The sequence below is a fragment of the Hymenobacter sp. genome (genome assembly GCF_036388155.1).
Lineage (GTDB): Bacteria > Bacteroidota > Bacteroidia > Cytophagales > Hymenobacteraceae > Hymenobacter.
This window is the reverse complement of the sequence record NZ_DASVSI010000164.1, coordinates 1-89,125: the sequence shown is the minus strand read 5'-3', so window position 1 is coordinate 89,125 and position 89,125 is coordinate 1. Positions and strand designations below refer to the sequence as shown.

71 protein-coding genes and 2 pseudogenes are annotated in these 89,125 nt (G+C 62.1%); 34 read left to right on the top strand and 39 right to left on the bottom strand.

Going from position 1 to position 89,125, the window contains the following annotated elements:
* Positions 1-86 precede the first annotated feature (86 nt).
* The 3 genes from pcaB to pcaH all read right to left on the bottom strand — a co-directional run bounded on the left by pcaB (position 87) and on the right by pcaH (position 2,857).
* Positions 87-1,448, bottom strand: coding sequence for a 3-carboxy-cis,cis-muconate cycloisomerase (pcaB, locus tag VF629_RS23555; RefSeq protein WP_331060960.1), 1,362 nt, complete (start codon positions 1,446-1,448; stop codon positions 87-89).
* 9 nt (positions 1,449-1,457) lie between these two features.
* Positions 1,458-2,057 carry a protocatechuate 3,4-dioxygenase subunit alpha gene (gene pcaG / locus VF629_RS23550; protein ID WP_331060959.1) on the bottom strand — a complete coding sequence of 200 codons (600 nt, stop codon included), beginning with the start codon at positions 2,055-2,057 and terminating at the stop codon, positions 1,458-1,460.
* 113 nt (positions 2,058-2,170) lie between these two features.
* The gene (gene pcaH / locus VF629_RS23545; protein WP_331060958.1) at positions 2,171-2,857 is read right to left on the bottom strand and encodes a protocatechuate 3,4-dioxygenase subunit beta; all 687 of its coding nucleotides are present in this window, start codon (positions 2,855-2,857) and stop codon (positions 2,171-2,173) included.
* 229 nt (positions 2,858-3,086) lie between these two features.
* Between pcaH and VF629_RS23540 the strand changes: the two genes are divergently transcribed.
* Positions 3,087-3,986: a helix-turn-helix domain-containing protein gene (locus VF629_RS23540; RefSeq protein ID WP_331060957.1), complete on the top strand. Its 900-nt coding sequence runs from the start codon at positions 3,087-3,089 to the stop codon at positions 3,984-3,986.
* On the opposite strand, the gene VF629_RS23535 is transcribed toward VF629_RS23540, so the two are convergent.
* The 6 genes from VF629_RS23535 to VF629_RS23510 all read right to left on the bottom strand — a co-directional run bounded on the left by VF629_RS23535 (position 3,983) and on the right by VF629_RS23510 (position 12,411).
* Positions 3,983-4,891, bottom strand: a complete 909-nt coding sequence (locus tag VF629_RS23535; protein ID WP_331060956.1) for a LysR family transcriptional regulator — start codon at positions 4,889-4,891, stop codon at positions 3,983-3,985. The two genes, VF629_RS23540 and VF629_RS23535, sit on opposite strands and share 4 nt — an antisense overlap.
* A gap of 204 nt (positions 4,892-5,095) precedes the next feature.
* Positions 5,096-6,493, bottom strand: a complete 1,398-nt coding sequence (locus VF629_RS23530) for an MFS transporter (RefSeq protein ID WP_331060955.1) — start codon at positions 6,491-6,493, stop codon at positions 5,096-5,098.
* A 142-nt stretch (positions 6,494-6,635) separates the two neighbouring features.
* Positions 6,636-7,391, bottom strand: coding sequence for a cyclase family protein (locus VF629_RS23525; protein WP_331060954.1), 756 nt, complete (start codon positions 7,389-7,391; stop codon positions 6,636-6,638).
* 64 nt (positions 7,392-7,455) lie between these two features.
* Positions 7,456-8,367, bottom strand: a complete 912-nt coding sequence (locus tag VF629_RS23520) for a fumarylacetoacetate hydrolase family protein (protein ID WP_331060953.1) — start codon at positions 8,365-8,367, stop codon at positions 7,456-7,458.
* Positions 8,368-8,373: 6 nt separating this feature from the next.
* Positions 8,374-11,283: a TonB-dependent receptor gene (locus VF629_RS23515; protein ID WP_331060952.1), complete on the bottom strand. Its 2,910-nt coding sequence runs from the start codon at positions 11,281-11,283 to the stop codon at positions 8,374-8,376.
* Positions 11,284-11,505: 222 nt separating this feature from the next.
* Positions 11,506-12,411 (bottom strand): helix-turn-helix domain-containing protein, encoded by a 906-nt coding sequence (locus tag VF629_RS23510; protein WP_331060951.1) that lies wholly within the window; start codon positions 12,409-12,411, stop codon positions 11,506-11,508.
* Positions 12,412-12,661: 250 nt separating this feature from the next.
* Here VF629_RS23510 and VF629_RS23505 point away from each other — a divergent pair, with 250 nt between their 5' ends.
* The 4 genes from VF629_RS23505 to VF629_RS23490 all read left to right on the top strand — a co-directional run bounded on the left by VF629_RS23505 (position 12,662) and on the right by VF629_RS23490 (position 17,379).
* Complete coding sequence (locus VF629_RS23505; protein WP_331060950.1) at positions 12,662-13,447, top strand: crotonase/enoyl-CoA hydratase family protein; 786 nt, start codon at positions 12,662-12,664, stop codon at positions 13,445-13,447.
* Positions 13,444-15,303, top strand: coding sequence for a feruloyl-CoA synthase (locus VF629_RS23500; protein WP_331060949.1), 1,860 nt, complete (start codon positions 13,444-13,446; stop codon positions 15,301-15,303). The genes VF629_RS23505 and VF629_RS23500 overlap by 4 nt, the downstream gene beginning before the upstream one ends.
* Positions 15,304-15,470: 167 nt before the next feature.
* Positions 15,471-16,238 carry a 3-hydroxyacyl-CoA dehydrogenase gene (locus VF629_RS23495; RefSeq protein ID WP_331060948.1) on the top strand — a complete coding sequence of 256 codons (768 nt, stop codon included), beginning with the start codon at positions 15,471-15,473 and terminating at the stop codon, positions 16,236-16,238.
* Positions 16,239-16,482: 244 nt separating this feature from the next.
* Positions 16,483-17,379 (top strand): amidohydrolase family protein, encoded by an 897-nt coding sequence (locus VF629_RS23490; RefSeq protein WP_331060947.1) that lies wholly within the window; start codon positions 16,483-16,485, stop codon positions 17,377-17,379.
* A gap of 102 nt (positions 17,380-17,481) precedes the next feature.
* Here the strand turns inward: VF629_RS23490 and VF629_RS23485 are convergent, their stop codons facing one another.
* The 14 genes and pseudogenes from VF629_RS23485 to VF629_RS23420 all read right to left on the bottom strand — a co-directional run bounded on the left by VF629_RS23485 (position 17,482) and on the right by VF629_RS23420 (position 30,220).
* Positions 17,482-17,955, bottom strand: coding sequence for a hypothetical protein (locus VF629_RS23485; RefSeq protein WP_331060946.1), 474 nt, complete (start codon positions 17,953-17,955; stop codon positions 17,482-17,484).
* A gap of 19 nt (positions 17,956-17,974) precedes the next feature.
* Positions 17,975-18,700 (bottom strand): EthD domain-containing protein, encoded by a 726-nt coding sequence (locus VF629_RS23480; RefSeq protein ID WP_331060945.1) that lies wholly within the window; start codon positions 18,698-18,700, stop codon positions 17,975-17,977.
* A 333-nt stretch (positions 18,701-19,033) separates the two neighbouring features.
* A pseudogene (locus VF629_RS23475) lies at positions 19,034-20,866 on the bottom strand (TonB-dependent receptor domain-containing protein).
* Between the two features lie 36 nt (positions 20,867-20,902).
* Entirely contained in the window at positions 20,903-21,919 is a 1,017-nt protein-coding gene (locus tag VF629_RS23470; RefSeq protein ID WP_331060944.1) for a carboxypeptidase-like regulatory domain-containing protein, read from the bottom strand.
* Between the two features lie 166 nt (positions 21,920-22,085).
* Positions 22,086-22,880, bottom strand: a complete 795-nt coding sequence (locus VF629_RS23465; protein WP_331060943.1) for a glucose 1-dehydrogenase — start codon at positions 22,878-22,880, stop codon at positions 22,086-22,088.
* Positions 22,881-23,017: 137 nt separating this feature from the next.
* Positions 23,018-23,536: pseudogene (locus VF629_RS23460) on the bottom strand (cyclase family protein); the annotation flags it as partial.
* 24 nt (positions 23,537-23,560) lie between these two features.
* Entirely contained in the window at positions 23,561-23,773 is a 213-nt protein-coding gene (locus tag VF629_RS23455; RefSeq protein WP_331060942.1) for a hypothetical protein, read from the bottom strand.
* Between the two features lie 172 nt (positions 23,774-23,945).
* Complete coding sequence (locus VF629_RS23450; RefSeq protein ID WP_331060941.1) at positions 23,946-24,851, bottom strand: fumarylacetoacetate hydrolase family protein; 906 nt, start codon at positions 24,849-24,851, stop codon at positions 23,946-23,948.
* A 196-nt stretch (positions 24,852-25,047) separates the two neighbouring features.
* Entirely contained in the window at positions 25,048-26,160 is a 1,113-nt protein-coding gene (locus tag VF629_RS23445) for an FAD-dependent oxidoreductase (RefSeq protein WP_331060940.1), read from the bottom strand.
* 84 nt (positions 26,161-26,244) lie between these two features.
* The gene (locus tag VF629_RS23440) at positions 26,245-27,015 is read right to left on the bottom strand and encodes an SDR family oxidoreductase (RefSeq protein ID WP_331060939.1); all 771 of its coding nucleotides are present in this window, start codon (positions 27,013-27,015) and stop codon (positions 26,245-26,247) included.
* 29 nt (positions 27,016-27,044) lie between these two features.
* Positions 27,045-28,142 (bottom strand): SMP-30/gluconolactonase/LRE family protein, encoded by a 1,098-nt coding sequence (locus VF629_RS23435; RefSeq protein ID WP_331060938.1) that lies wholly within the window; start codon positions 28,140-28,142, stop codon positions 27,045-27,047.
* Positions 28,143-28,146: 4 nt separating this feature from the next.
* Positions 28,147-29,154: an alpha/beta hydrolase family protein gene (locus VF629_RS23430; protein ID WP_331060937.1), complete on the bottom strand. Its 1,008-nt coding sequence runs from the start codon at positions 29,152-29,154 to the stop codon at positions 28,147-28,149.
* 263 nt (positions 29,155-29,417) lie between these two features.
* Positions 29,418-29,807 carry a VOC family protein gene (locus VF629_RS23425; RefSeq protein WP_331060962.1) on the bottom strand — a complete coding sequence of 130 codons (390 nt, stop codon included), beginning with the start codon at positions 29,805-29,807 and terminating at the stop codon, positions 29,418-29,420.
* On the bottom strand, positions 29,705-30,220 hold the full coding sequence (locus VF629_RS23420; protein WP_331060963.1) for a hypothetical protein: 516 nt from the start codon (positions 30,218-30,220) through the stop codon (positions 29,705-29,707). Before VF629_RS23420 ends, VF629_RS23425 begins: the two co-directional genes overlap by 103 nt.
* A 1,034-nt stretch (positions 30,221-31,254) precedes the next feature.
* Here VF629_RS23420 and VF629_RS23415 point away from each other — a divergent pair.
* From VF629_RS23415 to VF629_RS23405, 3 genes are all read left to right on the top strand, one after another.
* Positions 31,255-32,397 (top strand): type I restriction endonuclease, encoded by a 1,143-nt coding sequence (locus VF629_RS23415; protein WP_331060936.1) that lies wholly within the window; start codon positions 31,255-31,257, stop codon positions 32,395-32,397.
* A gap of 85 nt (positions 32,398-32,482) precedes the next feature.
* On the top strand, positions 32,483-33,277 hold the full coding sequence (locus VF629_RS23410) for a thymidylate synthase (RefSeq protein ID WP_331060935.1): 795 nt from the start codon (positions 32,483-32,485) through the stop codon (positions 33,275-33,277).
* A 337-nt stretch (positions 33,278-33,614) separates the two neighbouring features.
* Positions 33,615-33,896, top strand: coding sequence for a hypothetical protein (locus VF629_RS23405; RefSeq protein WP_331060934.1), 282 nt, complete (start codon positions 33,615-33,617; stop codon positions 33,894-33,896).
* Here VF629_RS23405 and VF629_RS23400 read toward each other — a convergent pair.
* From VF629_RS23400 to VF629_RS23375, 6 genes are all read right to left on the bottom strand, one after another.
* Complete coding sequence (locus tag VF629_RS23400; protein ID WP_331060933.1) at positions 33,847-34,653, bottom strand: aminotransferase class IV; 807 nt, start codon at positions 34,651-34,653, stop codon at positions 33,847-33,849. The genes VF629_RS23405 and VF629_RS23400 overlap by 50 nt on opposite strands.
* A 9-nt stretch (positions 34,654-34,662) precedes the next feature.
* Positions 34,663-35,565 carry a hypothetical protein gene (locus VF629_RS23395; RefSeq protein WP_331060932.1) on the bottom strand — a complete coding sequence of 301 codons (903 nt, stop codon included), beginning with the start codon at positions 35,563-35,565 and terminating at the stop codon, positions 34,663-34,665.
* A gap of 2 nt (positions 35,566-35,567) precedes the next feature.
* Positions 35,568-36,524, bottom strand: coding sequence for a hypothetical protein (locus VF629_RS23390; protein WP_331060931.1), 957 nt, complete (start codon positions 36,522-36,524; stop codon positions 35,568-35,570).
* Between the two features lie 29 nt (positions 36,525-36,553).
* Positions 36,554-37,681, bottom strand: coding sequence for a DNA-processing protein DprA (gene dprA, locus VF629_RS23385; protein WP_331060930.1), 1,128 nt, complete (start codon positions 37,679-37,681; stop codon positions 36,554-36,556).
* Positions 37,682-37,690: 9 nt separating this feature from the next.
* Positions 37,691-38,161, bottom strand: a complete 471-nt coding sequence (locus VF629_RS23380; protein ID WP_331060929.1) for an endonuclease domain-containing protein — start codon at positions 38,159-38,161, stop codon at positions 37,691-37,693.
* Between the two features lie 63 nt (positions 38,162-38,224).
* Positions 38,225-38,587, bottom strand: a complete 363-nt coding sequence (locus VF629_RS23375) for a MerR family transcriptional regulator (RefSeq protein ID WP_210515420.1) — start codon at positions 38,585-38,587, stop codon at positions 38,225-38,227.
* A gap of 88 nt (positions 38,588-38,675) precedes the next feature.
* On the opposite strand from VF629_RS23375, the gene alaS reads away from it, so the two are divergent.
* On the top strand, positions 38,676-41,357 hold the full coding sequence (gene alaS / locus VF629_RS23370) for an alanine--tRNA ligase (protein WP_331060928.1): 2,682 nt from the start codon (positions 38,676-38,678) through the stop codon (positions 41,355-41,357).
* Between the two features lie 68 nt (positions 41,358-41,425).
* Positions 41,426-42,193: an energy transducer TonB gene (locus VF629_RS23365; RefSeq protein ID WP_331060927.1), complete on the top strand. Its 768-nt coding sequence runs from the start codon at positions 41,426-41,428 to the stop codon at positions 42,191-42,193.
* 97 nt (positions 42,194-42,290) lie between these two features.
* Here the strand turns inward: VF629_RS23365 and VF629_RS23360 are convergent, their stop codons facing one another.
* From VF629_RS23360 to VF629_RS23340, 5 genes are all read right to left on the bottom strand, one after another.
* Positions 42,291-44,945, bottom strand: coding sequence for a TonB-dependent receptor (locus VF629_RS23360; RefSeq protein WP_331060926.1), 2,655 nt, complete (start codon positions 44,943-44,945; stop codon positions 42,291-42,293).
* 340 nt (positions 44,946-45,285) lie between these two features.
* Positions 45,286-46,200, bottom strand: coding sequence for a helix-turn-helix transcriptional regulator (locus tag VF629_RS23355; RefSeq protein WP_331060925.1), 915 nt, complete (start codon positions 46,198-46,200; stop codon positions 45,286-45,288).
* A 128-nt stretch (positions 46,201-46,328) separates the two neighbouring features.
* A complete protein-coding gene (locus tag VF629_RS23350; RefSeq protein WP_331060924.1) occupies positions 46,329-47,324 on the bottom strand; it encodes an aldo/keto reductase in 996 nt (331 codons plus the stop codon).
* A 113-nt stretch (positions 47,325-47,437) separates the two neighbouring features.
* Positions 47,438-48,484, bottom strand: coding sequence for an aldo/keto reductase (locus VF629_RS23345; RefSeq protein WP_331060923.1), 1,047 nt, complete (start codon positions 48,482-48,484; stop codon positions 47,438-47,440).
* 267 nt (positions 48,485-48,751) lie between these two features.
* Positions 48,752-49,624 carry an EamA family transporter gene (locus VF629_RS23340; RefSeq protein WP_331060922.1) on the bottom strand — a complete coding sequence of 291 codons (873 nt, stop codon included), beginning with the start codon at positions 49,622-49,624 and terminating at the stop codon, positions 48,752-48,754.
* A gap of 356 nt (positions 49,625-49,980) precedes the next feature.
* On the opposite strand from VF629_RS23340, the gene VF629_RS23335 reads away from it, so the two are divergent.
* The 18 genes from VF629_RS23335 to VF629_RS23250 all read left to right on the top strand — a co-directional run bounded on the left by VF629_RS23335 (position 49,981) and on the right by VF629_RS23250 (position 75,181).
* Positions 49,981-50,451, top strand: coding sequence for a hypothetical protein (locus VF629_RS23335; RefSeq protein WP_331060921.1), 471 nt, complete (start codon positions 49,981-49,983; stop codon positions 50,449-50,451).
* A gap of 274 nt (positions 50,452-50,725) precedes the next feature.
* Positions 50,726-51,673, top strand: a complete 948-nt coding sequence (locus tag VF629_RS23330) for a heavy metal-binding domain-containing protein (protein ID WP_331060920.1) — start codon at positions 50,726-50,728, stop codon at positions 51,671-51,673.
* 48 nt (positions 51,674-51,721) lie between these two features.
* The gene (locus tag VF629_RS23325) at positions 51,722-52,450 is read left to right on the top strand and encodes a DUF305 domain-containing protein (protein ID WP_331060919.1); all 729 of its coding nucleotides are present in this window, start codon (positions 51,722-51,724) and stop codon (positions 52,448-52,450) included.
* Between the two features lie 141 nt (positions 52,451-52,591).
* Complete coding sequence (locus VF629_RS23320) at positions 52,592-53,818, top strand: TolC family protein (protein ID WP_331060918.1); 1,227 nt, start codon at positions 52,592-52,594, stop codon at positions 53,816-53,818.
* A 1-nt stretch (position 53,819) separates the two neighbouring features.
* A complete protein-coding gene (locus VF629_RS23315) occupies positions 53,820-54,419 on the top strand; it encodes a hypothetical protein (protein ID WP_331060917.1) in 600 nt (199 codons plus the stop codon).
* Positions 54,403-55,548, top strand: a complete 1,146-nt coding sequence (locus VF629_RS23310; RefSeq protein ID WP_331060916.1) for an efflux RND transporter periplasmic adaptor subunit — start codon at positions 54,403-54,405, stop codon at positions 55,546-55,548. The genes VF629_RS23315 and VF629_RS23310 overlap by 17 nt, the downstream gene beginning before the upstream one ends.
* A 93-nt stretch (positions 55,549-55,641) precedes the next feature.
* Positions 55,642-58,860, top strand: coding sequence for an efflux RND transporter permease subunit (locus tag VF629_RS23305; RefSeq protein ID WP_331060915.1), 3,219 nt, complete (start codon positions 55,642-55,644; stop codon positions 58,858-58,860).
* A 258-nt stretch (positions 58,861-59,118) separates the two neighbouring features.
* Positions 59,119-59,688 (top strand): RNA polymerase sigma-70 factor, encoded by a 570-nt coding sequence (locus VF629_RS23300; protein ID WP_331060914.1) that lies wholly within the window; start codon positions 59,119-59,121, stop codon positions 59,686-59,688.
* 120 nt (positions 59,689-59,808) lie between these two features.
* A complete protein-coding gene (locus VF629_RS23295) occupies positions 59,809-60,822 on the top strand; it encodes a FecR family protein (RefSeq protein ID WP_331060913.1) in 1,014 nt (337 codons plus the stop codon).
* Between the two features lie 133 nt (positions 60,823-60,955).
* Positions 60,956-64,429 (top strand): SusC/RagA family TonB-linked outer membrane protein, encoded by a 3,474-nt coding sequence (locus tag VF629_RS23290; protein WP_331060912.1) that lies wholly within the window; start codon positions 60,956-60,958, stop codon positions 64,427-64,429.
* A gap of 145 nt (positions 64,430-64,574) precedes the next feature.
* Positions 64,575-66,041 carry a SusD/RagB family nutrient-binding outer membrane lipoprotein gene (locus VF629_RS23285; RefSeq protein ID WP_331060911.1) on the top strand — a complete coding sequence of 489 codons (1,467 nt, stop codon included), beginning with the start codon at positions 64,575-64,577 and terminating at the stop codon, positions 66,039-66,041.
* A gap of 231 nt (positions 66,042-66,272) precedes the next feature.
* Positions 66,273-67,553 (top strand): DUF5689 domain-containing protein, encoded by a 1,281-nt coding sequence (locus VF629_RS23280; protein ID WP_331060910.1) that lies wholly within the window; start codon positions 66,273-66,275, stop codon positions 67,551-67,553.
* A gap of 99 nt (positions 67,554-67,652) precedes the next feature.
* Positions 67,653-69,155 (top strand): calcineurin-like phosphoesterase family protein, encoded by a 1,503-nt coding sequence (locus tag VF629_RS23275; protein WP_331060909.1) that lies wholly within the window; start codon positions 67,653-67,655, stop codon positions 69,153-69,155.
* Between the two features lie 251 nt (positions 69,156-69,406).
* On the top strand, positions 69,407-70,300 hold the full coding sequence (locus VF629_RS23270) for a glycerophosphodiester phosphodiesterase family protein (RefSeq protein ID WP_331060908.1): 894 nt from the start codon (positions 69,407-69,409) through the stop codon (positions 70,298-70,300).
* A gap of 189 nt (positions 70,301-70,489) precedes the next feature.
* Positions 70,490-71,458 carry an LIC11966 family surface protein gene (locus tag VF629_RS23265; protein WP_331060907.1) on the top strand — a complete coding sequence of 323 codons (969 nt, stop codon included), beginning with the start codon at positions 70,490-70,492 and terminating at the stop codon, positions 71,456-71,458.
* A gap of 65 nt (positions 71,459-71,523) precedes the next feature.
* Positions 71,524-72,387, top strand: a complete 864-nt coding sequence (locus VF629_RS23260; RefSeq protein ID WP_331060906.1) for a TonB family protein — start codon at positions 71,524-71,526, stop codon at positions 72,385-72,387.
* 103 nt (positions 72,388-72,490) lie between these two features.
* Positions 72,491-73,948: an Asp-tRNA(Asn)/Glu-tRNA(Gln) amidotransferase subunit GatB gene (gene gatB / locus VF629_RS23255; RefSeq protein ID WP_331060905.1), complete on the top strand. Its 1,458-nt coding sequence runs from the start codon at positions 72,491-72,493 to the stop codon at positions 73,946-73,948.
* A gap of 111 nt (positions 73,949-74,059) precedes the next feature.
* Positions 74,060-75,181 (top strand): TlpA disulfide reductase family protein, encoded by a 1,122-nt coding sequence (locus VF629_RS23250; protein ID WP_331060904.1) that lies wholly within the window; start codon positions 74,060-74,062, stop codon positions 75,179-75,181.
* Between the two features lie 261 nt (positions 75,182-75,442).
* On the opposite strand, the gene VF629_RS23245 is transcribed toward VF629_RS23250, so the two are convergent.
* The 5 genes from VF629_RS23245 to VF629_RS23225 form a co-directional block, all read right to left on the bottom strand.
* Positions 75,443-76,249 carry a hypothetical protein gene (locus tag VF629_RS23245; RefSeq protein ID WP_331060903.1) on the bottom strand — a complete coding sequence of 269 codons (807 nt, stop codon included), beginning with the start codon at positions 76,247-76,249 and terminating at the stop codon, positions 75,443-75,445.
* 50 nt (positions 76,250-76,299) lie between these two features.
* A complete protein-coding gene (locus tag VF629_RS23240) occupies positions 76,300-76,818 on the bottom strand; it encodes an acyl-CoA thioesterase (RefSeq protein WP_331060902.1) in 519 nt (172 codons plus the stop codon).
* A 134-nt stretch (positions 76,819-76,952) separates the two neighbouring features.
* On the bottom strand, positions 76,953-79,145 hold the full coding sequence (locus VF629_RS23235; RefSeq protein ID WP_331060901.1) for a M43 family zinc metalloprotease: 2,193 nt from the start codon (positions 79,143-79,145) through the stop codon (positions 76,953-76,955).
* Between the two features lie 133 nt (positions 79,146-79,278).
* The gene (locus VF629_RS23230) at positions 79,279-81,489 is read right to left on the bottom strand and encodes a M43 family zinc metalloprotease (RefSeq protein WP_331060900.1); all 2,211 of its coding nucleotides are present in this window, start codon (positions 81,487-81,489) and stop codon (positions 79,279-79,281) included.
* Positions 81,490-81,636: 147 nt separating this feature from the next.
* Positions 81,637-82,299, bottom strand: a complete 663-nt coding sequence (locus VF629_RS23225; RefSeq protein WP_331060961.1) for a protein-L-isoaspartate(D-aspartate) O-methyltransferase — start codon at positions 82,297-82,299, stop codon at positions 81,637-81,639.
* 159 nt (positions 82,300-82,458) lie between these two features.
* Between VF629_RS23225 and VF629_RS23220 the strand changes: the two genes are divergently transcribed.
* The 6 genes from VF629_RS23220 (at position 82,459) to VF629_RS23195 (ending at position 89,028) form a co-directional block, all read left to right on the top strand.
* The gene (locus VF629_RS23220; RefSeq protein ID WP_331060899.1) at positions 82,459-83,880 is read left to right on the top strand and encodes a sugar transferase; all 1,422 of its coding nucleotides are present in this window, start codon (positions 82,459-82,461) and stop codon (positions 83,878-83,880) included.
* Between the two features lie 247 nt (positions 83,881-84,127).
* Positions 84,128-85,285, top strand: coding sequence for a tRNA 2-thiouridine(34) synthase MnmA (gene mnmA, locus VF629_RS23215; protein ID WP_331060898.1), 1,158 nt, complete (start codon positions 84,128-84,130; stop codon positions 85,283-85,285).
* Between the two features lie 31 nt (positions 85,286-85,316).
* Complete coding sequence (locus tag VF629_RS23210; RefSeq protein ID WP_331060897.1) at positions 85,317-86,123, top strand: hypothetical protein; 807 nt, start codon at positions 85,317-85,319, stop codon at positions 86,121-86,123.
* A gap of 75 nt (positions 86,124-86,198) precedes the next feature.
* Positions 86,199-87,860 carry a S8 family serine peptidase gene (locus VF629_RS23205; RefSeq protein WP_331060896.1) on the top strand — a complete coding sequence of 554 codons (1,662 nt, stop codon included), beginning with the start codon at positions 86,199-86,201 and terminating at the stop codon, positions 87,858-87,860.
* A 135-nt stretch (positions 87,861-87,995) separates the two neighbouring features.
* Complete coding sequence (locus tag VF629_RS23200) at positions 87,996-88,331, top strand: hypothetical protein (protein WP_331060895.1); 336 nt, start codon at positions 87,996-87,998, stop codon at positions 88,329-88,331.
* A 106-nt stretch (positions 88,332-88,437) separates the two neighbouring features.
* The gene (locus VF629_RS23195; protein ID WP_331060894.1) at positions 88,438-89,028 is read left to right on the top strand and encodes a riboflavin synthase; all 591 of its coding nucleotides are present in this window, start codon (positions 88,438-88,440) and stop codon (positions 89,026-89,028) included.
* Positions 89,029-89,125: the final 97 nt, after the last annotated feature.

Below are 89,125 nucleotides of genomic sequence, written 5' to 3'. Positions count from 1 at the left end.
CTTCGTCCTCACGGTTGAGCTACTGCCCCGAGCGAGATGCCTCGGCTGCGCTCGGCATGACGTTCCTTTTGCTTACGGTCCATTGTTCACTGTTCACTGTTCAATGCTAAACGACGGCGGGCCAGCACGGCGTCGGTGAAGTAGTGGCTGAGGCCGGTGGCCCGGGCCGGGTCGAATAAGGCACTGAGCTCGTCGGGCGAGAGGCAGTGCTGAATTTCGGGCAACTGAAGCAGGTATTCACGCAGGTGCTGGCCCAGGCGCGGCGCCTCCTGGCTGGCCGCTTCGATGAGCTGATGCGCGGCCGTCTTGCCCAGGTGCGGCGTGAGAGCAGCGGTCACGTCTTCGGCGAAAATCAAGCCCTGGGTTAGCTCCAGGTTGTGGCGCATGCGGTCGCGGTCGACTTCCAGGCCACTCAGCAGGTCATGGGCGTGGGCGAGAGCGGCCGCGGTTAGGCGGCAGAGCTCGGGCAGCACTTCCCACTCGGCGTGCCAGGCCCCGGCGGCGCGCTCGTGCTCGTGCTGGCTCAGGCCCGCCAGCAGGGTGTGAACCAGCGCCGGGGTGCGGCCGGCAATGGCTACCAGAAACGTGGCGGTCACGGGGTTGCGCTTGTGCGGCATGGCCGAGGAGCCGCCCTTGCCGGCCGCCGCGGCCTCGTGCACTTCCCCCACTTCGGTTTGCATGAGCAGCACCACGTCGTGGGCCAGCTTGCCCAGGTTGCCGCACACGATGCCAAGCGCGGCGGCCAGGTCCACCAGCCGGTCGCGCTGGCCGTGCCAGGGGAGCATTGGCGCGGGGAGTTGCAGCTCCCCGGCCAATTGGGCAATTACCGCCGGTTCCTGCACTCCCAGGGTCGCCAGCGTGCCCACCGCTCCGCCAAATTGCAGTACCAGCGCCTCGGCCCGCAGGCGGGTCAGGCGTCCCTGAGCGCGCAGCAGGCCATCGAGCCAGCCCGCCACTTTGTAGCCAAAGGTGATGGGGCGGGCCTGTTGCAGCAGGGTCCGGCCCGTCATCAGCGTGTTGCGGTGCGCGGTGGCCAGGGCAGCCAGTAGCTCCAACAAGGGCCGCAATTGCGCCTCCATGAGGTCCAGGGCGGCTTGCAGCTGCAGTACCAGGGCCGTGTCGAGCACGTCCTGGCTGGTGGCGCCGTAATGCACGTATTTGGCGGCTTCGGCATCGAGCCGGGCCACGCGCTGGGTGAGCATTTTCACCAGCGGAATGGCGGGGTTGCCGGCCAGCAGGGTTTGCTGGGCGAGGGCGTCGAGGTCCCAATCCGCGGCTTGGCACACCGTGGCAATAACATCGGCTGCCGCTGCGGGGATGACGCCCACCGTGGCTTCGGCCCGGGCCAGCGCCTGCTCAAACCTCAGCATGGCCCGCACCTGCGCCTCGGCGGCAAACAGCGCGTCGACGGGCGGGTGAGTGAAGACGAGGTGGGAGAGGCCGGGCATGCGCTTGGCTTAGAGGTCAAAAAATACCGTCTCGCCTTCGCCCTGCAGGCGAATATCGAAGCGGTAGCTGGGGCGGCTGAAATCTTCAGTGGCTTGCGCCAGCAGGGTGGCGCGGCGCGCGGCGGGCACGGCGGCCAGCAGCTCGTCCTGGGCGTTGGCCGCCGCTTCGTCGGAGAAGTAGAGCCGCGTGTGCAAGCCCCGCAACGAGCCGCGCATAAACAGCACCACGTTGATGTGCGGGGCTTGCCCGGGCCCAGTGGCACCCGGTTTGATGGTTTCAAACTGAAACCGGGCTCCCGGCTGCGTGCCGGTACCCACTCGCCCGAAGCCGGTGAACGCCGTGCCGTCGTCGTCCTTGGGGCTGATGGGCGCGGTGCGGTAGCGGCCCTGCGCGTCGGCCTGCCAGAGCTCCACCACAGCATCGGGCACGGGGGCCCCCTGGCCATCGAGCACGCGGCCCGTAATCAGGATGTGCTCCCCAGGCGTGGCGGGCCCCAGCAGGGCGTGGCCCACAATGCTGTCGTACGGATAGCCGTACTGCTGAGCCGTCAGGCTGTAAGCAAAGAACGGCCCCACGGTTTGCGAGGGAGTTTGGCGGAGGCGCTCCATTGGTGAAATGGTGAACTTGTGAGGTGGTGGATTTGATGTTTTGACTGCGCGTGTGGCGCAAGTGGCGCAAGAGGAAAGTCAAACTCACCACCCACCAATCCACCAATCCACCACTACTCAAAGGGGGTTTGGTGGCGGCCGTTCAGCACAATGTCGAACTGGTAGGCCAGGGCGAATTCGGGCTCCGTCCAGTCCATGCGGAAGGTGGCGATGAGCAACTCGCGGGCGTGGACGGGCACGGCCTGGAAGATAGGGTCGAATTCAAAAAGCGGGTCGCCGGGGAAGTACATTTGCGTCACCAGGCGGTGCTCCAGCTGGTGGCCCAGCACCGAAAAATGGATGTGGTTCGGCCGCCAGGCGTTGTAGTGGTTGCCCCAGGGGTAAGCCCCCGGCTTGATGGTGTAGAAGGAATACCGGCCTTCTTTATCGGTCAGCACGCGCCCGCCGCCCAGGAAATTGGGGTCGAGCGGGGCATCGTGGACTTCGGCGCGGTGCACGTAGCGCCCAGCGGCGTTGGCCTGCCAGATTTCGAGCAGCACGTTGGGCAACGGCCGGCCGCGGTCATCGAGCACCCGCCCCATCACCTTGATGCGCTCCCCGATGGGCTCGCCGTTCACGCGGGCATTCTTGGTCAGGTCATTGTCGAATTGTTGCAGCACCGACTCCCCAAACACCGGCATGCTCCGGTCCCGAATCAGCTCGCGCACGGGCAGCAGCGCCTGGGTGGGGCTGCGCAGGATGGTCGACTTGTACTCAGGGTAGAGGTGCGGGGGCTGCGTGTCAAAATAGGGGGCATTCATCGTAACTGGCTTAGGGAAAAGGTGCCAAGCAGCACGTCGTAAAAGTAGAGACCACGCAAGTGAGCGACTTAGATATATTCGCTAAGTTATTGGACGGATTAAACCTATATTGCCTCTGCAAACGGCCATCACAATCACTATTGACTGCACCGCGGCCAGTATATTTTGCAGCTTGCTCGCACCGCGGCGAAGCACCTGCTAGGGCGTCCTTAACCCGCTGCTTTCTTCCATGCCCGCCATTCTCAACTTCAACGGCCTGTACGGCGATAACGGCCCGGCCGTGCTGCCCGACTTTGTGCACTGCGAACCGCTCGAAACCCGTAGCCAGCAGTACAATTGGGTTATTCCGGCGCACGTGCACGCCTATTTGTTTCAGGTGTTCTGCATCGAAGAAGGGGAAGGCCGTCTGCTGGTCGAGCAGCGGGAACACACGTTTAGCGGCCCCTGCCTCCTAGTCATCCCCGACAGTACCCTGCACGGCTTTGCCTTCGCCGCCACCATCCGCGGCACCGTGCTGACGCTGTCGGCCGCCTACGTGGAGGCGCTGTTTGGGCCGGCCTCGCCCGTGCGCAGCGGGTTGGACAGTTTGCACATCCTGCCCGGCGCCAACGCGCCCGCTTTGTTCGCGGAGAGCCTGCACATTGTCGCGAAAATCAGGGCAGAGCTGTTTGGAAACATGCCCGCGCGCGAAACCATGGTGCCCGCGCTTTTTACCCTGCTGTTCACCACCATTTTTCGCCTGGCCCACCAGCAAAACGAGCACGGCCTAGTGCAAAACAACCGCAGCCTAGCCCTGTTCCAGGCGTTTCTGAAGCGGGTGAAAGAAGCGCGCCGGCCCCAGAAAACCATCGCCGCCTACGCCGCCGAGCTACGCATCACTCCGGTGCACCTGAACCGCGTGTGCCAAGCCGTGGCCCAGAAAACGGCGGTACGGGTGGTGCAGAGCTACTTTGTGGCCGAGGCGCAGAAGTACTTAGTGCACACCTCCTTCACCATTTCGGAGGTGGCGTATGCGCTCAATTTTGAGGACCCAGCCTATTTCTCCCGGCTGTTTCGTCAGCATAGCGGGCTGTCGCCCAAGCAGTTTCGGCAGGGGCGGGCGGTAACCCAGCAGGAGCTGGCCCGCTAAAGCCCGCTCACTAGGCCCACCAGCGCCTGCAGGGCGGGCGCCACCTTGCGGGTTTTGTACGCCACGGCCTGGTTGATGGCCACCCCGTTGAAGGCCGTGCCGTCGGCGTTAGCCAGGGCCTTGGCCACCACGCCGGGCACCCGGTCGGCGTCGAAGAAGGTGGGCACGAAGGCAATGCCGATGCCCAGGCCCACTAGCCCGCCTAGCAGCTCAATGGAGCTGACTTCCTGCACGATAAAGGACTCGCGGCTGAAACCGGCACGGCGGCACATCAACTCAATCTCCTCGAAAACGGTGTGCAGCGACTTATTGATTTCTATCCACTTTTCGCCCTTCAGCTCATCGAGCGTGAGCACGGGGCGGGCGGCCAGCGGGTGGTCCTGCGCCAGGAGCACCTTGAGGGTGCCGGCCCGGAACGAGGCCGCCGCCAGCTCGGGGTGCTGCAACGGCAAGAGCGTGGCGCCCAGCTCAATGGTTTCGTCGAGCAGGGCGTCCTGCACGGCCAGAAAGGTGGGGAATTCCACAATTTTCAACTCGGTTTCGGGAACGTGGCTGGCGAACAGCTTCACGATTTCCATGATGCGCTCCCGAATCATTGTCTTGTACACGCCCAGCCGCACGGTGGTTTGCTGCAGGCCGATGCGGCGGGCATTTTCCACGGCGCGCTCGCTGAGCTGCAAGATGCGCCGGGCCTCCACCAGGAAAACCGTGCCGGCCTCGGTGAGCTCGGTCCGGTGCTGCTGGGTGCGCCGAATGCCCACGAACAGGTCAACCCCAATCTCGTGTTCCAGCAGTTTAATCTGTTGGCTAAGCGCGGGTTGCGAAACACAGAGCCGAAGAGCCGCTTTGCCAAAGTGCAGCTCCTCGGCTACGCCCACGAAGTATTTCAGCTGCCGCAGTTCCATGTGAAAAGTAGTGCTTGTGGTAAGTGGCCGGCGCGGCTCGTAGCGTGGACTTTGCGGGTCCGCGCCTGGGCGAACATCCCGCAAAGCGCGGACTCGCAAAGTCCACGCTACAATTCGTTAGGCTCCTCTCTCCTGGGGAGAGCGGCTGGGGGTGAAGTCCAATTGCGGAGCGCAACCAAGCCGCTCGAATGCATTCAACAACCCTTAAGCCGGCTGTACCGCCAGCGCCGGCTCAGCTGCCAAAATGCTGGCTTGGTTGGCCGCGAGGGCCGTGCGGTAGGGCTGCATGGCGGCCAGGAAAAAGCCGGTGCCCAGCAGGCCGCCCACCACCAACAGCAGCGTGAGGGAATAGCGAATCGCGCCTTCGTCGTGAAACAGGTAGTCAGTGAACAAGGCCACCAGCAGGGGGCCCAGGCCCAGGCCCACGAGGTTGAGGATGAACAGGAAGATGGACGAGGCCAGCGCCCGCACCTGATTGGGCATGATTTCCTGAATGGCGGCCGTGGCGGCCCCCATCGGCATGGCTAGCAGAAACGACGGAAACACCAGGGCCAGCAGCACCACCTGCGGGTTGGGCAGCAGCGGAATGAACACGGACAGGATGCAGCCCACGCTCGTAATCAGGCCAATACGCAGCCGGCCGTTGGCCACGCCTTTTTTGGTGAGGTAGTCGGCGTACCAGCCCCCAAACAGCACCCCGGCAATGGACGAGCCCACCAGCACCAGCCCGAAACTGACGCCCGCCCGCGGGATGCTCCAGCCGAAGGTGCGCACAAAGTACGTGGGCATCCAGGCCGTGAGCCCGTAGCTGACCATGGCCGTGCAGGCAATGCCGAAACAGATGAACAAGTAGGCCCGGCGGTGCGCAAACACCAGGCGCAGCGACTCGGCCAGGCTGGGGTGGGCAGCCGTGCCGTGGGCTTGCAGCAACCCCCGGCGGGCCGGCTCGCGCACGGCCAGCATCAGCAGGGCCACGACCAGGCCCGGCAGGCCCACGTAGAAGAAAACGACCTGCCACGGAAATACGTCGCCGAACAGCGGCACGTGGCGCAGCCCCTCGGTGGGCATGCGGGCGATGAGGCCGGCGCCCACCACCAACGCCAGCCCCGAGCCCAGAAAAATGCCCATGGTGAAGACGCTCATGGCCAGGGCCAGGCGCTTTTTGGGGAAATAATCGGCGATAATCGAGTAGGCCGAAGGCGACAGCGTGGCCTCGCCGACCCCAACGCCCATGCGGGCAAAAAAGAACTGCGCATAAGTCCGCACGCCGCCGCAGAGGGCCGTCATCACGCTCCAGACCACAATGCCGCCCACAATGAGGTTGCGCCGGCTGTAGCGGTCGGCCAGCCGACCGATGAACATCCCAAAAATGGTGTAAAACACCGCAAAGCTCAAGCCCAGCAGCAGGCTCACCTGGGTATCGGACAGGTGCAGGTCGTGCTTAATGGGCTTGACGAGCAAGCTCAGAATCTGCCGGTCAATGAACGACGACACGTTGGCCAGCGTCAGCAGCAGGACAACGAACCAGGCGTAGCGGGGGGAAGGCTGGGGGCTCATGGAATTTGGTGCTTGGTTGTTGGTGCTTGGTGGAAGAACGGTCATGCTGAGCTTGTCGAAGCATCTCTACCGCAGCAGTAATCAAGCTGAACTAACGAAGCGGTAGAGATGCTTCGACAAGCTCAGCATGACCGTTCTTATCAAGCATGACCGTTTTTAATTTATTATAAACCAGAGTGCTCAGCTGCTACTCGCCCACAAAAGCGACGGCCCGGGTCCAGCCGGCGCTGCCTCCCTGCACCTTCACCGGAAAGGCGCTGATGTTGAAGCCGGTTTTGGGCAGCAGATTGAGGTTAGCAAGCTTCTCAATTTGGCAGTATTCGTGCTCGCGGCCCACTAGGTGGGCGGCAAACAACACCCCCGCGCGCGGGTTGCTTTTGTAGTCGGCGGCCTGGTATTTCATCGGAATGTCCCAGCCCCAGGTGTCAATGCCCATCACCTTGATGCCCTGCCCGATGAGCCAGCGCGTGGCCTCGGCCGACACGCCGGGGCCCGAGCGGGCGTAGGCCGGGTCGAACATTTTCTTGTCGGTGCCGGTGTGAATCAGCACGATGTCGAAAGGCTTGAGTTGGTAGTCCAGGAGGTCCAGGGCGCCTTCCAGGTCGGCCACCGTGAGGGCGTAGCCATCAGGCTGGTCGAGGAAGTCCAGCACCACACCCGCGCCAAAAAACCACTCCAGCGGTAGTTGGTCGATGGTGCGGGCCGGCCGCCCCTCCGACGTGGGCCAGTAGTGCCAGGGCGCGTCGACGTGGGTGCCCGCGTGGCCGGTGAGGGTGAGGGTTTCGCCGGCCAGGGCGCGGCCGCCCTCAAAATCGCCGGGCTCGACGCCCGCCATGCGGGCCATCATGCCCACACTGGCTTCGTGGTTTTCGTAGGTGATGGCGAAGGGCAGCGGGTCTTTGATGTCGCGGCCCAAAGGCACCGAAAGGTCTATGAATTTCATCGGAATGCAGGTTGGAATATTGGTGGTTGTGTGGGGTTTGTCGCTCTTCGCGGAACCTCACCCCCTACACAATGGGCGTGGTCAACTTGCCCAGGCCCGTGATTTCCAGCTCCACCACGTCGCCGTGTTCCAGCCAGCGGTGGGTTTCGGGACCTAGTTCCATGAGGCAGCCCCAGCCCACGGTGCCCGAGCCGATAACGTCACCGGGATACAGCGTCACGTCTTCCGAAGCGCGGGCCAGCATCTGGCCGAAGGTGTAGTGCACGGTGCGGAAGTTGCCATCCGAGAGCAGGCGGCCGTTCACGGTGGCGGTCATGCGCAGGTCGTGGCGGTCGTCGGGGGTAGCGTAGGCGGCCAACTCGTCGGGGGTGGCGATGTAGGGCCCCAGGCTGGTGGCGAAGTCTTTGCCCTTGGCGGGGCCCAGCATCACGCGCATCTCCTGGGCCTGCAGGTCGCGGGCGGTCCAGTCGTTGAGAATGGTGTAGCCCAGGATGTATTCGTGGGCGTTTTCGGGCCGGATGTCGCGGCCTTCCTTGCCGATGACCACGGCCAGCTCCAGCTCGTAGTCGAGGCGCTCGCAGCGGGCCGGGCGGGCCACCGGCTGGCCGGGGCCGGCCATCACGGTGGCGTTGGAGAAGTAGAACACCGGCACCTGGTACCACTCGGGCGGCACGGGGTGGCCGGCGCGCGCCGTGGCGTTCTTAATGTGGGTTTCGAAGGTGAGAAAGTCGCGGAAGCTGGGTGGGTTGGGCAGCGGGGCCAGCAGCTGCACCTCGGCCAGCGGGTAGGTGGCGGGGGCGGCCAGCAGGTGGTGGGCGTCGATGTGCTGGCGGTGCCGGGCGTAGTCGGTGATGAACGTAAGCATGTCGGCGGGGAGGGCGCCCTGGCTGGCGGCGTGCATGTCAACCACGCCGTCGGGTAGCAGCCAGCCGGCCCGCGCATGCCCGGCGGGGTTGCGAAAGGTGATGAGCTTCATCGAAAATCAGAATTTATAAGCGGCCGTGAAGTACAGGGCCCGGGGCAGCACCGAGAGGGTCGAGTACACTTGGGTGGGGTTGGCCTCGCGCATGGCCGGCGTGAAGCCCTGCGTGTCGAGGGCCGCCGGGAAGCCGCCGGGCGCGGCCCAGCTCAGGATGCCGTAGGTGTTGAACACGTTGTTGAGGCTGGCCTGCAGCAGGAAGTGCTTGTTGAGGTTGTAGCCCGCGTTCAGGTCAAACGTGTTGTAGGCCGGCAGCTTAAAAGCGTTGGCCACGTTGGCCCAGCGCGCGCCCATGTGCTGGTACGTCACGGAGGCGTAGAACTTGTCGACGCTGTAAGTGGGCGTGATGGTCAGCATTAGCGGGGCCACGTTGTCGGTGTTGTTGCCCGAAAAATCCACCCGCACGTCGTCGTCCGCGCCGTTGGCGTTGGCCAGGTACACCTGGTAGTCTAGTGCCTTCGAGCGCTGCGCAATGCCCACGGCCCGCAAGCTCAGGTGCGGGGTGAAGGCGTAGTTGGCTTCCACTTCCAGGCCCGCGGTTTCCACTTTCTGGTACACCCGCGGCGGGGCGTAGTAGGTCTGGTCCACGTTCTGAAAAATCTGGAAATTCGGCACGTTGCTCAGCAGCGTATAAAACGGCGTGACGAAGACGTTGAGCTTCTTGCTGCGCACTTTCAGGCCCAGCTCAGCCATCTGCGTGCTCTGGGCCTCCACAGCAATGTTGGAAGTGAGCGACTGGTTGGCGATGTCGAAGAAGAAGCCCAAATCCGGCGACTTGCGGCCCTGCGAGTAGCGCCCGTACAGCGCCAGCCCTTCGCTGAACTTGTAATTGAGGCCCGCCGAGTACGAGAGCGTGGAAATGCTCTTGTCAAAGCCCTGCTCGGGGCTGGAGCCCAGCACGCGGTTATCATAAAGCGTGGTGGCGTTGCCATCCACGCCGGTGGGGCTGTCGGCCTGGCGCACGGGCGTGGTGAGGCGCGACTCGATGGCGTAGTTCTCGAAGCGCAGGCCATAATCGAGGTTCAGCTTATCGGTAAGCGTCCAGTTGTGCCCAAAAAACGCGGCTTTTTGTGTCACCAGGGCGTTGTTGTAGTAGGTGCCGCCGCCGCCGTAGTTGGCCACGCCGTTGGGGTCGGTCAGGTCGAAGGTTTGCCCCGCCAGGTTCGTGTAGTTGATGCCTACCAGCTGCGGCCGGTTCTGGACGGTGCCGAAGCCCTGCGCCAGCGGCAGGGTGTTTTCCCGCTCGGTGCGGGCCTGCGAAAAGTAGCCGCCCAGCGTGAAGCTCATCTTCTCCAGCCGCTTGGTGATGGCGCCTTGGTCGATGATTTCCGAAATGCTGATGTCGTTGTACGACAGCGGATTGTAGAACAGTGAGTTGGGCTGCACCCCCGCCCCCGGCAGGTTCAGGTTGTTGGGAATGAAGCGGATGCCCCCCGGCCCGGCGGGCGGCAGCTGCTGCACCGAGCCGTACGACGCCCCCGTGCCGGGGTTGAAGAAGTTGTACGTGCCGAACCGCCCGGCCATGCCCGCCACGCCGTAAAACGTAATCTGGTCGACCCGCACCGGAAACACAATCTGGGTCGAATTGAGCGTGTTACGCTTCTGGGAGTAGCGCACGTTGTTGGTTAGCGTCCAGCTGTCGTCAAACAGGTCCTGCTCCCAGTTCAGCCCGATGCTTTTGTCGGCGTACAGGCCCACGTTGCGCGAGTCGTAGTCCACGTCGGAGCCGCCCGAAATGGCCCCCGGCACCCGCGCTTGCACCCCCTGAATCAGGGTCGAGCTGCTGCTGTTGAAGCCTTCCACCGGCCTGGGGTCGGCGTAGTCAATGGTCGGGGTTTGCTCGAACTGCGCCGTGCGGTCGTGCAAAAACTTGCCGTAGAGCTTCAGCGAGCCGGTTTTATATTTCTTCAGCACGTTGGCTTTCAGCTGCTGGCCGTAGCTGAGGGGGTAGCCGGGGTACTTCGGCCCGTTGGCGTAGCGGTAGAAGCCGCCCACGTTGAAGGTCAGGTCCTTGGTCGCGTTCAGGGGGCCGCCCACGTTGGCATCCACGCGGTAGTAGGGCTGTCGCACGTTGCCTTCCAGGCCGTAGCGGGTGCGTACCTCGCCGCCAAAGGTTTCGCCGCCGGTCTTGCTGATGTAGTTGAAAATGCCCCCCGGCGCGTTGGCCCCCAGGATGGAAGCCGTGCCGCCGCGCACCGCCTCCACTTTGGCAATGTTGAGGTCGGCGCGCAGGTAGCCGTCGGGTTTCAGGGTGGGGTCGGTGGCGCTGCTGCCCGGCGCGCCCATAATCGGCAGCCCGTCTTCCTGCAGCGACACGTAGTAGAAGCCGCCGCCCACGTTTAGCCCCCGCGTGTACACCGAGCTGTTTACCTCGCCCCGCGAGGCGTTCACGTACACGCCCGGCACGTTGCGCAGCAGGTCGGTGGCGCTGTTGGGCACCACCCGCTCAATCTGCTGGGATGAAATGGACGAGATGGCCACCGAGGCGTCCATGCGCGTGCGCCGGTCAAACACGCCCGTCACCACCACTTCCTCCAGGCTCTTGGTGTCGGGCACGAGCTGCACGTCCACGGCGGTGTTGCCGTCCGTCACCGCTACCTCACGGGCCAGGTAGCCAATGTAGCTGACGACCAGCGTGATGGCACCCTCGTCGGCCACACTCAGACTGAAGGTGCCGTCCGGGTTGGTGGTGGTGCCGTTTGTGGTGCCCTTCACCACCACAGTAGCGCCGGGCAGGGCCACGCCCTGCTGGTCGGTCACTTTGCCCTGCACCGTTCGCTGCACGCGGTGTGCCGCGGGGCGCAAGACGCTGTGAGCGGCAACCGGTGAAACAGCAGCTCCCAGCAGGGCCGCCAGCAGGAAGGAGGGAAGCGAGGGGGCGCGACGGCCTCCGGCGGGCAAGATTGGCTGCATGGAGTTGGGTGGGAGTAGGAGTGGCGCAATTAAGAGCAAACGCGAGCTTGAGTACCAACCGGGTAGTAAGTCCCAAAATCCGCGACGAGGAGCAGATTCTGGTAGGTGCCGGCCCGAATGCCTGGCGGACCTGCCCAAGAAGTCTCCTTGTTTCTGCTGGGTCAAAATTGCGGTGATTATCCACTCACTCACTAGGGCAAAACCAGCCATTGCCATGCAAAATCAATCCAACTGCCGGTATTCAGTGGGTGTGAGCTTGGTCTTGGCTTTAAAGAACCGCCCAAAGTCGCTGGGGTCCTGCTCGCCAATCTTATACGCTATTTCGCTGATGGTCAGCGTACTTTGCTTGAGCAGCACTTTGGCTTCGAGCAGCACCATCTCATCGAGCAAGTCGTGGGCCGATTTTCCGGTCACGGCTTTCACGCACTTGTGCAGGTGGTTGGGCGACACGGCCAGCAGGGCGGCGTACTCGGCCACCAGGTTTTTCTCGCAGATGTGTTGGGCCAGGGCCGTTTTGTAGTGCTGCGTGATGCGCAGGGCCGCGTTTTGCACGCCCTTGTCGGGCGGGGTGGCGTAGCGGCGCACTATCACAAACAAAGCCAGCAAATACACCTGAATCAGGGCATAGCGGTCGGGGCGGTTGCTCAGGTATTCGGCCTCGATGTTGGCGAGCAGCCCTTCTATCTGCGGCAGGGCCTCGGGCTCGATGCGCACCGCGGGGTTGCCGATGAGTTGCAAAAAGCTAAACTCGGTGGTGATGTCGTGCTGAATGAAGCGGTGACGCAGCAACTCGGTGTCGAAGTGGCAGTAGAAGCCCGCTGCGTCGGACGTCATCCGGTCATGGGTGGTAATCTGGTAGGCGGGCAGGAAAAAGAAGGTGTTGGCGTCGATGGCGTGGTGGTCGAGGCCCTTGCTGCGGGCGGTGTGGCCGCGCGTGAGGAACATAAAGTCGTGCACCGTTTTGCGGTGCGGCAGCAGCGGCAGCTTCATGGCATCCTTGAAGCTTTCGACGCGGCTGATGTAGAAATAATTGGACGGCGGCCGCAACGCCTGGGCCTGCGCCGACGACTCAAAAAAGGCCTCCCGAAAATCAAAAGGCCCAAGGGTGGGGATGCCTTCTTTTCTCATAAGAATTTCTTATCAACAAATCGAAAAATACGATGAAAGTTAGCTGATTTTTAACTGGTTATTTGCAGTGGTTCAACGAGACCTCACCCCCTAGCCCCCTCTTTAAAAAAGAGGGGAAACTAGCTCTAGTATTAGACTAACTTTTGGAGCTAAAACTAGAAACTAGTCTCCCCTCTCTTTTGGAGAGGGGGCTAGGGGGTGAGGTCTCGTTGAACGAACCCCCAAATCTTCCCCTTTAATCCCACCCGCCATGTCCCTAATCCCCGGCTTGCCCGACACGCTGCACGTTGAAGTTCAGGATAATATCCTGCTGGTCAAACTGAACCGGCCCGATAAGCGCAACGCGTTCAACGACGAACTCATCCGGGGCATCGAGCAAGTGTTTGCGAATGTACCGGCCGGCGTGGGCTGCGCCGTCATTCACGGCGAGGGCAGCCACTTCAGCGCGGGCCTGGACTTATCAGCCCTGACCGAGCGCGACGCGGTGCAGGGCCTGCACCACTCCCGCATGTGGCACCGCGCCCTCGACCAGGTGCAGTTCGGCACGGTGCCGGTGGTGGCCGTGCTGCACGGGGCCTGCGTGGGCGGCGGCCTGGAGCTGGCCAGCGCCTGCCACATTCGGGTGGCCGAGGCCTCCACGTTCTACGCCTTGCCCGAGGGGCAGCGCGGCATTTTCGTGGGCGGTGGCGGCTCAGTGCGGGTGCCCAAGCTCATCGGCCTGGCCCGCATGACCGACATGATGCTGACGGGCCGGGTGTATGGGGCCGAAGAAGGGCTAAGCATCGGCCTGTCGCAGTACCTAGTGGCCGATGGCGCCGGGCTGGACCACGCGCTGGGCCTAGCCAAAAAAGTTGCCTCCAACGCCGGAATGACCAATTACGCGCTCATGCACATCCTGCCCCGCATCGTGGATGCCAGCCAGGAGCAGGGCCTCATGCTGGAGTCGCTGACGGCGGCCATCGCGCAAAACGCACCCGAGGCCAAGGCCCGCCTGCAGGAGTTTCTGGACGGCAAATCCAAAAAAGTAGGGTTATGAAAACTGCTATTTCCGACCTGAAGCACGCGCCCTACCGGCCCGTGGCCACCAGCGTCCCCCCCGTGCAATACACCCAGCGGCCCGATGGCAGCATCTTGCTGCGCTCGACCGAGCCGCTGGCGCCGCACCCCTTGCGCATGACCGAGCGCCTGCTGCACTGGGCCGCACTTGCGCCCGACCGCGTGTTCATCGCCCAGCGCGAAGCCCCGGCTACCGGCAGCAGCCTGGGGCCCTGGCGGCAGCTCACCTACGCCCAAACGCTGGCCCAGGTGCTGCGCATAGCGCACTGGCTGCTTGCCACGGAGGTTTCGCCCGAGCGGCCGGTGGCCATTCTTTCCGAAAACAGCATTGAACACGGGCTGCTGTGTTTGGCGGCGCTACACGTGGGGCTGCCGGTGTCGGTCATCGCCCCGGCGTACGCGCTGCGGTCCACCGATTTTGAGAAGCTGCGGCACGCGCTGACCCTGCTCACGCCCGGGCTGATTTTCGCGGCCGATGGCGCGGCCTACGCCCCGGCCCTGCGGGCGCTGGCGGGCGACACGGCCGTGCTGGTGGTGAACAACCCGCCGGCTGAGCTGCCGAACGTGACGCTGTTTGCCGACGTGTTGCAGTGGCCCGTGGAGAATTTTGAGAAAGTAGAAGCGGCTTTTGAGCGAATTCAACCCGAAACGGTAGCTAAAATCTTGTTTACCTCGGGCTCGACGGGACTGCCGAAGGGCGTGATAAACACCCACGAAAACGTCTGCACCAATTGGCAGCAGATTACCCAGACCTTTCCCTTCATGGAAAACGGCGGGCTGGTGCTGGTCGACTGGCTGCCCTGGAACCACACCTTCGGCGGCAACCACAATTTCGGGCTGGCGCTCTACAACGGCGGCACGCTCTACCTCGACGCGGGCAACCCGACCCCCGCGGGCATTGCCACCACCGTGGCCAACCTGCGCGAGTGCCGCCCCACCATGTACTGCAACGTGCCCAAGGGCTTCGCCGACCTGCTGCCCTACCTGCGGGCCGATGCCGCGCTGCGCGAAAACTTCTTCAGTGAATTAAAGCTGCTTTTCTACGCCGGCGCCGGCCTCCCCCAGCACGTGTGGGATGCGCTGGAAGCGCTGGCGGTGGAAACCATTGGCGAGAAAATTGTGATTTCAACCGGCCTGGGCTGCACCGAATCGAGCCCGTCGGCGCTGTTTTCGGCCAAGGCGGGCGGATTTGCGGGCTTGCTGGGGGTGCCCGTGCCGGCGTTTGAGCTGAAGCTCATCCCCAGTGGCGGCAAGCTGGAAGTGCGCTACCGGGGTCGCAACGTCATGCCCGGCTACTGGCGCAACCCCAGCGCCACAGCCACCGCCTTCGACGAGGAAGGCTTCTACTGCACCGGCGACGCGCTGCGGTTCGTGGACCCCGCCGACCCCAACGCTGGCTTGGTGTTCGACGGCCGCATTGCCGAAGATTTCAAGCTTAACACCGGCACCTGGGTGAGCGTGGGCACGCTGCGAGCCAAGCTCGTCGAGGCCGGCCGCGGCCTGATTACCGACGCCGTCATCACCGGCCACGACCAGGGCTACATCGGGGCCATCGTCTTTGCTGACGTGCCCCACTGCCAGCGCCTGTGCGCGGCCGGAGCCCTGCCCCACGCCGAGCTGGTGCGCCACCCGGCCCTGCTAGCCGCCCTCGATGAGCTGCTGGCCCGCCTCGCCCACACCGATACGGGCAGCGCCAGCTGCGTGCGCAAAGCCGTTTTTGCCGATTTCGTGCCGCAGCTCGACCGGGGCGAAATCACGGACAAAGGCAGCTTGAACCAACGGGCCATTCTGGCAAATTACCCGGAGCTGGTGCGGCGGCTGCACGATGCTGGCTAGTCACCTCGCCCCCTAGCCCCCTCTCCCGCGGAGAGGGGGAACTAGTTTTTAGTTTTAGTCTAGGTTTGGTTTAGAGCTAGAGCTAGTTCCCCTCTCCGCGGGAGAGGGGGCTAGGGGGTGAGGTTCCCCGCGGAGGGCGCCCCATCAGAACATCCAAAATCCCACCCATGCACATCCCCAACCACACCTTCTTCATAACCGGCGGCGCCTCCGGCCTGGGCCTGGCCACGGCCCGCCTGCTCATCGAAGCCGGCGGCAACGCCCTGCTCGCCGACATCAACCCCAGCGCCGGCGCCACTGCCGAAGCCGACCTAGGCCCCCGCGCCAAATTCGTGCTCACCGACGTGACCGACGAAGCCAGCGTGCAAAACGCCATTGCCGTCGCTCAGGCGCAGTTCGGTGGTTTGCACGGGGCCATCAACTGCGCGGGGGTAGGGCCGGCCGAGCGGGTGCTGGGCAAAGCCGGGCCGCACGCACTGGCCAGCTTCACGCGCACGGTTACCATCAATTTGATTGGCACCTTCAACGTGCTGCGGCTGGCCGCGGACGCCCTGCAAGCCAACGAGCCCGGCCCTAGCGGCGAGCGCGGGGTAGTGATTACGACGGCCTCGGTGGCGGCCTTCGACGGGCAGGTGGGGCAGGCGGCCTACGCGGCTTCCAAGGCCGGCATCGTGGGCATGACCTTGCCGGTGGCCCGCGAGCTGGCCCGCTTCGGCATTCGGGTGATGAACATTGCGCCCGGCATTTTTGAAACCCCGCTGCTGGCCAATCTATCCGAGGAAGCGCAAGCCTCGTTGGGGCAGCAGGTGCCGTTTCCGGCCCGGCTGGGCCAGCCCGCCGAGTTTGCCGCACTGGCCCGGCACATCATTGAGAACCAAATGCTCAACGGCGAAACCATCCGGCTGGATGGCGCTATCCGGATGGGCGCGAAGTAGGCAAAAGCGCGACCTTTAGCTTGCCTTGCTTCGAGCTTTGCGAGCCCTGACTTTCAATTTAAAATAATACGAATAAGCTGTTTGAATAATCGTCAGCCCGTCATGCTGAGCTTGTCGAAGCATCTCTACTGCTTTGTTGTAGTAACATTGATTACTGCCACGGGAGAGATGCTTCGACAAGCTCAGCATGACGGGCTGGGATTTGCTTGGCAATGATTAAATAGCTTCAGCTACAACTAAAAACATGGAAGCCACTACCAAACCACTATCCAAATCCGGCCTTGACCTCGACGCGCTTGTGGCCATTGATGTGCACACGCACGCCGAAGTTTCCTGCACGCAGCCGCACGACGACTACCGGCCCGAGCTTGACGAGGCTTTTGCCAAATACTTCAAGTCCGACCACCGGCCCACCATTCAGGAGACGATAGACTACTACCGGCTCCAGAAAATGGCTTTCGTCATGTTCACCATCGACTCGGAGCACCAAACCGGCAAGCGGCGCATCCCCAACGAGGAGATTGCCGAAGCCGCCCTGGCCAATCCCGACGTGATGATTGCCTTCGCCAGCATCGACCCGCACAAGGGCCGCATGGGCGTGCGCGAGGCCAAGCGCCTGATTGACGACTTCGGCGTGAAAGGCTTCAAGTTTCACCCCACGGTGCAGGGCTTTTACCCCAACGACCGCATGGCCTACCAACTCTACGAGGTGATTGCCGCCGCGGGCCTGCCCATGCTGTTTCACTCGGGCCACTCCGGCTTTGGGTCGGGGGTGCGGGGCGGGGGCGGCCTGCGCCTGGAGTACTCCAACCCCATTCACCTCGACGACGTGGCCATCCATTTTCCCGACTCGCCCATCATCATTGCCCACCCCAGCTTTCCCTGGCAAGACGAGGCCCTCTCGGTGTGCCTGCACAAGCCCAACGTATACATCGACCTCTCGGGGTGGTCGCCGAAGTATTTCCCGCCCCAGCTCGTGCAGTACGCCAACACCCAGCTCAAGCACCGCATGCTGTTCGGCACCGATTTCCCCTTGCTAACCCCCGAGCGTTGGCTGAAAGACTTCGAGAACGCAGGCTTCAAAGAAGAAGTGAAACCGCTCATTCTGAAAGAAAACGCCATTCGGATGCTGGGGCTGTAGGCGGCCGGCCCCAGGCGGCCGCTCCCCACAAATGCCTCCAACGCCAAGGGCCCCGGCCGCACGCAACCGTGCAACCGGGGCCCTTGGCCGGTACCGACGGGGCTAGGCCACGGCCAGGCTGCCCAGCTTGGCGGCCCGCTTCGCCGCGACCAGCGACGAGAGCAAGCCCGTCACGCCGCCCACCACCGTGGAGATGCCCACCACGAGGCCCCTGGCAAGCTGCGTGTTTTCGGAAGAAGCCTGCAGGCCCAGTAGGATGGCCAGAACGGGCACGGCAAACAGCAGCCCGATGCCGATGCCCGTGAGCAGCGCCTTGGGGAACCAGGGCGTGCCCGCCGGCAGCGCCGGGGCCAGCGTGCCCGCCTTGCGCTGGGCCGTCATCACGCCAAAGGTGATGATGGTCGTCATCAGCGCCGACATGAACACGCCCGGCACCAGCACCGACACCAGGTTGGGGGTAGCGCCCTTGAGGTTGACCAGCGGGCTGCCGAGCAGCAAGGCGTAGGGCACCACGGTGTTGACCACCAGGTTGCCGAAAGTTGATTTGCGGGCGTTGTCGCGGATAAAATGTTGCATGGCGCAGCGTGAAAACTGGTTAGCCGATGATGACTCGTTCGCGGGTATACAGGAAAAACGATTGGCTGAAATCGATGAACGCGGCGCCCGCGCCGCTGGCCAGGGCCCGCTGGTAGGCCCGAAACGCCCCCAGGGCCGCCTCGTCCTCAAACCACATGCTGGCCACGGGCTCGTAGCGGCCGCCGCGGCTGGGGCCGAAGTACTTGGCGTCGGTGCCGATGGCCGGAATGGGCAGGCTGAGCACGTAGCGGCGCAGGGCTGCGGCCATGGCCGGCTGCTGGGCCAGCAGGGCGGCGTGCGCCTCGGCCAGCTGCTGCTGAAAGTCCTCGTCGGCCAGGCCGTCGGCTTTCTTGAGGAAGTGCATCACCTTCACCGGGCCGGGGCCGGGGTGGGGCACGGGCACTTCCGTTTCGGCGGTGGTGCCCAGCATCACCGAGGCCACTTCGTTGAACATCGTTTCGTCGGGCTGCACCACGGTGCGCACGTACTCGGACTCGCCGTTGGTGTGCATCGTTTGCGGCGACTCAAAGTAGAGCTCCGTCACGAAGTCGCGCCCGAACACCTGCTGGTATTCCGAATCGGTAGCCGCCCCAAAGGCCGAGTCGAACACGTGGCTCTGCACGTAGCGCAACAGCCCCTCGGGGCCCCCACGGGCAATTTCGCCGTGCACGTGCTCCACGTAGTCGAGGCATTCCTGGTGGGTGAGGCCGGGGCGGCGGCGCACGGCGATGAGTTGCTTAATCATGGGAAAGGGAGTAGGGAAATAGCTTGTGAAGCTGTTTAGGAAGTATGGTGCTTGCCGGTCCGACGCCCTAGGCGTCCGACCGGTTGTCGGGTAACGGCTCTCTGGGTATCGTGCTTGCGGCAACCGGTCGGACGCCTAGGGCGTCGGACCGGGCAGAGCCGCCTTTCTAAACAGTTTGATAAGCTCAACAATCATTCAGGCCGTCATGCTGAGCGCAGCCGTAGCATCTCTACCTCGATACTAATTAATCACCACTGCGGAGAGATGCTTCGGCTGCGCTCAGCATGACGGTTCATTGGTTAATTCTAGCCCTGTCTTGTAGCTCTTAGCTCCTCAAAACTTGTACACGGCCGACAGGAAGTAGGCCCGGGGCTGAATGGGAATGATGCTGTGCACGGCGTTGGGGTTGGCTTCCACCTGCGCTTTGGTCAGGTTTTGAGGGCTGAAGGACTCGACCACGGTGCCGGGCGAAGCCGAACCCATGATGCCGAGCGTGTTGGTGAAGTTGTTGACGTTGACGGCGAAGGACAGCTTCTTGGTGGCGGCGTAGCCCACGCTGCCGTCGAACTGGCTGAAGCCGGGCAGGTTGTAGGCGTTGGGCTGGTTGGCCGGGCGCTCGCCCAGGTAGCTCCACTGCACCAGGGCGTAGAACTTGCCCACCGAATACGTGGGAGTCACGCTGATAATCAAGCTTGGGTTGTTTTCGGCCTTGTTGCCGCTGAAGTCCGCCACCACGTCGTCGGCGCGGCCGTTGGTGCCCACGTTCCAGGGCTGCCACGAGGGGTACTTGGCGCTCTGCACCGTGAAGGCGCCCTGGATGTTGAGAAACTTAAACGGGTTGTAGTCGGCTTCCACTTCCACGCCCACGGTCCGCACCTTGTTGTAGAGCACGGGCGTGTAGTTCTGGTTGTTTTCGTCGTTGGCAATCAGGGTGCTGCCCACGTTGCTGAGCAAGCTGTAGAAGGGCGTCACGGCCAGGTTCAGTCCGTTGGTTTTCAGCTTGTAGCCCAGCTCGATTTGGTTGATGTCCTGCTACTTGGGGTCGTTGGTGGCGGCAAAGTCCGAGGTGTAGTTCTGGTAGAACGACACGTCCGGCGACTTCTGCCCGCGGGTGTAACGCACGTACACGGCGTTGTTTTCGGTGAGTTTGTAGTTCAGGCCCCCCGAGTAGGACAACGTGTTCAGCTGCTTGTTGAACCGCACGTCGTTCTGGCCCAAGACCCCGTAAAAATTGTCGTACACCGTGAGCGGGTCGCCGTCGAAGCCGCCGGGCTTGGTGGTGGGCACCGTGCGGCGGTTCACGCCGTCGAGGCGGATGTGCTCGAAGCGCACGCCCCAGTCGAAGTTGAGCTTGTCGCCGAAGTTCAGGTTGTTGCCAACGAAGCCCGCCAGCTGGTCGTTGGTGTAGTCGTAGGCGCCGTAGCCGAACGAGCCGCCCAGCTTCAGGTAGCCCGTGCCCGGCTCGGAAATCTGGTACGTTTGGCCCGCCCGCGGGCCCACGCTTGGCACAAACGTGACGTCGAGCAGGCCGGCCCGGTCTTCCACCGGGGTCAGGCCCAGCACGGCGGCCTGCATCTCGGGGTTGCCCTTCAGGCGGCTGTGGGCGTAAAACAAGCCCGCGCTGACGCTGCCGTTGCCCAGCCGCTTGCTCACCGTGAATTGGTCGATGAACTCGTCCAGCTGGATGTTGCTTTTCAGCGAGCCGTTGTAGCGCACCGCGTCCGGCACGGCGTTGGGCAGGTCGGAGTTGAGCACCACAAAGCGCGGCCCCGTCGGCCCGAAATTCTGCTGCACCTGCGCCCGGATGGCCCCCGTGCCCTGGTCGCGGTAGGTGACGATGCCCGGCCCCAGCGGCGTGGTGCCGCTGAACACGCCCGTCACCACGTCGGTGAGGTAGGTGAAGTTGGTGGCCACGTTCACGTCCTGCTCCAGGTTCTTGCGGGAGTACTTGCCGTTGTTGCTGATGGACCAGGTGTCGCTCAGGTCGTAGGTGAAGCTCACGCCGCCCGTGATGTCGCGGGCGTGGCTCAGGTTGCGGGGGTCGAGGTCAATCAGGTCGGTGTTGGTGCCGTTGGGAACCCGGGTTTTCACGCCCGGCAGCAGGTAGGAGTCCGCCTTGTTCACGCCGGGCGCCAGCCGGATGTCGTCGTTGAAGCCTTGGCCCACCAGCGGCACGGTGGTGCCGTTGTGGTTGTTGAGGTACTAGGCGTACACCCGCACGGTGCCCTTGTCGAAGCTCTGGGTGACGCTGCCCTTCACCTGCCCGCCAAAGTTGAACGGGTAGCCCGCGTAGCGCGCGCCGTTGGCGTAGCGGTAAAAGCCGCCCACGTTGTAGCTCAGGCCCGTGTCGTTGAGCTTGTTGCCCAGGTTGAGGTCGGCGCGGTAGTAGGGCTGCCGGCCGTCGGCTTCCAGCCCGAAGCGGGTGAGCACCTCGTTCTCGGCCCCGTTGCTGCCCGACTTGCTCAGAAAGTTGAAGATGCCGCCCGGCGCGTTGGCGCTGGTAATGGAGGAGGTGCCGCCGCGCACGGCCTCCAGGCGCTGGATGGTCACGTCGTTGCGAAAGAAATAGTCCGGCGAAATCGTGCCGCTCGACAGGCCCGTCACCGGCAGCCCGTCTTCCTGCAACGACACGTAGTAGTACCCGTTGGCCGGCGAAGCCAGCGAGCCCACCGAGTTGGCCGACACCCCGCGCGAGTACACCGTATTCTTCACCTCGCCCAGCGCCGAGTTCACGTACACGCCCGGCACGTTGCGGAGCAAATCGGCGGCGCTCTGCGGCACCAGCCGCTCTATTTGCCGGGCGTTGAGCGTGGTGATGGCCACCGAGGACTCCATCTTGGTGCGCTGGTCAAACACCCCCGTCACAATCACCTCGTCCAGGCTTTTGGTGTCGTCCTTCAGCGAAACGCTCACGCGTTGCGCCTCCGGGCTGGGCACGGTCACGCGCTGGCTCTGGGCCACGGCGCCCACGAAGGAAACCATGAGCGTGTAAGCTCCGTCGGGCACGTTTGGGAGGCTGAACGTGCCGTCGGGGTTGGTGGAGGTGCCGGCCTTGGTTTCCGTCACCACCACCGTGGCGCCCACCAGCGGCTCGCCTTTGGCGTCGGTGACGCGGCCCGCAATGGTTCCGGTTTGGGCCACGGCCCAGTTGCTGGCCAGCACCAGCAGCGCCAGCGTCGCAATGCAGCGCCACGCAAATGTGAATAAGTGAGATTTCATGTGAACAAGGGGTTAGGGATGGGAAAAAGCAGCTGCACTCACGCCCCAAGGAGCCGCAACCGGCCACTTCGAGGCGAGATAATCCGGAGCAAGCGAGGCCAAGCCGATGGCCGCCGCCAGGTGTCGTTGGTATGGCAAAAGGGCGGGTAGAAGCCCTGGTTGGGTATCAGGCAAAAGCTCCTCCATCCACGGCCAGCGCGTGGCCGGTGATGAAACTCGACTGCTCCGAGCACAGCCACAGCGCGACTTCGGCCACTTCGTCGGGCCGGCCGAGCCGCTTGAGGGCCGCCTGGGCCGAGAATCGGGCCAGGGCTTCGGGGTTGTGCCGCAGGTTCAGGCGGCCGTCCATAATCATGGGCGTTTCGATGCTGGTGGGGCACAGGGCATTCACCCGAATGCCTTGGGTGGCGTATTCCAGCGCCGCCGTTTTGGTGAGGCCCACCACGCCGTGCTTAGACGCCGCGTAAGCCACGTTGTTCACGTGCCCGTGCAGGCCGGCGGCCGAGGCCACGTTCACAATGGTGCCGTGGCCTTGCGGCAGCATCACGGCCAGCTCTTCCTGCACGCAGTACCAGGTGCCGGTGAGGTTCACGGCCAGCACCTGGGCCCAGGCGTCTTCCGGGTACTGGCCCGTGGGGGCGTTCACTCCGCCCGTGATGCCGGCGTTGTTCACGGCGCAGTCCAGCCGGCCAAACTCGGACACCGCCGCCGCCACCATGCGCCGCACCTCAGCCCGCTGGGCAATGTCGGTGCGAACGAATACCGCTTCGCCGCCAAGGGCCCGGATGTGCTCGACGGTTTCCAGCCCGGCGGCTTCGTTCACGTCGGCCACCACCACCGCGCCGCCCTCGCTGGCAAAGGCCAGCGCCGTGGCCCGCCCAATGCCGGAGCCCGCCCCCGTCACGGCGCACACCTTGCCGGCGAAGCGGCGGAGCGTAAGGGCAGGGGCTTGAGGTTGCATGAGAAGCGAGTAATTGTTGAGTTATTTGGTGTCGTGCTACGGTGTGACCCCACCCCCGGCCCCTCCCCGGTGGGGAGGGGTGCCAGACGCGAGAATCGTTGTCTCCCCTCCCCACCGGGGAGGGGCCGGGGGTGGGGTCATTCCAGGTAAGCCACGGCGCGGGTCCAGCCGCCGCTGCCACCCGTGATTTTGACGGGGAAGGCACTTACCTTGAAGCCCGACGCGGGCAGCTGGTCGAGATTGGCCAGCTTTTCAATCTGGCAGTATTCCCGCTCGCGGCCCACGAAATGGGCGGCCCACACCACGCCGGGGCGCGGGTTGGCGTGGTAGTCGGCCGACTGCACGTGCAGCGGCGTGTCCCAGCCCCAGCCATCGGTGCCCATCACCTTAATGCCCTGGTCGATGAGCCAGCGCGTGGCTTCCACCGAAGCGCCGACGTGGATGTTGGCAAACTCCGGTTCGTACATTTTCTTGTCGGCATCGCAGCGCACCAGCACGATGTCGAAGGGCTTGAGGGTGTAGCCAATGGCGGCCAATTTCTCCTGCACATCAGCCGCCGAAAACTCGTAGCCAGCCGGCTTATCGGTGAAATCCAGCACCACTGCATCGCTGTAAAACCACTCCAGCGGCAACTCGTCGATGGTGCGGGCCGGCCGGCCTTCCGACGTGGGCCCGTAGTGCTAGGGCGCGTCCACGTGAGTGCCGGCGTGGCTGTTGAGCGTGAGCGTCTCACCGGCCAGCGCCAGCCCATCGGGAAAGGCGGTGCTGGGCACGCCAAACAGGCGCGGCCCCACCACCGTAGCCCCTTCCTCGTGCGAAGAAAACACCACCGACAGCGGCAGCGGGTCCCGCACGTTGGTGTCAATGGGGCAGCTCAGGTCGATGATGCGCATTGGGATGGCTATTGGTTTGATGAAGTGAGTATTCAAACAGTGCCGTCATGCTGAGCGGAGTCGAAGCATCTCGCTCGCTTCGTTGAACCAGCATTGATTACTACTGCGGGCGAGATACTTCGACTCCGCTCAGCATGACGTTCTTTTTTGTATCGTTTTATCGAAAAGTGTCTCAAACAATGACATTTCGGAGCTTGCCCAAGCCGGTGATTTCCAGCTCCACCACGTCGCCGGGCTCTAGCCAGCGGTGGGTTTCGGGGCCCAGCTCCAGCAGGCAACCCCAGCCCACGGTGCCCGAGCCCAGGATGGCGCCGGGCTGCAGCGTGGCGTCGCGCGAGGCCCGTTCCAGCATTTGGCCGAAGGTGTAATGCACGGTTTGGTAGTTGCCGTCGGAGAGCAGGCAGCCGTTCACGGTGGCCGTCATGCGCAGGTCGAAGCGGTGGTCGCCGGTGGCGTACTGGGCCATTTCGTCTTTGGTCACGAGGTAGGGCCCCAGCGAGGTGGCGAAATCTTTGCCCTTGGCGGGCCCCAGGTGCACCTTCATCTCGGCCATCTGCAAGTCGCGGGCGCTCCAGTCGTTGAGCACCGCATAGCCAAAAATGTAGTCGTCGGCGTCTTCGGCCCGCACGTCGCGGGCCGTTTTGCCCAGAATGCAGGCCAGCTCTAACTCGTAGTCCAGGCGCTGGCAATTGTGAGGCCGCCGCACGTCCGCATCGGGGCCCACGATGGCTTCGTGGTTGGAGAAGTAGAAAATTGGCATCTGGTACCACTCCTCGGCCAGCGTGTGGCCGGCCCGCTGCGTGGCGTTGACGAGGTGCTGCTCAAACGCCACGTAGTCGCGGAAGCTGCTGGGGTTGGGCAGCGGGGCCAGCAGTTGCACCTCGCTCAGCGCGTGGGTGGGCTCGGTCAGGTGCAGCTCGCGCAGCAGGGGCAGGTACTGCGCGTGCCCGGCAATGAAGCTGAGCATGTCGGCCGGCAGCGCACCCCGGCTGGCCTGGTGCAGGTCCATGACGCCGTGGTTGAGCAGCAGGCCGGCCCGGCTTTCGTGTTCAGCGCTTTGGAAGGTGACGAATTTCATTCTTACTAGTTGTTTAACATGCAGTAACGCCCTGGCCTTCACCTCACCCCCTGACCCCTGCCGGGCACGGCCCCTCTCCAAAAAAGAGGGGGCACCGGTTTTGCTTTAAGCAGGCTCAGCAAAGAAATCGTCCTCATGAGCCGGTACCCCCTCTTTTTTGGAGAGGGGCCGTGCCCGGCAGGGGTCAGGGGTGAGGTTACAGCGGCTGCGCCAGCGCCTGAAATGCCTCGGCCATGAGCTTAGTCCGGTCGCCCATGGTGCCGGCCATTTCCCACTCGCCGATTTGCCGGCCCACGTCGCACACCATTTTGCAGCGGGCGTAGCGGCGGGCCATGAAGTTTTCCAGGCTGGTCGCCAGCGGAATGTCTTTCAGCAGCTCCTCGCTCAGCACCAGGGTATCTTCCACCGAGATGCCCGCGCCCTGCCCAATGTGGGGCGAGGTGGAATGCGCCGCGTCGCCGATGAGCACTACGCGGCCTTTGTACCATTTTTCGGGCACGAATACCACTTCCATCGGCCGGTACACCACGCCCTTGTTGTCGGTGATGTCGTCGCGCAGCTCGGCAATGATGCCGCCGGTGTGGCCGCTGAGGCGGTCGCGCATCTGGGCCGCCAGGTCTTCTTCCACGATGCGGGGCTTGGTGGGCTCGTTCGACGTGACGTACATGTACATCAGGTTTTCGGCCAGCGGCACCAGCCCGGCGGCCAGCCCGTCGGGGGCAATGAAGTTGGTCAGGTGGTCTACCTGGCGGGGGAAGTTGTAGCGCCACACGGCCTGGCCGGTGAAGCTGGGCTTCACGTCCGGAAAAACCATTTCCCGCACCTTGGAGTAAGTGCCGTCGGCCCCCACAATGAGGTCGTAGGTGCCGGTAGTACCGTCGGTGAAGGTGGCGGTTACGTGGTGGTCGGTTTCGGAGTAGCTGGCCAGCGTTACCCCGAGGCGCACGTTGGTGCCGCTTTCCAGGGCCGTTTCGGTCAGCACCTTGTGCAGGGCCGGGCGCGACACGCCGCAGTTAGGCGGGTAGTTGGGCCCCGCCAGGTGGTGGCCGGGCATCACCACCTTGCCGCGCGGCGAGTCAATGGTCACTACGTCAAAAGGGTAGGCTTGGCCCATAAACTTTTCCAACACCCCCAGGTCATTGAACGCCCGCATCACATTCGACTGAATAATGATGCCCACGCCGTACACCGTCCATTCCTTTTTCAGCTCCACGATGTCCACCGCCACGCCGTTTTTACGCAGACTGATGGCCAACGAAAGCCCGGCAATGCCGCCGCCAACTACGAGTACCTTGTTTTCTGTCAACATCGGGGTGGGATTCAATGGTTAATGGTAATTGATGACTATAATCGCGTGGCAATTAATGGTTTACCACTAATGCTTAATCATTGGTTAGTTGCCGTCGCTTATCACCGTGCCGCCGTCCACCACCAGGTTTTGGCCGGTGATGAAGCCGCCGGCCCGGCTGGCCAGCAGCACGGCCACGCCGGCTATTTCCTCGGGCTGGCCCACGCGGCGAAGCGGCGTCAGGGCCAGGCGTTTGGCCATCACCTCGGGGCGGTCGAGCAGGGGCCGGGCGAAGGCCGTCTCAATCACGCCCGGCGAGATGGTGTTGGCGCGGATGTTATCCGGCCCGAACTCCACCGCCAGGTTGCGCGCCAGCTGAATCAGCGCGGCTTTCGACACGCCGTAAAGCCCGATGTTTCGGTTGCCGCGCACGCCCGCAATGCTGGCCAGGAAAATTAGCGCTCCATCCTTGCGTTCGGCCATTTGCGGCACCAACAGCTTGGTCAAGTAAATGGCGCTTTGCACGTTCACGGCCATGGTGGTCTCGAAATCGTTTGCAGTGATTTCCAAGGCCGAACCCATCGGGGCCATGCCCACGCACGACACCAGCACATCAACCCGCCCCAGCCGCGCGAGGGCCATTTCGGCAAGCTGGCGCACCTGTGCCTGGCTGCCCATGTCGCAGGCAACTGCCAAGGCCTTTATGCCCTGACTGTCAAATTCCTCAACCGTAGCCCCGCAAGCCGCTGCGTCGTTGCTCGACACCACCACCGCTGCCCCGTGCTGGCCCAGCGCCTGGGCAATGGCCCGGCCCATGCCGCTGCTAGCCCCCGTTACGAGGGCCACTTTGCCAGTCAGGTCGAAAAGGGTGGACATTTTTTTGGTGCTTGGTTGTTGGTGCTTGGTTATTCTGACTTAGCATTTTTGATTAATGGTTGGCAAAAACCTACCGAGCAACCAAGCACCAACAACAAAAAACTCACCAGTGAATCATGGGTTGGCCGGCCACTGGGCTGCGGAAATACGGTACCGAGGTGCCGCGCAAGCTGCCCAGGTACACCGTCCGCAAATCGGGGCCGCCGAAGGTGAGGCTCGACAGCCACCGTGCCGTGCGTGGCGCCCATGATTTCGGGCGTGAGCGTGCCGGCGTGGAAGTGGTCGAACAGGCGCTTTTTGGTTTCGGGGTTGCTGTCGTCGAGCAGCGTCAGGATTTCGGTCAGCGCAATCAGCTCGTCGGTGAAGATGAGCGTAATCCACAGATTGCCAAACACGTCGAAGGCGAAACCGTCGGGAAAGCCGCCCAGCGACGCAGGGCCGTACACCTCGCGGTCGGTCAGCGAACCATTGGGCTGCACGCGCAGGCGCGAAATTTTCCAGCCCGTGCTTTCCACCACGTACAACCATTCCTCGCGCGGGTCGAACCGGATTTCATTTGTCCCGCAAAAGCCTTCCACCACGATGCGGACGCCGTTTTCGTCAAGCAGGCCGATGTAGCCGTCGGCGGTTTTGGTGTTGAGCTGCCCGGTCCAGGGTTGCTCCCGCGTGGTAACCGTGAAGTAAATGCGCCCCTTCGAGTCGCGCAGCGGAAAATTGGCCTTGCCCAGCGGTTGCCCGTCAATGTCTTTGCAGATGGTCCGCAGATGCCCGTCGCGCGTCATCGTTTCGATGGCGTCGGTGCCCCAGTTGGCGATGATGAAGTCCCCGTTTTCCGCGAAGCACACGCCGTTCGGCAGCGAGCCCACCGACTGCACGTAGCGCGCTGCGAACGAGTCGCGGCCCTGCTGGGTAGGGTTTTCCGCTAGCGGGGTCACCAGGGCCTGCGTGCCGTCGGGGGCAATGCGCACGAGGCCGCCGCGGGCATCGGCGGTCCACACGGTGCCGTCGCGCTCGGCCAGCACGCACTCCGGCCGCTGCAAGTCGTGGCCGAGATACTGGATGTCGGCCCGATTTACCTGCCAGTTTTTGAGCGGGTTGTGCGTGATGGGGGGAGCGGCGGCGAGCATGGGCTTAGAGAGTTTGCTGAATCCAGTCGTACATCGGGAAGGTGCGCGTGAACCCATCAATCTGGCAGTGCGCCGAGCCGGGCGTGCTGGCGGGCACGACGTCGAGCGTGCGCGGGCAAGTCAGGTCGTTGAAAGTGCGGTAGGCGTGGCTTACCGGGTTCTGGCGGTCGTCTTCGCCGTGCAGAATGTAAGTCGGCATCGAAATTTTCTCGGCCACGCCGCGCAGGTGGTAGTGCGAAAGCTTCTCGCGGGCATCGGCCATGTTGTCCGCGCCCACAATGTGTTGCAGAATGGTGGCCAGCGGGTGATTGTCGGGCCGGTTGGCCCAGATTTCGTGGTAGTCGTACACGGCTCCCCAGATGGCGCACAGCTTGAAGCGCGGCTCAAACGCGGCAATGCGGGCCGCCATGTAGCCGCCCATGCTCACGGCCATGATGCCAATGCGCGCCGCGTCGGCGTTGAGGTTGGCCACGGCCCACTCAAACGCCGCGGTGCCGGCCACTTCGTAGTCGAAGCGGTGGTGGATGTGGTTGAGCCGCAGGGCGCCGCCCTGGCCGGGCCCGTCCAGCATCAGCAGCGAAATGCCGCGCTCGGTGAGCATTTGGGCCGGACCAAAAAAGAACTCTTCCGCCGTCGAATCCAGCCCGCCAAACAGTATCATGAGCGGGCCGCCCCCGCCCCCGGGCGCTTCCACGTAATACCCCGGCAGCGCGGAGCCTTCAAACGGTACTTCCACCCGGCGAGGGGGCGTAGGCAACAATGCGGCGCCTTTCTGGAACGCCGCCACGCTGCTTTGGTAGGTCGGAAACTTGCGGCCGTCGGTGGGCAGCAGAAAGAACTCCGCGGTGCGCAAGTAGTTGGCCGCCCGCAGGAAAGCCGCGCGCGCCGAAATCGTACGCCCCTGGTCCAGGGCTTGGTTGGCTTCGGCCAGCGAGCGGCGGCCCTGGCCCAGCCACTCTTTATGGAAGCTTTCCAGGTTGCCCACCTCGATGTTGCTGGCCGTGGCCAGCACCTCGTTGGTTTCGCCGCCGCCGTAGAGGCTCTGCGTCAGCGCGCGCTACACCTGGTACGAGAACATGTAGTTCTCCGGAAAAAAATGCCACATGGGTGGGGAGTGGGAAGATTTAAAGGTCTGGGTTGAAAAAGGGCCTCATGCGAAGCTGAAAAGCCCGTCTTGCTGAGCGCACAGCAGTGGAAGCACCAAACTCAATCGACAGGATTACGACTGCGGCAGAGATGCTTCAACTTCGCTCAGCATGACGTTCCGAATGCTTGCTATTCCACTTGCATTTCTTTTTTCACCATGCCCGTTTGCTGGTATTTGCTGTCCTGGCCTTCCTTCAGGTTACCGTCCTTGGCCCAGGGGTTGGTGTTGCCCCAGGCGTCGTTGGGGTTGTCGCGCAGGTAATGCACATCGGGGCCGTGGTCGGGGGCAAAAATCAGGCGAGCCCCGGCGTAGAACTCGAAGCGGTTGCCGCCCGGCTCGATGACGTAGATGAAAAATCCTTCGTCGGCTTTGTGGCGGGTGGGGGCCCCCATTTCCAGCTTGTAGCCGTTCTCAATCACCCAGTCGCACGCCAGCAGCACTTCCTCGCGCGAGTCGAAGTTCCAAGCCACGTGGTTGAAGGCGCCCGCGCCCGGCGTGCCCTTCGGGTCGGTGAAAATGGCGATGTCGTGCGACAAGTTGCCGGTGGTAAACAAGCCGCCCACGGGGGGATTTCGTCGGTGATGCGCACCTCGTCGGGGTTCTTCAGGCCCATGGCCTTCCAAAAGGCTTTCTCGGCCGGGTATTTGGTGGTAAACAGCGTCACGTGGTCGAAGCGCCGGGGCGACATGCCGCGGCGCCGGTTGCTGGCGTAGCGGTCGGCAAAAACGCTGCCGCGGGCCCCCGTTTCGCGCAGCCACGTCACGTCCCAGAAGATTTCGTGCACGTGCCCATCGGGCGAGTGAAAGCGGTAGGCGCGGCCGTGGCCCAGGTCGCCATCTACCCAGCCAATGCCCGCGCCAATGCTTTCCAAGTGTTCCACCGCATCTTCCAGGGCCTCGGGGCTGTCGGCGCGCCAGGCCAGGTGAGCCATGCCGGGCTCGGCGCGGTGCGTGATTTTGAGGGTGTGGTGGAAGTAGTCGCCCAGGCCCGCAGGTACACCGAAGTCTCGTCGCGGCCGGTTTCGTCAAGGCCGGCAATCTCGGTCAGAAACTTGACCGTTTCCTCGACCTTCGACCTTAGGGCTATATAGCTCGATGTGCGCAAGCTGGGAAATGTAGTGCGGATTAGGGGGCATGGCCGTTCACAATGAAGGGTGGAAAACTTAGAAGGAGGCGGTTAGGACCAGAGGGGGCGCTATTTGCCCCGAAAGTCTGGTCGTGGTGCCAGGCATAGTGAGTAAGTGGTAACTCATTGCTTTGATGGAAGCAAAACTACAGGCCGTGAATGCCTCGAAACTTGACTTTTGCAAGCGTTTTTAATACATAATCAATCATTCTATCAAAATTTTGCTCTTTTAAGTTGCTTTCCCTGAATCTGGAATTTGTAGACTACTAATTGTCACGTTGGTTTTTTAAGCCCGCTGTCCGACTTGCTGAAAGTGGCCATGTACCGGTCGGTGGGTTAGGGTGTGTGGACGCCAATGCTTCCCAGCAAAAAAGGCCGTCCTTCGGTTCGCTGCGCTCGGCCGGCCGTTTCTTGTGTTTTGCTGTCCACACACCCTAGCAGGTAGGGCGTCATCGCCTATAAGCTGGATATTTTCTTCCCCTCGCAGCGCAACGGTTTGCGTTCCTACGTGCGTAGCAGGGTCGCTCAGTGCCATTTGTTTGGGTTATCTCTCGGCAGGAGTGCTCGATAGAACCTCAGGTTTTCCTGTAGCCTCTTTCTCCATAATAGCCGCTCGCTATGGTCACGACAGACAAGGCAAAAATGGGCTTGCTCGTTGTATAATTAGGAAGCACGGATATGCCTACTAAGTGAGAAAAACACGCACATGTCCATCGTTAAGCCTACACTAAATGCACTGGTTGCAGTGAAACCATAGCTGTAACAAGCTTAAACCGCTGCTGGAAAAAATATAAAGCCGTCTCAGCAATGAGACGGCTTTATATTTTACTATAAATGCATATGTTTACTCTTTATTCTATCTACCCAAAAATCAGGTTTATGGAGCTTATTGACCAACTTTCCAATTTGGCGTCGCGAGCGCAAAAACAGATTGCCCATATTCAGACAGAAGAAGCGACCAAAACCGCTTTAGTAATGCCATTTATTAACGCGTTAGGCTATAATGTATTCGACCCTACGGAAGTAGTTCCTGAGTTTATCTGTGACATCGGCACGAAAAAAGGTGAGAAGATTGATTACGCCATCATGCGCGATGGCAAACCTATAATTCTTATCGAATGCAAGCACGTTGGTAGTGACTTGAACATCAATCACGCTAGCCAATTGTTTCGGTATTTCCACGTTACCGAAGCTCGAATTGCCGTCCTGACTAACGGATTGGTTTACCGTCTGTTTACAGACCTAGAGCAGCCAAACAAGATGGATGAACGTCCATTCTTAGAATTTGACCTGGCCAGTTTTACTGAAAATGACGTAGCCGAAATCAAGAAACTGAGCAAAGCCGCGTTCAATATTGAAGACATGCTTTTTGCGGCATACAACCTCAAATACATGCGTGCTTTCAAAAAGTATTTTGAGGAACAGTTTGCACAGCCTTCGGCTGACTTTATCAACTTTATTTCGAAGCAAGTGTACGAAGGGGTGCTCACGCCCAAGTTAAAAGAGCAATTCAGCATCTTGGTGCACCGCTCTTTTCATCAATTTCTGAACGATAAAATAGCCATGCGCTTGCGGTCAGCCATGATTGACACTAGCGGGCAAAGCCTGCTGGTGAACGATGTGCCAGCCGCACCAATAGCAGAAACCTCAGGCGCATCAGAAGCCGAAGGCAAGGACAAAGACCTGGAAACCACTGTGGAGGAAACCGAGGGATTCATGATTGTGCGGGCCATTCTGCGCAAGACCGTTACGGTGAGCCGCGTGGTGATGCGGGACGTGCAATCGTACTGCGGTATTTTGTTGGATGACAACAACCGCAAGCCCATTTGTCGTCTTCATTTCAATGGGAGCAAAAAATACGTGACGCTTTTCGATGTGGAAGGTGGTGAGCGAGTAGATATTGTCTCGCTTGACGACTTGTACGGCATGGCTTCACGCATCCGGGCTGCCGTGCAGAAGCACGAAACCAAAGTGCCTGCCTAGACTGAAGATGCATTTAGAATGACTTGCGAAAGCTGCCTACTTGGGCAGCTTTCGTTATTTTTGATGAATCCGTCACACCCTTCTCATGCTCCAATACCAAGCCCTTCTCCGCCAAATCCTCGACACCGGCACCGTCAAAACCGACCGTACTGGCACCGGCACCGTGTCCATTTTTGGGCCGCAGATGCGGTTCAACTTAGCGGAGGGCTTCCCGCTGGTAACTACCAAAAAGGTGCATTTAAAGAGTATCATCCACGAGCTGCTGTGGTTTCTGCAGGGCGACACCAACATTGCCTACCTCAAAGAGCACGGCGTGAAAATATGGGACGAGTGGGCCGATGCCAACGGCGACCTGGGCCCCGTGTACGGCCACCAGTGGCGCTCCTGGCCCGACGGCCGCGGCGGCCACATCGACCAAATCAGTCAGATTATCCAGCAGCTCAAAACCCAGCCCGACTCGCGCCGCATCCTCGTGTCGGCCTGGAACGTAGCTGAATTGCCCGAAATGAAGTTGCAGCCCTGCCACGCCCTGTTCCAGTTTTACGTGGCCGACGGCAAGCTGTCCTGCCAGCTCTATCAGCGCTCAGCCGACGTGTTCCTCGGCGTGCCTTTCAACATAGCCAGCTACGCGCTGCTCACCCTCATGGTGGCGCAAGTGGTGGGCCTGCAGCCCGGCGAATTCATCTGGACCGGCGGCGACACCCACCTCTACAGCAACCACTTGGAGCAATCCCGCCTGCAACTGGAACGCGAGCCGAAGCCACTGCCTCAGATGCGCATCAGCCCGGCGGTGAAAGATATTTTCAGCTTCCGGTACGAGGACTTTGAGTTGGTAAATTACGAGCCCTGGCCTGCCATCAAAGCGCCGGTGGCGGTGTAAAAACGTATGTAATACTGGTGTTTTTTGGCCGTTAACCTCGTGTCAAATGAAATGGGAGAGTATGCGCCGATTGATTCCCTGTTTGCTGGTCGGGCTTTTTGCTTTACAAACGCCTCTGCCGGCTCATGCGCAACACAGCAATGCCCGACGTCCCACTCCCGCAAGGCCGCCGCGCAAGATTGCCCCTGCACCAACTCCTGAGGCGGCCAAAGCGCCGCTGCTCACGCGTTACTGGTTGCTGACTGATTCAACCGAGCGGGTAGAGTCGGCGGGAGTTTTTAGTCAGTACATCAATCATTTTGTGCAATACCCGCCCACGGCGCTTCAGGTGGGAATCATGGCTACCATTCACGCCTTGATTTCCGTGCTGCCCGATGGCCGGGTGGGGAGCATTGCCGTAACGCGGCGCGACTTAGCCGAGGCCCCTGAAGCGGCTGCTAAGAATGAATTAGCCACCGCCAAAGCCGTGCAAGAGCTAGATGCCGAACTGCAGCGAGTGGTATGGCAATTGCGCTTCAAGCCGGCCACCATTCAAGAGGATAGTACTGGCGTCCGAGCCGACACCGTAACTATTTCCCATCGATTTGCCCCGCTAGAAAAGTCGGCAGCGAAGGAGTGAAGCGGTGTTTGCCTATTGACTCGACTGCGCGCACTGAGGCCACGTTGGCGGTGAAAATGGCTTCAGCATTCATGAGCTCTCCCTGTGAAAAAAGCCCTTCGCGGCACTCCACCCCGGCGGCCTGCGCTGTTCGCATTACCTGAGCCCGACGCACCCCAGCCACGCAGCCACTTGCCAAGGAAGGAGTGTACAACACCTCGTCTTTCGCCCAGAAAATGGCCGCCGCGCCCGCTTCGGCCACGTGCCCGGCCGCGTCACAGAGGATAATTTCATCAAGGCCGCGCTGCTGCCGCTCGTGCGCGGCGCGCACGTAGAGCCACGCCTGCGGGCCCTTGCAAAAGCTAAGCGGCGAATGAATGGAGTGGGTTTCCAGCGCAAAATCCGCTTTACTAATGGGTGTTTCATCCGCCACAAAAGGCTCAGCGGTTGCCAGCCATTCGGCGGCGTCGGTGGGCGGGGTGTAGCGGCCACCGCCCGCGCGCCAGAGCTGCAGGCGCAGGCGGGCGCTGGGTAGGGCATTTGCCTGCGCGAGGCTTGCAAGGGTAGTTTCGAGGGCTTCGGCAGTGGCCAGGGCAGCGGGCAGAGTCAGGTAGAGCGCCGCTGCGGCGCGTTGCATGCGTTGGTGGTGGTCGGTCGCCAGGCGCAAGCGGTTGTTGGTAAAAATTAAGGTTTCGAAAAAGCCATCACCAAAGGCTAGGCCGCGGTTGGGCAGTGGTAGGCTTAATGCAGGAACAAGGTTTCCGTTGAAAAGCAACATGGGATGTTACTATTGTCGTGCTACCCGATAGGGCACGCGCGTTTGAAACGTGGTGTCACGGCCGTTGATGTTGAACCGAATGCTGCCCGTCCAAACGGCTGGCCCGGGCCTTTGGGGGGCCACAAATCGCACATAGCCAACACCGTCTTTGTCGACATCAACCGGCTGCCCGTCGCATTCCATTTGCAGGTTTTTGCGAGGTATAAGCAACTGCTTTACTAGATAAAAGCGGGCACGGTAGGTGCCTCCCAAATGCACCACATTCGATTCGGCCGTGGCCACAGGCACAATTCGTGTTAATATGTGTCTCGCGCCAACCTTCCGGCTTAACTGATGCAATGCTTTCGTTTCTGCCGCCAGTAAGTCACTTTCGGTTTGGGCAAACGTGGCCAAAGCACCCGCCACGGATTGACTATCAAAGCTGGGGGTTTCGACCTTAAGTGAGTCAGCAGCTAAAACGGGGAGGGAGGTACGATATTTATCAAATTGTTCCTTGAGAAGCCGATGGGCTGAGGTGCCACTTCCCCAGCCCTGTTGCACAAGGGCAACGGCCAACGGGTAAGCCAAACGCGGGCTTGATGCAGAATTGCCTGTATAACAAAACAGTCGGTTTTGATGCGCTTGTAAAGTGTCCAGCAAGGTGGCGGTGCGCCTGCGCAGGGCTTGACAGGTCTGTAAAACGGCCAAGTCCTTGGCTTGCCGTTGGTTCTTCACAACGCTTGCTTCAATGCTTTTTATTGTTTTATCTGCTCCCTGGTTAGCAGCGGCATTTTGCCTTCGCAATACCACTTGCAAGTCTTGGAGTTGAGTAGCGAGGCGCATGCGCTCCTGGTATTGTGACACCCAGACATAAGCTGAAAAGCTTACGGCTGCCACCATCACCAGCGTTAGAAATCCAGGAAATCGGTTCATTACTAAGGTCTGACAATAATGGAATAGGGCACAGTAATAGACCAAGTTGTGTCTGCTGGGTAGAACGAAGTGCGAATTGTGCCCTGCCATTTCCAGCGCACTGTATCGGGCAATTCCGCGACCTCGCTAGGCGCAACGAGAAAGGGTATTTCAACCATCCCTTGTTCGTAATCTATCCGTTTTACTTTTTGCCCGTTCACGCACATTTCTTTGTAATAGAATCTTGAAAAAGACTCTGCCAGAAATAATTTGGCTTCGTAGGTGGTGCCGGGTGCTACAGTGAAGGAGGTAGGCACGGCTAATGCTCTGATTACATCAAAGCTCAAGCAAGGAGACCCAACCTTTACTGCTTGACTTAATATGGCATCGACTTCGGCCTGCCTCACCTCGGTTATTAGCCGCCTCAGGTTAGCTATTACAACATCCTCAGAAGTATTCTGAAAATAGAAGCGACTAAACTCGCCTGTTTCTGCTGGGCTGGGGCCAACCTGCGTTAGAGAAGGATTATTTGGCACGTATTGCCGAATGAATGCCACGTAACTATTGAGGTGATATTCTAGGCTATCGAAGTCTTCTTTCCAGATAGCCCCCGGCGTCCCCATCACGGCAGCTAAGGAGAAAGATGAGGCCCGTTTGTCGGTTAATACGATAGCAACGCACAACTGTCCCAAACTGTCAGTTAATGATTCCGCACGTTTAACAATTCGCTCAGTTTGGCGCAAAAGTTCCATATCACGCGCCTGATTGCGGTTTCGGTTTACGGCATACCCGATATACTGCGCTTGTGCATCGGCCCTTTGTTCCAGCTGTTGGCTATAGACAGAAAGCCGAATGCCCATTTCCTTCGCTTTCACTTCCAGCGGCTCTTGCAGCCGTGCTTCGCGGTAGGAGCCAAAGCCGGCAGCCAATAAACTGACGGCTATAATGGCGTAATGAAGTAATCGAAGCCGAAATCGCATTAAGATGAGAGGTTTGAGCTGACCTGAAGCTACACCAACGCAAACTTCTTCCCCGGCAGTGCCCGCACCACGCCCCGAAACTCCAGCCCCAGCAGCAGCGAGGCCACGGCGTGAATGGCCAACTGGGCTTTCCAGGCCAATTCATCCATGTGCAGCTCCCGGCCAGTGGCGGCGGCCAGCACGGTGATGACAGCAAACTCCTCGGCCGTAAAATCGTCGGCTGAATAGGTGGGCGTGGGCTTGAACTTGCCGGACTGGTGCAGGGCCGCGTCCCAATTCAACAGTTGCTCCAGGTCGAGTGGCTCGGTGTAAATGGCCGCTTTGTTGCTTTTGATAAGCGCGTTGCAGCCTTCCGACGCGGGCGAGCCCAGGTTGCCGGGCACGGCCAGCACGTCGCGGTCGTAGCTCAGGGCCAGCTCGGCGGTAATTAGGGCGCCGCCTTTGATGGCCGCTTCCACGACCACCGTGCCATCCGACAGGCCCGCGATGATGCGGTTGCGGGCCGGGAAGTTGTAGCGGTCGGGCGGCGTGCCGAACGGGTACTCGGTGAGCAGGCCGCCTTGCTCGCGCATTTTCTCCGCGGTTTTGCGGTGCGTGGGCGGGTAGATGCGGTCGAGGCCGGTGGCCATTACGCCCACGGTTTGCAGGCCTTCTTGCAGGGCGGCGCGGTGCGCCATGATGTCGATGCCGTAGGCCAGTCCGCTTACCACCAGCGGCTGGTGCGGCACCAAGCCCTTCACGATGCGCTCGGTTTGCTCGCGGCCGTATTCGGTGGCTTTGCGGGTGCCCACGAGGGCCACGGTTTTGAGCGCATTCAGGTCCGCGGTGCCTTGGTAATAGAGGATGGCCGGCGCGTCGGGAATCTGCTTGAGGCGGCTGGGGAAGCGTTTATTGGTGTAGAAAAGGATTTCAACGTCATCCTTTTCGGCCTTCTTCAGGTCGGCTTCGGCTTTGCGGAGGGCGGTTTCGCGGTCTGGACCGGTGAGGATTTTTACTGTCGCGTCGCCCACGCCGGGAATGCGGCGAAGTTTGCCGGGCGGCATGGTCAGCACGTTTTTGGCCGAGCCGCCGTAGCTCATCAGTTGCCGCGTAAGCTGCGGGCCGATGCCGGGCAGTAGCGTGAGGGCCAGTTCGTGAAAGAGGGAATCGTCGTTCATCAGGGAACCTCACCCCCCGGCCCCCTCTCCTTGGGGAGAGGGGAAGCCTGACGACTTCGGGTTGGGTAAGTGTTTATTCAAATGGGTGGAGATTAGTTTAAGAACGTGGTCAGGCTGGTGTGAAACTTCTTCGTTGGTGAAGCGCAGGACGTGAAAGCCTAGTTCCCGCAAATTGTGGGTGCGGCCACCGTCGTATTCAGCTTGTTCAACCTCGAAATGGTACTCTCCATCTACTTCAATGATGAGCCAAGCGGGTAAGCAGATGAAGTCGACAATATACCGCTCAATGGCATGCTGACGCCGAAAGCGCAGTCCCAGCTTATTGCCTCGGACCAACTGCCACAAAGCGTTTTCTGCTTCCGTGGCCTGGTGCCGGTTGGCCCGGGAGTATTCCTTCAGCGTTTTCCTCCACCTTACCGCATCCGTCATAAAAGCGTGATAGTGCGATGCCTGCTCTGCATTGTCTGATTGCGCATCCATAATAACTTAAATGAAGTCGACAGGCTCCCCCTCTCCCCAAGGAGAGGGGGCCGGGGGGTGAGGTTATTCCGGGTCGGCTTTGCCGGCGGCTTCTACTTCTTTCTTCAAGCTCACCAGAAACGCGCGCACCTTTTCCAGGCTCTGCACCACGTCAATCTTTTCCTTCAGCTGCGGGCCCTTTTGCTTGAGCATGTCGCGCGCACCGGGGATGGTGTAGCCGCGCTCTTTTACCAGGTGGTAGATGGTGCGGAATACCTCGATGTCCTGGGGCGTGTAGAGGCGGTTGCCCTTTTTGCTGCGGCGGGGGCGCAGTTCGTCGAACTCCGTTTCCCAGAAGCGCACCAACGATTCGGCCACCTTGAACTGGGCGGCCACTTCGCCGATGGTGAAGTACTGTTTCTCGATGCTGCGCTCTTTGTAGGGCATGTGAAAGGGCTACCTTTGCAATTAAGCCGAAAAGTACCTATAAAAACCGCATTTGCCGCCATTTCGGGCGCATTGCTTTTTTCCTTCTATGTCGCTCCCCACCGCTTCGCACGTCCGCCAGCAATTCCTCGATTTCTTCGCTTCCAAAGGCCACCACATCGTGCCCTCGGCCCCCATTGTGGTGAAGGACGACCCCACGCTGCTGTTCATCAACAGCGGCATGGCCCCGTTCAAAGACTATTTCCTGGGCAACAAGCCCGCGCCCTACAAGCGCATTGCCGACACCCAAAAGTGCCTGCGCGTGAGCGGCAAGCACAACGACTTGGAAGAAGTGGGCTACGACACCTACCACCACACCATGTTCGAGATGCTGGGCAACTGGTCGTTTGGGGACTACTTCAAGAAGGACGCCATTGCCTGGGCCTGGGAGCTGCTCACGGACGTGTTCAAGCTGGACAAAGACCGGCTCTACGTCACCTATTTCGAAGGCGACCAGGGCGATAACCTCGGGGCTGATACCGAAACCCAGGAGCTGTGGCGCACTTACACCACCGACGACCGGATTCTGCCCGGCAACAAGAAGGACAACTTCTGGGAAATGGGCGACACCGGCCCCTGCGGTCCCTGCACCGAAATCCACATCGACCTGCGCTCCGACGAGGAGCGGGCCCAGAAATCGGGCCGTGAGCTGGTGAACGCCGACCACCCGCAGGTAGTGGAAGTGTGGAACAACGTATTCATGGAGTTCCAGCGCCTGGCCGACAAAAGCCTGGTGAAGCTGCCCGCCCAGCACGTGGACACCGGCATGGGCTTCGAGCGCCTGATGATGGCCGTGTCGGGCGTTAAATCGAACTACGACACCGACGTGTTCCAGCCGCTCATCCAGTTCATTGCCAAGGAAGTGGGCGTGGAATACCACGGCACCGCGCCCGCCACGGTGAACGACCAGCCCGCCACCGAAAACGAGAAAACCGACATCGCCATTCGGGTCATTGCCGACCACATTCGCACCATCGCCTTCACCATTGCCGACGGCCAGCTGCCCAGCAACGTGAAGGCCGGCTACGTCATCCGGCGCATCCTGCGCCGGGCCGTGCGCTACGCGTTTTCGTCGCTCAATCAAAAGCAGCCCTTCCTGTTTAAGCTGGTGCCCGTGCTGGCTGACCACATGGCCGGCATCTTCCCAGAACTGAAGGCCCAGACGGCCTTCGTGCAGCGCGTGATTGAGGAGGAAGAAATTGCCTTCCTGAAAACGCTGGATACCGGCCTTCGCCGCCTCGATGCGCTAGAGGAAAGCGCCCGCGCCAACGGCAACCGCATCGACGGGAAAACCGCTTTTGAGCTGTCCGACACCTTTGGTTTCCCGCTGGACCTCACGGCCCTGATTGCCCGCGAAAAAGGCCTGACCGTAGACGAAGAAGGCTTCCAGAAGGAGCTGGCCCAGCAGAAGAACCGCAGCCGCAACGCCCAGGAAACCGAGCAAAGCGACTGGACCGTTGTGGCTGATACCGACGAGCAGCCGGCCTTCGTGGGCTACGACCTCGACGCCGCGCCGGCCCGCATTCTGCGCTACCGCAAGACCACCGCCAAGGGTAAAACGGAGTACCAAGTGGTGCTCGACCAAACCGCGTTCTACGCCGAAAGCGGCGGCCAAGTGGGCGACACCGGCTTCCTGGAAGGCGACTATGCCACGCTGCGCGTCATCGACACGAAGCGGGAAAATGACCTGATTGTGCACACCGTGCTCGACTTGCCCGAGGACCTGACCGGTGAGTTCCTGACCCGGCCCGATGCGGCGCGCCGCACCCAGATTCGGCAGAACCACTCGGCCACGCACTTGCTGCAAGCCGCCTTGCGCGAGGTGCTGGGCTCGCACGTGCAGCAAAAAGGCTCGCTGGTGAACGAGAAGCTGCTGCGGTTCGACTTCTCGCACTTCACCAAAGTGACCGACGACCAGCTGCGCCAGATTGAGCGGCTGGTGAACGAGAAAATCCGCCAGCAAATCCCGCTCGACGAGCGCCGCAACGTGCCCATTGCCGAGGCTAAAGAGCTGGGCGCCATGGCCCTGTTCGGCGAAAAGTACGGGGAGTTCGTGCGCGTCATCACCTTCGATAAAAACTACTCGGTGGAGCTGTGCGGCGGCTTGCACGTGCCCAACACGGGCAGCATTGGCTACCTCAAAATCACGGCGGAGAGCGCCGTGGGCGCCGGGGTGCGCCGCATTGAGGCCGTGACCGGCGCCGGCGCCGAAGCTTACGTGGACCAGCAGCTCGACCTGCTGGCGCAAGTGCGCGAAACGCTGGGCAACCCCCAGCACCTCATCCCCAGCATCGAAAAGCAGAGCGAAGAAATTGCGGCCCTGCGCAAGCAGCTGGAGCAGTTCGAGCAGCAAAGCCTCAACCAGCAGAAGGACCAGCTGGCCGCCCAGGTAAAAGCGCTGAACGGCGTGAATTTCCTGGCCGCCCAAGTGCAGGCCAGCAGCGCCGACGGCCTCAAAAAACTGGCCTACGACCTGCGCCAGGTGGTACCCAACCTGGTGGCCATTCTTGGCGCCGACATCGATGGGAAGCCCCAATTGGCCGTGATGCTGGACGACGAAATCGCCAAGGGCGGCAAGCTCAATGCTACCACGCTGGTGCGCGAGCTGGCCAAGGAAATCCAGGGCGGCGGCGGCGGGCAGCCCTTCTTCGCCACGGCCGGCGGCAAGAACGTGGCCGGCCTGGGCGCCGCCATTGCCAAGGCGGAGGGGCTAATTTCCGGCTCTGTTTAAGAGGCTTTTAGCTATAATCAAGGGTTCCGTGGGGCATACAGCCTTGCGGAACCTATTTTTTGGAACCTATGCGTCTATTTCTACCTGCGATGCTTTTGGCGGCCGGTATTCCATTTGTTGGATTAGGACAAGAAGCCCCCAGCACCCCCGACACAGCCTATTACAATTCCTACGGCGAACGGCTCTCTTCCCGGGTCGGAGCGATGCGAAGGGTGGTAGTCACTCCGACTCCAGCCGGGGGGATGGTGCATCGCATATACGACCTCGAAGGCCACTGCCTGGAGCAAATTCCTTACGCCGATAAAGCAGGCAAGGTGCGTGACGGTCTGGCCCTGAAGTGGTTCGCGAGTGGCGAAGTAAAAGGACGGCGGCTGTACCGAGATGGGCAACTGAATGGCCAGTTGCAGCTTTACTACCTTGATGGCACGGTGCAGATGCTTGAATTTTACGAGAAAGGGGTGAGCAAATCGCGGCTTTGTTTTGAACCAAACGGCCAGCCAAGCGAATGTCCCCGAGACAAAACGGGCTCCCGCACCTATGCCAGCTACCGCAAAGGAGAGTCGGTACTAAGCAAAGAAGTGGGGCGCGCCGTGCAACTGCTGCAACTGCCGCTGCCACCCGGCAGCAAGGGCGAACGGGTGATTGTGGCTTGTATGGTGGGCATTGATGGGCAAATCCACGAAACGCAGGTGTATAAGAGCGTCGGGCCGCAGTACGACCGCGAAGCCTTGCGCGTGGTCAGCAACCTGCGCTCGGACTGGTTTCCGGAGCTTGAGAGCAACGAGCCGATAGAATCCTTTTACATGGTAAATGTTGATTTCATACCAGAGCCTTAGAACCTGCGCCCCTCATGGGCAATCGGGTTCAATCCGCCAAGTGAGTTGGAATGAAAACTGCGAAATCAAAACCTACTTGACTACGGTATAACGTGCCCTACGGCCCATACGCCACCGTGAGGTAGTACAAGCCGCCCACGCTGGGCCCACCCAAGTACGAGACGTAGTAGTCGTTGAGCACATTGCTGGCTCCCAGCTTTAGGCGGATTTGGGCGGCCGGCAGGTGGTAGCTCAGCTGGGCATCGAGGGTGCCGTAGGCGGGCACGTTGCCGACCACGAGAAAAGTTTGCGAGAAGTAGCTCTCCTGGTACCGGTAGTTGAGGCCGAAGCCGAAATTCTGGTACACGTTCTCATTGCCCACGCTCAGGTTGTAGGCCCAGCGCGGGGTGTTGAAACCGTCTTCCAGCCCGTCGCTGTTTTCGGTGCGGCGCAGGCGGGTGTACGTGGCGTTGGCCCCCAGCAGGAAACCGCGCCCCACTTCGTAGCGCACCCCGGCCGAGCCCCCAAAGTTGGCGACGCGGGTTTGCGAGTTGGTCCAGAGGCGGTAGCGGGCCTGGCCCGCGCGGGCGTTGAGGGCGGTGGCCACCGTGCCCAAGTCGCCAGCTGTGAGGGCTTCGCCCGTGGCCGTGACGGGCACGTAGGCCTCTACCTGCGCAATGAAGTCGCGGTAGGAGTTGTAGTAAAAGTCCACGTCCAGCAGCAGCCGGCCCTGGGGCAGCAGCGCCGCCTTGTACCCCATTTCCAGCGAGCGAATGTATTCGGGCTTGAGGTAGGTGTAGGGGTTTTTAACCAGCCGGGATTGATTGTCGGCGATGGCCTGCTGGCGCTTCTGGGCGGCCGTTTGGCCCGAGGTGTTGGCGTTGATGGCGGCCGTGACCGCCGTGTTGAAGGCGTCGATGCTGGTGCGCAGGTAGCTGTTCTCAAACACCCCGTCCGACATCACCCGCAGCCCGCCGATGCGCTTCACTTGCCCGCTGTTCACGTTGGAAAAACCTTCGAACAAGCTCGGGAAGCGGTAGCCGCTCTGGTAGCTCAGGCGAAAATTCTGCCGTTGGGTGGGCGAAAAAACGGCCGTGAAGCGCGGGTTAAATTTTACGTCGAAGTAGTCATTTTTATCGGCTCGCAGCGTGGCGGTCAGCCGGAGCTTGTCGGCCAGCAGCCGGCCTCCGGCTTGCACAAAGCCCCCGGTTTTGGCATATGTCAGGTTGTCGCCGAGTGGGTCCTGGCCTCGCTCGGGGTTGACGAAGTAGTTGCCGTCGGGCACCACCAGGTAGGTGCGGTGGTCGGCCCCGGCCAGCAGGTCGAGGTTGGCCGGCAGCGGACGGCCGGCGCGGCGCAGGGCTTCGGCAATGTTCACCTGGCCCTCGGCGTGCAGCAGGTCGGCGCGCACGCGCAGGGCCGCGCCCTGGTCCCAGTTGTTGATGTCTTGCAGTTCGCTCAGCCGTTGGGCAAAAGCTTCGGTGCCGGGCTGCAGGCGGCCCGCGTCGGCCGCGGCGCGGGCGCTGGCGTGGGCTTGTGCCACGGGTTGCCCGTTTGCCACGGCCGCGTTCCAGGCACCGGTGTAGTCGGCGTTCCAGCGGGCGTCGGGCTTGAAGCTGCGCTCGATGTTCTCGCCCATCGAGCGCAGGTTGTAGCTCTTGCCGGTGTTCTCGTGGGTGAGGTAGGCGCGGGCCTGCACCACGGGCGTGGCCAGGCTGAGGGCGTGCTGCTGCAAGCGGTAGTCCTGCATCCGGAAGCGGTTGGAGCGCTGGTACACGTTGTCGAAGCCCGCCGTGCGGTAGGTGTAGGCCAGCTCCACGCCGGGCCGGAAACGGTAGTGCAGGGCCGCGTCGGCCTTGAGGTTTTTGATGGTGTAGTCCACCAAATCCCGCTCGTCGTAGCCGGTGCGGGCCACGGTGTATTGCTTGCCGCCCAGCGTGAGCGTGCTGCGGTCCGACGACTCGTTGCCGTAGCTGTTGGTGGGGTCGCGGGCCGGGTTGTCGGCGCCGAACAAGCCGGTGGTGGCGTTGCCGTTGGCAAACAGGTCGGTTTGGTCGTTAGCAATCCAGTCGTAGGCGCGCAGGTAAGTCCCGTTCACTTTGAAGGCCAGCTTGTCGGCAATCAGCACGTGCGCGTAGCGCAGGCTGGTTTCGGAATACAGGTTTTCGGTGGTGCGCCCGAGCCCGAAGGACCTCACGTTGGGGTCGCGGAGGTGATTGATGCCCGTTTGCTGCCGGATGCTCAGTCCTGCGGAGCTAAAAGGGTTTTTGGTGGTAAGGTTGGCCAGCCCGTTGATGGCATTCAGGCCGTAGAGCGCGGCGGCCGTGCCGGGCACCACTTCCACGCTGGCAATGTCCAGGTCGCTCGGGCCAAGCACGTTGCCAATGGGCCCGCCGATGTGCGGGGCCTGGTTGTCGACGCCGTCCACCAGTTGCGCAAAGCGCACGTTGGTGGTGTTGGTGAACCCGCGGGCGTTGATGACCCGAAAGCCCAGGCTGGGCGAAATCACCTGCACGCCCTTCAGGTGCTCCAGGGCATCAAAAAACGTGGCGGCTGGCGTGAGCCGAATGGCGCGGGTGTTGAGCTTTTCCACCGTCACGGGCGACTGCAAAAAGCTTTCCTCCACCCGCGACGCCGAGACCACCACTTCATCCAAAGCAGAGCGAAGCGTATCAGGTTGGTTGGGCTGCCGGGGCGTTGGTGCGGTTTGGGCCGCTGCTGGGGCAGCTAAGGCCACACCGGCTACGGCGGCTAGGAGTCTGGGTATTCTCATGGGGGAGGGATAATGCCGGGCCATCAGCTGCTGCTTCAGTACACGCTGGACTGGCTGAGCCACTAAACATGAGCAAATTGGTTATGTTTTCAAAAATATAACGCAGGATATTTTTTAAAGATGCCGGCCCATGAATTGTCCGGAATGCTTTAATACCGCCGAGGGCACAACCCATTGGTGCTGCTGTCGAGACGCATACTTGCGTCTCTACGTCCGCGCCGTTTGATTGTTGTTCGCGCCTCGTGCGGGCATTATCGTTCAACGACGAAACGCAAGTATGCGTCTCTTCTACAGCATTATGTGGCTGTACACGAAGCGGAGAGCCGCTCCAGTAACCCACTTATTGGGCCGAAAACCGAAAGGCAGCGGGGCTCAGGCCGGTCTTGTTTTTGAACAGGCGGCTGAAGTAGTGCGGGTAGTCGAAACCCAGCTGGAAGGCCGTTTCATTAACAGATAGCGAGGTGCTGAGCAGCAGCTGTTTGGCTTTGTCAATCAGGCGGTTGTGAATGTGCTGCTGGGTGTTTTGGCCCGTGAGGCTGCGGAGCATGTCGCTGAGGTAGGCGGGCGACACGTGCAGGGCGTCGGCGAAGTACTGCACGGTGGGCAGGGGCAATTGGCCGTCCTGCGCAAAGTAGGTCAGGAGCAGCTTCTCGAACCGGCTCAGGAGGTCGTGTTCGGGAGTGCGCCGGGTCAGAAACTGGCGGTGGTAGAAGCGGTTGGCGTAGTTGAGCAGCACTTCCAGCTGCGACACCAGCACGTCCTGGCTGAAGGCGTCGATGGGTTGCTCGTACTCCCGCCGAATGCTTTCCATGAGTACGTCCAGCATGCCTTCCTCGCGGGGCGAGAGGTGCAGGGCTTCGTGCACCTGGTAGGAGAAAAAGCCGTACCCGGTTATCTTTTTGCCCAGCGGGGACTTGTGCAGCAAATCGGGATGGAAAACCAGCATCCACCCGCTCAGCTCCGAAACGTCGACCGAAGGAGATGCCTCGCACAGTTGGCCGGGCGCGTAAAAGGCCAGCACGCCCTCGCTGAAATCGTAGGAGTGACGCCCGTAGTGCAGCTGTCCTTTCAGGTTTTTCTTGAGCGTGATGATGTACAGCTGGCGCAAGGCGGCCCCGGCCGGGGGCGTCAGGTGCCGGGTGTGCTCCAGGTCGATGACGGCCAGCAGCGGGTTCGATGGGGCTGGAAACCCGAAATGGCGGGTGAAATCGGTCACAGAAGCCAGCAGCTTGAATTCTTTGGGAGGGTTTTTCATAATGAACGAGCGTAAAGAAATTCAAGTGGATAGCCGCCTGTCACGTTAACAAAAAACGAACGGTCATGCTGCGCGGCGCGCGGCATGACGTTCCCTTAAGAGTGAAGCTTCCAGATATTTATCATAACTTAAATACCCGCCGGGTAGGCCGCGCCGGCCGCACTGCCCACCGGCATGATGGCGTCCAATTCAGCCAGTTCTTGAGCATTGAGCGCAATGTCGGCCGCCGCGACGTTGGCTTCCAGATACTTGCGCCGCTTGGTGCCGGGAATTACCACCACGTCTTGGGCCAGCACCCAGGCTAATGCGAGCTGCGCGGCGGTTACGCCCTTGGCATCGGCCAGGGATTTCAGCTTTTCCACCAACGCCAGGTTTTTGTAGAAATTCTCGCCCTGGTAGCGCGGAAAAAAGCGGCGCGAGTCGTTGGCCTCAAAGTCGTCGGGCGTTTTGATGTCGCCCGACAAAAAGCCCCGGCCCAGCGGCGAGTAGGCCACAAAGCCAATGCCCAGTTCGCGCGCTGCTTCCACAATGCCTTCTTCCTCCACGCGGCGGTCGAAGAGCGAGTATTCGGTTTCGAGGGCCGTGATGGGGTGCACCTGGTGGCCGCGGCGCAGCACGTCGGCCGGTACTTCCGACAAGCCCAGGAAGCGCACTTTGCCTTCTTCCACCAGCCGGCTCATGGCGCCCACCGAGTCTTCCACGGGCACGTTGGGGTCGACGCGGTGCAGGTAGTAGAGGTCCACGTAGTCGGTGCCGAGGTTGCGCAAGGAGCGTTCGATGGACTTGCGCACGTAGTCGGGGCGGCCGTTGTACTGGCCGGTCCACTGGCCGGCGTCGTCCACTTCGAAGCCGAATTTGGTGGCCACGATGTACTGGTCGCGGCGGTCGGCAATGGCTTTGCCCACGAGGCGCTCGTTGTGCAGCGGGCCGTACAAATCGGCGGTGTCCAGCATGTTCACGCCCAGCTCCAGGGCGCGGTGCAGGGTGGCAAGGCTTTCGGCTTCGTCGGCCTCGCCGTACACGCTCATGCCGTTGACGCCGCTCGTCATGCCCATGCAGCCCAGCCCTTGCTGCGATACGTGCAGGCCCTGGCTGCCCAAGGGTACTTGTGAAATGGTTGTCATTGATGATTAATGGGTTGGGGTGAAAAGATGTTTTGTTTTCTACTGCACAAAGGTCCGGTCCGGCCCTAGCTGGCAACTCACACAAACCGCTGTTTCTACAACACAAACCGCCGCTAGCGCCAACCCTGCACGCTGGCCCCGCCAAACACCGGCCCTTTCATGAGGGACCACATCCGGTCGTAGAACGGGTCCTCAATGCTGGCCTCGTCCAGGGTGCGGAGCTGTTCGGCACTCAGCTGCACTTCCAGCGAGGCCAGGTTGTCGTGTAGCTGCTCCAGACGGCTGGCACCCACGATGAGCGAGGTGATGCCGGGCTGGGCCGACGCCCAAGCCAATGCGACCTGCGCCAGCGGCCGGTCTAGCTCGGCAGCCACGGCGCGCAGGGCGTCAAGAACGCGCCAATTGCGGTCGGTAAATTTCATGTTGCCGAAAGGGTTGGGGCCGCTGAGACGGCCCTCTCCCGTGGCTGCGCCCTGCCCGGCTTTTTCGTACTTCCCAGCCAGAAAACCTGCCGCCAGCGGGCTCCAGGGCGTGATGCCGAGGCCCAGGTCCTGCGCGGCGTGCACGTATTCGCTCTCGATGCGGCGGGCCACCAGCGAATATTCCACCTGCATGGCGATGGGGCCGGGCACGCCGTGGGCCTGGGCCAGCGTGGCGGCTTTGGTGACGTACCAGGCCGGCATGTCGGAGTAGCCGAAGTAGCGAATTTTGCCCGCCCGCACCAAGTCGCCCAGGGTTTGCAGCACTTCCTCGGCCGGCGTCACCGTGTCCCACACGTGCAGCCAGTACAGGTCCACGTAGTCGGTTTTGAGGCGGCGCAACGAGCCTTCCAGGGCCTGATGGATGTGCTTGCGGCCGTTGCCACCCGCGTGCGGCTGCCCGGGTCGGGCGTTGAACCCAAACTTGGTGGCGAGCACCAGTTGGTCGCGCAGCCCGCCTTCAGCCACGAAGCGACCCACCAGTTCTTCGCTGCGTCCGCCGGCGTACACGTCGGCGGTGTCGATGAAATTGCCGCCCGCTTCGACATAGGCCGTGAAAATGCGCTGCGAAACATCGTCCGGAGAGCCCCAACGCTGGGTGCCAAACGTCATGGTGCCCAACGCGAGCGGGCTGACAATGAGCCCCGAGCGGCCCAGGGTGCGATAGGAGGAAAGGGTCATGGAAAGAGTGGTTATGTGGAGCTGCTTGGCAATTGCCAGGACCTACTGGCCTGCCAGTTGCCGCAGGTGCTCGGCCGATAAGTAAGCGGTGGCGCGCCCGCAGATTATTTACTGATTGGAGCGCATCACAAAGGTCAAGGTCGTAGCAGCTGCCGAGCCTACACATACCCCAGTTTCTTCAACACAAAACGCGGGGCTCCTCGAAAGGCCGAAAACGCCGCCGTTTTACATACTCATGGCTTGTGCTGCTTGCGGCGGGTGCGGGCATTAGTCGCCGCCCACAACCGGCACGGGTTGGCTGCTCGTCAGGGTGGCCCCGGCGCTGGCAGTCACGATGAAGCCCACGGCCAGCCACTGACCGAAAGTCAGCCGCTCGTTGAGCAGGAGCCAGCCCGACACGGCCGCCGCCACGGGTTCCAAGCTCATGAGAATGCTGAACGTGCGCGTTGGCAGGGAACGGAGGGCCTGCATTTCCAACGTAAAGGGAAGCACGCTGGAGAACAGGGCCAGCAGCCCGCTCAGCAGCCACAGGTGCGGCGTCAGGTGTTCCAAGGTGCCGTTGGCTATGCCGAAAGGCAGCACGGGCAGGGCCGCAAACAGCATCCCGACGGCCACCGCCTGGTGGCCCGGCAGCACGGTTGCCGTGCGCTGGCCCAGCACAATGTACAGGGCCCAACAGCCGCCGGCCGCCAGGGCAAAAGCCAGGCCCAGCAAGTCAACGCCTTCGCCGCTCCACGGGGCAATGAGGGCAATGCCGGCCGTGGCCAGCACCACCCACACCACGTCGACCCAGCGGCGCGAGCCCGCCAGCGCCAGGCCCAGCGGACCCACAAATTCCAGCGTCACGGCCAAGCCCAGCGGCACCCGCGCCAGCGCGCAGTAAAAAAGCAAGTTCATCAGGCCCAAAGCCAGGCCGTAGGGCACCACCGCCCGCCACTGCGCCGGCTGCAGGCGCCCCAGCCGCGGCCGAACCACCGCCAGCAGCACAATGGCCGACAGGCCGATGCGCAAACTGGTGGTGCCAACGGCCCCCAGCAACGGAAACAAGCCTTTGGCAATGGCCGCGCCGGCCTGCACGCTGATGATGGAAAGCAGCACCGCTGGCACGGCCGGCAGCGAAAAACGAACGGAACGACTCATGAAAGGCAGCGGAAGGCGGAGATTTGCGGCGGCGCCGCTGCAAATCTCCGCACCATCGTGCTTTCAGTTACTCGAAGAACAAAAAGCAGGTTCGGATGGGCCTAACCCACTGGACCACGCCGCGTGAGTGGGCGTGCAACATCTTGCCCCACGCATGCAGAATTCCGGCGTGGGCCGAAGCCGCTCCCTGGGGCGTTTGGTGAGAAAAGGGCTTTTGCGGGTCGTTCAGGAGATGCCGCGTTCCGTTGTGGCGGCGTGAGCGGGCTTTTCGGAAACTCTTTTCCGCCAAAGCCGGTAGTGCTAGGGTCTGCCGCTTTCAACGGCCCGCGTACTTTTGCGGCTGCTTCTTGCCTGTTATGCTCCGTTCACTGTTTCCATTCCGACGCTTGCTGGCGACGACCTTCCTGGTCGTCTTCGTCAACGTGTTGGTGGGCCAGTGCTGGTGCGCAACGATGAAACCCGCGGCTACGCCGCAGCCGGCCCTTGCCAAAGCTGCCCTGCCAACCAAGCCGGCGCACGCGGGCTGCCACGGCCACGGCAAGCCCACCGCGAAGCAGGAAACCAAAACCAAGCACGCGCCCAAGCCGGCAGGCAAGCACGATTGCTGCAAGGACAAGTCGGCTTCGTTGCTGTCGGCGCTGACGGTGCCGGCGGAGAAGCACATGTTTGCGCTGGCGCCGGCCGTGCTGCCGGTGGCCAATGAGTTCCACTTTCGGCCGGCCACGAGCAAGTGGGACCGGACCCGCGCGGTAACGCTGGTGCTGCCTGAGCACCTGCCGCCCAAAATTCCCGACATCCGCATTTTCATTCAGTCCCTGACGGTCTGATTGTGTTGACGCGCTGAGGCTCGCCCCGGCATAGCTGTGCTATGCCCGGGGCGAGCCTTCGTTTTGGTGCGTTCCAATGGCTGCGGCGTGCAGCACGTCCCTTTTTCGGGTTTTCTCCTGCTGGCTAGCCCGCGCTTGTGGCGGCCCTTGCGCCGCTTCTCTGCCTACGTCAGGCAGCAGCGCCGACCACCTTATCAGGTAGGTGTTCGACTTCGGCCGCTCATCCTTCGGCCGCCTTGTCCTGAGGCGGTTTTCAAACCTACTTCTTCCAATAATGTACCGCATTTCCATTTCCCTGCTGGCTTTGGCTGGCCTGTTGACCACGGCCAGCTGCTCCTCCGATACTGAGTCGAGTAGCGCTACCAACACCGTTACCACGCCCACGGGCGGCCCCGCCGAGGGCACTGCCGACCACGCCGGCGGCCACATCTATTCCTGCCCCATGCACCCGGAGGTGACCAGCACCAAAGAAGGGGAGACCTGCCCCAAGTGCGGCATGAACCTGGAGCACACCGACAAAGTGGCCAACGGCAAAACCTACGAAATGAAGCTGGTGCCCACCCCCGTAGAGCTCACGGCCGGCCAGCCCGCCACGCTGGCCTTCAAGCCCCAGGAAGCGGGCAACGCGGCGGCTCCCGTGCCGCTGGCCGTGGTGCACGAAAAGAAAATTCACCTCATCATCGTGAGCAAGGACCTGTCGCAGTTCTACCACGAGCACCCCGAGTACACCGCCGCCGGCGACTACCAGGTGAAGTACACTTTCCCCAAGGGTGGCGACTACGTGCTGTTTCAGGACTACACGCCCATGGGCGCGGGCCACCAGTTGGGCCGCCAGCCCATCACGGTGAAGGGCGCGGCCTACACGCCGGTCAAGTTCAGCAACGACGACATGCAGTGGGCGGGCGACGGCTACCAGGCCACCCTGTCGTTCGACAAAGCCTTGCAGGTGGGCCAGCCGCTGGCCATGAAAATCAACCTGACCAAGGCCGGGCAGCCCGTGACGGACCTCGACAACTACCTCGGGGCGCTGGGCCACGTGGTGGTCATCAGCGCAGATACCGAGCAGTACCTGCATGTGCACCCCAACGAGCAGGCCGACAAAGGCCCCAGCATTGGCTTCAACACCAACTTCGAGAAGCCCGGGTTGTACCGCGTTTTCCTGCAGTTCAACCACGCCGGCAAGATTCACACCAGCGACTTCACCATCAACGTGAAGGCCTAAGTCGACCGGCCTGAAAGGCTCACTTTTCACCGAAATTCAATCAGGACCATGAAAACCTCCGCTTTTTTCTTCGCCACTGTGCTCTCGGGCGGCTTGCTGCTGAGCAGCTGCAATAGCAACCAATCGGCCGAAACCGCCACGGCCACCACCGACACCCCGGCCTCCGCCGACACGGCTGCACACGGCAACATGGCCGGCATGGACCACTCCGCCATGGACCACGGCAGCGCCGGCACGACGACCTCGCCCCAGATGGCGTCCATGAACGAGATGATGGCCAAAATGTCGGCCCTGAAGCCCAACGGAAACACCGACCACGACTTCGCAGACATGATGCTGGAGCACCACCGCGGCGCCGTGGCCATGGCCGACATTGAGCTGCGCGACGGCAAGGACGCCACCATGCGCCGCCTGGCGGAGAAAATTAAAGCCGACCAGCAGAAGGAGATGAGCGAGCTGGGCCCGATTGCCGAGCGGCTCGACACGGCCCCCAACAACTACAAGCCCCAGGACCCCGCCGACCCCTTCGCCAGCAAGATGAAGGCTTCGATGGACGAGATGATGAAGAACATGCCCGCGCCGGTTGCCAATCCCGACATGAACTTCAACATGCTGATGACCGTGCACCACCAAAGCGCCGTGGCCATGGCCGAAGCCGAGCTGGCCCACGGCAAAGACACCAAGCTGAAAGAGCTGGCCCAGCAAATGGTGACTGCCCAAAAGAAGGAAATACAGCAGCTCCAGAGCTGGCACAAGAAGAATGCCGACAAGATGTAGCCGGCCGGTGGGCGCGAGTGCAGGCCAGAAAATGGCCTGTGCCCCCGCGTCCGCTGCTTGTTTCCCGCCACTCATTATTGACGAAACGAGTAGCCCGGGAGGTAATCAATCCAGTTTATGAAAGACCCAACAACCCTTGCTTTGCGTAGCTGGCCGGCGCTCCTGCTGGGGCTGCTGCTGTTTAGCGGTAGCGGGCCGGCCCGTGGGCAAAGCACGGTCATTGGCCTTGACAGCGCCGAGGCACGGGCGTTGCGACGCCACCCGCGGCTGCGGCAAGCCGAGCAAGAAATAGCCGAGCAGCGCGCCCTCAAGCGCGGCAGTTTCGCTCCGGCCAACCCCGACTTTTTGTTTTCGGCTCCCACGGGCGAGCGGTGGGCCCCCGGCGTGGTGCAAACCATCGATTTTCCCAACGTGTACCGTCGGCAGCGGCAGGTCGCGCAAGCGGGCATTGTCCTGGCCGAGCGCAACCGGGAGGTGAGCCGGGCCAGCGTGTTGCGCGACGCGCGCCTGGCCTACCTGAACCTGCAGTTTGCCGAAGCCCAGGTACGCCAGCTCACCTACCAGGACAGCCTCTTTCGGGCGTTGCGCGTGGCCACAGAACGGCTGTTTGCGGCCGGGGAAGTGACGTCGTTGCAGCGCATCAGCACCGACGCCGAGGCCCGGCAAGTCACCGTGCAGCTGCAGCAAGCCACCGAGGACCGCCGCGCCAGCCAGCGGCGCCTGGCCCTGCTGCTGGGCCAGCCCACCGCGGAGCTGACCACCAGCACCGACCTGCGCCAAACTGGCCCGGCCCTGGCCCAGGCCGGCACCGCGTTACTTAGCAGTTTGCCGGCAGCCGACAGTAGCGCCCTGGTCCGAAGCCCCACGCTGGCCGCGGCGACTCAAAGCGTGGCCTTAAGCCAGTCGGGCATCAGCCTGGTGCGGGCCCGGCGCACGCCGGCGCTCACGGTGGGGTACCAGAACCAGGCGTTTGAGAATTCGGTCATCCGGTACCGCTTTCAGTTTGGAGTGTCGGTACCGGTGTGGTTCTGGACCTACCGCGCCCAGCTGCAGGCGGCCACGGCCCGCAGCCAGGCGGCCGGCTACCAGCTCCAAATCCAACGGCTCGAACTGAGCACGCAATACCAGCAGGCGCTGGCCGACACGCGCAAGTTCTCGACTTCGCTGGCCTATTACGAACAGACCGGGGTGCCGCAGTCACGAGCCATCATCAACCAGTCGCAGCGCCTGTTTCGGGCAGGCGAAATCAGCTACCTGGTTTTGATACAGAGCTTAAACCAAGCTTTTGCCATTCAGAATACTTACCTCACCACCATCCGCGACTACCGCGAGGCGTTGGTGGAACTCACGTACCTGCGGGGCGAATAACATGAAACAGCTCATTTTTTTGTTGCTGGGCCTGCTGCTAACGGGGCCCGTTTGGGCTCACGGCGGCGAAGACCACGGCGATGCCGCAAGCGCCACGCCTGCGGGCGCCACCTCATTTTCGGTGGCGGCGCTGTCGGAGCAATTCGAGGTGCTGCTGCGCTACGAACCGCTGGAAGGCGGGCAGCCGGCGGACCTGCGCCTGTTCCTTTCGGACTACGCTACTAATGCTCCCATCAAGGGCGCCAAACTCACACTGACCAACCCGGAAGACGCGACGCTGAAATGGGCCGTGACGGAAAAAGGCCCCGGCGAATACCTGGTCGAAGGCGAATTTCCGGCCAACAAGCCCTACAGCTTTGCCGTGAACATTGTGGCCGGGCAGCGCGCCGACCTGATGCTGCTCGAAGGCATTAAAGTAGGAGAGAAGCTGCCCGTGGCGGCGCCGGCCGCGCCTTCGCTCTTCGGCTCTTGGAAGACTATTCTGGCCCTGGTGGGCGCTTTCGCGCTCGGCATCGTGCTGACGGCCTTGCTATTCCGGCGCCGACGTGTGCCAGCCGCTTCTCCCACCATACCCCCTGTTGTTTATGAAAACCAAGCATAAATTCTTGGCGGCCACGGCAGCCGCGGGTCTTGTTTTTACCGTTCTGTTTCCCCCGCCCGCGGCCGTGTTGGGCCATGGCGGTGAGGACCACGGCGGCGAAACCAAGGCTAGCACCGGCCTGGCGCTGGCCGACGAAGTGCTGCTGCCTAAGGAAAGTCAGTTCCTGTTTGAGGTGCGTACCAGCTTGGCCAACTACTCCACTACCTACAGCCAGGCCACCCTCTACGGCACGGTATCGGCCGCGGCCGGTGGAGAAGGGCGCATCGTGGTGCCCCAAACCGGTCGAATCGTGAGCCTGCCCGCCCAAGTGGGCCAGCCAGTAAAAGCCGGCCAAACCCTGGCCGTCATCGAGCAAACCCTCGACGCCACCCAGCAAATCGGGCTGAGCACCGAGCGGGCCAACGCCCAGGCCGAGTTGCGCGCCGCTCAGCAAGACTACGCCCGCCTGCAGAGCATTGCGGACATCGCGGCCCGTAAGGACGTGGTGGCCGCGGAGCTGCGCCTGCGCCAGGCCCGGCAGAACGCGGCCATCCTCAATGGGCAGGGCCAGCAGCGGCGCACCACCATCCCCTCGCCCATCAGCGGGACAGTGGACGTGTTCACGCTCGCTGTCGGCCAGCAGGTTAACCAAGGCGACGAGTTGTTCCGCGTCATCAACCCCGGCAAGCTGCGGGTGGAGGCCCAAGTGTTCGCCCAAGACCTGCCAAAAATCACGGCTGACGCACAGTTTCGGGTAGAAGGATTGCAAGGGCAAGCCGGTGCCCCGGCGCGGGTGGTGGTGTTCAGCAACACCGTGAACCCCGTGAACCAGGCCCGTCAATTGATTTTGGAGCTGGACGCGGGTACCGGCAGCGCCTACCGCGCGGGCCAAGCCGTGAACGTGCAGGTGCTGGGCCAAAGCAATTCCGGTCAGAAAGAGCTGGTCGTGCCCACCTCGGCCGTTACTGACTTGAATGGCAAGCCCGTGGTATTCGTGCACACCCAGCCCGAGCACTTCAAGATTCGCTACGTGCAGGTGGGCGCAGCCAACGGCCAGCAAACCGTGCTGCAAGGCGGCGGGGTGAATGAAAACGACCGGGTGGTGACGGCAGGTACTTACCAACTCAAATCCATCTACCTCAATCAGTAGCCCTCTGGCATTCCGAGCTGTGTTGGCAGCCAAGCTTGAGAGAAGAAAAGATACCGACGCGCGGCCATTTGCGGCTAGCCATCAGCTACAACCATGCTTGATAAGATAATTCGCTTTGCCCTGCAAAACCGCCTGCTTATGCTGGCTTTTGCTGCGTGCCTGCTGGTGGCGGGCACTTACACCGCCCGGCAGCTACCGGTCGACGTGTTGCCCGACCTGGACCGCCCCCGCGTGACGGTGTTTCTGGAGTCGCCCGGTATGGCGCCCGAAGAGGTGGAGGCGCTGGTGACGCTGCCCGTGGAAACCGCCCTGAACGGCGCCACCGGCGTGTCGGCGGTGCGCTCCAACTCGGCCATTGGCCTGGGCATGGTGTTCGTGGAATTTGAGTACGGCACCGACATTTTCACGGCCCGGCAGATAGTATCGGAAAAGCTGCAGACCGTGGGCGAGCAGCTGCCCACTGGCATCACGCCGGTGCTGGGGCCTATTTCTTCGGTCATGGGCCAGATTATGCTGGTGGGCCTTTCCGGCGGTCAGCAAACCAATGCCGCCGACCTCCGCACCCTGGCCAATTACACCGTGCGCCAGCGCTTGCTCAGCATTCCGGGCGTGGCCCAGGTCATTCCCATCGGCGGCGACAATTTGCAGTACCAGGTGCTGCTCGACATGGCCCGGCTCAATGCCACCGGCCTGACCATTAACCAGGTGGAAGATGCCTTGCGCAATTCCAACCTAAACACTACCGGTAACTTTTTCGACCGCAACGGCTCGGAAGTTCTCATCCGCAACCTGGGCCGCCTGCGTTCGGTGGGCGACATTGAAAACATCATCGTAGGCTACCGCGAGCAGTCGCCGGTGCGCGTAGCCGATGTAGCCCGCGTGGAATTTGGCGCCCGCTTCAAGCGCGGCGACGGCAGCGTGAACGGCCGGCCCGCCGTGATTCTCAGCATCGAGAAGCAGCCCGGCGCCGCCACCGTGGGCCTGACCGAAGCCGTGGAAAAAGCGCTGCAGGAGCTCAAACCCTCGCTGCCCAAGGATGTGCAAGTGAATACTCGCTTGTTCAAGCAGTCGGAATTCATCGAGTCCTCTATTGCCAACGTGGAAGAAGCGCTGCGCGACGGCGCCATCTTGGTCGTCATCGTGCTGTTTGCCTTCTTGTTGAACGTGCGCACCACGTTCATTTCGCTGGTGGCAATTCCGTTGTCACTGCTGGTTACGGCGCTGGTTTTCCGGGTAGCGGGCATCAGCATTAATACCATGACGCTGGGCGGGTTGGCCATTGCCATCGGCGAGTTGATGGACGACGCAATTGTGGACGTGGAAAACGTGTACCGGCGGCTGCGCGAAAACCGCCAGTTAGCCCAGCCCCGGCCCGTGCTGCGGGTGGTGTACGCGGCCAGCTCGGAGGTGCGCAACTCCATTGTGTACGCCACTATCATTGTGGTGCTGGTGTTCCTGCCGCTGTTTGCGCTGGAAGGGATGGAGGGCCGCATTTTCGCGCCGTTGGGCATCGCCTACATCACCAGCATTGTGGCCTCGCTGTTTGTGTCGCTCACCGTTACGCCGGTGCTTTGCTACTACCTGCTGCCCAACATGAAGCAGATGGCCCACGCCGAAACCGACGGCCGGCTGGTGCGCTGGCTGAAGCAGAAAGATACCCGCCTGCTGAACTGGGGTTTGACGCACCCGCGCGGGGTGCTCACGGCCACGGCCACGCTGTTCATTGCGGCGGCGGCCATGGTGCCGTTCTTCGGCACCGAGTTTTTGCCGCCTTTCAACGAAGGCTCCCTCACGGTGAATTTCTCCGCGCCGGCCGGCACTTCGTTGGCCGAATCCAACCGCCTGGGCACCTTGGGAGAGCAGCAGATGCTGAAGGTGCCGGAGGTGGCCTACACCGCCCGCCGCACCGGCCGCGCCGAACTCGACGAGCACGCCGAATCGGTGAATAACTCCGAAATTGAAGTAGCCTTCAAGACCGAGCAAGAATTAGAAAAAGAAGGCAAAACCACGCGCAGCCGCGACGAAATCCTGGCCGACATGCGCCAGAAGCTCAGCCTCATTGCCGGCGTCAACGTGAACATCGGCCAGCCCATTTCCCACCGCCTCGACCACCTCCTGAGCGGGGTGCGGGCCCAGGTGGCCATCAAAGTTTTCGGCAACGACTTGTTGGAGCTGCGCCGCTACGCCAACGAGGTGCGCGCCGCCGCGGCCAGCGTGCCCGGCGTGGTGGATTTGCAGGTAGAAAAACAGGTGCAAATTCCCCAGCTGCTCATCCGCCCCCGCGACCAAGCCCTGCGCGCCTACGGCATGGAGCGCGGCGAAGTAGTGCGCGACCTGGAAACCCTGTTCCAGGGCACGGTGGTGTCGCAGATGCTTGACGGACAAAAGCGCTTCGACCTGGTGGTAAAGCTGCCCGAAACTCAGCGCAACGACATCGACGCCATTCGCAACACCCGCATCGAAACCCCCGCCGGCGCCATGATTCCGGTAAGCCAAGTGGCGGAAGTGCTCTACGAGCCGGGCCCCAACACCGTCAACCACGAAAACACCCAGCGCCGCATCACCGTCTCGCTGAACGTGGCCGAGCGTGACCTGGGCTCCACGGTGCAGGAAATTCAGCAAAAGGTCAGCCAGCAGGTGAAGCTGCCGGCCGGCTACTACCTCACCTACGGCGGGCAGTTTGAGAGCCAGCAGTCGGCTTCGCAGAAGATTCTGTGGCTGAGCTTGTTCTCGCTAGCCGGCATCTTCTTGGTGCTGTATTCGCACTTCAAGTCCACCTACATGGTGGGCCAAATCATGCTCAACATTCCCCTGGCCCTCATCGGGTCGGTGGTGGCGGTGCTGCTCACGGGCGGCACGCTCAGCATTGCCTCGCTGGTGGGCTTCATCACGCTCACCGGCATTGCCTCCCGCAACGGCATCATGATGATTTCGCACTACATCCACTTGGTAGAGCACGAGGGCGAAGTGTTTGGGAAAAAGATGATTATGCGTGGCTCGCTGGAGCGCTTGGTGCCGGTACTAATGACGGCCCTGGTGGCCGCGCTGGCGCTGGTGCCGCTCACGCTAAGCAAAGACGCGCCGGGCAAGGAAATTCTGTACCCCGTGGCCACCGTCATTCTGGGCGGGCTGCTTTCGTCCACTTTCCTCGACATCGTGGTGACGCCCGTGGTGTTCTGGTTGGTGGGCGAACGAGCCTTGGCACAGTACTTCGGGGCGCACCGGGAAACGGGCCTCGGCGAACACCCGCAGGAACTGGATGCGCCACCGTTTGCCCCGAACGGCGACTTGAGCACGGTGAAGCCGGCGTAAAGTAGCCGGAAATCTAAAGCGCCGTTTGGGGCCGCTCGGCTGAGCAAAACGAGTACCCCGAATTTTCAATTCGGCCCGCCAGAACAACCTCAAGCGACATGTCCTGGCGGGCCGAATTGAAAATTCGGGGTACTCGTTTTATCTACCTTGGCCAATCCCCCAAACGCGCATCGCTCCTGTGCCGCTGGGACAGGATAATTATAGGATAATGCTCGGATAATTTTACCGTTTTATGGCGCCGGTAGCTTTGTCTACGGTATGATGTTCGCCCCTAGCTCCTCCGATAAACAATACTTGGAAGCCCTTGCTTTGGGCCACGAAGCGGCTTTCGACGCGCTCTTTACGCGCTATTACGCTGCCTTGCTGCGCTATGCCCAAAGCCTGCTGCGCTACCCGACCGATGCGGCCGAAGACGTGGTGGCCGAAACGTTTTGTGCCATCTGGACGAACCGCAGCCACCTGATGGTGCAGGGTTCGCTGGCCGCGTATCTCCACGCGGCCGTGAAGCACCGCTGCTACGACCGGCTGCGCCAGCAGCGGCGCAGCGTGGTCGAAGCCGACGACGACTTGCCGCTGACGCAGTCGGAGGCCGCGTACCTGCAACCCGACGAAGTGCTTGGCTACCAGGAGCTCAACGCGCACGTACTTCACCTGATTGAGCGCTTGCCGGAGCGCACTCGCCAAGTGTTCCAGCTGCACCGCGACGGCAGCCTCACCTACGAGGAAATTGCGACCATGCTGACCATTTCGGTCAATTCGGTGAAGACGCACATGTTTCGCGCCTTGCGCTTTCTGAAAGGCGCCCTTTTCACCGCTGGCGTTAAGTAGCCGTGTTACCCAACGGTTACGGCTGTTACCGTTCGGTTAAGCTTGCCTCGGCGTGTCACGAGGTCGGCGGGCGCCAGCGTCTTGATGGCATGCGGCGGCTCCCACGCGCCGCGCTCCTGCTTGGAACCCGAAGAAATCTACCTCCTCATTACCCGCTACCTGGCCCGGCAAACTTCGCCGGACGAGAACGAGCAATTGGCGGCCTGGGTCGGCCACTCGCCCGAGAACGAACGCACGTTTGAGCAACTCAAGGCCGTGTGGCAAGCCAGCCAAACCCCCCACGAGCCCGCGGAAACCGCCGCTGCGCTGCGCCAAGTGAAGGCCCGGCTGGCCCGGCCAGTTGCAGTGTTGGCTGGCCCTCCGCCGGTTCGGCGGTGGCGCTTGCGGCGCCCGTACCAAGTCGCGGCGTGGGTGGTGGGCGTGGTGGTGGCCGTCGGTGGAGGGCATTTTCTTACTAACCCGACCGCTGCAATGGAGTACCGAGTTAGCCGGACGCTGGCCCGTCAGAAGCAGCAAATCCACCTGCTAGATGGCTCGGTCGTGACGCTGGCCCCGCAGAGCCAGCTCCGCTACCCGACAACTTTCGGCGAAACGTCGCGGGAAGTGTACCTGGAAGGCGAGGCCTTTTTTGAAGTGAAGAAGGACGCCCGCCGGCCATTTCGGGTGCACAGCGGCAGCTGGACCACCCAAGTGCTGGGCACCGCCTTCAACGTGAGCGCCGTGCCGGGCACCACCCAAATGGCCGTGTCGCTGCTGGAAGGCAAAGTGGAAGTGTTCGACAAGCAAGACCACTACTTGTTGGCGCCGGGCCAGCAGCTGCGCGCCGACCACGCCACGGGCCGCATCTACCGGCAGGAGTTCAACGCCGCTCAGGTGGTGGGCTGGCGCACCAACCGCCTGGTGTTTCAAAACGAGCGACTGGCCGATGTGGCGGCCCAGATAGAGCGCCTCTACGGCGTGAAACTGGTGTTTGCCGACGCCGGCACGGCCGAGGTGCGCCTCTGGGCCACGTTCGACAACGAGCAGCTGCCCGCTGTGCTGGAAGCCCTGCAGCTGGCCGGCTCGCTGGAATGCCGGCGCGAAGGCCAGGTGATTTACCTGCGGCAAGTGGCCGCCAAACCGGCGGCGGAATAACGCTTTTTCAAGAGGAAGGCAACGGGCGGTAACCCGCTGCCTTCCGGTAAAAAGCTGGCAGTACGGCTACTGCTGGCATCGTGGAGGGTCCATTAAATCAGTCATCATTTAACCAACGCTCACGCACAACCCTATGAAACAAACAAGGTACCCTGGAATGGGCCGGCGCTGGCGGCACGCGGTGGTCGGGCTAAGCCTCACCACGCTGAGCACGGCCCCGCTGGCGGCCCCGGCGGCCCGCCTGACTTTGGAGCAAGCCGGCCCCGCCACCACGCCCTGCGCCCTCACGGTGCGGCAGCAGCCACTGGCCACGGTGCTGGCCAGCATTGAACAGCAAACCGGCTACCGGTTCTTGTATGCAAACCAGGCCGACGTGCTGGCCCGAGAAGTGAGCGTGGAGGCCCCGCAAAGCAACCTCAGCGCCGTGCTCGACCTGCTGGCGGCGCAGGCGGGCGTGCAGTTTACGGTGCAGGGCCAGCGCATTCTGCTGAAGCCGGGGGCCCGCCCCGCGGCCGACCCCAAGCCCGTGAAGGGCCGGGTGACCGACGCGAAAGGGGAGGGCATGCCCGGCGTTTCGGTGCGCATCAAGGGCACGACGGTGGGCACCATCACCGACCCCAGCGGCGCCTACGAACTCACGGCCGAGCCCGGCAACGTGCTCATTTTCTCGTTCATCGGCTTTGCGGGGCAGGAGGCGACTGTGGGCGACAACAGCACCTACGACGTGGCCCTGCGCGAAGACGTGACCGGCCTCGACGAAGTGGTGGTGACGGCCTTGGGCATCAAGCGCGAAGAGCGCGCCCTGGGCTACTCCGTGACGCAGGTCAGCAATGCGCAGCTCACCGAAGCCAAGTCCAACAACTGGACCGACGCGCTATCAGGCAAGGTGGCGGGCCTGAACCTGGTGAAATCGGGCGGCGGGCCGGCTGGCTCGAACAAGATTATTCTGCGCGGCGAAAGCTCGCTGGCCGGCGACAACGAAGCCCTGATAGTGGTGGACGGCGTGGTGCTGGGCGGCAGCAACCGCAACACCGGCAACGGCAGCTCGGCCTACCTGCAGGGCGAGTCGCCGGTGGATTTTGGCACCAGCCTCAACGACATCAACCCCGAGGACATCGAGTCGGTGACGGTGCTGAAGGGGCCGGGCGCCACGGCGCTGTACGGCGCGCGCGGCGGCAACGGCGCGGTCGTCATCACCACCAAGTCGGGGCGTGCGCGCAAGAAGGGAATCGGCGTTACGTTCAATTCCAACGCGGCCTTTGACCAGATTTCGCGCTGGCCCGACTACCAGTACGAGTACGGCCAGGGCGCGGTAGGGGAAAACTACTACTCCTTCGGCGCCACGGCCGACGGGCCCAGCACCCGCAGCACCAGTTCGGCCTGGGGCCCGAAATTCGACGGGCAGTCCTACTTCCAATACGACCCCGCCACCCACACGGGCGGCACGGAGCGCACGCCCTGGGTGCCCTACGAAAACAACCGCAAGGGCTTTTTCGAAACGGGCAAAACCTTCACCAACACCATCTCGCTGGACGGCGGCACCGACCGCACTGCCGTGCGCCTCTCGCTCACCAACCTGCAGAACACCTGGATTATCCCGAACACGGGCTACGACCGCAACACCGTGGCGCTGTCGGCCAGCCAGAAGATTACCGACCGCCTGCAGGTGTCGACCAAGGTCAACTACACCAACCGCAGCAGCGACAACCTGCCCAGCACCGGCTACAACAACCAGAGCCTGATGTACTGGCTGATGTTTCAGGTGCCCAACGGCAACCTGGACTGGCTGAAAAACTACTGGGCGCCGGGCAGCGAAGGCCTGCTGCAGCGCTACCCGTTCAGCAGCCTGGTGGACAACCCCTACCTGATTACGCGGGAGATGCTGAACAAGGCCAACCGCAACGCCCTCACCGGCAACGTGCAGGTCAACTACAAGTTCACCAATGACCTGAACCTGATGGTGCGCTCGGCGCTGGACTACTCCTACGAGGCGCGCTCGCAGCAGCGGCCTAAGGACACCGAGAAGTACAAGGAGGGCATGTTCCGGACCCAGAACATCTTCTCGCAGGAGATGAACCACGACTTCCTGCTGCAGTACGCCCACAAGTTCGGGCGTTTTGAAACGAGTGTTTCGGGCGGCGGCAGCGCCCTGCGCAACCGCTACAACCGCGACGAGCTGCGCGCCGAGCGCCTGCTCTACCCGCAGGTGTTCACCTTCGCCAACAGCCGCGACTTGCCCGTGGCCTTGCCCTACCGCGCCGAGTTTGCGGTGAACAGCTTCTACGGGCTGGCCACGCTGGGGTACAACAACTTCCTGTACCTCGACCTGACGGCGCGTCAGGACTGGACCAGCACGCTGGCCACGGCCACTTCCACCAAGAACACCGACTTCTTTTACCCGTCGGCCAGCCTGAGCACGGTGCTCTCGCAGGTGCTGCCGCTGCCGGAATTTGTGTCGTTTGCCAAGCTGCGGGGGTCGTGGTCGCAGGTGGGCAGCGGCACCACCACGCCCTACCTCACGTCGTACACCTACGCCGTGGCCACGGGCTTCCCCTCCGGGCTGAGCAACCCCAGCGCCATTGCCAACGAGGGCCTGCGCCCCCGCCGCACCGAAAGCGTGGAGCTGGGCGCCGACGTGCGCTTCCTGCGCAACCGCATCGGCCTCGACGTGTCGGTGTACCGCAACAACACCTACGACCAGATTCTGCAGGTGCCCGTGGACCGCGCTTCGGGCTACAACTTCGCCACCCTCAACGCGGGCCTGGTGCGCAACCAGGGGCTGGAAATTCAAGCCAACGGCCAGGTGCTGGTCAACCCCCAGGGCTTCAGCTGGAAGGTGCTCGGCACCTTCACGGCCAACCGTAACCAAGTGGTGGAGCTGGCCGACAGCCTGCTGACCTACCAGCTGCAGCGCGGCCCCGGCGGCCGGGGCTCAGTGGAAGCCCGGCCCGGCGGCAGCATGGGCGCCATCTACGGGCGCGGCTACGAGCGGGCCCCCGACGGCCAGATTCTCTACCAGAACGGCTACCCCGTGCTGGGCACCGAAATCAAGTACCTGGGCAACGCCCTGCCGCAGTGGAAAGCCAGCGCCGGCACCGAATTCAGCTACAAGCAGCTGCGCCTGAACGTGTTGTTTGACGGGCAATTCGGGGCCAAGGCTTTTTCGCTGACGCACGCCGTGCTGGCCGAGCAAGGCAAAAGCAAAAACACGCTGCCCGGCCGCTACAACGGCATCGTCGGCAACGGCGTGATTCGCAACGCCGACGGCACCTTCCGGCCCAACGACGTGGTGGCCGAGAACATACCGAACTACTACCTGGCCCACTACGGCCGCGACAACGTGGAGGCCAACCTCTTCCGCACCGACTACATCAAGCTGCGCGAAATGCGCCTCGACTACGCCCTGCCCGCCACGCTGCTCGGCAAGCTCAAGCTCACGCAGGCTTCCATTGGGGTGTACGGCCGCGACCTGTTCATTTTCACCAATTGGCCTGCCTTCGACCCCGAGTTCGGCACCCTGAACGACGGCACCATCGACCTGGGCTTCGAGCTGGGCCAGTTCCCGAGCACCCGCACCATGGGCATCAACCTGACGGTGGGAATTTAGAGCGGCCAGAAAAGAACAATTTAAAATAACGTCATGCTGAGCTTGTCGAAGCATCTCTACCGCGCAACTAACCAATTTTAATAGTGCGGTAGAGATGCTTCGACAAGCTCAGCATGACGGGTCGGATTTATAACAGTATCTCATCATGAAAAACCTGAAACGCTTGTTTCTCTTGCTCCTCGCCGCCGCTGGCCTCGCCACCGCGCCCTCCTGCACGCAGGGGTTTGAGGAGATGAACATCAACCCCAACCAAAACCCCAACGTCATCCCCGAAACGCTGCTCGGGCCCGCGCTTACCGACCTGGTGAAGCGCAACATGGACCGCGCCTTCCGCATCACCAACGAGCTGATGCAGGTGCACGTGTCGCGCCAGGACAACGACGAGTTTCACCGCTACGTCATCCAGCCTTCGGAGGCCGACTACATGTGGAACGGCTGGTACACGCAGCTCACCGACTTCCGCGACATGTACGCCAGCGCCACGGCCGTGAAAAGCAACACCTTCATGGGCATTGCGCGCATCTGTGAGGTCTGGACGTTTTCCTTGCTCACGGACACGTTTGGCGACGTGCCGTACTCGGAAGCCATTCAGGGCCGCAGCGGGCAGTTGCAGCCCAAGTTCGACCGGCAGGAAGACATTTACCGCGACTTGTTCACCAAGCTCGAAGAAGCCAACGAGCTGCTGAAAACCAACGTCAACCTCACCGCCGACCAGGCCCAGCTCGACCCCTTGTTTCAGGGCAATGCCTTGAAATGGCGCAAGTTTGGCAACTCGCTCTACCTGCGCCTGCTGCTGCGCGTGTCGAACCGCACCGAGGCCGTGGCCAACGGTCTGAGCCCGCAAGCCAAGCTGCGCGACCTGGTGAACACCAACGCCGCCAACTACCCGCTCATTGCCAACAACGCCGAGTCGGCCATCATGCGCTGGACGGGCACGGCCCCGTACCAGTCGCCCTTCCAAACCTACCGCACGGCCGACTTTGTCTCGTCTAGCTCCATGAGCGAGTTTTTCATCAACAACCTGGTGGAGTGGAACGACCCGCGCCTGCCCAAGTGGGCCACGCTCTCCAACGGCACCTACGAAGGCATTCCGAGCGGCTACTTGCCCAACCAGATTCCGGTGGGAAAGTCGACCTACCCGGCCGCGCTGATGACCGAGCCCCTGCTCGGCAACATCCTCAACTACCCCGAAGTGCAGCTCTTGCTGGCCGAAGCCGCCCTGCGCGGCTGGATTTCGGGCGACGCCAAGGCCTACTACGAAACCGGCGCCACCAACGGCATCACGCTGTGGGGCTTCGCCGTGCCGGCCGCCTTCCTCACCAACGCCGACGTGAAGTGGGAGCCCACCAGCACCTTCGACACCAAGCTCGACCAGATTCACCTGCAGAAGTACTACGCGCTGTTTTTCACCGATTTCCAGCAATGGTTTGAGTACCGCCGCACGGGCCACCCGGTGCTGCCCCTGGGCCCCGGCCTGAAGAACAACCGCCAGATGCCCGCCCGCCTCAATTACCCGCTCTACGTGCAAAGCCTCAACCAGCTGAACTACCAGGCCGCCGTGGCCGACCAGGGCCCTGACGACCTCAACACCAAGGTGTGGTGGCAGCAGTAAGAACGTAATCGAACCAGTAAAGCGCAGCCGTCCACCTCACCCCCTGACCTCCTCTCCAAAAAAGAGGCGGCACCGGCTCGGGAAGGGATAGGGGAAAAGGAAGAAAGGACCCGCTTGTACATCTTATTCCCTGTTCCCTGTCCCCCAAGCATGTCCGGTGCCCCCTCTTTTTTGGAGAGGGTCAGGGGGGAGGTGCCGGGTGAGCTGCCTAAAACCACCATCATAATCAACATGAAACACAAGCTTCTTCTCTGCCTCTTCACGCTCCTTGGGGCGCTGGCCTGCACCGGCTGCCTGGAGGAAAACCCCGATTACGCGGCCGGCCAGCCCAGCCCCATTGCCTCCCTCGAAGACCTGCGCCGGCTCTACCAGGGCGCGGGCGTGGTCCTGGACGCCCAACGGCTTTCCGGGGCGCGCCAGGTGGTGGGCATTGTGGTGTCCGATGCCCGCGGGGCGAACGTACCCGGCGGCTCCAACACCCTCGTCATTCAGAACAAGCGCCGGGGCGTGGTGCGCGGCATCATCATTCCGTTGAATGGGGCCGCCACCTCCGCCGTGGGCGACTCGGTGGTGGTGGACATCGCCGGGGCCACGCTGGCGAAAACCGCCGGCGCGCTCCGCATCGAAGGCGTGACGGCCGACCGCGTGCGCAAAGTGAGCAGCAACAACCCCGTGCAAGCCCGGGACATCAACATCGAAACCCTGCTCGCCAATTTCGACGCCTACGAGGGCACGCTGGTGCGCATCACCGGCGCCAGCATCACGCCGCTGCCCGTGTCGGGCGATACCTACGCCGGCAACAAAACCCTGGCCGACGGCGCGGGCAAAAGCATGACCCTGCACACCGAAGCCAGTGCGGCCTTTGCCACCCGCCGCCTGCCGGCCAGCGCCACCTTCGTGGGCATTCCGGTGGGCGCCATTGACGCGGCGCAGGCCCCGGCGCCGCAGCTCTGGCTGCGCACCGCGGCCGATGCCGTGGACCCCAGCGGCCCCATCTACCGCAACTTTCCGGAAAGCTTCGAAGCCGTGCCGGCGGCCACCAAAGGCAGCTACGACATGAACACCGCCGCCGTGCCCGACAACACCGTCACCTTCGGCACCGGCCCCTGGAAGCTGTTTCAGTCCATTTTGGGCAACACCTCGGGGCGCGACCGGTACACGGGCGCGCAGGGCATCCGCATGCAGCAGGGCCTCACGGTGCCGGCCGTGGTCGAAATGAAGTTCGACCTGCCCAACGGCGCCACCAAAGTCACCCTCATCTACGGCGCCTACTACACCGACGCGGCTAGCTCCTGGAAGCTGGAATACTCGCAGGACCAGGGCCGCACCTGGACGCAAACCGGGCCCGTGGTGACCGATGCCGGCAACTGGCAGCGCTCCATCACTTTCCTGATGAACCTCAGCGGCCCGGTGCGCTTCCGCGTCAACAAGCTGGGCCTGGGCGTGAGCAGCCCGCCCGCCGTGCTCAACGGCCGCCTGGGTCTCGATGACATCGCCATCTACGAAAACTAAACCCGTAGCGTGGCCTCTGCGAGTCCGCGCCCGCCAGAACTGCACACTAGCTCGCCCCAGCGCGGACTCGCAGAGGCCACGCTACAACCACACCTTCCCATGTTCCGCAGAAAATTCCTTCAAAGCCTCGGCCTCGTTGGGGCCGGCCTCAGCCTTCCCTTTGCCCCGGCCGCGCTTGCGGCCGAAGAGACGCAGGCACCCGCTCCCGTTGGCCAGAAACTCAGCCTGGCGCCCCTCACCATTCGGGGCAAGGTGCACCAGAACGGCACCGGCCTGGCCGGCGTCGCCGTAACCGACGGCTACAACGTGGTACTGACCGACAAAACCGGCAAATACACGCTGGAAAGCAACGCCACTGCCGAGTTCGTGTACATTTCCATTCCGCGCGGCCATGCGTTTCCGCACGAGAAAGGCGTGGCCCAATTCTACCAGCCCATCAAGCCGGGTAGCGAGAAAATGACGGCCGATTTCGCCCTGCAAAAGCTGACCGGCGACGACACCAAGCACACCTTCGTGGTGTGGGCCGACCCGCAAATGATTAACAAAAAGGACTGCCAGGAGCTGCTCACCAGCTCGGCGCCGGACCTGAAAAAGCTGGCGGCGCAGTACGACCAAAACACGTTTGGCATTGGCTGCGGCGACTTGGTGTGGGACAAGTTTGAGCTGTTCGAAGACTACAAAAAGGCCGTTGAAATCAGCGGCATACCGTTTTTTCAGGTCATTGGCAACCACGACCTGAACATCACGGCGCGGTCCGACGAGGGCTCGGCCCAGACGTTTAAAAGCCTGTTTGGTCCCACGTATTATTCCTTCAACCGCGGCGAGGTGCATTACGTGGTGTTGGATGACGTTTTCTTCATCGGCCCGCCCAAGAAGTACATCGGCTACCTTCCCGAAAAGCAGCTGCAGTGGCTGGAGCAGGACCTGAGCTACGTGAAACCGGGCACCACCGTGGTGGTGGCCCTGCACATTCCGGTGAACAGCGGCGACCAGCGCCGCAACAAGCTCAAAGACGAAGCGCTGGGAGGCGTCGTGTCGAACCGGGCCGAATTGTACCGCCTGCTTAAGCCGTACACGGCCCACATCATGTCGGGCCACACGCACGTGTGCGAAAAGATTTTCCACGAAAACACCATTGAGCACACCCACGGCGCCGTGTGCGGCGCCTGGTGGACGGGCCCCATCTGCACCGACGGCACGCCCAGCGGCTACGGCGTGTACGAGGTGAGCGGCGGCAACCTGCAGTGGTACTACAAGTCGGTGGGCCATCCGCGGGAGCACCAGCTCCGCTCGTACCCCAAAGGCAGCGTGGCGGAGCGCCCCGACGATGTGGTGGCCAACGTGTGGAACTGGGACCCGCAGTGGAAAGTGACCTGGTTTGAAAACGGCGTGCGCCAGGGCGAAATGCAGCAGCAAGTCGGGCTCGACCCCATGGCCGTGCAGCTGCAGGCCGGCGCGCAGCTGCCCGCCAAGCACAAATGGGTGGACCCCACCCTCACCGACCACCTGTTTTTTGCCCGCCCGTCTGCCAACGCTAAGGAAATTCGCATCGAAGCCACCGACCGTTTCGGGAAAGTGTACAGCGAGACCCTTGTGGTCTGAAGCTGCCCATCGAGGGTTCCGATTATCGATTAGGTCCGGTAGAACGAGTACCCCGAAATTTCATTTCGGCCCGGTGGAACGTCCGTCGTTCTGGCGGGCCGAAATGAAATTTCGGGGTACTCGTTCTAGCTTGTCGACTCCGTTCCGAAGGCGCTGGCGTTACTTCCAGTGGCTACCGAAGGAGCACCGACGCAAGCCCAATTTGAGAACTGGCGTCCTCATTCAAGCATTATCCTGAATAACTCGTCGCTATGAAAAACTACCTGCTGCTCCTGAGCCTGGCGCTGCTGATGCCCGGGAGCCCGGCCACGGCCCAACAGCGCCTGCTCGACATTCAGGGCCACCGCGGCTGCCGGGGGCTGATGCCGGAGAACACCATTCCCGCCATGCGCCGCGCGCTGGACCTGGGCGTGACCACCCTGGAAATGGACCTCGCCATCAGCCAAGACAAGCAGGTGCTGCTTTCGCACGACCCCGCGATGAACGCCGACTTTGTGGTTCGCCCCGACGGCCAGCCCATTACCAAGGATGAGCAGAAAACGCTTCGGCTCTATGCCATGCCCTACGCCGAAATTCGGCGCTACGACGTGGGCAGCCGCGGCAACGCCAAATTTCCGAGGCAGCAGAAGCTGGCGGCTTACAAGCCACTGCTCGCCGAAGTAATCGACTCGGCCGAAGCCTATGCCCGGCGCAAGCAGCGCCCCGCGCCGTTTTACAACATCGAAACGAAAAGCACACCCGTCGGTGATGGGATTAATCACCCCGCGCCGGAGGAGTTTGTGCAACTGTTGCTGGCCGTTGTCAAGGCCAAGGGAATTCAGGACCGAGTGACGGTGCAGTCCTTCGACCCGCGCACGCTGCAAGTGGTGCACCGCTTGCAGCCCGCGATGCGCACGGCACTACTGGTGGAGAATTTGGACGGCGTGGAGAAGAACCTGGCGCGGCTGGGCTTCACGCCTTCCATTTACAGCCCTGCCTACAAGCTGGTGACGGAGGACGTGGTGCAGGCCTGCCACCAAAAACAAATGCTGGTAATTCCGTGGACGGTGAACGCCGTGGCTGACGCGCGGCAACTGCTGTTGCAGCAGGTCGACGGCCTCATTACCGATTACCCCGACCTCATCCGGGCCAGTGCCTTGCCTTAAGCCCGAGCGCGCCACCCTTCGGCGCCAGCGACGCAGTAACGCGCCGTACATGCCGGGCAAGGCGCCAGTAGGCATTCCGTCCGGGCTCGTTGACAAGTAAAATTGTTGGCCTGCGAAGGTGAAAAATAGGGGAGAGGAGGGCACCTTTGTTGTGTGCTGATTTGCCCTCATTTTCAATACCTTTTGCGTATGTGCTTTTTTACCCAATTGGCCTTCGGCTGTTTGCTCGCGACCGCAGGTTTCCCAGCCGCCGCCCAAACCTTCGAGGACCCGGCATCCTACAACAACGCCATCGTCAACGAGCAAACCGAATTGCTCAAGAAAAACCTGCGCTACATCAGCAAGGCCGCGCACAGCGAAAACGACCGCAAGATTGAGTCGCGTCGGCTTGAAGTGGTGGAGCAGAACAAGGTGGCCGTGGCCAAGATTCAGCGCATGCCCGCTTACAAAGGCAACGCCGACCTGCGCAGTTCGGCGCTGACTGCCTTCAAGACCATGCTGGAGGTGTACTCGGCCGACTATAAGCAGGTGAACGCACTGGCCGCCACCCGCACCCAGAGCTTCGAGGCCATGGAGCGCTACTTCGCCGCCCAGGAAGTGGCCGAGCAAAAGCTGGCCGTGGTAAACGACAGCATGAACGCCTCCCAGCGCCGGTTTGCCCGGCAGTTCGGCATGAGCATCGAGCCCAACCGCGAAACCACCAAGCTGGACGAATACACCCGCCAGGTAACGGTGGTGAACAAGTATCAGCACCAGGTTTTTCTTCCGTATTTCCGAGTGCAGAAAGCCAGCGCCAAACTCACCGATGCGCTCAACGCCCAGGACGCGGCCGCTTTTGATGCCGCTCGCGTGACGCTGGCCGCCGAGGCCGAAAAGTCGGCCACCGAGCTGTCGGCCGTGCCCGCTTTCCGGGGCAAAGACGTGGCCTACCGCAACGCCGCGCGCGACCTGGCCAACCTGTACGTGGTGATGTGCGCCAACCAGTTTGTGCAGGTGGCCGAGCTGATGAAGCAGAAGGACCGCCTCACCAAAGTAGACGCCCAAACCATCAACGGCCACATCGGCACCTACAACACCCAGAACCAAAAATTCAACGAAGCCTACAATCGCACATCGGCCGCGTTCATGGACACGTATGTACCGGTGATGAACGACTAACTTAGCCGGTACAAAGCCGGTGGGTGCCGCCCCAAGTTTTACCAAAGCACACGCTACTGATTGCCATGAAAACACGGTTATTCTGCATGGGGCTGTTGTTGGCAGGTTCCTTGGCGAGCCGCGCCCAGGCGCCACAGGCTACGCCCGTTGCGCCGCCCGCGACTTTTTTTACTGCTGACTTTCGGGTTTCCAGTTCCAGCGACAGCACGGCTTTTTGTTCCGAAATTACCTTCCGCGACAGCCTGAGCGGGGTGGCGCGGGTGTACTATCCATCGGGCAAGCTTCGGCAGTACGTGCCGTACGGCAACGTGTACCGCCACCTCATTCACGGCACCCTCACCACGTGGTACGAGGACGGCCAGCTGTGCACCAAAGAAGAATACCTGAACGGCGTGCGCCAGGGCGACCTGCTGACCTACTACCCCAATGGCGTGGTGAAGCGCCAGGAGCGTTACGAAAAAGGCCTTTGCGGCGTGGGCAAATGCTACGGCCCCAACGGGGCGCCGGTGCCGTATTTTGCCTATGAGCAACTGCCGTTGTACCCCGGCGGCGAGGAGCAGCTGCTCAAAGAGCTGAAAAGGGCCGTGCGCCTCACCTCGGCTGAGCAGAATGCCATGCGCCGCGAAATTGATAACATAAGAAGCCTTATGTATAGCACGCAGCGGCAGGTTGACGTGGAATTGGCGGTGGCCGCGGACGGCCGCGTAACCAACGCCCGCGTGGTGGCCTCCACGGCGCGGTATCTCAACGCCGCCGCGCTACGAGCCGTGACCAAGCTCCAACGCTCCTTTGTGCCGGGGCGCCGCGACGGGCAGACCATGGCCAGCTTCATCACGGTACCAGTTTACTACACCGTGCAGGTGCCTCCCCGGGACGCCTACCGACCCAACCAGGGCTATAGAGCATTCAGGCAACAACAGTGGCGGTAAAAAGAGCTTGGCGGTGCGTGCACTCGGCGCACGTTTCGGGCACCTCGCCCGAACCCGTTACCTTTAAGGGCGAATAGCTTTTATTGCCCCGCTTACCTGTGCCATGGACGAAGCCACCCTTGCCAAATACCAGCCGGTCATCGGCCTCGAAGTACACGCCCAGCTGCTCACGCACAGCAAGATGTACTCGTCGGACGAAAACGAATACGGCGTTGCCCCCAATACCAACCTCTCGGTTATCACGCTTGGCCACCCCGGCACCTTGCCCAAGGTGAACCGCACGGCCGTGGAATTTGCCATGAAAATGGGCTTGGCCACCAACTGCCAGATTCGGCGCGACAACCTGTTTGCGCGCAAAAATTACTTTTACCCCGACCTGCCCAAGGGCTACCAGATTACGCAGGACAAAACGCCCATCTGCTACGACGGGCACGTGGACGTGCGCCTGCCCGACGGCAACACCAAGAGCATCGGCGTTACGCGCATTCACATGGAGGAGGACGCGGGCAAGAGCATGCACTTGGCCGGCGAAACCGAAACCCTCGTGGACCTGAACCGCGCCGGCGTGCCGCTCATTGAGATTGTGAGCGAGCCCGACATCCGCACCGGCGAAGAAGCCTACGCCTACCTCGCCGAAATCAAAAAGCTGGTGGAGTACCTCGGCATCTGCGACGGCAACATGGAAGAAGGCTCCCTGCGCTGCGACGCCAACATTTCGGTGATGCTGAAAGGCGCCGACAAGTTCGGCATGAAGGTGGAAGTGAAGAACATGAACTCCTTCCGCAACGTGCAGCGCGCCATTGCCCACGAAATCGAGCGTCAGATTTCCATCATCGAAGCCGGCGAGGAAGTGGACAGCGAAACCCGGGGTTTCGACGCGGCCAGCGGCACCACCAACGGCCAGCGCAGCAAGGAAACCCTGAACGACTACCGCTATTTCCCCGAGCCCGACCTGCCGCCGCTGGTGATTTCCGACGAGTGGCTGCATCGCGTGGCCGCCGAGCTGCCGGCCTTGCCGCAGCAGCTCTATTCGCGCTTCACCGGCGAGCTGGGCCTGTCCGACTACGACGCCTCGGTGTTGATTGACCAGAAGGAAGTGGCCCTGTACTTCGACGAGTTGGCCCGCCTCACGCCCAACGCCAAAGCCGCCGCCAACTGGGTGATGGGCCCCGTGAAATCCTACCTCAACGAGCGCGCCCTCACCATGGCCGACTTCCCGCTCGACCCCGCCCAGCTGGCCGGCATCATCGAGTTGATTGACGCGGGCAAGATAAACTACTCGGTGGCCAGCAAGCAGCTCTTCCCGCACCTGCTGGAGCACCCCACCGCCAACGCCACCGGCGCCGCCGAAAGCCTCGGGCTGCTTACGCAGGCCGATACCGGCGAGCTAGCGAGCTTGGTGCAGCAAGTAGTGGACGGCAACCCCGCAAAGGTAGCCGAGTACCGGGCGGGCAAAAAGTCGCTCACCGGCATGTTTATGGGCGAGCTGATGAAGCTAACCGGCGGCAAAGCCGACCCCAAACTGGCCAATCAATTGCTGCGCGCGGCCCTGGAAGGGTAGTCCCCGGCCGCAGGGTGACTGCGCGGCCCACCCGCCGCCGACCACGGAACAATAAACCACCAGCCAGGCGTTGGCTGTTTCATGCACAAGCTTACGCGTATGCTCCTCCCTATGATAAAACCTGTCTTCCTGGCTGCCACGGTGTTGGGCATGGCCAATGCTTGCCAAAACGCCTCCGCCGCGGACGGCTACGAAATTTCGGGCCAGCTGAAAAACGCCCCGGCCGGCACCGTGCTGCACCTGTCCGAGCTGACCTCCAACCAGTTTGTGGAGAAAGCCCAGACCAAAACCGACGGCTCCGGCAAGTTTACCCTCAAAGGGCTTTCGGCCACGCCGGGCATCTTTCAACTGAAGGTGGACGAAGCCAACCAGGTGCTGTTGCTGCTCGACAACAAGACGCACGTCGAATTGAATGGCGACGCCCAAAGCCTGCCCACCACCTACAGCGTGAAGGGCAGCAAAGACGCGGAAGTGCTGCGCCAGCTTACCCAGGTAATGAACGGCAGCAAGGGCCAGATGGAAGCCATCGGCAAGCGCTACAACGCCGCGGGCCAAGCCGGTAAAACCGACGAGATGAAGGCCATAGAGAAGGAGTTCTACGCCATCCAGGGCAGCAACAACGCCAAGGTGAAGTCCCTGATTCGGCGCAACGCCACGACCGTGGTAGGGGGCTTTGCCGTCGGCGCTTTCCTGAACCCTGAGGAAGAGTTTCAGTTTGCGGATTCCGTGGCCACCGTTCAACGCAAAGCCAACCCCAACTCGCCGTTCACCAAAGAGCTCACGGCCCGCCTCGAACCGTTGCGCGCCACGGCCAACGGCGCCAAAGCTCCCGAAATCGACCTGGCCACGCCCGAAGGCGGCAAGCTGGCGCTGAGCAGCCTGCGCGGCAAGTACGTGCTGCTCGATTTCTGGGCCAGCTGGTGCGGTCCCTGCCGCCAGGAGAATCCCAACGTGGTAAAAGCCTACAACCAATTTAAGGACAAAGGCTTCACCATCTATTCGGTGTCGCTGGACCAGGACAAAGGCAAATGGCTCAAAGCCATCGAAGCCGATAAGCTCACCTGGCACCACGTTTCCGACCTGGCCGGCTGGAGCAGCGTAGGCGGTGCGGCCTACAACGTGAAATCCATCCCGCAATCGTTCCTGATTGACCCCAAGGGCAACATCATTGCCCGCAACCTGCGCGGTGATGCTCTGGCCGCCAAGCTGGCCGAGGTGCTGAAAACGCAATAGTACTTTGCTGGAATCATAAAAAAAGGCCCCGCTGCTTGCAACGGGGCCTTTTTTGTTATCGAAACTGTGGAAGAAGTCGGCTCCGCCCGGTCCGACGCCCTAAGCGTCCGACCAGTTGCCGCAAAGCCGATATTCCAACGGCCGTTGACCGACAACCGGTCGGACGCCTAGGGAGTTGGACCGGCAAGAGACATCGCTCTAGTAGTTAACCAGGGCGCAGCAGGACAAGCAGCTGATGCCAGGTTACTTTTTCCTGGCTTCCTACGCCTTCCCAAACATGCGCTGCAAACCCGGCCACAGTCGTTTTTTCAGGCTGACATCGTACTCCACCAAGTCCACCGTGGCCGACGACAAGTAGGAGAGCCCCAGCGAAGGAAACTGCACCGGCTCGTAAATCTGAGTATTGCGAATGGTGGTGTCCAGCAGGTTTTTGCCGAAGGCGATGATGTGCGTGGCCGCCATCTTGTTGCGCAAATTGGCTAAGGCCACCGGCAACTCTGATTCCACGTTCACCAGCACCACATCGGCCATTACCAGGTCCAGCGCCTGCAGCATCTTGTTCAGAAACACGTTGCGATGCAGCTTTAAAAACTGCTCCTGCGGCACCCGAAACAACAGAATGACGCCCTGCGCATTATCGCCGAGGGTAGAAAACGGCGTGAGCATGGCGGGCGGCACAGCGGGAACTGGCGAAGGTACTGCCGGCGGCACCGGAGCCGCCGGGGCAGCCACGCGTGGCGCCGGGGCCGTTTGGGCAGGCGGCAGGCTGGGCAAGTCCGCTTTCTCGGCGGGGGCCAGGGGCGGCACGTAGCCGCTGGCCAGTCGTTCAAGGCCGGCCGATGGCTTGCTGTAGCTCCGGGAAGGCTGCGAGAAGGCCGCCGAGCGGTCGGACACGGCTGCGGCTGCCACCGAAGGAACTGCCGCAACGGGAGCCGGCGTCGGAACGGAAGCCTTGGCCTGCGGGGCGGGAGCGGGGGGGACTGCTGCGGCCGGTTCGGGCTCAGCCGGCACGTACAGCGTCACGTCGGTATAGAAATTTTGCAGAAAGGCGAGTTTTTCAGCAGACATGGCAATCAAGAAAAAACAGTTTACCCAGCAAAAAATAGTAACTCAGCCGCTTATTCTATCGCAAACAGCGCCTTCAATTCCGCGGCTTCTGCCGGCTTCATGCGGCCCGCCAATACCAAGCGCAACTGCCGGCGGCGGAGGGCGCCGTCGTACAGCCGGATTTCTTCGTCGGTTTCGGGCAGGGCCTCGGGCACGTCGATGGGCCGGCCGGCCTGGTCGACGGCCACGAAGGTGAAAAAGGCCTCATTGGTCTTCATCTTGGTCCCGCTCGGAATGTCCTCAGCCCACACGTCAATGTGCACCTCCATGCTGGAGCTGAACGCCCGCGTTACCTGCGCCTGCAGCGTCACCACGTTGCCCAGCCGGATGCTGTCGCGGAACGACACGTTGTCGACCGAAGCCGTGACCACAATGCGGTTGGAGTGCTTCTGGGCCGAAATGGCGGCGGCAATGTCCATCAGGTGCATCATGCGGCCCCCCATGAGGTTGTTGAGGGTGTTGGTGTCGTTGGGAAGCACCAGTTCGGTCATGATGACAAACGAGTCGGCGACGGGTTTTTGCTTACGCATCTTTCTTAACTAAGCGGTTGGGGTTCGGAAGGCCGGGCAAAGGTACGGCGTGGCCCAGCGGGGCGACTATTAAAAAAGCCCCGTCCATTTCCGGACGGGGCTTTTCTTGCAATCAGCTAAGCCGTTGGCAGCATCTATTCTACCGTCAGCTTGGTGCTGTAGAACTCGCCGTTGAGGGCAATGCGCACCACGTAAATGCCGGCTTGCAACGAGCGGCCGGCCTGCTGCAGCTCCACTTTCTGCTGGCCTACGCCGTAAGTTTTTGCGGGCAGCGTGAGCACCGTGCGGCCCACCAGGTCGGTGAGGCTCACTTGCACTTGGGTCGCAGCCGTTAGGTTGAGGTGCACGGCGGTTTCCTTGGTGTGGGGGTTGGGGTACACGCTGATGCCGCGGCTGGCCAGGGCGTCGGCCTTGGTGGCCAAGGGGCCCGAGATGCGGAGGTTGTCCAGGAAGAAGTTATTGCCCTGAGCGCTGCCGTTCACCATTTGCAGGCGCACCTTAAACAAGCCACTGCCCTGGAACTGCGCCGGGATGGGCACGCTTAGGGTCTGCCAATCAGAGGTGTTGCCAGGTACGAAGCCGTCAATGGGCGTCAGGCCGCGGGTGGTGAGGGCCGTCACGTCGAACACGGTGGGGGACGACCAGTTCACGCCGCAGTCGCTACTGAACGACACGCGCAGTTGGTCGTTGCTGGCGGCTGTGCGCAGCGCATAAGCGCGCGAGAAGGTCAGGACTGCGGGCGTAGGCACGCTGCTCAGGTTGATGTTGGGGGTGATGAGGGTGCTGACTGCCCCGGTCGGGAATACGCGGTTGTTCACGAAAATGTAAGCGCTGCCGTCTGCGGCGGGGAATGCCGTCTGTCGCGCCCAGCGGTAATTGGCGGGAGTGCCGGTGCTGGTTTCGCCCGAAATCTCGTAGTTGCGCAGAGTGGGGGCCGTAAAAATGTTCGGAAAGGAGGCATCCTCAAACGACTGGGCAAAAGGAGCCGTTTCGCCGCCCGTGGGGCCTTCCACGCGAATCAGGTTGGTGACGGTGACCGGCGCGCTGGTGCCCGCGCTGTTGCTCACGGTTTCGGTCACGGAGTAAAAACCGGCCGTGGGGTAGCTCACGCTCACGGTCTGGCCCGTGGCCGTGGAGGGGTTGCCGCCGGGGAAGGACCAGGCGTAGGTGAGCTGGCCGCCGGCGGTGGTGTAGTTCGACGAGAAGTCGCGCAAGGTCACCGGCGTGTTGATGCAGACGTTGGCGCTGGTGCCCGGAGCCACGGCAAACGACGCAATGGGAGCACAGTTGGGGGCTACGTAGCCGTCGTTGGTGCCGGTGGCCACCAGGTTGGACGAGGTAGTCAGGCTGGTGCGGATAGTGGTCAGGAAGTTGCGCATCAGCGTTTTCTGGCCTTCCGTAAACATGGTGGCGCAGCTGGCGTAGTCCATGAAATTCTGCACGTTGGCGATGGGGCCGCAAGGCGCGTAAGCCAGGTTGCAGCTGAAGGTGCCATCGGTGAGCGGGGTGTCACCAACCATGTCATCGCCGCAGGTGCCGGTGCCGGGGTTGTTGGTGGGGCCCCAGGGGTGGCGCAGGCCAAAGTAGTGGCCAATTTCGTGGGTGCCGGCGCGCAGCTCCGAGCGGCTTTGGTTGCTGGTGCCCATGTCGCCAAAGTAGTCGCCTCGCACCGTGAAACCGTCACGGGTGTTGGCCGTGGTGGGGCCACCCGGCGAGACGTAGCCCACCGTAACGTTGCCGCCGGCAGCCGCCCCAATGCTGCCCACCACCCAGATGTTCATGTAGCGGGTCCGGTCCCAGTTCGACACGGCCTGCACGGCGCCGCTCTGGTCGTCGTTAATCAGGTTGGGCACGTAGTGCCGCGTGATGCCGGTGGTGCAGTTGCCGTTGGGGTCAATTTTCGCCAGGCGGAACTGGAAGCCCACGTTGGCCGCAATGGGCTGAAACAGCGGGATGGTGTTGGCCGCGTCGGCATTGCGCTTCTGGTAATCCTGGTTGAGCAGGTCCAGCGCGCTGTTAATCTGCCGGTCGCTGATATTGTCAGGGCCGCCCGAGTGCAGCACGTGCACCACCACCGGAATGGTCACGTCGGCCACGGTGGTTTTGGCGTTGCCCTGCTTCTGCTGCGCCGCCATGGCCACCAGCCGCTCGTAGAGAGCTTTTTCGGCGGCACGGGCGCCGGGGTTCTCGGCAAAATACTTCTCTTGGGCGGCCGTGGTGCCGCACCAGTTGGGGCTTTTGGTGGTGGGCAGGCTCTGGGCCGTGGCTCCGTAGCCGGCAAAGACCAGGGCCGCAGTCAGCACCGAGGGGTAAAGTTTTTTCAACATGAGCGACAAACAAGTGGAGTGAGAGGGGATACGCGGAATCAGAAGAAGGTAATCAGGTGGTTACGGGTTCAATGCGCCGCTGTCAAATTTATTAAAAAGTAAGCAAACGAGCCGCGGTGGCGAGGGCCGACCCTTAAGGAATCACCACTTTGCTGGTGGAGCGCGTGGTGGCGGTGCGCAATTCGGCCAAATAGATGCCCGAAGCCGGGCGGCTAGCTGCGTTGAGCAGCGGCAGGGTTTGCCGGCCCACCCGGCCCGCCGCACGGGCAACGGGCTGTACCTCGCGCCCCAACAAATCGAGCAAACGGAGTTCAACCGGGCCCGCCACGGGCAGGCCAAATTCCACCACGGTTTCGGCCGTGAGCGGGTTGGGGAAGACGCGCAGTGCACCTGCTGCGTTGGCGCTGGTGCGGGAGGCCAGGGCCGTGGCCGGTCCTACGGCAAGGCGGTCGAGGTAGAAATTGTTGCCGCCATTGCTCACCACCTGCAACCGCACCTGAAACTGACCACCCAGGTAGCTGGCCGGAATGTCGACCCGCAGGCTTTTCCACTCCGAGGGCGTTGTGGGTGTGTAGCCGTACACGCGCAGGGTGTCGCGGGTGTTGAGCTCCGCCGCCAAAATCGTGCGCTGGGTGACCCAGGTTTGGCCGCAGTCGGTGCTGTACTGCACGCTCAGGTTGTCGTTCGCCGCCATCGGGCGCAGGGCGTACGCCCGGTCGAAGGACAGCACGGGCGGATTGGCGGCGGTGTAGCCGCTCAGGTTGATGTTGGGGGAGGTCAGGCGCGTCTGCGTGCCGGCCGGAATGAGCGAATTGCGCACGACCAGGCAAGCGGAGCCGTCGCTCACGGCCAGCCCGCCCGGCGAATTGGTCAGGCGCATCCACCGGGCGGCGCCGGAAGTGGACGTGGCCGTCGACGACCAGTTGCGCAGGTCCGGAGTTGCAAAATTGTTGGGGAAGCTGGCGTTTTCAAACGACTCGGCTACCAGCCCGGTCAGGCCCGCGCTGCCGCCCACCACCTGCATCAGCCCGGTGCTGGTGCTAGAGCCAGGCCCATTGGGCCCGCTGATGGTGAGCGTGACGTTGTACACGCCGCCCGTTGGGTAAGTCACCGTCGGGTTGCGCAGGGTGGAAGTGGCGGGCGTGGCCCCCGGAAACTGCCAGGCATAGGTAGTGCCGGGTGCGAGCAGGTTGGTGTTGTAGGAATAGTCGGTGAACGTGACGGCCGCGCCCTGGCACACCACCGAGGCCGACGGGCGGAAAGCCACCACCGGCGCACAAGGCCCGCCGGTATAGCCGTCGTTGGTGCCGGTGGCCAGCAGGTTGGCCGCGCTGGTGAGGCGCTGGCGGCAGCTGAGCTGCAGCGAGGCGCGCATCACCGCGCGCTGGCCCAGCGTGAACATGCGCGAGCAGGGCGCGTAGTCCATGTAGTTCTGGGTGTTGGCCAGCACGGGCAGGCCGGTGGTGGGGTCGGTGCAGGGCGAAAACGCCAGGTTGCACCCGTTGGAGTTGCCGGTGGTGTTGGGGGTGTCGGCAATGCCGTCGTCGAGGCCGCAGTTCGAGGCCAGCCCGGGAGTGTTGCTGCCGCCCCAGGTGTGGGGCAGGCCAAGGTAGTGGCCGATTTCGTGCGTCAACGAGCGCACCGCAAAATTGCTGCCGCCCGAAGTGCCGATGCTGCCGAACTGGGCGTTGCGAATCACAATGCCGTCGAGTCCCCCGCCCGTGCAGGGCAAGTAGGCGTAGCCGCCCGCCCCGTTGGCGGCCGTGCAAATCCACACATTCAGGTATTTGCTCTGGTCCCAAAGAATGAGACCTTTTACTTGGTTGTCGCCCACTGACGTCAGCGTAGAATAGGTGCGGGTGATGCCCGTGGTGCAATTCCCGTTGGGGTCAATCTTGGCCAGCTTCATTTTGAAGCCCACGTTGGCCACCCGCGGCAAGAAGAAGGGAATGACGTCGGCGCTGTCCGCGTTGGTTTTGCTGAAGTCCTCGTTGATGACGCGGATGGCGTCGTTCACCTGCGCGTCGGAGATGTTGTTGGCGCCGCCGGTGTGAATGATGTGCATCACGACCGGCACGGTGACGTCGGGGGCCGCTTGCAGGCGGGCCAGCGCGGCGGGGCTCATCTGCGCTACCTGCCGCAGAAACGTTTTGTAAGCCAGGGCCGCGCCCGGCTGCTGGGCAAAAGCCGCCTGCTGGACGCTGTCGAACGCACACCGCAGGCCCGTGCGGTGCTCGGGGTAGCTCCGGCTGATGCCTTCAGGGGTTTGCGCGGCGGCTTGGCCTGCCGCCAATAGTCCCAGCCCGAGCATCAAGCGCCGGGCAACGTGTAGCAGTTTTGTCATAGAATGGGGTGAGGGCGTAAAGAGGGGAAGTGGGGGTAAAGGCTGCACCGGCTGGCTCAAAACCTCGAGAGGGGGTGCTTCTAAGCCAGCAAGGTGAGCAAGTTACGCTTGCCTCGGCTCCCGTTCTACTTCCAAGGCCCAATATATTCAGGAGCGCCAGCCGCTGGCCCCCAACAAAGGCACGAAACGGAACGCCTCAAACTCTTCGCGGATGAAGGATTCGGGCCCTTCTCGAGTCACGCGCACCATGCGCTGAGTGGCGTTGTCGCCCACCGGAATTACCAGCCGGCCGCCCACGCGCAACTGCCGCAGCAGCGCCGGCGGCAGTCCCGGCGCCCCGGCCGTCACCAAAATGCCGTCAAACGGCGCCCTTGCGGGCAACCCCAACGAGCCGTCGCCGCAGTGCAGGGCGGCCCCGCCGGCACCCAGCGCGGCCAAAAACAGCCGGGTGCGCGCAAACAGCACTTCGTTGAACTCGATGCTGTCGACGTGCGGGGTGAGGTGCAGGAGCACGGCGCACTGGTAGCCCGAGCCCGTGCCCACTTCCAGCACCCGGTCGGTGGGCTGCACGCCCAGCAGCTGGGTTTGGTAGGCCACCGTGTAAGGCTGCGAAATGGTTTGGCCCTCGCCAATGGGAAAGGCTTTGTCCTGGTAGGCGTGGGCTTCGAAAGCCGGCTCGAAAAACAGATGACGCGGCACGGCCCCCAACGCGGCCAGCACCCGTTCGTCACGAATGCCGCGCTGGCGCAGCTCGCGCACCAAAGCGCGGCGTTGGCCTTGGTGGCGGTAAGTGTCTTGGAGCGGTGTGATGACGAGGGAAGGTTAAATTAACGAAAAAGCTAAACGGAGAACCGATGCCGCAACGGGAGGATGCGGAGCCACACAAGCCCGACAACTGCGCATCGGTTCTACCTTTGCCAGGCGACGGCTCCACCCACAGGCCGCGAAAATACTACCCCGTCCCCCGTTTTGCAGCTCAACCGCCGGTTTCAATACTTCAAGCTCGTGGCCGCCGATTTCGGCGCGGCCCTGGTGGCGTGGATGTGCTTCTACCTCGTCCGCAAATACTTGCTCAACGAACTGACGGGCTACCGGTTTACCGAGGGCGCGCTGTTTGACCTCACCGGCTCGGCCATGTTCATTGCCGTATTCTGGACGGTGCTCTACGCCCTCGTGGGCGAGTACCGGGACATTTTCCGCAAGTCCCGGCTGGCCGAAATTCTGCGCCTGGCACGGGTGTCGGTGCTCGGTGCCGTCGTCATCTTTTTCACCTTGCTCCTCGACGACGAAGGCGTGGTCAACTACCGGGCCTACTACAAAACCTTCACGGCCTATTACTTACTGCATTTCCTAATTACGGGCATCTTGCGAACCTGGGCCGTGAGCAGCGTGCAGCGCCAAATCAGAAGAGGCAAAATCTCGTTTCCGACGTTGCTGGTTGGTTCGAACGAGCTGGCAATGAGTACGTTCAACGAGCTCAACCGCACCAGCCGGAATCTGGGCTTGCGGCTGGTGGGTTTCGCCCCAGTGGGCGACACTGTGGACCCCCAGCTGGCCGCTGCGCTGCCCGCCCGCGGCAACTACACGCGCCTGCCGGCCATTGTGCGGGCCAACAAGATTGAGCAGATTGTCATCGCCATCGAGCCAAGCGAGCACCGCCTCATACAGGACATTCTGACCTTGCTGGAGGGCACTCCCGCCCGCGTGAGCATCCTGCCCGACCTCTACCAAATGCTGCTGGGCTCGGTGAAGGTGAACCACCTGTTTGGCACCCCGCTCATCGAAATCAAGCAGGATTTGCTGCCCGTGTGGCAGGTCATGCTCAAGCGCGTTATCGACGTGGTGGGCTCGGGCTTGTTCTTGCTGCTGGCCTGCTGGGTGTATGCCTTCACGGCCGTCATGGTGAAGCTTTCTTCGCCCGGCCCGGTGTTCTACCGGCAGGTGCGCATCGGCAAAAACGGCCAGCCCTTCCGCATCATCAAGTTCCGCTCGATGTACGTCGACGCCGAGAAAAGCGGCCCGGCCCTCAGCTCCGACCACGACCCGCGCATCACCCCCTGGGGCCGCTTCATGCGCAAGGTTCGCCTCGACGAACTGCCGCAGTTCTGGAACGTGCTGAAGGGTGATATGAGCCTGGTCGGCCCCCGGCCCGAGCGGCAGTACTTCATCGACCAGATTGTGAAAATTGCGCCGCACTACCGCCACCTGCACCGCGTGCGGCCCGGCCTCACCTCGCTGGGCCAGGTAAAGTACGGCTACGCCGAGACCGTGGCCCAGATGGTAGAGCGCCTCAAATTCGACATTCTCTACATCGAAAACATGAGCCTGGCCATGGATTTTCGGGTGCTCCTCTACACCCTGAAAATCATCGTGGAAGGACGAGGGAAATAGCGCCCGCCTGTCATTGCGAGCGTAGCGAAGCAATCCGTCCTGTTCTCAGCGACCAACCTAATCATGTGACAAGTCCCAAAACTACGCAGTGCCGTAGCTTTTTGGTAGGCCAGAAAAGGGTATATCACAATAGAAGCTCGGTCGCTGAGAACAGGACGGATTGCTTCGCTACGCTCGCAATGACAGAGCTTACCTTTGTGGTTGCCGGCCGGAACCTTTCAAGCTCCGGGTGAATTGCACCACAGATATGAATACCGAAGTAAAAGGAAGGGTACTCGTCGCCATGAGCGGCGGAATTGACAGCAGTGTGGCCGCGGTGCTCCTGCACGAGCAAGGCTACGAAGTGGTCGGAATGACCATGAAAACCTGGGACTACGCCAGTGCCGGCGGCTCGAAGAAAGAAACCGGCTGCTGCTCGCTCGACAGCATCAACGACGCGCGCGACATCGCCGTGACGCTGGGTTTTCCGCACTACATCATTGATATCCGGGACGAGTTTGGCGACTTCGTCATCGACAATTTCACCGACGAATACCTGGCCGGCCGCACGCCCAACCCCTGCGTGCTCTGCAACACCCACATCAAGTGGGACGCCCTGCTGCGCCGCGCCGACCAGCTCGGCTGCCAGTACATTGCCACCGGCCACTACGCCAACATCCGGAAGGATGCCGAATCCGGCCGCTTTGTGGTGAGCAAGGGCCTTGACGAAAACAAAGACCAAAGCTATGCCCTCTGGGGCGTGAGCCAGGAGAGCCTGAGCCGCACGCTGTTTCCGCTGGGCGGCATGCGCAAAACCGAAATCTATGACGAAGCCCGTCGGCGCGGCTTCACCGAACTGGTGAACAAGCCCGAGAGCTACGAAATCTGCTTCATCCCCGACAACGACTACCGCGGCTTCCTGCGCCGCCGGGTGCCCGGCCTGGAGGCCCGTGTGGCCGGTGGCAACTTCGTGACCAAAAACGGCCGCGTCATTGGCAAGCACGAAGGCTACCCGTTCTACACCATCGGGCAGCGTAAAGGGCTGGGCGTGGCCCTGGGCTACCCGGCATTTGTGCTGGAAATTCGGTCCGATACCAATGAAGTGGTGCTGGGCAACTACGACGAACTGGCCAGCACGGCCACCGTGGTAGGCAAGCTCAATATGGGCAAACTGGCCAGTCTGGCGGGACTGGGCCTGGTGCCGGCCACGGTGAAAGTGCGCTACAACCACGACGGGGCCGCGGCATTCCTGGAAGAAGTGGACGGCAAAATCCGCGTGTATTTCGAAGAGCCCGTGCACGCCATTACGCCCGGCCAAGCCGCCGTTTTTTACGACGGCCAGGACGTGATGGGCGGTGGTTGGATTGAACGGCACGTTATCGGGGAAATCCCGTTATTTACTGCCGCCGCGCAAGCTGCCAGCTAACTTTTTACGTCTTTCTGCTTCACCCCCTTACATGCATCAGATTCTATCGGTTTTCAATGGCAAGGCGGTGGCTGCCCGCCTGGCAATGGCGACTACGGCCGTGGCGCTAAGCTTGGCTTTCGCAGGCTGCAAAGACGCCGTCGACACCCCGCCGGAATCCGATGTTTCTTATTACCCCGTGGCGGTGGGCAACTTTTGGGTATACGCCGTGGCCGACACTACGTGGAGCCTCGCCTCGCAGTTCACCCCCAGCGTTGCCACCGGCACCGCGTATCAGTTCAGAGAGATGATTACGGGGCAATTCACCGATGCCGCTGGCAAAGTGGCGTACCGCATGGTACGGTCGCGGCGGGAGAATGCTGCGGGCGCCTGGCGCGACGACAGCGTCTTCGTGCTGAGCGCCACCCCGCAGTTCGTGGCCCTGAACCGGAACAATTCCCGCACCGTTGAGCTGGTCTTCCCGGTGCGCGCCGGGCGCTCGTGGAATTTTAACGCCTTCAACAACGATTTGAACGACACCATTACGGCGGAAACCCGCCAGTATAGTGCCGTGAAAGCAGCCTTCACCACCGGAGGAGGCACTTCGGGGCTACCCCCCATGAGCTACCCCGAGACCGTGACCACTACTAACACCGGTGAGGCCACCGAAAACAGCCTATTGAAGCGTACGGGCTACCAGCAGGTGTTTGCCAAAGGGGTGGGCCCCGTCTTGCGCCGCCGCTTCAATTTTGCTTTTTTCAATTATACTAGCTCCGGCGGCAGTCAGGTGTATCCGGCCAACTCCTATTTCAGTGCCTTTACGCGGCGGGAAACGCTCATTGAGTACGGTCCTCGCTAACGAGCCCGCCTTTTTTACAACGCATAATTAGCCGCTTTTATGGTGCTTTTGAGAATTAGGTGGGTAGGTTTAGTTGTGGTTTCTGCGCTGCTGAGTGCCTTTGCGGCCACGCCAGCTGCGGCCCAAGGCACTGTGCGCCGGCATCTGGTGTATTTCCGCGACAAGGCGGGCACGCCCTACACGGTGGCGCAGCCGCAGGCTTTCCTGTCGGCTCGCTCGGTTGCTCGCCGCACGCGGCAGGGCATTGCCGTGCTGCCCCGCGACTTGCCCGTGAATCCGGCCTACGTGGCCCAGGTGCGGGCCGTGGCCGGCAGCCCCCAAGTGCTGTATACCTCCCGCTGGTTCAATGCGGCCGTGGTTTCCTGCGATTCTAGCACCCTGGCACGCATCACTGCCCTGGCCCCGGTAGGTAGCGTCAAAACCCTCAACCGCAGCGCTCGGCCCGCGGCTGGCGCCGTTACGGTGGCTCAGGCGCCCAAAGCAATGGCCAACCGCACCACCGCCACCCGCGCCCAGTACGGCCCCACTTACCGCCAAAACGAACAGATTGGCGCCCTGGCCATGCACGACGCCGGCTTCCGCGGCGAAGGCATGCACATTGCCGTTTTCGATGCCGGTTTTCCCGGCGTCAACCAGATTTCGGCTTTGCAGCCCCTGTACCAGGAGCAGCGCCTGGCCAGCACCCGCAACTTCGTCGACGGTGGCACCAGCGTGTACCAGCGCAGCAGCCACGGCACCAATTGCCTGGCCGCCATGGCCGGCAACCAAGCGGGCTTTTTCATTGGCAGCGCGCCCAAAGCCACGTTCCACCTGTGCCTGACGGAAGACACCAATTCTGAACACCCCATTGAAGAAGCCAACTGGTTGGCCGCCGCCGAGTACGCCGACTCCGCTGGCGTTGACATCATCAGCTCCTCGCTGGGATACACCACGTTTGATGCGCCCTCCGCGTCGTACACCTACGCCGACATGAACGGCCGGACGGCCATCAGCACCCGGGCCGCTACTATGGCCGCGCGCGCGGGTATCCTGGTGGTGAACGCGGCCGGCAACGAGGGCGACGACCCCTGGCGCTACATCTCGGCCCCCGCCGACGCCGACTCCATCATGTCCGTGGGCGCGGTGGACTCCCTGGGCAACCGCGCTAATTTCAGCTCTTTTGGGCCCACAGCCGATGGCCGCGTCAAGCCTACGCTATCGGCCATGGGGCAGGCGGCGGCCGTGTTGGCGCCCAACGGCAGCGCTTTCCGGGGCAACGGCACCTCGTATGCGTGCCCCATTCTGGCGGGCATGGCGGCCGGTTTTTGGCAGGCCAACCCGCGGCTCACGGCCCAGCAGGTGATTGCGGCCCTGACCAGCACCGCTTCCCAAGCAAGTGCGCCCAACCCCAATTTGGGCTATGGCATCCCCAATTTTGTCAATGCCTACAACGCGTTGAATCCGAGTACGCCACTTTCCGACACGGCCGCGTCGCCCGGGTTCGGCAGCGTGCTCGAAGTTTACCCAAACCCCACCGGCGACGGCCGCCTTACCCTGACGCTGCCCGCGGGGCTGCGCGGGCAGGCGCTCCGGGTGCGGGTGCTGGACGTGCGCGGTGCGGTAGTGGCGCGCCAGGACTTGGCGGCCACCTCCGCTGCCGAAGTGCCGCTGCGCCTGGGCCGCCTGGCGAAGGGCAACTATACCTGCGAAGTCACGGCCGGTACCACCCGCCGAACCGTGAAATTTGTGCAACAGTAAGGGTATGAAGCTGTTCGGAAAAAGGCGCTTTTTAGCGCCTTTTTTTATGGGCAAACAGTGGGGTATTTGCTTGTGATTGAGGCCGATAATTCGTAACTTTAAAGCTTCTACTTAACCCCATTTTTTCGCAATTCAATGTTGCAAATGATGACCACCAAGCGCATTGGGCGCCGCCAGTTTCACTTCACCGTGCAGGGCAATAATTTTCACGAAACTGTGTCGGAATACGAGCGCCTGAGCTTCGCCGATGTGGCGGCCTGCGGCATCTGCGGGTCCGACAACCTGGACCTGACCAGCCGGGTTGCCCAGGGCAAGTTCAAGTACACTTCCGTGCGCTGCCTGGACTGCCGGGCCGACGTCACCTTTGGCAAGCGAGAGGACGACGACCAAACCGTGTTCCTGCGCAAGAAAGCGGGTGGCCTACCCGGCGAGCTCGACTGGCGCCCTTTCGAAAAAGGCAGCGACAAATAGCCATTTTGCCAACTTACCTGTTGGGGTTTTACACCCCGAAGAACGGCTCACCGGCGCGGTGATGCCGTTCTTTGTTTTTTACTCGTACCCATCTCCTTGCCCTTTCATGTTCACCGGAATAATTGAGGCCCTTGGCACCATTGTAAGTGTAGAAAACCAAGGCAGCAACCGCCATTTCACGGTGGCCTCGCCGTTTGCTGCCGAATTGAAAATTGACCAGAGCGTGGCCCACGACGGCGTGTGCCTGACCGTGGTGTCGGTAGATGCTGCGGCGGGCACGCACGTGGTCACGGCCATCGACGAAACCATGCGGGTAACCAACCTAAGCCAGTGGCAACCCGGCCGCCACGTGAACCTGGAGCGGTGCTTGTCGGCCAACGGCCGCTTTGACGGCCACATTGTGCAAGGGCACGTCGACGCCACGGCCACCTGCCTCAGCGTGGAGGACCAGGATGGGTCCTGGCTGTTCCGCTTTGGGCACGAGGCCGGCCCCGACCGCCTCACCGTGGAGAAGGGCTCGATTTGCGTGAATGGCACCAGCCTGACCTGTTTCGACAGCACCGACACGGGCTTCACCGTGGCCATCATTCCGTATACCTACGAGCACACCAGCTTTCAGCAGCTGCAAGCCGGCGAAACGGTGAATTTGGAGTTCGACATCGTGGGCAAGTACGTGGCCAAGATGCTGGGGCGCTAGCGGCCGCGGGTTCTCAAAGCAGGAGGTGCAACCCTTCGTGATGGGCAGCGGTCAAGCAGCAAACGTGTTGACTGCGCCCCCATGAAAAAGATTCTTT

Excerpts from the sequence above, each read along its gene's own strand:
- VF629_RS23465 (WP_331060943.1), bottom strand. The coding sequence starts at position 22,880 with ATGCAACCTCAAGCCCCTGCCCTTACGCTCCGCCGCTTCGCCGGCAAG.
- VF629_RS23270 (WP_331060908.1), top strand. The coding sequence starts at position 69,407 with ATGAAAAACTACCTGCTGCTCCTGAGCCTGGCGCTGCTGATGCCCGGG.
- VF629_RS23520 (WP_331060953.1), bottom strand. The coding sequence starts at position 8,367 with ATGAAGCTCATCACCTTTCGCAACCCCGCCGGGCATGCGCGGGCCGGC.
- VF629_RS23350 (WP_331060924.1), bottom strand. The coding sequence starts at position 47,324 with ATGACAACCATTTCACAAGTACCCTTGGGCAGCCAGGGCCTGCACGTA.
- VF629_RS23505 (WP_331060950.1), top strand. The coding sequence starts at position 12,662 with ATGTCCCTAATCCCCGGCTTGCCCGACACGCTGCACGTTGAAGTTCAG.
- VF629_RS23315 (WP_331060917.1), top strand. The coding sequence starts at position 53,820 with ATGAAACAGCTCATTTTTTTGTTGCTGGGCCTGCTGCTAACGGGGCCC.
- VF629_RS23405 (WP_331060934.1), top strand. The coding sequence starts at position 33,615 with ATGGCTACCATTCACGCCTTGATTTCCGTGCTGCCCGATGGCCGGGTG.
- VF629_RS23275 (WP_331060909.1), top strand. The coding sequence starts at position 67,653 with ATGTTCCGCAGAAAATTCCTTCAAAGCCTCGGCCTCGTTGGGGCCGGC.
- VF629_RS23360 (WP_331060926.1), bottom strand. The coding sequence starts at position 44,945 with ATGAGAATACCCAGACTCCTAGCCGCCGTAGCCGGTGTGGCCTTAGCT.
- VF629_RS23395 (WP_331060932.1), bottom strand. The coding sequence starts at position 35,565 with ATGAACCGATTTCCTGGATTTCTAACGCTGGTGATGGTGGCAGCCGTA.
- VF629_RS23340 (WP_331060922.1), bottom strand. The coding sequence starts at position 49,624 with ATGAGTCGTTCCGTTCGTTTTTCGCTGCCGGCCGTGCCAGCGGTGCTG.
- gatB (WP_331060905.1), top strand. The coding sequence starts at position 72,491 with ATGGACGAAGCCACCCTTGCCAAATACCAGCCGGTCATCGGCCTCGAA.
- VF629_RS23280 (WP_331060910.1), top strand. The coding sequence starts at position 66,273 with ATGAAACACAAGCTTCTTCTCTGCCTCTTCACGCTCCTTGGGGCGCTG.
- VF629_RS23265 (WP_331060907.1), top strand. The coding sequence starts at position 70,490 with ATGTGCTTTTTTACCCAATTGGCCTTCGGCTGTTTGCTCGCGACCGCA.
- VF629_RS23510 (WP_331060951.1), bottom strand. The coding sequence starts at position 12,411 with ATGAGAAAAGAAGGCATCCCCACCCTTGGGCCTTTTGATTTTCGGGAG.
- VF629_RS23415 (WP_331060936.1), top strand. The coding sequence starts at position 31,255 with ATGTTTACTCTTTATTCTATCTACCCAAAAATCAGGTTTATGGAGCTT.
- mnmA (WP_331060898.1), top strand. The coding sequence starts at position 84,128 with ATGAATACCGAAGTAAAAGGAAGGGTACTCGTCGCCATGAGCGGCGGA.
- VF629_RS23485 (WP_331060946.1), bottom strand. The coding sequence starts at position 17,955 with ATGCAACATTTTATCCGCGACAACGCCCGCAAATCAACTTTCGGCAAC.
- VF629_RS23230 (WP_331060900.1), bottom strand. The coding sequence starts at position 81,489 with ATGACAAAACTGCTACACGTTGCCCGGCGCTTGATGCTCGGGCTGGGA.
- pcaB (WP_331060960.1), bottom strand. The coding sequence starts at position 1,448 with ATGCCCGGCCTCTCCCACCTCGTCTTCACTCACCCGCCCGTCGACGCG.
- VF629_RS23470 (WP_331060944.1), bottom strand. The coding sequence starts at position 21,919 with ATGAAATCTCACTTATTCACATTTGCGTGGCGCTGCATTGCGACGCTG.
- VF629_RS23210 (WP_331060897.1), top strand. The coding sequence starts at position 85,317 with ATGCATCAGATTCTATCGGTTTTCAATGGCAAGGCGGTGGCTGCCCGC.
- VF629_RS23400 (WP_331060933.1), bottom strand. The coding sequence starts at position 34,653 with ATGTTGCTTTTCAACGGAAACCTTGTTCCTGCATTAAGCCTACCACTG.
- VF629_RS23355 (WP_331060925.1), bottom strand. The coding sequence starts at position 46,200 with ATGAAAAACCCTCCCAAAGAATTCAAGCTGCTGGCTTCTGTGACCGAT.
- VF629_RS23375 (WP_210515420.1), bottom strand. The coding sequence starts at position 38,587 with ATGCCCTACAAAGAGCGCAGCATCGAGAAACAGTACTTCACCATCGGC.
- VF629_RS23490 (WP_331060947.1), top strand. The coding sequence starts at position 16,483 with ATGGAAGCCACTACCAAACCACTATCCAAATCCGGCCTTGACCTCGAC.
- VF629_RS23500 (WP_331060949.1), top strand. The coding sequence starts at position 13,444 with ATGAAAACTGCTATTTCCGACCTGAAGCACGCGCCCTACCGGCCCGTG.
- VF629_RS23240 (WP_331060902.1), bottom strand. The coding sequence starts at position 76,818 with ATGCGTAAGCAAAAACCCGTCGCCGACTCGTTTGTCATCATGACCGAA.
- VF629_RS23300 (WP_331060914.1), top strand. The coding sequence starts at position 59,119 with ATGATGTTCGCCCCTAGCTCCTCCGATAAACAATACTTGGAAGCCCTT.
- VF629_RS23325 (WP_331060919.1), top strand. The coding sequence starts at position 51,722 with ATGAAAACCTCCGCTTTTTTCTTCGCCACTGTGCTCTCGGGCGGCTTG.
- VF629_RS23435 (WP_331060938.1), bottom strand. The coding sequence starts at position 28,142 with ATGCTCGCCGCCGCTCCCCCCATCACGCACAACCCGCTCAAAAACTGG.
- VF629_RS23390 (WP_331060931.1), bottom strand. The coding sequence starts at position 36,524 with ATGCGATTTCGGCTTCGATTACTTCATTACGCCATTATAGCCGTCAGT.
- VF629_RS23440 (WP_331060939.1), bottom strand. The coding sequence starts at position 27,015 with ATGTCCACCCTTTTCGACCTGACTGGCAAAGTGGCCCTCGTAACGGGG.
- VF629_RS23515 (WP_331060952.1), bottom strand. The coding sequence starts at position 11,283 with ATGCAGCCAATCTTGCCCGCCGGAGGCCGTCGCGCCCCCTCGCTTCCC.
- VF629_RS23235 (WP_331060901.1), bottom strand. The coding sequence starts at position 79,145 with ATGTTGAAAAAACTTTACCCCTCGGTGCTGACTGCGGCCCTGGTCTTT.
- VF629_RS23535 (WP_331060956.1), bottom strand. The coding sequence starts at position 4,891 with ATGGAACTGCGGCAGCTGAAATACTTCGTGGGCGTAGCCGAGGAGCTG.
- VF629_RS23495 (WP_331060948.1), top strand. The coding sequence starts at position 15,471 with ATGCACATCCCCAACCACACCTTCTTCATAACCGGCGGCGCCTCCGGC.
- VF629_RS23380 (WP_331060929.1), bottom strand. The coding sequence starts at position 38,161 with ATGGATGCGCAATCAGACAATGCAGAGCAGGCATCGCACTATCACGCT.
- dprA (WP_331060930.1), bottom strand. The coding sequence starts at position 37,681 with ATGAACGACGATTCCCTCTTTCACGAACTGGCCCTCACGCTACTGCCC.
- alaS (WP_331060928.1), top strand. The coding sequence starts at position 38,676 with ATGTCGCTCCCCACCGCTTCGCACGTCCGCCAGCAATTCCTCGATTTC.
- VF629_RS23455 (WP_331060942.1), bottom strand. The coding sequence starts at position 23,773 with ATGCGCATCATCGACCTGAGCTGCCCCATTGACACCAACGTGCGGGAC.
- VF629_RS23480 (WP_331060945.1), bottom strand. The coding sequence starts at position 18,700 with ATGATTAAGCAACTCATCGCCGTGCGCCGCCGCCCCGGCCTCACCCAC.
- VF629_RS23420 (WP_331060963.1), bottom strand. The coding sequence starts at position 30,220 with ATGGCTCACCTGGCCTGGCGCGCCGACAGCCCCGAGGCCCTGGAAGAT.
- VF629_RS23525 (WP_331060954.1), bottom strand. The coding sequence starts at position 7,391 with ATGAAATTCATAGACCTTTCGGTGCCTTTGGGCCGCGACATCAAAGAC.
- VF629_RS23410 (WP_331060935.1), top strand. The coding sequence starts at position 32,483 with ATGCTCCAATACCAAGCCCTTCTCCGCCAAATCCTCGACACCGGCACC.
- VF629_RS23445 (WP_331060940.1), bottom strand. The coding sequence starts at position 26,160 with ATGTTGACAGAAAACAAGGTACTCGTAGTTGGCGGCGGCATTGCCGGG.
- VF629_RS23335 (WP_331060921.1), top strand. The coding sequence starts at position 49,981 with ATGCTCCGTTCACTGTTTCCATTCCGACGCTTGCTGGCGACGACCTTC.
- pcaG (WP_331060959.1), bottom strand. The coding sequence starts at position 2,057 with ATGGAGCGCCTCCGCCAAACTCCCTCGCAAACCGTGGGGCCGTTCTTT.
- VF629_RS23530 (WP_331060955.1), bottom strand. The coding sequence starts at position 6,493 with ATGACCGTTCTTCCACCAAGCACCAACAACCAAGCACCAAATTCCATG.
- VF629_RS23250 (WP_331060904.1), top strand. The coding sequence starts at position 74,060 with ATGATAAAACCTGTCTTCCTGGCTGCCACGGTGTTGGGCATGGCCAAT.
- VF629_RS23540 (WP_331060957.1), top strand. The coding sequence starts at position 3,087 with ATGCCCGCCATTCTCAACTTCAACGGCCTGTACGGCGATAACGGCCCG.
- pcaH (WP_331060958.1), bottom strand. The coding sequence starts at position 2,857 with ATGAATGCCCCCTATTTTGACACGCAGCCCCCGCACCTCTACCCTGAG.
- VF629_RS23290 (WP_331060912.1), top strand. The coding sequence starts at position 60,956 with ATGAAACAAACAAGGTACCCTGGAATGGGCCGGCGCTGGCGGCACGCG.
- VF629_RS23310 (WP_331060916.1), top strand. The coding sequence starts at position 54,403 with ATGAAAACCAAGCATAAATTCTTGGCGGCCACGGCAGCCGCGGGTCTT.
- VF629_RS23260 (WP_331060906.1), top strand. The coding sequence starts at position 71,524 with ATGAAAACACGGTTATTCTGCATGGGGCTGTTGTTGGCAGGTTCCTTG.
- VF629_RS23285 (WP_331060911.1), top strand. The coding sequence starts at position 64,575 with ATGAAAAACCTGAAACGCTTGTTTCTCTTGCTCCTCGCCGCCGCTGGC.
- VF629_RS23305 (WP_331060915.1), top strand. The coding sequence starts at position 55,642 with ATGCTTGATAAGATAATTCGCTTTGCCCTGCAAAACCGCCTGCTTATG.
- VF629_RS23245 (WP_331060903.1), bottom strand. The coding sequence starts at position 76,249 with ATGTCTGCTGAAAAACTCGCCTTTCTGCAAAATTTCTATACCGACGTG.
- VF629_RS23330 (WP_331060920.1), top strand. The coding sequence starts at position 50,726 with ATGTACCGCATTTCCATTTCCCTGCTGGCTTTGGCTGGCCTGTTGACC.
- VF629_RS23365 (WP_331060927.1), top strand. The coding sequence starts at position 41,426 with ATGCGTCTATTTCTACCTGCGATGCTTTTGGCGGCCGGTATTCCATTT.
- VF629_RS23200 (WP_331060895.1), top strand. The coding sequence starts at position 87,996 with ATGTTGCAAATGATGACCACCAAGCGCATTGGGCGCCGCCAGTTTCAC.
- VF629_RS23345 (WP_331060923.1), bottom strand. The coding sequence starts at position 48,484 with ATGACCCTTTCCTCCTATCGCACCCTGGGCCGCTCGGGGCTCATTGTC.
- VF629_RS23195 (WP_331060894.1), top strand. The coding sequence starts at position 88,438 with ATGTTCACCGGAATAATTGAGGCCCTTGGCACCATTGTAAGTGTAGAA.
- VF629_RS23450 (WP_331060941.1), bottom strand. The coding sequence starts at position 24,851 with ATGAAATTCGTCACCTTCCAAAGCGCTGAACACGAAAGCCGGGCCGGC.